This is a genomic window from Ewingella allii (assembly GCF_044430645.1).
GTDB lineage: Bacteria > Pseudomonadota > Gammaproteobacteria > Enterobacterales > Enterobacteriaceae > Ewingella > Ewingella allii.
In genome coordinates, this window is sequence record NZ_JAWUDN010000005.1 from 172715 (window position 1) to 288057 (window position 115343).

At 54.6% G+C, this 115343-nt stretch carries 103 protein-coding genes and 1 pseudogene (2 of these 104 running past the window's edge); 58 read left to right on the forward strand and 46 right to left on the reverse strand.

The features are described from left to right. A protein-coding gene (locus tag SBO83_RS13185; protein ID WP_396131819.1) for a methylated-DNA--[protein]-cysteine S-methyltransferase crosses the window boundary here: on the forward strand, positions 1-556 show its 3' portion. Its footprint begins 503 nt before the window's first position; 556 of the gene's 1059 nt are visible here — the last part of the coding sequence; its start codon lies off the left edge, out of view; its stop codon occupies positions 554-556. Positions 557-571: 15 nt separating this feature from the next. Further along, positions 572-1333 (forward strand): isocitrate lyase/phosphoenolpyruvate mutase family protein, encoded by a 762-nt coding sequence (locus SBO83_RS13190; RefSeq protein ID WP_396131820.1) that lies wholly within the window; start codon positions 572-574, stop codon positions 1331-1333. Positions 1334-1505: 172 nt separating this feature from the next. Here the strand turns inward: SBO83_RS13190 and SBO83_RS13195 are convergent, their stop codons facing one another. Both SBO83_RS13195 and SBO83_RS13200 read right to left on the reverse strand, forming a co-directional pair. Then, positions 1506-2705 (reverse strand): MFS transporter, encoded by a 1200-nt coding sequence (locus SBO83_RS13195; protein WP_396131922.1) that lies wholly within the window; start codon positions 2703-2705, stop codon positions 1506-1508. A 122-nt stretch (positions 2706-2827) separates the two neighbouring features. Continuing rightward, on the reverse strand, positions 2828-3481 hold the full coding sequence (locus SBO83_RS13200; protein WP_396131821.1) for a TetR family transcriptional regulator: 654 nt from the start codon (positions 3479-3481) through the stop codon (positions 2828-2830). A gap of 175 nt (positions 3482-3656) precedes the next feature. On the opposite strand from SBO83_RS13200, the gene SBO83_RS13205 reads away from it, so the two are divergent. After that, positions 3657-5168: a DHA2 family efflux MFS transporter permease subunit gene (locus SBO83_RS13205; RefSeq protein ID WP_396131822.1), complete on the forward strand. Its 1512-nt coding sequence runs from the start codon at positions 3657-3659 to the stop codon at positions 5166-5168. A gap of 63 nt (positions 5169-5231) precedes the next feature. On the opposite strand, the gene SBO83_RS13210 is transcribed toward SBO83_RS13205, so the two are convergent. Further along, on the reverse strand, positions 5232-6044 hold the full coding sequence (locus tag SBO83_RS13210; RefSeq protein ID WP_396131823.1) for a Cof-type HAD-IIB family hydrolase: 813 nt from the start codon (positions 6042-6044) through the stop codon (positions 5232-5234). Positions 6045-6224: 180 nt separating this feature from the next. Between SBO83_RS13210 and SBO83_RS13215 the strand changes: the two genes are divergently transcribed. Further along, a complete protein-coding gene (locus SBO83_RS13215) occupies positions 6225-8057 on the forward strand; it encodes an ATP-binding cassette domain-containing protein (protein WP_396131824.1) in 1833 nt (610 codons plus the stop codon). Positions 8058-8079: 22 nt separating this feature from the next. Here SBO83_RS13215 and SBO83_RS13220 read toward each other — a convergent pair whose 3' ends face one another. Together SBO83_RS13220 and SBO83_RS13225 are read right to left on the reverse strand one after the other, a co-directional pair. Beyond that, the gene (locus tag SBO83_RS13220; protein WP_396131825.1) at positions 8080-9201 is read right to left on the reverse strand and encodes a GNAT family N-acetyltransferase; all 1122 of its coding nucleotides are present in this window, start codon (positions 9199-9201) and stop codon (positions 8080-8082) included. A gap of 59 nt (positions 9202-9260) precedes the next feature. After that, a complete protein-coding gene (locus SBO83_RS13225; protein ID WP_396131826.1) occupies positions 9261-10145 on the reverse strand; it encodes a LysR substrate-binding domain-containing protein in 885 nt (294 codons plus the stop codon). A 115-nt stretch (positions 10146-10260) separates the two neighbouring features. On the opposite strand from SBO83_RS13225, the gene SBO83_RS13230 reads away from it, so the two are divergent. Further along, positions 10261-11016 (forward strand): metallophosphoesterase family protein, encoded by a 756-nt coding sequence (locus tag SBO83_RS13230; protein WP_396131827.1) that lies wholly within the window; start codon positions 10261-10263, stop codon positions 11014-11016. A 50-nt stretch (positions 11017-11066) separates the two neighbouring features. Here SBO83_RS13230 and SBO83_RS13235 read toward each other — a convergent pair whose 3' ends face one another. Further along, on the reverse strand, positions 11067-11702 hold the full coding sequence (locus SBO83_RS13235; RefSeq protein WP_353504042.1) for a carbonic anhydrase: 636 nt from the start codon (positions 11700-11702) through the stop codon (positions 11067-11069). 322 nt (positions 11703-12024) lie between these two features. Here SBO83_RS13235 and msrA point away from each other — a divergent pair, with 322 nt between their 5' ends. Both msrA and folC read left to right on the forward strand, forming a co-directional pair. Further along, on the forward strand, positions 12025-12570 hold the full coding sequence (gene msrA / locus SBO83_RS13240; protein ID WP_353503660.1) for a peptide-methionine (S)-S-oxide reductase MsrA: 546 nt from the start codon (positions 12025-12027) through the stop codon (positions 12568-12570). Between the two features lie 203 nt (positions 12571-12773). Beyond that, a complete protein-coding gene (folC, locus tag SBO83_RS13245) occupies positions 12774-14039 on the forward strand; it encodes a bifunctional tetrahydrofolate synthase/dihydrofolate synthase (RefSeq protein ID WP_396131828.1) in 1266 nt (421 codons plus the stop codon). A 61-nt stretch (positions 14040-14100) separates the two neighbouring features. On the opposite strand, the gene SBO83_RS13250 is transcribed toward folC, so the two are convergent. After that, positions 14101-15123: a DapH/DapD/GlmU-related protein gene (locus SBO83_RS13250; RefSeq protein WP_396131829.1), complete on the reverse strand. Its 1023-nt coding sequence runs from the start codon at positions 15121-15123 to the stop codon at positions 14101-14103. Positions 15124-15370: 247 nt separating this feature from the next. Here SBO83_RS13250 and SBO83_RS13255 point away from each other — a divergent pair, with 247 nt between their 5' ends. The 3 genes from SBO83_RS13255 to SBO83_RS13265 all read left to right on the forward strand — a co-directional run bounded on the left by SBO83_RS13255 (position 15371) and on the right by SBO83_RS13265 (position 16644). Beyond that, positions 15371-15589 carry a helix-turn-helix domain-containing protein gene (locus SBO83_RS13255; RefSeq protein WP_396131923.1) on the forward strand — a complete coding sequence of 73 codons (219 nt, stop codon included), beginning with the start codon at positions 15371-15373 and terminating at the stop codon, positions 15587-15589. Then, positions 15589-15747 (forward strand): HipA N-terminal domain-containing protein, encoded by a 159-nt coding sequence (locus SBO83_RS13260; protein WP_396131830.1) that lies wholly within the window; start codon positions 15589-15591, stop codon positions 15745-15747. The genes SBO83_RS13255 and SBO83_RS13260 overlap by 1 nt, the downstream gene beginning before the upstream one ends. A gap of 453 nt (positions 15748-16200) precedes the next feature. Continuing rightward, complete coding sequence (locus tag SBO83_RS13265; RefSeq protein ID WP_396131831.1) at positions 16201-16644, forward strand: hypothetical protein; 444 nt, start codon at positions 16201-16203, stop codon at positions 16642-16644. Between the two features lie 76 nt (positions 16645-16720). Here the strand turns inward: SBO83_RS13265 and gorA are convergent, their stop codons facing one another. From gorA to SBO83_RS13280, 3 genes are all read right to left on the reverse strand, one after another. After that, positions 16721-18073, reverse strand: coding sequence for a glutathione-disulfide reductase (gorA, locus tag SBO83_RS13270; RefSeq protein WP_396131832.1), 1353 nt, complete (start codon positions 18071-18073; stop codon positions 16721-16723). 193 nt (positions 18074-18266) lie between these two features. Then, positions 18267-19109 (reverse strand): 23S rRNA (adenine(2030)-N(6))-methyltransferase RlmJ, encoded by an 843-nt coding sequence (locus SBO83_RS13275; RefSeq protein ID WP_100936460.1) that lies wholly within the window; start codon positions 19107-19109, stop codon positions 18267-18269. Between the two features lie 185 nt (positions 19110-19294). After that, the gene (locus SBO83_RS13280) at positions 19295-19897 is read right to left on the reverse strand and encodes a histidine phosphatase family protein (RefSeq protein ID WP_396131833.1); all 603 of its coding nucleotides are present in this window, start codon (positions 19895-19897) and stop codon (positions 19295-19297) included. 287 nt (positions 19898-20184) lie between these two features. Between SBO83_RS13280 and prlC the strand changes: the two genes are divergently transcribed. Together prlC and rsmJ are read left to right on the forward strand one after the other, a co-directional pair. After that, complete coding sequence (gene prlC, locus SBO83_RS13285) at positions 20185-22260, forward strand: oligopeptidase A (RefSeq protein WP_396131834.1); 2076 nt, start codon at positions 20185-20187, stop codon at positions 22258-22260. Beyond that, complete coding sequence (gene rsmJ / locus SBO83_RS13290; protein ID WP_034793967.1) at positions 22257-23003, forward strand: 16S rRNA (guanine(1516)-N(2))-methyltransferase RsmJ; 747 nt, start codon at positions 22257-22259, stop codon at positions 23001-23003. Before prlC ends, rsmJ begins: the two co-directional genes overlap by 4 nt. An 81-nt stretch (positions 23004-23084) precedes the next feature. Here the strand turns inward: rsmJ and uspA are convergent, their stop codons facing one another. After that, positions 23085-23534: a universal stress protein UspA gene (gene uspA / locus SBO83_RS13295; protein WP_353503652.1), complete on the reverse strand. Its 450-nt coding sequence runs from the start codon at positions 23532-23534 to the stop codon at positions 23085-23087. Positions 23535-23881: 347 nt separating this feature from the next. On the opposite strand from uspA, the gene uspB reads away from it, so the two are divergent. After that, positions 23882-24217, forward strand: coding sequence for a universal stress protein UspB (gene uspB / locus SBO83_RS13300; protein WP_034793963.1), 336 nt, complete (start codon positions 23882-23884; stop codon positions 24215-24217). A 123-nt stretch (positions 24218-24340) separates the two neighbouring features. Here uspB and pitA read toward each other — a convergent pair whose 3' ends face one another. Further along, positions 24341-25855 (reverse strand): inorganic phosphate transporter PitA, encoded by a 1515-nt coding sequence (pitA, locus tag SBO83_RS13305; RefSeq protein ID WP_396131835.1) that lies wholly within the window; start codon positions 25853-25855, stop codon positions 24341-24343. A gap of 346 nt (positions 25856-26201) precedes the next feature. Here pitA and SBO83_RS13310 point away from each other — a divergent pair, with 346 nt between their 5' ends. Next, positions 26202-27404, forward strand: coding sequence for an aminoacetone oxidase family FAD-binding enzyme (locus SBO83_RS13310; RefSeq protein WP_396131836.1), 1203 nt, complete (start codon positions 26202-26204; stop codon positions 27402-27404). A 148-nt stretch (positions 27405-27552) separates the two neighbouring features. Here the strand turns inward: SBO83_RS13310 and SBO83_RS13315 are convergent, their stop codons facing one another. Next, a complete protein-coding gene (locus tag SBO83_RS13315; protein WP_396131837.1) occupies positions 27553-28068 on the reverse strand; it encodes a histidine kinase dimerization/phospho-acceptor domain-containing protein in 516 nt (171 codons plus the stop codon). Then, complete coding sequence (locus tag SBO83_RS13320; protein WP_396131838.1) at positions 28026-28502, reverse strand: hypothetical protein; 477 nt, start codon at positions 28500-28502, stop codon at positions 28026-28028. Before SBO83_RS13320 ends, SBO83_RS13315 begins: the two co-directional genes overlap by 43 nt. Positions 28503-28815: 313 nt before the next feature. On the opposite strand from SBO83_RS13320, the gene SBO83_RS13325 reads away from it, so the two are divergent. After that, positions 28816-30024: a serine hydrolase gene (locus SBO83_RS13325; protein ID WP_396131839.1), complete on the forward strand. Its 1209-nt coding sequence runs from the start codon at positions 28816-28818 to the stop codon at positions 30022-30024. A gap of 68 nt (positions 30025-30092) precedes the next feature. Here the strand turns inward: SBO83_RS13325 and SBO83_RS13330 are convergent, their stop codons facing one another. Beyond that, positions 30093-30959: an NAD(P)-binding domain-containing protein gene (locus tag SBO83_RS13330; protein ID WP_396131840.1), complete on the reverse strand. Its 867-nt coding sequence runs from the start codon at positions 30957-30959 to the stop codon at positions 30093-30095. Positions 30960-30983: 24 nt separating this feature from the next. Then, positions 30984-31772, reverse strand: coding sequence for an SDR family NAD(P)-dependent oxidoreductase (locus SBO83_RS13335; RefSeq protein ID WP_396131841.1), 789 nt, complete (start codon positions 31770-31772; stop codon positions 30984-30986). 321 nt (positions 31773-32093) lie between these two features. Between SBO83_RS13335 and SBO83_RS13340 the strand changes: the two genes are divergently transcribed. Next, positions 32094-32609 carry a hypothetical protein gene (locus SBO83_RS13340; RefSeq protein ID WP_396131842.1) on the forward strand — a complete coding sequence of 172 codons (516 nt, stop codon included), beginning with the start codon at positions 32094-32096 and terminating at the stop codon, positions 32607-32609. Then, positions 32575-33366, forward strand: a complete 792-nt coding sequence (locus tag SBO83_RS13345) for a hypothetical protein (RefSeq protein WP_396131843.1) — start codon at positions 32575-32577, stop codon at positions 33364-33366. Before SBO83_RS13340 ends, SBO83_RS13345 begins: the two co-directional genes overlap by 35 nt. A gap of 622 nt (positions 33367-33988) precedes the next feature. On the opposite strand, the gene SBO83_RS13350 is transcribed toward SBO83_RS13345, so the two are convergent. Next, the gene (locus SBO83_RS13350) at positions 33989-35704 is read right to left on the reverse strand and encodes a lysophospholipid acyltransferase family protein (RefSeq protein ID WP_396131844.1); all 1716 of its coding nucleotides are present in this window, start codon (positions 35702-35704) and stop codon (positions 33989-33991) included. A 164-nt stretch (positions 35705-35868) separates the two neighbouring features. Between SBO83_RS13350 and SBO83_RS13355 the strand changes: the two genes are divergently transcribed. After that, positions 35869-36849, forward strand: coding sequence for an alpha/beta hydrolase fold domain-containing protein (locus SBO83_RS13355; RefSeq protein ID WP_396131845.1), 981 nt, complete (start codon positions 35869-35871; stop codon positions 36847-36849). 51 nt (positions 36850-36900) lie between these two features. Here SBO83_RS13355 and SBO83_RS13360 read toward each other — a convergent pair whose 3' ends face one another. Then, positions 36901-37428 carry a GNAT family N-acetyltransferase gene (locus SBO83_RS13360; RefSeq protein ID WP_353503644.1) on the reverse strand — a complete coding sequence of 176 codons (528 nt, stop codon included), beginning with the start codon at positions 37426-37428 and terminating at the stop codon, positions 36901-36903. A 537-nt stretch (positions 37429-37965) separates the two neighbouring features. Here SBO83_RS13360 and SBO83_RS13365 point away from each other — a divergent pair. The 5 genes from SBO83_RS13365 (at position 37966) to licT (ending at position 44528) form a co-directional block, all read left to right on the forward strand. Next, complete coding sequence (locus SBO83_RS13365; protein WP_396131846.1) at positions 37966-38661, forward strand: pirin family protein; 696 nt, start codon at positions 37966-37968, stop codon at positions 38659-38661. 204 nt (positions 38662-38865) lie between these two features. Beyond that, on the forward strand, positions 38866-39864 hold the full coding sequence (gene gntR, locus SBO83_RS13370) for a gluconate operon transcriptional repressor GntR (protein WP_396131924.1): 999 nt from the start codon (positions 38866-38868) through the stop codon (positions 39862-39864). A 371-nt stretch (positions 39865-40235) separates the two neighbouring features. After that, positions 40236-42119 carry a beta-glucoside-specific PTS transporter subunit IIABC gene (locus SBO83_RS13375; RefSeq protein ID WP_396131847.1) on the forward strand — a complete coding sequence of 628 codons (1884 nt, stop codon included), beginning with the start codon at positions 40236-40238 and terminating at the stop codon, positions 42117-42119. A 19-nt stretch (positions 42120-42138) separates the two neighbouring features. After that, complete coding sequence (locus tag SBO83_RS13380; RefSeq protein WP_396131848.1) at positions 42139-43548, forward strand: family 1 glycosylhydrolase; 1410 nt, start codon at positions 42139-42141, stop codon at positions 43546-43548. Between the two features lie 152 nt (positions 43549-43700). Next, positions 43701-44528, forward strand: a complete 828-nt coding sequence (licT, locus tag SBO83_RS13385; RefSeq protein WP_396131849.1) for a BglG family transcription antiterminator LicT — start codon at positions 43701-43703, stop codon at positions 44526-44528. A gap of 120 nt (positions 44529-44648) precedes the next feature. Here the strand turns inward: licT and SBO83_RS13390 are convergent, their stop codons facing one another. Continuing rightward, the gene (locus SBO83_RS13390; protein ID WP_034793934.1) at positions 44649-45167 is read right to left on the reverse strand and encodes a gluconokinase; all 519 of its coding nucleotides are present in this window, start codon (positions 45165-45167) and stop codon (positions 44649-44651) included. A 246-nt stretch (positions 45168-45413) separates the two neighbouring features. On the opposite strand from SBO83_RS13390, the gene gntT reads away from it, so the two are divergent. The 3 genes from gntT (at position 45414) to nadS (ending at position 47511) form a co-directional block, all read left to right on the forward strand. Next, positions 45414-46730: a gluconate transporter gene (gene gntT / locus SBO83_RS13395; protein WP_396131850.1), complete on the forward strand. Its 1317-nt coding sequence runs from the start codon at positions 45414-45416 to the stop codon at positions 46728-46730. 151 nt (positions 46731-46881) lie between these two features. Beyond that, entirely contained in the window at positions 46882-47205 is a 324-nt protein-coding gene (locus SBO83_RS13400) for a type II toxin-antitoxin system RelE/ParE family toxin (protein ID WP_396131851.1), read from the forward strand. Positions 47206-47220: 15 nt separating this feature from the next. Further along, a complete protein-coding gene (gene nadS / locus SBO83_RS13405) occupies positions 47221-47511 on the forward strand; it encodes a NadS family protein (protein ID WP_396131852.1) in 291 nt (96 codons plus the stop codon). Between the two features lie 63 nt (positions 47512-47574). On the opposite strand, the gene SBO83_RS13410 is transcribed toward nadS, so the two are convergent. After that, a complete protein-coding gene (locus tag SBO83_RS13410) occupies positions 47575-48168 on the reverse strand; it encodes a YhgN family NAAT transporter (RefSeq protein WP_034793928.1) in 594 nt (197 codons plus the stop codon). Positions 48169-48458: 290 nt separating this feature from the next. Between SBO83_RS13410 and asd the strand changes: the two genes are divergently transcribed. The 6 genes from asd (at position 48459) to glgP (ending at position 59576) form a co-directional block, all read left to right on the forward strand. Then, positions 48459-49562 (forward strand): aspartate-semialdehyde dehydrogenase, encoded by a 1104-nt coding sequence (gene asd / locus SBO83_RS13415; RefSeq protein WP_034793925.1) that lies wholly within the window; start codon positions 48459-48461, stop codon positions 49560-49562. A 384-nt stretch (positions 49563-49946) separates the two neighbouring features. Continuing rightward, on the forward strand, positions 49947-52133 hold the full coding sequence (glgB, locus tag SBO83_RS13420) for a 1,4-alpha-glucan branching protein GlgB (protein ID WP_353503635.1): 2187 nt from the start codon (positions 49947-49949) through the stop codon (positions 52131-52133). Then, the gene (gene glgX / locus SBO83_RS13425; protein ID WP_396131853.1) at positions 52130-54121 is read left to right on the forward strand and encodes a glycogen debranching protein GlgX; all 1992 of its coding nucleotides are present in this window, start codon (positions 52130-52132) and stop codon (positions 54119-54121) included. Before glgB ends, glgX begins: the two co-directional genes overlap by 4 nt. Positions 54122-54195: 74 nt before the next feature. Continuing rightward, positions 54196-55473 (forward strand): glucose-1-phosphate adenylyltransferase, encoded by a 1278-nt coding sequence (glgC, locus tag SBO83_RS13430; RefSeq protein WP_396131854.1) that lies wholly within the window; start codon positions 54196-54198, stop codon positions 55471-55473. Between the two features lie 178 nt (positions 55474-55651). After that, positions 55652-57088: a glycogen synthase GlgA gene (gene glgA, locus SBO83_RS13435; protein ID WP_353503632.1), complete on the forward strand. Its 1437-nt coding sequence runs from the start codon at positions 55652-55654 to the stop codon at positions 57086-57088. Positions 57089-57128: 40 nt separating this feature from the next. Beyond that, a complete protein-coding gene (glgP, locus tag SBO83_RS13440) occupies positions 57129-59576 on the forward strand; it encodes a glycogen phosphorylase (RefSeq protein ID WP_396131855.1) in 2448 nt (815 codons plus the stop codon). A gap of 213 nt (positions 59577-59789) precedes the next feature. Here the strand turns inward: glgP and glpD are convergent, their stop codons facing one another. From glpD to SBO83_RS13470, 6 genes are all read right to left on the reverse strand, one after another. Next, the gene (gene glpD / locus SBO83_RS13445; RefSeq protein ID WP_353503629.1) at positions 59790-61301 is read right to left on the reverse strand and encodes a glycerol-3-phosphate dehydrogenase; all 1512 of its coding nucleotides are present in this window, start codon (positions 61299-61301) and stop codon (positions 59790-59792) included. A 275-nt stretch (positions 61302-61576) separates the two neighbouring features. Further along, positions 61577-62335 (reverse strand): DeoR/GlpR family transcriptional regulator, encoded by a 759-nt coding sequence (locus SBO83_RS13450; RefSeq protein WP_034793903.1) that lies wholly within the window; start codon positions 62333-62335, stop codon positions 61577-61579. Positions 62336-62344: 9 nt separating this feature from the next. Next, complete coding sequence (gene glpG, locus SBO83_RS13455; RefSeq protein ID WP_396131856.1) at positions 62345-63181, reverse strand: rhomboid family intramembrane serine protease GlpG; 837 nt, start codon at positions 63179-63181, stop codon at positions 62345-62347. 233 nt (positions 63182-63414) lie between these two features. Continuing rightward, positions 63415-64104, reverse strand: a complete 690-nt coding sequence (locus SBO83_RS13460; RefSeq protein ID WP_396131857.1) for an isochorismatase family protein — start codon at positions 64102-64104, stop codon at positions 63415-63417. 23 nt (positions 64105-64127) lie between these two features. Beyond that, entirely contained in the window at positions 64128-64754 is a 627-nt protein-coding gene (gene ycaC, locus SBO83_RS13465; RefSeq protein ID WP_396131858.1) for an isochorismate family cysteine hydrolase YcaC, read from the reverse strand. A gap of 90 nt (positions 64755-64844) precedes the next feature. Further along, positions 64845-65714: a pirin family protein gene (locus SBO83_RS13470; protein ID WP_396131925.1), complete on the reverse strand. Its 870-nt coding sequence runs from the start codon at positions 65712-65714 to the stop codon at positions 64845-64847. Between the two features lie 137 nt (positions 65715-65851). Between SBO83_RS13470 and SBO83_RS13475 the strand changes: the two genes are divergently transcribed. Further along, positions 65852-66757 (forward strand): LysR family transcriptional regulator, encoded by a 906-nt coding sequence (locus tag SBO83_RS13475; protein ID WP_396131859.1) that lies wholly within the window; start codon positions 65852-65854, stop codon positions 66755-66757. Positions 66758-66763: 6 nt separating this feature from the next. On the opposite strand, the gene SBO83_RS13480 is transcribed toward SBO83_RS13475, so the two are convergent. The 4 genes from SBO83_RS13480 to ulaG all read right to left on the reverse strand — a co-directional run bounded on the left by SBO83_RS13480 (position 66764) and on the right by ulaG (position 70521). Beyond that, positions 66764-67954: an aminotransferase class I/II-fold pyridoxal phosphate-dependent enzyme gene (locus SBO83_RS13480; protein WP_396131860.1), complete on the reverse strand. Its 1191-nt coding sequence runs from the start codon at positions 67952-67954 to the stop codon at positions 66764-66766. 210 nt (positions 67955-68164) lie between these two features. After that, entirely contained in the window at positions 68165-68485 is a 321-nt protein-coding gene (glpE, locus tag SBO83_RS13485) for a thiosulfate sulfurtransferase GlpE (protein ID WP_034793888.1), read from the reverse strand. 84 nt (positions 68486-68569) lie between these two features. Next, positions 68570-69325 carry an HTH-type transcriptional regulator UlaR gene (ulaR, locus tag SBO83_RS13490; RefSeq protein WP_396131861.1) on the reverse strand — a complete coding sequence of 252 codons (756 nt, stop codon included), beginning with the start codon at positions 69323-69325 and terminating at the stop codon, positions 68570-68572. 131 nt (positions 69326-69456) lie between these two features. After that, the gene (gene ulaG / locus SBO83_RS13495; RefSeq protein ID WP_353503623.1) at positions 69457-70521 is read right to left on the reverse strand and encodes an L-ascorbate 6-phosphate lactonase; all 1065 of its coding nucleotides are present in this window, start codon (positions 70519-70521) and stop codon (positions 69457-69459) included. 418 nt (positions 70522-70939) lie between these two features. On the opposite strand from ulaG, the gene ulaA reads away from it, so the two are divergent. The 8 genes from ulaA (at position 70940) to malQ (ending at position 80114) form a co-directional block, all read left to right on the forward strand. After that, positions 70940-72343, forward strand: coding sequence for a PTS ascorbate transporter subunit IIC (gene ulaA / locus SBO83_RS13500; RefSeq protein WP_353503622.1), 1404 nt, complete (start codon positions 70940-70942; stop codon positions 72341-72343). A 47-nt stretch (positions 72344-72390) separates the two neighbouring features. Next, positions 72391-72699 (forward strand): PTS ascorbate transporter subunit IIB, encoded by a 309-nt coding sequence (ulaB, locus tag SBO83_RS13505; protein WP_353503621.1) that lies wholly within the window; start codon positions 72391-72393, stop codon positions 72697-72699. A 10-nt stretch (positions 72700-72709) separates the two neighbouring features. After that, the gene (ulaC, locus tag SBO83_RS13510; protein WP_396131862.1) at positions 72710-73192 is read left to right on the forward strand and encodes a PTS ascorbate transporter subunit IIA; all 483 of its coding nucleotides are present in this window, start codon (positions 72710-72712) and stop codon (positions 73190-73192) included. 18 nt (positions 73193-73210) lie between these two features. Then, on the forward strand, positions 73211-73867 hold the full coding sequence (locus SBO83_RS13515; protein WP_034793873.1) for a 3-keto-L-gulonate-6-phosphate decarboxylase UlaD: 657 nt from the start codon (positions 73211-73213) through the stop codon (positions 73865-73867). Positions 73868-73877: 10 nt separating this feature from the next. Then, positions 73878-74741 carry an L-ribulose-5-phosphate 3-epimerase gene (locus SBO83_RS13520; RefSeq protein WP_396131863.1) on the forward strand — a complete coding sequence of 288 codons (864 nt, stop codon included), beginning with the start codon at positions 73878-73880 and terminating at the stop codon, positions 74739-74741. Then, on the forward strand, positions 74735-75424 hold the full coding sequence (locus SBO83_RS13525) for an L-ribulose-5-phosphate 4-epimerase (protein WP_396131864.1): 690 nt from the start codon (positions 74735-74737) through the stop codon (positions 75422-75424). The genes SBO83_RS13520 and SBO83_RS13525 overlap by 7 nt, the downstream gene beginning before the upstream one ends. A gap of 182 nt (positions 75425-75606) precedes the next feature. Then, a complete protein-coding gene (gene malP / locus SBO83_RS13530; protein WP_396131865.1) occupies positions 75607-78027 on the forward strand; it encodes a maltodextrin phosphorylase in 2421 nt (806 codons plus the stop codon). Between the two features lie 8 nt (positions 78028-78035). Then, positions 78036-80114 (forward strand): 4-alpha-glucanotransferase, encoded by a 2079-nt coding sequence (gene malQ, locus SBO83_RS13535; RefSeq protein ID WP_396131866.1) that lies wholly within the window; start codon positions 78036-78038, stop codon positions 80112-80114. 57 nt (positions 80115-80171) lie between these two features. Here malQ and nfuA read toward each other — a convergent pair whose 3' ends face one another. Both nfuA and gntX read right to left on the reverse strand, forming a co-directional pair. Then, on the reverse strand, positions 80172-80747 hold the full coding sequence (gene nfuA, locus SBO83_RS13540) for a Fe-S biogenesis protein NfuA (protein WP_353503616.1): 576 nt from the start codon (positions 80745-80747) through the stop codon (positions 80172-80174). 59 nt (positions 80748-80806) lie between these two features. Continuing rightward, positions 80807-81496: a DNA utilization protein GntX gene (gene gntX / locus SBO83_RS13545; RefSeq protein WP_396131867.1), complete on the reverse strand. Its 690-nt coding sequence runs from the start codon at positions 81494-81496 to the stop codon at positions 80807-80809. 44 nt (positions 81497-81540) lie between these two features. Here gntX and bioH point away from each other — a divergent pair, with 44 nt between their 5' ends. From bioH to SBO83_RS13560, 3 genes are all read left to right on the forward strand, one after another. Further along, positions 81541-82311, forward strand: coding sequence for a pimeloyl-ACP methyl ester esterase BioH (gene bioH, locus SBO83_RS13550; protein WP_396131868.1), 771 nt, complete (start codon positions 81541-81543; stop codon positions 82309-82311). A 230-nt stretch (positions 82312-82541) separates the two neighbouring features. Beyond that, complete coding sequence (locus SBO83_RS13555; RefSeq protein ID WP_034793855.1) at positions 82542-82817, forward strand: YdgH/BhsA/McbA-like domain containing protein; 276 nt, start codon at positions 82542-82544, stop codon at positions 82815-82817. A gap of 170 nt (positions 82818-82987) precedes the next feature. Further along, positions 82988-83608 carry a malonate decarboxylase holo-ACP synthase gene (locus SBO83_RS13560; RefSeq protein WP_396131869.1) on the forward strand — a complete coding sequence of 207 codons (621 nt, stop codon included), beginning with the start codon at positions 82988-82990 and terminating at the stop codon, positions 83606-83608. On the opposite strand, the gene SBO83_RS13565 is transcribed toward SBO83_RS13560, so the two are convergent. The 5 genes from SBO83_RS13565 to greB all read right to left on the reverse strand — a co-directional run bounded on the left by SBO83_RS13565 (position 83605) and on the right by greB (position 89797). After that, positions 83605-83844, reverse strand: a complete 240-nt coding sequence (locus SBO83_RS13565; RefSeq protein ID WP_396131870.1) for a FeoC-like transcriptional regulator — start codon at positions 83842-83844, stop codon at positions 83605-83607. The two genes, SBO83_RS13560 and SBO83_RS13565, sit on opposite strands and share 4 nt — an antisense overlap. A gap of 9 nt (positions 83845-83853) precedes the next feature. Beyond that, positions 83854-86169: a Fe(2+) transporter permease subunit FeoB gene (feoB, locus tag SBO83_RS13570; protein ID WP_396131871.1), complete on the reverse strand. Its 2316-nt coding sequence runs from the start codon at positions 86167-86169 to the stop codon at positions 83854-83856. Between the two features lie 72 nt (positions 86170-86241). After that, entirely contained in the window at positions 86242-86466 is a 225-nt protein-coding gene (feoA, locus tag SBO83_RS13575; protein WP_353503610.1) for a ferrous iron transporter A, read from the reverse strand. Between the two features lie 384 nt (positions 86467-86850). Next, positions 86851-89196, reverse strand: coding sequence for a Tex-like N-terminal domain-containing protein (locus tag SBO83_RS13580; RefSeq protein ID WP_396131872.1), 2346 nt, complete (start codon positions 89194-89196; stop codon positions 86851-86853). A gap of 112 nt (positions 89197-89308) precedes the next feature. Next, positions 89309-89797 (reverse strand): transcription elongation factor GreB, encoded by a 489-nt coding sequence (gene greB / locus SBO83_RS13585; protein WP_353503608.1) that lies wholly within the window; start codon positions 89795-89797, stop codon positions 89309-89311. Positions 89798-90081: 284 nt separating this feature from the next. Here greB and ompR point away from each other — a divergent pair, with 284 nt between their 5' ends. Both ompR and envZ read left to right on the forward strand, forming a co-directional pair. Next, positions 90082-90801: an osmolarity response regulator transcription factor OmpR gene (ompR, locus tag SBO83_RS13590; protein WP_009635740.1), complete on the forward strand. Its 720-nt coding sequence runs from the start codon at positions 90082-90084 to the stop codon at positions 90799-90801. Then, positions 90798-92159, forward strand: a complete 1362-nt coding sequence (gene envZ / locus SBO83_RS13595; protein ID WP_396131873.1) for a two-component system sensor histidine kinase EnvZ — start codon at positions 90798-90800, stop codon at positions 92157-92159. Before ompR ends, envZ begins: the two co-directional genes overlap by 4 nt. Positions 92160-92811: 652 nt before the next feature. Here the strand turns inward: envZ and pckA are convergent. The 5 genes from pckA to SBO83_RS13620 all read right to left on the reverse strand — a co-directional run bounded on the left by pckA (position 92812) and on the right by SBO83_RS13620 (position 99014). Next, positions 92812-94431 carry a phosphoenolpyruvate carboxykinase (ATP) gene (pckA, locus tag SBO83_RS13600; RefSeq protein WP_396131874.1) on the reverse strand — a complete coding sequence of 540 codons (1620 nt, stop codon included), beginning with the start codon at positions 94429-94431 and terminating at the stop codon, positions 92812-92814. Between the two features lie 247 nt (positions 94432-94678). Continuing rightward, on the reverse strand, positions 94679-95563 hold the full coding sequence (hslO, locus tag SBO83_RS13605; RefSeq protein WP_353503605.1) for an Hsp33 family molecular chaperone HslO: 885 nt from the start codon (positions 95561-95563) through the stop codon (positions 94679-94681). 30 nt (positions 95564-95593) lie between these two features. After that, positions 95594-95998, reverse strand: a complete 405-nt coding sequence (gene hslR / locus SBO83_RS13610) for a ribosome-associated heat shock protein Hsp15 (RefSeq protein ID WP_353503604.1) — start codon at positions 95996-95998, stop codon at positions 95594-95596. A gap of 9 nt (positions 95999-96007) precedes the next feature. After that, positions 96008-96712, reverse strand: a complete 705-nt coding sequence (gene yrfG, locus SBO83_RS13615) for a GMP/IMP nucleotidase (protein ID WP_396131875.1) — start codon at positions 96710-96712, stop codon at positions 96008-96010. Between the two features lie 154 nt (positions 96713-96866). Beyond that, positions 96867-99014, reverse strand: a complete 2148-nt coding sequence (locus tag SBO83_RS13620) for an intracellular growth attenuator family protein (RefSeq protein ID WP_353503602.1) — start codon at positions 99012-99014, stop codon at positions 96867-96869. A gap of 474 nt (positions 99015-99488) precedes the next feature. On the opposite strand from SBO83_RS13620, the gene nudE reads away from it, so the two are divergent. Next, the gene (gene nudE / locus SBO83_RS13625) at positions 99489-100046 is read left to right on the forward strand and encodes an ADP compounds hydrolase NudE (RefSeq protein ID WP_396131876.1); all 558 of its coding nucleotides are present in this window, start codon (positions 99489-99491) and stop codon (positions 100044-100046) included. Positions 100047-100145: 99 nt separating this feature from the next. Here nudE and mrcA read toward each other — a convergent pair whose 3' ends face one another. Beyond that, positions 100146-102701 (reverse strand): peptidoglycan glycosyltransferase/peptidoglycan DD-transpeptidase MrcA, encoded by a 2556-nt coding sequence (gene mrcA / locus SBO83_RS13630; RefSeq protein WP_396131877.1) that lies wholly within the window; start codon positions 102699-102701, stop codon positions 100146-100148. Between the two features lie 121 nt (positions 102702-102822). Between mrcA and pilM the strand changes: the two genes are divergently transcribed. From pilM to trpS, 11 genes and pseudogenes are all read left to right on the forward strand, one after another. Beyond that, positions 102823-103671: a pilus assembly protein PilM gene (gene pilM / locus SBO83_RS13635; RefSeq protein WP_396131878.1), complete on the forward strand. Its 849-nt coding sequence runs from the start codon at positions 102823-102825 to the stop codon at positions 103669-103671. Then, positions 103671-104216, forward strand: coding sequence for a PilN domain-containing protein (locus SBO83_RS13640; RefSeq protein ID WP_396131879.1), 546 nt, complete (start codon positions 103671-103673; stop codon positions 104214-104216). The genes pilM and SBO83_RS13640 overlap by 1 nt, the downstream gene beginning before the upstream one ends. Before the next feature lie 15 nt (positions 104217-104231). Then, positions 104232-105095, forward strand: coding sequence for a hypothetical protein (locus SBO83_RS13645; protein WP_396131880.1), 864 nt, complete (start codon positions 104232-104234; stop codon positions 105093-105095). 37 nt (positions 105096-105132) lie between these two features. Then, positions 105133-106404, forward strand: coding sequence for a DNA uptake porin HofQ (gene hofQ / locus SBO83_RS13650; protein ID WP_396131881.1), 1272 nt, complete (start codon positions 105133-105135; stop codon positions 106402-106404). 344 nt (positions 106405-106748) lie between these two features. Continuing rightward, positions 106749-107270 carry a shikimate kinase AroK gene (gene aroK, locus SBO83_RS13655; RefSeq protein ID WP_034793822.1) on the forward strand — a complete coding sequence of 174 codons (522 nt, stop codon included), beginning with the start codon at positions 106749-106751 and terminating at the stop codon, positions 107268-107270. Positions 107271-107327: 57 nt separating this feature from the next. Further along, positions 107328-108410, forward strand: coding sequence for a 3-dehydroquinate synthase (gene aroB, locus SBO83_RS13660; protein WP_396131882.1), 1083 nt, complete (start codon positions 107328-107330; stop codon positions 108408-108410). 141 nt (positions 108411-108551) lie between these two features. Continuing rightward, positions 108552-109577: an SPOR domain-containing protein gene (locus tag SBO83_RS13665; RefSeq protein ID WP_396131883.1), complete on the forward strand. Its 1026-nt coding sequence runs from the start codon at positions 108552-108554 to the stop codon at positions 109575-109577. Positions 109578-109657: 80 nt separating this feature from the next. After that, a complete protein-coding gene (gene dam, locus SBO83_RS13670) occupies positions 109658-110470 on the forward strand; it encodes an adenine-specific DNA-methyltransferase (protein ID WP_353503596.1) in 813 nt (270 codons plus the stop codon). A 61-nt stretch (positions 110471-110531) separates the two neighbouring features. Continuing rightward, positions 110532-111221 carry a ribulose-phosphate 3-epimerase gene (gene rpe, locus SBO83_RS13675; RefSeq protein WP_100936412.1) on the forward strand — a complete coding sequence of 230 codons (690 nt, stop codon included), beginning with the start codon at positions 110532-110534 and terminating at the stop codon, positions 111219-111221. Beyond that, a pseudogene (locus tag SBO83_RS13680) lies at positions 111214-111926 on the forward strand (phosphoglycolate phosphatase). Before rpe ends, SBO83_RS13680 begins: the two are co-directional and overlap by 8 nt. Positions 111927-111928: 2 nt before the next feature. After that, positions 111929-112942, forward strand: coding sequence for a tryptophan--tRNA ligase (gene trpS / locus SBO83_RS13685; protein ID WP_396131884.1), 1014 nt, complete (start codon positions 111929-111931; stop codon positions 112940-112942). An 82-nt stretch (positions 112943-113024) separates the two neighbouring features. Here the strand turns inward: trpS and cysG are convergent, their stop codons facing one another. The 3 genes in view from cysG to nirB are tightly spaced (at most 14 nt apart) and all read right to left on the reverse strand, a layout consistent with a single transcriptional unit that may run on beyond the window. Then, a complete protein-coding gene (gene cysG / locus SBO83_RS13690) occupies positions 113025-114407 on the reverse strand; it encodes a siroheme synthase CysG (RefSeq protein WP_396131885.1) in 1383 nt (460 codons plus the stop codon). A gap of 14 nt (positions 114408-114421) precedes the next feature. Beyond that, positions 114422-114748 carry a nitrite reductase small subunit NirD gene (gene nirD / locus SBO83_RS13695; protein ID WP_185689077.1) on the reverse strand — a complete coding sequence of 109 codons (327 nt, stop codon included), beginning with the start codon at positions 114746-114748 and terminating at the stop codon, positions 114422-114424. Further along, positions 114745-115343, reverse strand: the end of a protein-coding gene (gene nirB / locus SBO83_RS13700) for a nitrite reductase large subunit NirB (RefSeq protein WP_396131886.1). Its footprint extends 1954 nt past the window's final position; the window shows 599 of its 2553 coding nt (coding positions 1955-2553); its start codon lies off the right edge, out of view — the gene reads right to left on this strand; its stop codon occupies positions 114745-114747. Before nirB ends, nirD begins: the two co-directional genes overlap by 4 nt.

Here is a 115343-nt window from a genome sequence, read left to right on the forward strand (position 1 = left end):
CCGGCTCATTGGCATTGCGCCGCGCGAGGCGAAAACCCTGCCGTTTTTAAAAGCGGAGTGGATTGATACGCCGATTGGCACTCTGTTGGCAATTGCGGATGCGCAGGCTTTGCACCTGCTGGAGTTTGTCGATCGCAAGGCACTGCCTAACGAGATTCAGCGCCTGAAAGAGAAGTCGGGTTCGCAAATCATCATGGCGCGCTCGCCGGTTATAGAACTGCTGGAACAGGAATTGAATGCCTATTTCAGCGGCCTATGCGGACACTTCACCACGCCACTAGCCCAGCTTGGCTCGCTATTTAGCCGTCAGGTTTGGGATGCGCTGCGCGCAATCCCTCTGGGTGAGCTGAGAAGTTATTCCGCCATTGCCCGCGATATTGGCCGGGATTCAGCCTCAAGGGCGGTCGCACGAGCCAATGGAGAGAACCAGATATCGCTGCTAATCCCCTGTCATCGGGTGATTGGCGCAAACGGCTCTCTGAGCGGTTATGGCGGCGGGCTGTGGCGCAAACGCTGGCTGATCGAACATGAAAAAAGAATGCTGATAAAACCATAAGAAAAGGAATAATCCATGAATAACAGTGATAAAGCAGCACACTTTAGCTCATTGCACAAAAAGCAAAATCCGCTGGTACTTTATAATGTCTGGGATGCGGGCAGTGCGCGCGCAGTGGCTGAAGCCGGTGCGCAGGCCATTGCCACCGGAAGCTGGTCTTGTGCCGCCGCGCAGGGCTATGCCGATGGAGAACAGATGCCATTTTCGGCCCTGCTTTATACCGTTAAACGCATTGTCGCGTCGGTCAATTTACCCGTCACCGTTGATTTCGAAACAGGTTATGGCACCTCGCTGGAAAACATCCAGCGTAATCTCGCTGCATTGCTGGACGCCGGAGTGGTTGGCGTTAATTTTGAAGATCAGCGCATCACCCAATCGGGGCTGGTGGACATAGAAGAACAGTGTCGGAGAATCACCGCATTGCGCGAAGTGGCAGACAAACACGGCACGGCGCTGTTTATCAACGCCAGAACCGATATCTTCCTGCAAGTCGCGTCAGATTCGACCCATAGCGCATTGATTGCCGAAGCCAAACAGAGACTTCTGGCCTACCAAGCCGCCGGAGCCAATGGCTATTTTGTTCCGGGCCTGAGCCAGCAAGCGCTGATCGCTGATTTATGTGAGTTTTCACCTCTGCCGATGAACATTATGATCACCTCAACCACGCCTGCACTTGAGTCCCTCCGCCAGCTCGGCGTGAGCCGCATCAGCCATGGTCCGCTGCCCTACATCGACGCCATGGAGCAGCTAAAACAACGGACAGCGGGGCTTTATTAAATCGACAGCCTTATCAGCTAAGCCCATATAAAAGAAAACCCCGCTATCACTTTCATGACAGCGGGGCCTTTAACCTTGCGCTTTATGCCGGGGAACTGAGCACCATGACTAAGATGGGAGAAGAACCAGCGGCTAGCTACGCTGGTGAAATTACGCGCTATTGACCGTGCTGTCAAACAGCCCGCACCGCCAATCTATGCCCCAGCCAGAAGAACCATAGGCTGGCAGCGGCGGAGGCAATGAGCGCGATAAACATCACCGATGGGGCTGCGTAACTGAGCAGGAAACCACAGAGGACGGGGTTGATGGCCCCGCCGAGGTTGCTCAGGTTTTGCATGCCGTAATAGCTGCCTTTCATATTGTCCGGCGCAATAAAGTCGATGAACATATATTCCGCCGGAATGACGATTAGCTCACCGAAGCTGAAGATCGCCATCGCAATCACCCAAATCAGTACCGAAGGCCCAGCCAGCATAAATCCTGCCAGTCCAATCATGAAAAATACTGTGCCGAGGAACAGCCATCTGAGCAGGGTGGCCTGGCGCATGCGGCTGCTAAGGGCATACTGAAAAACAATCACAATCATGGCGTTAGTGATCATCACTGCGCCGATCACCTTGTAGGCGAACACGGCGTCAGAGGTCAAAATCAAGTATTGCGACAGATAACCAGTGAACTGGCCGAAGACGATCGAACCCAGCGTGCTGCCAAGGGTGAAGTAAATCAGGCGGCGGTCGTGGGCCAAAATGCTCAGGGTTTGGCGCAAGTTCGGCTTTGGTAGCGGCTTCTGTTCGATTTCCGCCTGTGCCGGGCGATTGGGGATATTGCGAATGCCCCAGCTCAGGGTGATCACCGTGACCAGTGCCAATCCGCCGGAGATCAAAAACGGCAGCATTGGGCTAAAACCTGCCAGCCATACGCCAAGGGAAGAGCCGACCGCCCAGCCGACGTTAATCAGCGTGTAGTTCATTGAAAAGGCTTTCACACGCTTCTCCACGGGTAACCAACTGGCAATACAGGCTTTTAGGGTGATGCTCAGTAGCGCGTAAGAGGAGTTGAGCAGCGCCAGCACCACTAGCACGCCAGTGATAGAGGGCAGGACCGGCAGCAGGAAAAAGCTGAGTGAGAAGAAGCTTATCGAGGCGGCGATCAGCGTCCGGTGGTTAAATTTATCCACCAGATAGCCACCGTACAGGCTGCTGAGAATGCCCAGGGCCAGACTAGCTCCCATTATCACGCCGACGCTTTTGGGCAGCAGATGATAATGCTCGGTGAGATAGATGGTAATGAAGGGTAGCGTAATACCACGCCCAATGGTCAGGACCAATGAACTGGCGAGTAAAGCAAGAATAATCGGCGGCATTCCCTTCATTTTTTTAACGTTCATCCTTCAAATTTTTAACATCCAGACCAAACACTCTACTCTCATCTCGAGCATTTTTTGTGTCGTAAAAAAGTTAAAAATGAAGGTATTACGCATATAAAATGCTGCGTTTATTCCTTATTTTGGGGTGCAATGCCGCGAAGTAATAAGGAGGCGACGTGGCGTGATAAATCCTCGGCCGTCAGCTTGGTTTTTCCCGCGATACGCTGGTTTTGCATGGCGGCAATCGGCAGCAGCGTCAGGCCAAACAGGGAGAGAAAGACCAGCTCCGGCTCAATGTCTGGGTTCAAATAACCCTGCTTTTGCCAGCCCAACATGCACTGATGAACCGCTTTTTTCTCATTGTCGCCAAAACGCGCATCCATCCGCTCTTTCAACAGACCGCTCTCGCTGAGCACCTCGCGTATCCACAGCGGCGCAAACCAAGGGTGCTTAACGGAAATGTCGATAAAACGCTGGGCCAGCGCGGTAATGGCTGCCACAGGGTCATTCGGGTGTGCTTCAAAAAGGCTACCCACCGAGGCACGAGCGGGCAGAAAACGCTCGTCGATCAGCACGTCCAGCAACTGTTCGCGAGTGTTGAAGTAGTAATGCAGCATGGCGGAGGTGACGCCAGCCTCGCGGGCAATGGCGCTCAGCGGGGTCTCGGCAATGCCTTGCTGGGCAAACATTTTCAGGGCGGTATCCAACAAAAGATCGCGCTTATCGGCGCTTTTACTGGTGCCTGCCGGTCGGCCCGGACGACGCGGTTGTTTCTCTGTCATGACTTTCCCTGAGAGGTGTAGGTGGATTCTGATTAAGACGTTTTACCACTTTTTGACGGCGATATATTCACTTTGATCCATTGACCGGATGATTGTGTTCCTCTTATATTAATTATCCAGTTAATTAATTACAAGCCAGACTCTTTTTATGACACAAGAAAATCAATCCGGCCTTATGAGCGATGAACAGGCAGTGAAAGCCCCGGTGGCGCAGAGCCAGCCGTCATTCCGCATTGTCTTCTTCGCGCTGATGATGGTGATGCTGCTGGCGGCGTTAGATCAGACTATCGTTTCTACCGCGCTGCCGACCATTGTCGGCGAGCTGGGCGGTCTGTCCGACTTGTCTTGGGTGGTGACGGCGTACCTGCTGGCATCGACCATTGTGGTGCCGCTGTACGGCAAATTTGGTGACCTGTTTGGCCGTAAGATTGTGCTGCAAACGGCGATCATTGTATTTTTGGTTGGCTCGGCGCTGTGCGGTCTGGCGCAGAATATGACCGAACTTATCCTGATGCGTGCCTTGCAAGGGCTGGGCGGGGGCGGCCTGATGGTGGTTTCCATGGCGGCGGTGGGCGACATTGTTACTCCCGCCGAACGCGGTAAGTATCAGGGCTTTTTCGGCGCCGTATTTGGGCTGGCGACGGTGGTCGGGCCGCTGCTCGGCGGCTTCCTGGTGGAGCATTTCAGCTGGCGCTGGATTTTCTACATCAACCTGCCGTTGGGGGTTATGGCGCTGTTAATTATCGGTGGGGCATTCCAGTCGCGGGTGGAGCGCGTTAAGCATGAGATTGACTACATTGGCGCGGCGTATTTGGCCACCGCGCTGACCTGTATCATCCTGTTCACCAGCGAAGGCGGCACCGTGCTGTCATGGTCAGACGGCCAGCTGTGGTGCATTTTGGCCTTCGGCTTAGTCTCGGTGGCTGGCTTTATTTACGAAGAGCGGCTGGCGATTGAGCCCATCATTCCGCTGCATTTATTCCGCCAGCGCACCTTTATGTTGAGCTGCTTAATCAGCTTCATCATTGGTATGGCGCTGTTCGGGTCGGTCACTTTCTTGCCGCTCTATTTGCAAGTGGTGAAAGACTCCACGCCGTCCGAGGCGGGGATGCAGATGCTGCCGCTGATGGGGGGAATCATCTTCAGTTCGATTCTTAGCGGGCGGATTATCAGCAAGACCGGCAAGTATCGCATTTTCCCGGTGGCGGGCACCTTGCTGGCTTTCATCGGCATGATGCTGCTCGGCTCGCTGAAGCTTGATGCGCCGCTGTATACGCTTTACCTGTATATGGCGATGATTGGTCTGGGTATTGGGATGGTGATGCAGGTGCTGATCCTCGCCGCGCAAAACAGCGTCGAGCTGAAGATGATTGGCGTGGCGACCTCCAGCACCACGCTTTTCCGTTCCATTGGCGGCTCGATTGGCGTCGCCGGTTTTGGCGCGGCCTTCACCCACGTGCTGCAAAACAAGTTGGAAGCGCTGATCCCAGCGGGCACCCAGCTGCCCCGCGCGTTAGGAGCGAAGGCAGTGCACGAGTTGCCACCGGCGATCCGTGATGACTACTTTCAGGCCTTTGGTTCGGCGATCCACTCGGTTTATCACATCGCCGCGGCGGTGATGATTGTCGGGTTCGGACTGGCGTTGATGATGAAGGACGTGCCGCTGCGCGGGAAAGTGTCGAGATAAAACTGTGCTGCACCTCCCCCTGTAAGGGGAGGGATCAAACCCAGAACCGCCACACTTCCCCAATCAGGCAAAAGGTTTCTCGTGCTTGATAATCTTATCAATCACATCCAACACCCCTTCCTCATTGTTCGACCCAGCGACGTAATTGGCGGCGGCGGTTGCCGAGGCCATGGCATTCGACATTGAGAAGCCAAACCCGGCCTGTTGCAGCATTTCGATGTCATTGCCGCCGTCGCCGAAGGTGACGACTTCGCTATCGTCGATGCCCCACAGCTCCTGCAAAATGCGCAGCCCGTTGGCTTTATGGCGGCCGGGAATGATCAGGTCGGCAGAGCCGTGGCCGCTGGAAACCGGGGTGACAATATGGCCCAGCTCGCGGTCGATGGAGGTCATCAGCTCCGCCAGATGTTCGTCGGAAATATTCAGGGCGAATTTGAAAATGGTGTCGTTGATTTCGCTGGTGCTGTCGATTTGAATCAGGTGATGGTAAAAACGTTTCATCTTCTGATAAAAATCTTCAGGGCGGGACGCGTGAATATAGGCGCTATTCTTGCCGCAAATTACCGTGCGCACGCCAGGAATCTCATGCAGGAAATTGAGGATTTTCTCGACGGACTCGGCAGGGATTTCCGCCACCGACACGTCCTGCCCTTCATTTACAATATAAGCGCCGTTCTCGGCGACAAAGGCAATCTCAGAGGCGATTTCAGGGAAGAAGGATTTAAGCTGGAAATATTGGTTGCCGCTGGCGACGACGAATTTAATACCCTGCTGTTTTAATTGGGTATATTGCGACATAAAACGCGTTTTATTGTATTTTTTATCATCATCGAGAAACGTGCCGTCCATATCCACTGCGATTAACTTTACTGACATAAATCCCTCTCGTTGCGCTCAAAATGTAACTTTCATCATAAAAGCTATCGTGTAAAGGTCAAACGAAATGGCCGCCGAAAAGGGTCTACGCTTATAGCTTGTTGCACGTCACCAATGCCAATTCACCGGCGAAATATCAGGGCAGGACAGCTCTGACAAATATAACTTCAGAGGTTCTCTATGTTGTACCGCCGTTTTGAACGAATTATCGATATCTTCCGCAAGGCGCCAGCGGACGCGCCACCCGACAAAGTGGGCGCTTTCTATCTCTATTATTTGCGTCAGGTTTGGCCGATGTTCGCCGCGCTGCTGGTGGTCGGGCTGGTGGCGTCATTAATCGAAGTGGCACTGTTCAGCTATCTCAGCCGTATTATCGATTTAACTAATAGCACGCCTCCGGCGCAGTTCTTCAGCTTGCACGGGCCGGAGCTGCTGTGGATGGCGGCGGTGGCGCTGATCCTGCGTCCTGTCTTCTTCGGGCTGCATGACCTGCTGGTGCACCAGACGATCAGTCCGGGCATGACCAGCATGATCCGCTGGCAAAATCACAACTACGTGCTGCGCCAAAGCCTGAACTTCTTCCAGAACGATTTTGCCGGGCGTATCGCGCAACGCATTATGCAAACCGGTAACTCATTGCGTGACTCGGCGGTGCAGGCGGTGGACGCCATCTGGCACGTGCTGATTTACGCGGCCAGCGCCCTGGTGCTGTTTGCCGAAGCCGACTGGCGGCTGATGATCCCGCTAGTTCTGTGGATTCTGGGCTATATCGCCTGTCTCTACTATTTCGTGCCGCGCGTGAAGGCTCGCTCGGTGGAGTCCTCCGAGGCGCGTTCCAAACTGATGGGCTGCATTGTAGACGGCTACACCAATATCACCACGCTAAAACTGTTTGCTCATACTGACCTCGAGCAGCAATACGCCCGCGACGCCATCACTGAGCAGACCCACAAAACCCAGATGGCCAGCCGGGTGGTGACCAGCATGGATGTGGCGATCACCACCATGAACGGCCTGCTGATTGTCGGGACTACCGGCCTTGCCGTGTGGCTGTGGACCCAGTCGCTGATTAGCGTCGGGGCCATCGCGCTGGCGACCGGGCTGGTGATTCGTATCGTCAATATGTCCAGCTGGATAATGTGGGTGGTGAACGGCATTTTCGAGAATATCGGTATGGTTCAGGACGGGTTGAAGACCATCGCCCAGCCGATCAAAGTGAGTGATAAACCTGATGCCAAAAAGCTGGACGTTCACAGCGGAGAGATTCGTTTCGATCAGGTGAATTTCAACTACGGCAAAGAGCGTCAGGTGATTGGCGGGCTGAATCTGAATATTCGTCCGGGCGAAAAGATTGGCCTGATTGGGCCATCGGGTGCTGGTAAGTCGACGCTGGTGAACCTGCTGCTGCGGCTGTATGACATTGACGGTGGGCGGATTTCTATCGATCAGCAGGATATTTCGCAGGTCACGCAGGAGAGCCTGCGGGCGCAAATCGGCATGATCACTCAGGACACGTCGCTCCTGCACCGCTCGATTCGCGACAACCTGCTGTATGGCAGTCCGGACGCGACTGATGAGGATATTTGGCAGGCGATTCATCGCGCTCGCGCCGATGAGTTTATCCCCGAGCTGTATGACCCGCAGGGTCGTTCGGGTTTGGATGCCCACGTCGGCGAACGCGGCGTGAAGCTCTCCGGCGGCCAGCGCCAGCGTATTGCCATTGCCCGCGTGCTGCTGAAAAACGCGCCGATTCTGATTCTGGATGAAGCCACTTCGGCGCTGGATTCCGAGGTCGAGGCGGCGATTCAGGAAAGCTTCGAAGATTTGATGCAGGGCAAAACGGTGATCGCCATTGCTCACCGCCTGTCGACCATCGTCAAAATGGACCGTCTGGTGGTGCTGGAGAAAGGCAAAATTGTCGAAGCCGGCACCCACGCCGAGCTGCTGGCCCATAACGGCCTGTATGCCCGCCTGTGGCAGCATCAGACCGGGGGCTTTGTCGGCACCGATTAATATTGGGTTTAAAATCTACACGTCAGGCTTTGCGATAAGGCAGAGCCTGACGCGCTTCCTCCTCCCACTGCAACACCGCCGTGCGCTCCTCTTGTAAGAAATTCTCCACTGCCGCCTGCAATCCGCCGTGCCGTAAATGGTGCCACGAATGGGTGATCACCGGCTCAAAGCCGCGCAGCAGCTTGTGTTCGCCCTGCGCCCCGGCGTCAAACCGCGCCAGGCCATGGGCAATTGCGTAGTCCATTCCCTGATAGAAGCAGGTTTCGAAATGCAGCCTGTCGAACTCCGCCAGACAGCCCCAGTAGCGGCCATAAAAGGTATCGCCGTCCACCAGACTAAAGGCCATCGCCACCGGCTGGCCGCCGAGGGTGGTGAGGACGACACGCAGGTTCTGCGGCATACGTTCGGCCAGCAGGCTGAAGAATTCCCGCGTCAGATAAGGCGCGCGGCCGCGCACCAGATAGGTATTGGCATAGCAGGTGTAGACGAAATCCCACTGCGCTTCAGTAACCTGCGCGCCTTCCAGCCACTCAAACTCAAAGCCCTGCGCCGCCACCAGTTCGCGCTCCTTGCGCATCTGTTTACGTTTGCGCGAAGCCAGCGTGTCGAGGAAATCCTGAAAGTCGCGATAGCCGCGATTGTGCCAGTGATACTGCAAGCCGGTGCGCTGTAGCCATTCGCTGCGTTCCGCAAACAGCGTGTGATTGCCCGCGTCGGTAAAGTTGATATGCCCGCCGGAGAGCTGCTGCTGGGCTAAATAGTCCGGCAGTTGGTCGAGCAGATGCGCGGCGGCGGCGGGGTCGCCCAGCAGGCGGGCGCCGGTCACCGGGCTAAAAGGCACTGCGCCGAGCCACTTCGGATAGTAACGAATGCCCGCCCGCTCGCTGGCTTCCGCCCATCCCTGATCGAAGACATATTCTCCGGCAGAGTGCATTTTGCGATAGCCGGGAATGGCCGCCAGACAGCGTTCGCCCGCCATCCACAGCAGGTGTTCCGTCTGCCAGCCCGTGCGCGGCGTGATGCTGCCGCTCTCCTCCAAAGCAGAAAGAAAGGCGTGACGCTGGAAGGGCTGACCGGCGGGCACCATGGCGTCCCACTGCTCGGCGGGGAAATCGGCCAGACGGTTCAACGCAGTAATGGGCATGGCAATTATCTCTGTCTTGGTAACGAATTAAGGTTTTGTCGGGTGGCCCTGCGGGTCAATCAGGACATCATAAAATGTATCGACTCGGCAAAACTAATGAAATTGACAATCGCCGGGGTCCGTTCCCATTGGCGGAACAGCAACACAATCCCTGAGGGGATCTCCGGCGGCTGAATCGACCGGTAGACCACGCCGGGCAGGGAAATCACCCGCGACAGGCTGGCCGGGATCACGGCGATGCCGACGTTAAAGGCCACCTGCGCCAGTACGTCCACCAAGCCACCCGACGGATATTGCTGGCGAATCGAAAAGCCGCCGCGCCGTGCTACTTCATGCATTCCCGAGGTCTGCTCGGCCATCACGAAAGCTTCTTCTGCCAACTGTTGGGGAGCAATTGGCCCGCCAGCGTCCACCAGCGGGTGAGCGGCGGGCAGCGCGAGACAGAAATTATCTCGCTGTAGCGCGCGCGTTTGCAGGCCGTCCGGCAGCGGCGTCGGGCCACGGATTAGCGCGACGTCCAGCGAGCCGTCGAGCACGTCCTGCGGCAGCGACGCCATCGGCCTCTCGCGGGTCAGTAGCGCGACTTGCGGCCGCTGCTGCTTGTATTCGCACACCAGCTGGCCGAGCAAGCCTGACCACAAAGCTGAACCCACGTAGCCCAGCGCTACCTGCCCAACCTCACCCCGCGCGGCGCGCAGTCCGGTGTCCAGCGTGCGCTGTGCTTGCAGCAGAGTGGCGGCAGCTTCGTGACGAAATAATTCCCCAGCTTGAGTCAGATGAACAGCGCGTTTTGTGCGCACGAACAGCGGGGTGCCGACCATCTCTTCCAGTTGCTTGATTTGCACTGACAGCGTGGGGGCCGCGATATTCAGACTCTCAGCCGCCGCGGCGAAATGCAGCTGGTCGGCCACCGCCATAAAGTAGCGCAAATGTCTCAGCTCCACGGCATTCCTCCTAATAATTAGTCTTTACCTAATTATTCTAACGATCCTGATGATTGAAGTTAACAGCCTACGATCGCATCGTATTGCGATAGTTTGAGAAAAATGGAAACAAAAAATGATCAGGCAAATTGCCGTTTTTAGTGATGTACACGCCAACTTGCCGGCGTTAAAGGCCGTGCTGGAAGATATTGATGCGCGACAAATCACCGAGATTTACTGCCTTGGCGACTTGGTAGATTTCGCCCCTTGGCCGAACGAGGTGATTGAACTGCTGCGCCAGCGCCAAATTCCCACGGTGATGGGCAATCATGATGACCGCGTGGCTTTTGACCGCCCGGTGACGCCAATGGCAAAGCATTCGCCTGAGGAGTGCGAGGCGCGAGTAGCCGCCATCACGCTGAGTAAAGCGACGATTAGCCCCGAAAACATGGCTTATCTGCGCGATTTACCCTTTAAGCGGCGGGTAGTGCTGGGGGAGGGAGATAAGGCAAAAAGCCTGCTGTTGGTGCATGCCAGTGCTAACGCCATTCACGAATATATCTATCAAGATCATAGTCCAAGCGCGTTAGCCGAGATGTGCGCCGCCAATCATGCCGACGGCATGCTAATGGGCCACACGCATTGTGCCTATCTCCGGCAGTTCGCGACGACGAGTGGGAAAAGCGTATTAATTGGCAATACCGGCGCCACCGGGCGAATAAAATCGGGGCAGCCTTTGGCAACCTATATGATCTGTACTTGGGAAGAGGGTGATATTTCAGCAGAGATTGTGGCAGTGGAATATAACGTGGTGGAAACGGCATCGGCCATTATTCATAGCCCAATCCCTGATTTCTACGCGAGGGAGTTAATAACTCACTCCCTCGGTTGAACCTGCTGAAATAATAAGTCACCTTGCAAGGTGACTTATTAAATGGCGAATTAGGTCGCCGTCGCTTCAGGATTGTCAGACAGCGAGATAAAGGTCTTGGTCTTGCTGTCGAATGCTTCAATCGAGCCAGACTCGATATCATAAACCCAGCCATGCAGGTTCATTTGGCCCTTGGCTAATGCCAGCGCCACGCAAGGGTGGGTACGCAAGTTACCTAACTGGGCGATGACGTTTTCATGCACCATGCCGTTAACGCGCGCTTGGGAAGTTTCATGCCCGGCGGAGTCATTGATGGCTTTCGCCGCATCCGCATAGCGCAGCCAGTGGGCCACGGCAGGCATGTGGTCGAGGCAGGAGCAGTTTGCCACGGCGGTCATCGCGCCGCAGTCTGAGTGACCGCATACCACGATATCGCGAATGCCGAGCGCCATCACGGCGTATTCGACGGTGGCGGACACGCCGCCAGGCTCAGGCCCAAAAGGTGGCACGATGTTACCTGCGTTACGAATAACAAACAGTTCGCCGGGCTCACGCTGGGTGACTAATTCCGGAACTAAACGGCTGTCGGAGCAGGATATAAAAAGGGTCTTAGGGTTTTGATTAGATGCTAGCTTTTTGAAAAGCTTAGAACGCTGCGGGAATGCGTCTTTTTGGAATCTTAAAAAACCTTCAATTACGTCTTTCATCATGAATTCCATATATATTAATTGCAGCGATGTTGCCACGAAAAACAGGGCAAATCAATCAGTGGCGAATATGTGTAATTATATGTCATTAACTGCATGGCCCGTCGCCGATTAATATTAGGATTTTCCTGATATTTTACTCTATTATTATCCATAAGAAGGTTGTGGCTTATTTGCGGTTTAGCTTGCGGCAGGGTTTGCGCAAAGTTCGCGGCACTTTTCGCGCAGCCATTCCGCCCTTTTTCTGTTGTTATTCCTTTGTGAACGCTGAACGACTAGTCTTATGACATAAGATGTCGTTTCCCAATGTGAAGGAGCCTGTATGACAATCGAATATGCCGTCTTCGGTGGTGGGTGTTTCTGGTGTACCGAAGCCGTTTTTAAAGACGTGATTGGTGTCGAATCGGTTGAGAGTGTCTACACCGGTGGCCGCCGTCCAAACCCAACTTACGAGCAGGTATGCAGCGGCGCGACGGGTCACGCAGAAGCCATTCGCGTTGGCTTTGACCCAGAGAAACTGAGCTACGGCGACCTGCTGGATATCCATTTCGTGACCCATGATCCGACCCAGTTGAATCGTCAGGGCAACGACATCGGCACGCAGTATCGCTCGGTTTTATTCCCGGCAGATCAGCACCAGCAGGCCGAAGCCGAGGCTGCTATTCAGCGCGCCCAGGCCGACAACAGCCAGCCGGTGGTCACCACCATCGAGCCACTGGGTGAAGTCTATGTCGCCGAAGATTACCACCAGAACTACTGGGACGGCGCGGGCCAGCGCAATGGTTACTGCCTGGCGGTGATCCCTCCGAAATTGCAAAAGCTGCGTAAGAGCTATGCGGCTAAGGTGAAATCTCTGCAACAGCCGTGAATTTTCTTCGCCTAATGGCGAGAAAAAGCCGTAATGTGAAATTTATTAGCGCGCCCGTGGGGAAACCTACCGGCGCGTTTTTTCATTGTGAGAAAATATTTCACTCATGTTGTTGGGCAGGAGGACATGTTGTATAAACTTTCTGCTCTACAGGGTTTATAAAATATAAAAATTGAAGATTACTTATCCGAGGAAAATATAACATGAGTGAAAAAGTCGGTGTTCCACAGGCAACTTCCGATTTGCATGACTGGCTGTCCTATATTGATAGTCTCCACTCGCAAGTTATAGATATGAGTCTTAATAGAATTAAAGCAGTAGCTAATACTTTAGAGGTATTAAAACCTGCGCCATTTATTTTTTTAGTGGGTGGCACCAATGGCAAAGGCACCACCTGTCACACGCTGGAAAAAACGCTGCAACTCTCCGGCTATAAAGTGGGGGTGTTTAGCTCGCCTCACATGATCAATTACACCGAAACCGTGCGCATTCAGGGTAAAGAGCTGGACGGAAGCGAGCACGTTGCCGCCTTTGTTGCCATTAACCATGCCCGTCAAGACACTACGCTCACGCCATTTGAATTCAACACCTTAGGCGCTTTCTGGCTGATGAAGCAGGCGCAGGTGGATGTGGCGATTATCGAAGTTGGCATGGGGGGGCGTGATGACGCGACCAATATTATCGAGCCAGACATTTCGGTGATAACCAACGTTGCGCTGGACCACGAAGACTGGCTGGGCAAAGACACCGAGGCCATCGGCGAGATCAAAGCCGGTATTTTCCGCGCCGGTAAACCGGCCATCATTGGGCAGGCGCGTGCGCCCGCCTCGCTGCTGGCCTATGCCAAGAAAATTGGTGCGGTGACTTATCAGCGCGAAGCCAATTGGCAACTGGATGTGCAGGAAAACCAGTGGTCATTCAGCGATGCCACAGGTGAACTGACTGACTTAGCGATTCCAAAAATGCCGCTAGAAAACGTGGCGACAGCAATTGCCGCTCTGCGCGCCAGTGGATTAAATTTCACGCCTGCTGCGCTGAACGAGGTTATTCTTCACGCCAATTTACCGGGTCGTTTCCAAATTATTGGCAATAGCCCAACCACTATTTTAGATGTCGCGCATAACCCACACGCGGCAGCTTATTTAGCGGAAAGATTACGCAAATTCCCAATTAAGGGAAATTATCGTTTTGTTATCGGCATGCTTATTAATAAAGATATTAAGGGTACCGTCGACCATTTAAAAACTTTATCTGATAAATGGTATTGCTGCGGGGTGCAGGCCGGGCCGCGAAGCACTAAGCCGGAAGATGTCGCGCAATATTTACCTCAGGCGCAAAAATTCGCCGATATTTTGGCGGGCTGGGAAGCCGCAAAACGCGATGTGCAAGAAGGGGATGTTATTGTGGTCTGTGGGTCATTCTTCTCCGTCGCGCCGGTGTTGAACGCGTTGAATGCTGAATCTAAATAAACCGGCTGCCTAAATAAAAACGCCCGCAGGTTGAGATGCCTGCGGGCGTTTTTGCTTCTAATCACTCAGCGAATGTCTGCCAAACATCATCTGGAACATAGGTCGGGTTCTGCCCCGAGCGATGCAATGTCGGTAATAACAGGCTTTGCTCTCCGGGGCGATCTACCACTTCAACCGTCCCCGTGGTCGCATTTCTGCGGAACAGCAGGTTTGACTTGCCGGCCAGCGTAATGGCTTTCACCTTGCTGCCGTCGGCTTTGGTTACCGGCAGGCCAGCGGTGATATACAGACCGGCTTCCACCGCGCAGTTATCTCCCAACGAAATACCCACCCCGGAGTTGGCGCCCAATAGACAGTTGGCGCCAATCGACACCACGTGCTTCCCGCCACCCGATGTACTGCCCATAATCGAGGCACCGCCGCCGATATGCGAGCCACCCTGAATAGTGGCGCCAAGGCTGATGCGCCCTTCAACCATACAAGGCCCGAGGGTGCCGGAGTTCATGTTGCAAAATCCCGCCGAAGAGACAAAAGTACCCGGCGCCAGATAAGCCCCGAGCAGGATTTTATTGGGATCGAGCAGGTAGACGTCGGTGGCTGGCACATAATCGACCATGCGCGGCAGCCTGAAAACGCTATACACCGTCGGCCTGCCCGGCGTGTTTCTGCTGACTTTTTGCAACTCTTTCAGCTGTTGCGGCAGGCAGGGGCCGTGAGAGGTCCAGGCCACATCGATCAACAGCTCGGTAAAACCGGCGAGGTTGGCCTGCCACGGCTTAATTTTGCGCTGGCTCAGCAAATGCAGGCGCAGGTACAGGTCGTGCAGGTCGCGGGGTGGCTGACGTAAATCAGCAATGGTGGTGTGGATGGCAATGCTTCGCACCCGACGCATAGCATCGTGGTCCGGCGTTGCTAATTGGAATTGTGTTTGTGCTTCACTGGCGGAAAGATAACGTGTTTCTGAAATTTCTGTCACCGACTGCAAAGTTGTTTCGGCAAACCAACTATCCAGTACTACTCCATTCTCTGCAACCGTTGCCAGGCCGTGTCCGCTGGCCCCTTGAGCAACATAATTGTCTGTCATGTGTTCTTGTTCTTTTGGTAAGGATAACGGAATTCACAAAATGGCAGGTTCGTCACAAAGAGAGAATAGGGCGCGATTAAAGAATTATGTAATCAGATGTGAGTCATGGACTTTCATCATGAAAGGGAACTGAAATCGTCTTTTCGACACGCGTTTGGCATTTTTAACGGCTGTAGCAGGTAAAAATACAGTTCAGCCGCTCAGCAAAAGAGGTTCTATGAAAATCACATCGCCGAAGTAGTTATCTATCTTTCTAAAGGATTTCAGAAGGACGCAAAAGCTCACACAGGCTGATATCGCAAAGCGCGTAGGGATACGGCAAGACACGATTTCGAAATTCGAACACAATCCCGATACGACGCAAATAGACACCTTTTACAATATTGTCTCAGCGCTGAATCTGGATTTTCATCTTGAAACGCGGGATGAAATAAGAAAATCAGGCGAATGGAAGGAAGAGTGGTGATGAACAGTCTGTCCGTTTACATGAATGGATACCTTATAGGTACGCTGGTTCAAGAGCGTAATGCCGGGCACACGTTTACTTACGACACCGCCTGGCTCGCCACTAACGATGCTCGCCCGATCTCACTTTCAATGCCGCTGCGTCAGGAAAAAATATGAAGGCGCAGAGGTGTTTAATTTCTTCGATAACCTTCTGCATGATGATTCCTTTTATTCCACAGAGATAATGATAAACCGTGAGTAAATTCCGGCTGTAGCTCACTGAATCGAAACTATGTTGAGCGTTGTGGGCCAGGGCCTACAGCCGCCGTCGATTTGTCCCATTCTTTCCCATTATCTTAAGAATAATATAGAAGCTGCTTGCTGTGTTTTGCCCGCCCTGTCGGCGGGCTTTTTTATGGTGAATTTTATGACGAAGATTAATTCAAATAATATGTAATTAACTAATTAATTGATATCCATTTATGCAAAAAATCTATGTATTCAAATGGCTTTGAATGTTAGGGATTTTGTATTAAAAAGAGGGTTCAGTGGCTCGATTATTATAAGAAATTGGACGCTCGCTACAATGATGTTTCTTGGGAAGTATTATGCAGATTACAGGAATAGAATATGCAATACGCTCATGCTTTTAGAAGGGCTGACAGTCGGGTAGTCTTGGTAATTGCCTTGTTGTTAGGAGGTTATTACTTTTGTCATACTTCGATTAACTCGTTTTTTAATAATGACGATGTGGTGATTACTCGTCAGTTAACTGTCTCAAAGCTAGTGAATCTTTATATTGCTGAAACGAGTGCCGGTGCGACCACGCCAATGGTCTACTACTTCTATCTGATCGGCGCGGACGCAGATGCAAAAAGGCTTATTGCTGAAGATACTGATCGTCAAAAGTCTTTTTTATCAACCTCAGATAGAAATGTGGTTGTGGAGATAATCAACACCGATCTCTTTTTAAAGGTTTCTGGTGATATATATCAGTTTGATAATCGCGGCATGTTTAAATATAAAGATAATCTATATGGCGTGAGAGTTTTCCTCGAATCCAGACCAAAATGAGCTGTTATAAATACTCTCCAAACAAAAAAGCCGCAGAGATAAACCTGCGGCTTTTAATTAATTCCAGATTAAGGAATTAACGCATCGTCACGAACTCTTCAGCACCTGTTGGGTGAATCGCTACGGTGTTATCGAAGTCTTTCTTGGTGGCGCCCATTTTGATGGCTACCGCGAAGCCTTGCAGCATTTCGTCCATGCCGTAACCGATGCCATGCAGGCCAACGATTTTCTCTTCTTTCCCCACGCAGACCAGCTTCATGCGGCACGGCTGGCGGTGCTGGGTGACGGCGGTGTACATCGCGGTGAAAGCAGATTTGTACACTTTCACATTGTCCGCGCCGAATTTCTCAATAGCTTCCGGCTCGGTCAGGCCCACGGTGCCGATGGCAGGGTGGCTGAAGACCACGGTCGCGATGTTGCTGTAGTCCAGATGCTCGTCCGGCTTGTTGTTGAACAGGCGCTCGGAGAGACGACGGCCCGCCGCAACGGCGACTGGCGTTAGTTCGACGGCACCGGTGTTATCACCCACCGCGTAAATGCCTTTAACACTGGTGTTCTGGAACTTATCGACGATGATGTAGCCTTTGTCGTTAGTTTTCACGCCAGTGGCTTTCAGATTGAAGTTGTCGGTCTCTGGCTCACGGCCAATCGCCCACACCAGGCTGTCGACTTCAAACTCTTTGCCATTTTCCAGTTTCAGGGTCAGGCTACCGTCGGCATTTTTGACCACTTCTTTTGGAATCGACTCTGTATGCAGCGCCGGACCTTCGGTGTTCATCACTTCAACCAGCGTTTCGACGATCAGCGGATCGAAAGTACGCAGCGGCGCGTGTTTACGCACGAACAGGTGAGTTTCTGCACCCAGCGCGTTCATCACGCCAGCAATCTCAACCGCGATATAGCCTGCGCCCACAACCGCAACGCGTTTTGGCATTTCAGTCAGGTCAAAGAAACCGTCTGAGTCAATACCGTATTCCGCACCCGGAATGTTCGGGTGGCTAGGGCGGCCGCCGGTGGCGATCAGGATGTGATCGGCAGTGATCTTCTCGCCGTTAACTTCCACAGTGTGATCGTCGATGAAGCGAGCAAAGCCGCGGATCACGTCCACTTTGTTTTTACCCAGCACGTTGTCGTACGAGGTGTGGATACGGTCGATGTAGGCCGTACGGTTAGCGACCAGCGTCTTCCAGTTGAAACTGTTGACCGTGGTATCGAAGCCATAATCTGGGCCGTAGTTACGGATTGCTTCGGCAATTTGCGCCGCGTGCCACATGACTTTCTTCGGAACGCAACCTACGTTGACACAGGTGCCGCCAAGCTCTTTTGCTTCGATCAGCGCACATTTTTGCCCATACATGGCGGCACGGTTAATTGATGCGATACCGCCGCTGCCGCCGCCAATTGCCAGATAGTCATAATGTTTAGTCATCGGTTAGTCCGTTAGAGAAAGTGAATGGGCCTCAATGGGCGTCATGAATCTTAAAAAATTGCCTAAGAGTTTAACGTGAGAATTCGCTTTGTCGCAAAGGTTGCATCAATGATTGTAATAGGTGTGGAACGTTTTGATAGCCAGAGCCTTGGGGGAGGCGGCTCTGGCCAGGGGAGAGTGAGGCTGGCAGAACTTACTCTGGCACCACCCATTTCACCAACTGGTGGCCCGTGCCCGATGGCACCAGCGTTTCCAGTAGCCACGGCAGCACGTTGTTCATCTGCTGTTCCAGCTTCCACGGCGGGTTAATCACGATCATGCCCGAGGCGGTCATGCCGCGCTGGTCGCTGTCCGGGCGCACGCCCAGTTCAATTTGCAAGATGCGGCGAATGCCGGTGGCTTCTAAGTCGCGCAGCATCTTCTTGATTTGCTGACGCATGACGACCGGATACCACAGTGCATAGGTGCCGGTCGCGAAGCGTTTATACCCTTCCTGAATGCCTTTCACCACGTCCTGATAATCCGTTTTCAGTTCGTAAGGCGGGTCCATCAAAATCAAACCACGGCGTGACTGCGGCGGCAATTGGGCTTTTAACTGCTGGTAGCCGTCTTCGCGCACGACGCGGGCGCGGTTGTCTTTCTGGAACTCACTGCGCAGCAGCGGGAAGTCGCTCGGGTGCAGTTCGGTCAGGTGCAGTTTGTCCTCTTCACGCAGCAGCTGGCGGGCAATCAGCGGCGAGCCGGGGTAGTAGCGCAGGCTCTCGTTGCGGTTGAAATGCTTGATGGCCGACATATAGGCCGCCAGTTCCGCAGGCTGATCTTCACGCTGCCAAATACGCGCGATGCCTTCCAAATATTCGCCGGTGCGCTCGGCGTGTTCGCCGCTCAGCAGGTAGCGACCAGCGCCCGCGTGGGTGTCGAGATACAGGAAAGGTTTCTCTTTTTCTTTCAGAGATTCGATGATCAGGCTCTGAACGGTGTGTTTCAGGACGTCGGCGTGATTGCCAGCGTGAAAACTGTGGCGGTAACTCAACATAGGTTTTACGTTTCCGAATAATGAATGTAGACAGTAAAATCAGTGGGTTACCGAAAGTTTATACTGTACTGGGAATGTGAAGAAGGCGGCCAGCTGTCGCGACGCGCCTTGAATGGGGCTTAGTATAAACTGTCTGGCGAAGAAATTGGCAAAAGCCTTACCTCATCGCCAGCGGCTTGGTCAGATTAGGAGGCGTTCGGGCAGGTGTCGGACACGCCGTTCAGGTTTTCCTGCTCGATTTTGAAGGTCACTTTTGGCGTTGCGGCGGACTTATCTAAGGTCAGGATAAAGATGCTGTCGAAATCCTTGCCCGGCCATTCTGGCACTACGCTTGGGTCGCCGCCGTTCTCTTTGACGATATTTTTCACGATTTTATCGAGGTTTTTGTGCTCCCAAGAGACAAAAATCTTCGCGTCTTTGTACTTATCGTCCTGCAACTCTTTGGTTACGCCGTCAACGTCGTCGGCGTGAAACTGAATATTGATTGGCTGGTTGAGGCGCACGGCGGTGGGCATGATGGTGGAAAGCGGGCGCAGTGAGTTACCCAGCTTTTGCTCTTTAGGGCCTGCGGCAAAAATGTGGTCAGGGTTGCCATAGCGCGGCAATAACACGCCCGGCAGCGCCAGCGCGCGGTTCAGCCCTTTGCAGGTCAACTGGCCGCTGCTGCTCGCCGGTTTTTCGCCGTGACGGACAAAAATCAGCGTTTCTTGCGCGCTGGCCATCTGGCTAGTCATCACCAGCGAGAGCAGGCCAGCGGCCAACATTCCTAACTTTATCGCTTTCATCATTTTATCCTTTGCTCTGTTTTTGTTGATTTGAGCACATCCTAACCCGCGCCCAAAGCCGGCGCGAATGCCAGCTGGCTTAATTTTCGTTACCGGTTGAAACAGCCAACATCGCGTCCAGCCATTGATTTTCGCCGAAACTGGCCTCATGTTAGAAATTACGCCATTTTTATTGCAATTCGATTTTATGACTGACGCGCGAAGACGCCAAATACCGCGCCGCGCATCAGACCCAAGGCGATAAGCGCACGACGCTATCGCCCTTAGCGACACAAAAAGGACTGGCCCCTATGACTGAACAGCAAAATCTGTCGAACAACCCGCTTCTGAAACCTTTTGTCCTGCCGCCGTTTTCTGCGATCCGTCCTGAACACATTGTCCCTGCCATCAAATCCGTGATCGAAGATTACCGCCAGACGGTGGAAGAGGTTGTGGCGCAATCCGGGCCTTTTAGCTGGGAAAACCTGTGCCAGCCGCTGGCGGAAAGTGACGATCGTTTTAGCCGTATCTGGTCGCCGGTCGGCCACCTGAACGCGGTAAAAAACAGCCCAGAGCTGCGCGAAGCCTATGAGCAATGTCTGCCGCTGATTTCTGAATTCAGCACCTGGATGGGGCAGCACGCGGGGCTGTATCAGGCTTATCGCGAGCTGAAAGAGAGCGCGAACTTTGACAAACTGACGCTGGCGCAGAAAAAATCTGTCGATAACGCGCTGCGTGATTTCGAGCTGTCCGGTATCGGGTTATCCCCAGAGAAGCAAAAACGCTACGGCGAAATCTCGGCACGCCTGTCCGAGCTGGGTTCGACCTACAGCAACAACGTGCTCGACGCCACCATGGGCTGGAGCAAGTTGATCACCGATGTGAATGATTTGAAAGGCTTGCCGGAGAGCGCGCTGGCCGCTGCCAAAGCGCTGGCAGAGTCGAAAGAGCAAGAAGGCTGGCTGCTGACGCTGGATATCCCGAGCTACCTGCCGGTAATGACCTATGCGGAAAATCGCGAACTGCGCGAAGAGATGTATCGCGCCTTCCTGACCCGCGCCTCGGATCAAGGCCCGAACGCCGGTAAGTGGGACAACAGCCAAGTGATGGCCGATGAGCTGGCGCTGCGCCACGAACTGGCCGAGCTGCTGGGCTTTACATCCTTTGCCGACCAGTCTCTGGCCACTAAAATGGCCGAAAGCCCGTCGCAGGTGATCGACTTCCTCAATGGCCTGGCGAAACGCGCCCGCCCGCAGGCTGAGCAAGAGCTGGCCCAGCTTCGCGCCTTCGCTAAAGAGCATTACGGCGTGGATGAGATGGAAGCCTGGGACCTGCCGTTCTACGGTGAAAAGCAGAAACAGCATCTGTTCTCGATTAATGACGAACAGCTGCGCCCTTACTTCCCTGAGCAGCGTGCGCTGGAAGGCTTGTTCGAGGTGGTGAAACGCATTTATGGCATCACAGCTAAAGAGCGCAAAGACGTGGATACGTGGCACAAAGACGTGCGTTTCTTCGACCTGTTTGACGACAGCGGCGAACTGCGCGGCAGCTTCTACCTCGACCTCTATGCTCGCGAACACAAACGCGGCGGCGCGTGGATGAACGACTGCGCGGGCAGCCTGCGCAAAGCCAACGGCGAAGTGCAAAAACCGGTGGCCTACCTGACCTGTAACTTCAACCGCCCGGTGGGTAACGGCCCGGCGCTGTTCACGCACAACGAAGTCACCACGCTGTTCCATGAGTTCGGCCACGGCCTGCACCATATGCTGACCAAAATCGACGTCTCGGGCGTCGCGGGGATCAGCGGGGTACCGTGGGACGCCGTCGAACTGCCAAGCCAGTTTATGGAAAACTGGTGCTGGGAGCCGGAAGCGCTGGCGTTTATCTCCGGCCATTTCGAAACCGGCGAGCCATTGCCGACCAACATGCTGGATAAAATGCTGGCAGCCAAGAACTATCAGGCGGCGCTGTTTATCCTGCGTCAGCTGGAGTTCGGCCTGTTCGACTTCCGCATGCACGCCGAGTATGACCCTGCCAAGGGCGCGCAGATCCTGCAAACCCTCGCGGAAATCAAAAAGCAGGTCGCCGTGGTGCCATCGCCAAGCTGGGGTCGTTTCCCACACGCCTTCAGCCACATTTTCGCCGGTGGCTACGCGGCGGGTTACTACAGCTATCTGTGGGCCGAAGTGCTGTCTGCCGATGCTTACTCGCGCTTCGAAGAAGAGGGGATTTTCAACCGCGAAACCGGCCAGTCCTTCCTCGACAACATTCTGTCGCGCGGCGGTTCTGAAGAGCCAATGGAGCTGTTCAAACGCTTCCGTGGGCGCGAGCCTCAGCTAGATGCTATGCTGCGCCATTATGGAATTAAGGAAAGCGTCACCTCGTGAGTGTCTGTTTAATCTGTGAAGAAGGCGCCTCTCAGGGCGCCTTATCTATTCTGGCCGAGCGCTGGAACCTGACCTCTGACCCCGACGCCAATATGGCGCTGGTGCTCACTCCTGAGCGTCTCGAACTGCGCAAGCTGGACGAGCCAAAGCTGGGGGCGATTTTCGTCGATTTCGTCGGCGGGACCATGGCCCACCGCCGCAAGTTCGGCGGCGGGCGGGGCGAGGCGGTGGCGAAAGCTGTCGGCGTCAAAGGCAGCTATTTGCCAAACGTGGTGGATGCCACAGCAGGCCTCGGACGCGACGCGTTCGTGCTGGCGTCACTGGGCTGCCACGTGCGCATGCTGGAGCGTAATCCGGTGGTCGCGGCGCTGCTCGATGACGGTCTGGAAAGAGGCTATCGCGATGCTGAAATCGGCCCGTGGCTGCGCGAGCGCATGACGCTGCTGCACGCCTCGAGCCTGACCGCCTTGTCGGAGCTGACGCCGAAGCCGGAAGTGGTCTACCTCGACCCGATGTATCCGCATAAGCAGAAAAGCGCGCTGGTGAAGAAAGAGATGCGCGTCTTTCAGGGGCTGGTGGGGCCGGACGAAGATGCCGATGGCCTGCTGGAACCGGCGCGCCGTCTGGCAACCAAGCGTATCGTGGTGAAACGGCCAGACTACGCCCCGCCGATGGCGGACATTGCCGCGCAGGCCGCGGTAGTCACCAAAAGCCACCGGTTTGATATTTATACGCCGCTCTGAGCCTTCACCGTGTTCTGCGACACCATAAAAAAGGAGATGCTAAGCATCTCCTTTTCTTTATGTAGCGCGGGACCGGCGGGATTAGTCGATGGCGGCTTCGTCTTCTTCGTCACGCAGAGGGACGATAAGCATATCGATGTGTACGGTGTTGATCAGCTGGCGCGCAGAGGACATCAGCTTGCTCCAGAAGTCCTGATGATGGCCACACAGCACCAAATCAACATCATATTTCTTGATAGCATCAACCAGCACCTGGGCTAAATCACCGCTGCCGCTCAGGGTTTCTGAAATCGGATAGCCGGCATTCTGGGACAGCTCGTTCAACGCGTGGTGAGTCTCTTCAGAAATGCGTTTCTGCATGTCTCCCAAATTCACGTCAATCAGGCCGGTGTACAGGTCGGAATAATTTACGTCAACATGAATGAGTGACACTTTGGCGTTATAAGGACGCGCCATAGAAACCGCTTTCTCTACCAGTACTTTGCTTTCAGGGGAAAGATCAACCGCAATGAGTATGTGTTTGTAAGACATGAGAAAACTCCTTCCATAAGTCAGTTAATAACCATTTCAGCATCATGCGAGTTCCATGTCTTAAGTATAGCGCTAAAACGGACAGATAAATCAAGCGCATCGCCCGCGTTTCTGGCAAGAGATAAATACTTCCCCACTTTTTTATATCGTTTCCTACACTCAATATTAGGGGGCCAACGCAATATGCCTGCGCCCCCGAGTTTCTGCACGAGTTAGGAGGGCGGGCGAGAGGTTGCCCGGGGGGTGTGATGTCATAAGAGGTTGGGCGGGTCGCAAAGCGTCATCAATAAGGACAGCCCGTTTTTCTGATGGTTGTCCGCGTGATGAACCCGTCTTGAGGGGGAGTTATGATCAGTCCCGTTGCGCTGTTTTGGGCTTTATGTTTTGTCTTCGTCGTGAATATGCTGCGCTATTACTCTTCTTTGCGGGCGCTACTGGTGGTGCTGCGTGACTGCGATCCGCTGCTCTATCAATATGTCGATGGGCGGGGATTCTTCACCACCCACGGGCAGCCAAGTAAGCAAATTAGACTGGTGAGCTACATTTATGCTCAGCGCTATACCGACCATCACGACCCTGAGTTTATTCGCCGCTGTGAGCGAGTGCGCGGTCAGTTTATGTTAACCACGGCGCTGTGCGGGCTAATCCTCGTCAGTATGTTAGCGATGCTCATTTGGTTCTAATCTACAGGTTTTATTGTTCAGCTAAGGGAGGGGGTTTTGCTTTTCCAGCCAATAAAAAAGGCGACTTGCTATTAACAAGTCGCCTTTTGCATTTATTAACCTAACTCAAATCAACTTATCAAATTAGATAAGTTTCAGCGCGATCCAGTACAGGCTACCTGAAAGCACAATCGACACCGGCAGGGTTAAGATCCATGCCATGGCGATGTTTTTCACGGTTTTGCTCTGCACGCCGCCGCCGTCAACCAGCATGGTACCGGCAACCGCTGAAGAGAGTACGTGGGTGGTGGATACCGGCATACCGGTATAACTTGCCACGCCAATCGACAGTGCCGCGGTCAGCTGGGCTGACAGGCCCTGGGCATAGGTCATACCTTTCTTGCCAATCTTCTCGCCGATGGTGGTCGCAACGCGCTTCCAGCCAATCATCGTACCCAGCGCCAAGGCCAGTGCGACGGCAATAATGATCCACAGCGGCGCGTACTCTACCGTTTGCAGAATGTCGCCTTTCAGGTTGCCCAGGAAGCGTTTGTCGGCTGAAGAGGTTTCGTCCAACTTCGCGGCTTTGTCTGCGGTATCGGCCACGCACATCAGCAGGCGACGCATGTGGCTGCGCTGCTCTGGCGACAGGTCGCTGTAAGATTGCAGATTCGCCAGCAGTGATTGCGCGCGATCGATAGCGTCCAGCGCGTGTGAGCTATCGCAGTGGAACACTTTCTCTTTCTGCGTGTCTGCGGCATCAGCCGCCGCTTCGTCCGGCGTTGGCACCAGCGGCGTCAGCGCCACCACGTGCGGCAGGGCGTCACTGTGCTGCTGATAGTATTGCTGCAAGTGCGTCACTGCGTCACGGGTACGCGCGATGTCGTAACCGGTAGCATTCATGTTCAGCACGAAGCCCGCAGGCGCAACGCCAATCAGCACCAGCATAATCAGACCAATGCCTTTCTGACCGTCGTTCGCGCCGTGTGAGAAGCTCACGCCGATAGCGGACAGGATCAGGCCGATACGGGTCCAGAATGGCGGCTTCTTCTTGCCGTCTTTCTTTTCACGCTCAGCAGGCGTCAGGTGAATACGCGCGTGTTTCTTGGTGCCGCTCCAGTAGCGACGCAAAATGAAGATCATCGCCCCCGCCATAATCATCCCCACCAGTGGAGAGACAATCAGCGACGCGAAAATACCTATCATTTTGGGAATGTTTAACGCATCGACCACCGAGCTGTGAGTCACTAATGCATTAGTCAAACCGACGCCGATGATGGCACCAATCAGGGTATGGGAGCTGGAGGCCGGAAGGCCAAAATACCAAGTGCCGAGGTTCCAGATGATGGCGGCGAGCAGCATGGAGAACACCATGGCCAGACCGTGGGTGGAACCGACATTCAGTAGCAGGTCAGTCGGCAAGAGGTGAACGATGGCATAAGCCACACTCAATCCGCCGAGAATAACGCCTAAGAAGTTAAATACCCCAGCCATAACGACCGCAAGTTGCGAGCGCATTGCACGGGTATAGATGACGGTAGCTACTGCGTTAGCCGTATCATGGAAGCCGTTGATAGCTTCGTAGAACAGCACAAACAGTAACGCGAGGATCAACAACGAACCGGTATGGATGTCTAACCCGGCAAATAAATGCAGCATAATTGTTACGCCAGTTTGTGGTCATGAACGCCGCGCATTATCTGCGAGAACGGGGCGACGGTAAAAGGAAAATATGACATTTTTTTGACTAAAAGCAGGTTGATTTTATAGCTTGTTCGAAGTAACTCTTTTCAAATCAGAAGGTTACTCCTCCGTCTTTCATGACACATTTCGTTACCAGCGCCATCTATTTACTTTCCCGGCTGGCATCAGCTCCTTCCGCACCTTACAATCGCCGCCCGTGACAGGTTTCTGGCGACTATTTAGCCTGCTTTTCTGTCAAAAAAAGTACAGCAATCAGTACAACTTTAAACGTAGTTGAAGATCAGAAAAAAGTGAGGCCGATGTGGAACAGGTTGATGTAGTCGTGGTTGGCGCAGGCGCTGCGGGCATGTTTTGTGCCGCGCTGGCGGGTCAGGGTGGCCGCCGCGTTGTGCTGCTCGACAACGGCAAAAAAGCGGGCCGAAAAATCCTCATGTCAGGGGGCGGGCGCTGTAACTTCACCAATCTGTATGCCGAACCGGCGGCCTATCTATCCAACAATCCGCATTTCTGCAAATCGGCGCTGGCGCGCTACACCCAGTGGGATTTCATCGACATGGTTAACCGCCATGGCATCGCGTGGCATGAGAAAACCCTCGGCCAGCTGTTCTGCGATGACTCGGCGCAGCAAATCGTCGCCATGCTGGAGAGTGAATGCGCGAAGGGCAAGGTGGAAATCCGCCTGCGCAGCGAAATCACCTCGGTGGTGAAAACCGAAACTGGCTTTGAAATCAATGTGAATGGCTCAACTGTGAGTACTCACTCACTTGTGGTGGCGAGCGGCGGATTATCCATGCCGGGCCTCGGCGCATCGCCATGGGGATATCGCCTGGCGGAGCAATTTGGCCTGAAAGTGCTACCAACCCGCGCCGGATTGGTACCCTTTACGCTGCACAAGCCGCTGTTGGACCATCTGCAGACCCTGTCCGGCGTTTCGGTGCCGTCGGTTTTGACTGCCGAAGACGGCACGGTGTTTCGCGAAAGCATCTTATTTACCCATCGTGGCCTGTCCGGCCCGGCGGTTTTACAGCTTTCCAGCTACTGGCAACCCGGCGAGTTTGTGAGCGTTAACTTACTCCCTGAGCTAGATTTAGCGGGCTTTTTGAACGACCAGCGCCAGCAGCACCCTAACCAAAGCCTGAAAAATACGCTGGCGATGCAGCTGCCGAAGCGTCTGGTTGAGTGTCTGCAAACCCTCGGCCAAATTCCCGATGTCACCCTCAAGCAGCTCAACGTGCCGCAGCAGGCAGAATTAGTCGAACAGCTACAAAACTGGCGCGTTCAGCCGAACGGTACCGAAGGCTATCGCACGGCTGAAGTCACCCTCGGCGGCGTCGACACCAAAGAGCTGTCATCCAAAACCATGGGCGCCACCAAGGTATCCGGCCTGTACTTCATCGGCGAAGTGGTCGACGTCACCGGCTGGCTCGGCGGCTACAACTTCCAGTGGGCCTGGAGCTCGGCGTGGGCCTGCGCGCAGGAGCTGGTGTTGTCAAAGAGCCGCTAATTCGCATTACACCCCTCCAAAAATAAAAAAGTGGCGCCTGAATGATCTTCAAGGCGCCACTTTTCAATATAGGTTGAGAATGCGTTTCTAATTAGAACAGATAACGCACAGAGTGAACTCGTTGGAGACCAAGCGAGCTTTCATTTGCTCATCTTTCAAGCCGCGGGCGTTGGCGAAAGCTGATTTCGGTATCCAGCAGGGTGATCACCTGTGCCCAAAGTCGCGCCAAAACAATCGGCTGATAGTCAGCCTGCTGGCCGGTCAGCTTCTGCCGGAACTGTTGCAATAGCGCATCGGTGCGTTTGATCTGCACCACGGCGGCATCAAGCAGCGACGGCACTTGTTCGGTGCGTTGTTGTTGTATCAGGCGCAGCGCGGTTTGGTTATAGCTTAAGATCGCGGTAAGTGGCTGATTCAGCTCGTGCATGATGCCAGCTGCCAACTCTCCCATCGTATTGAGCCGCGTCAGCTCGGCGTATTGGTTACGCATATCGGCGATATCGCGACGGCGTTTGTTGGCCCGATATTGGTTAATCAGGTACAACACCAGCCCCCAGAACAGGGCCGGAGTGAGTATCAGCGACCAAGGCATTTCGGCCCAATTGGGCTGATCGTCGGCAGTCAGCATAAACGGCTGCGACTGGCTGCTGATCTCTTTTCCCAACGCCAATAATCATTTGGACTTGCGGCACCTTGCTCAAAGAGCGTCGCGTTATTCCATTGTATCGCCAGATGTTTGAACGGTTTTTTTTTCACCACATCGCTAATCAACCTGTTGAGGTCTATCAACAGCGACTGGTTGTCAATATTGAGCCAATAGCGTCCCTGCTTCTCGGCCACAATGGACCGCCGTGGCTCAATACCCGAGTGTTGACGCCAGCGAATAATCTGCGGAAAGAGTTTTTGTACTTCCCACTCTGGCCGATTTGCCGGCAAGAGGGGAATGATTGCGTCATGCTGCGACAACTTTATCGTCACATCGCGATAAAGAATGAGAAATTCGGCGCTTTTCTCTTCGTATTGCTGCTGTAGAAAATAGGCTACCAGTCCGCCACTAGAGACGAGGGTGAGCAGTAACCAACCAACTATCTTAATCATACTTCAACCCTGTTCTGTGCTGAGGCCCTTACCCTTTCATACCATAAACCGAGTGTTCAGCTAAACCAGCCCGGGATTGGATTTGGGGTGATTAGGCACGGTTGAGGCTGCGAATGATGGCGCGCCTCCTGAGGGAAATTTAGGCCATATATCCTATAGTGGCGAGCTGGGATTTGAGTAGAATGCGCTGGGATCTACCTCTAATTAATTGAAATTGTTGTTTAAACTTTTCGCCGGGGAGTGTTACCAGTGCCAGAAAGCCGACTTTTTCCCTTTCTAAACCAGCCATGAGCACTCACTTTATTACTTCCACATGGTGAAATCCCGCTGGCTGGTTCTCACGCTGCCATTTCTGCTGGCGTCATGCGGCACCTTGTCTGAGATGCAGGTGAATGAGCACCCCGAACAGGTCAGGGAGCTGAGCTGTACCCGGAATATTGATGGGATGGTGGATGGCTTGGTGCATCGCTATCTTCGACAGGAAAAAGTCAGCGGGCTGGCGGTGGGGATCATCCACCGCAACGGCCCGGCCAGAAGCTGGGGATATGGCTATACCAACGCGGTGAATGGCTACAAAATTGATGGTGAAACCCTGTTCGCGCTGGGATCGGTGAGTAAAGGCGTGACCGGCGAGGTGATTGCCGGGCTGGTGGATAAAGGTCAGTTGAAATGGAGCGATAGGCTGGTCGATCTCTTGCCGAAAAACACCCCGCTGAGTGCCGACGCCAAAAACATCACCCTGCTGCAACTCGCGACCCACACCTCCGGCTTGCCAAGACAAAACATGAATAGAGACATGCTGGAAAGCTTCCTCAAGTATCTCTATACCGGAGATAATTTTTATCGCGAGCTGGACAGCAATGCCGTGCTGAACGACTTATCTGCTTTCCGCCGCCCGGCCAGCATGCAGCCGCAATACTCCAATTTAGGATACGCCCTGCTGGGCTACATTCTGAAGCTCAAAACCGGCGAAGATATCCAGCAGCTCTCCTACGACTTTATTTTCAAATCACTGCAAATGAACAACACCAGCTTTGCCGCGACCAGCCTCAAAACTTACCCTTTCCGCGCCATTGGTCACGCTGGCGACCAGCCGAAGTTTATTCCTCGTGGCGACGTGGTGCCCGACTGGCACTTCTCCAACAACATGGTCGGCGCGGCCAGCCTTTATAGCAATGTTGATGATTTACTGAAGTATTTACGCGCCCACATCAGCGACAGCCACACCGGCGATCTGAACGCGGCGATTAACGTCACTGAGCAAATCTACTTCGTCCGAGACATCGAAGCGGCCAATATCGCCTGGGTTACCGACCACCAATACGGCCAGACCATCACGTATCAGGTGGGCTATATTGGCGGCTACTCCAGCTATATCGGCTTTGATAAACAGCATCAAAACGCCGTGGTGGTGCTACAAAACTCCTTCAACTGGAGTAATTACATCGGCCACGACCTGCTGCTAAGGATGGGCATGGCGGATGATTATCGCGGAAACTGTCGCTCCGCCTCTGCCAAGTGAAGGGCTAACACGTATAGATTGAATTGAATCAGCGCCACCCTGACGCCCAGAGTGGCGCGGCTAAAGACTTATTCCTGACTAAACAGCTTCACAATACTGGTCATGTTTTCCTGACTAAGTCCCTGCGCCATGGCCTGACGGAAAACGTCGCGCACGGCGGTGGTGGTCGGGGCGGAACTCAGCGAACCCGCTGCTTGCAGGGCATAGCCGAAATCCTTCTCGATCAGCTCAACCGGGAACATCGGCGAAAAGTTGTTATTCAGCATGCTGTTGGACATCACCGTGGCGACCGGCGACCACACGCTGGTGGCGGACATCGCCTTCAGGGCCTGTGCCGGGTCAACGTCATTGTGTTTCAGCAGGCCGATGATCTCCGCCAGCGCCGCCACCTGAATACCCAGCAGGGCATTAGTGGTCAGTTTAACCAGCGCGCCGTTGCCTAGGCCGCCGACGTGATGTACCGCCGAACCTAGTGTTTCAAGCAGTGAACGGCTGCGTTCCAGTACCTGCTCAGCGCCGCCCACCAGATACACCAGTTGGCCCGCTTCGGCCTGCGGACGCGAGCCGGACACCGGCGCTTCCAGCAGCGAAATGTCTTTCACTTCGAGACGCATACCCAGCTCTTTCACCCAATCAGGCGAAAGGGTCGTGCTTTCAATGGCAATAGCGCCCGGTCTCATGCTGAGGATGGCGCCGGTGTCGGCATCAAGCCAAACCTGCCGTGAAGCGACGTCATCGCGCAGCATGGCAATCACGAAATCCGCGCCCTCGGCGGCTTGTTTTGGGGTGAATGCCTGTACCGCGCCTTGGCTGACCAAGGCTTCAGCAGCGGCAGGCGTGCGGTTCCACACCGTCACTTGGTGTCCGGCGGCGAGTAAATTAGCGGCCATGCGCGATCCCATCGCGCCAAGGCCGAGTACGGCGATATGACTCATAAATGATCCTATTGGCTAGGCTGATTAAACAGAGGGTGACGACGCTGGAAATTCAACGCCGGAAAGCGCGGCGCAGGCCGATAAAAACGCGTCCTGCAAATCCACATTGGCGGCGGCGGGGTGTGTCTTCGCCGGGCTTTGGTGATAGAAATAACCGCCAGTGACGTGGGTAGCGGGATCACTGCCTGCGGCAAGCCATGCCTGAGTTCGCGGAGCCAGCGAGAGGTCACCCGTGGCATTCGGCCCGCCCATTTTGGTGGCAACCCAGCCCGGCTCGACGCTATTGGCGAACACTTGCGGCCAGTGGCGCGCCAACGCCTTGGCCAGCAGAACGATATGCAGCTTGGAGTCCGAATAAGCCTGCGTGCCGTCCCAGGGTTGCTGTTCCCACGTCAGGTCTTCCAGCGACGGGTTGCCCTGATGATGCAGCACCGAGCTGATGTAAATCAGCCGCTGCGGGCGCGCCATCAGCGCGGTTAAAATGTACGGAGCCAGCGTGTTGACCGCCAAAACGTGAGGCAGGCCGTCAACCGTCACCAGACGTTCTGGCTCCTGATAGCCCACTGCCGCGTTGTGGATCACCGCATCAAAATGCCCGCTGGTATTGAACTTACCCGCTAACTGGCGGGTTTCGACGATGCTCGACAGGTCTGCCGAAAACACCGCTTCTGCCCCCGGCGCTTGCTGCATAGCATGCTCAGCGCGAGTCGCATTGCGGGCGTGTAACACCACGGCGTGGCCTTCGGCGATCAGCCGCTGGGCGGCCATTTGGCCTAAACCATCGGACGCGCCGGTGATCAGAATTCGTGCCATGTTCATTACTCCTTGTTGTAGCCAGCCCGGAAGAGGTGCGAAGGGCTGAGATAAGGTGGGATGAGGGGCGCATGGTGGTGCGAAGCTGTACCGAAGAATGCGTGGGAGAATTGTGGGCGGTTTGCCGCCGCTTTACGAGAGCACGGAAGTCATTTCATTTATGACTTGGAATCACTAATGACGGGGGGGAACAGGGGCAGAAAAACCAGTCTGATTGATTTCTGCACAGCAGGCGGAACTAACCCAAATTACTGTCCACTCAAATCTTCGTCATCTGAAGACAACTTTGATATTCATCATCGAATCGAATGGATACTCACCATGCCAAACCCATATAACTACGGAATGCCGAATAATAATTACATTTATCGGCCGCCCGAACCGCCTGCTCATCCGCAAAATTATATTTATCAGCAGCCCGCGCTGTCGAATAATCAGCAGATTTATCAACAGCCTAATAACGGAAGCTGGGGGCCGATGCCGCCCGCGCCGCGCCCAAGCAATGTGCCGCTGCCGCCGGTGCATGTTCCTATGCCGCCGCCGCCGATTAACAGTCTCTATGCGTCGACCAGCAATAATCGGCACTACGACTATGTGCCGATGCCACCGCCGCCGCACCCGAAAACTATTCCGCTTCCGGCCTATGAACCGCCGCGCCAGAGCAATTTACATCCGCTGGCCCAGCAGGAAGTCAGGCGTAATCCGCTGCCTTCGACCAGCCGGGCACCTGCCCCGGCGCAAAGCACCTCGCGCCCTCGTGCCAACACTCTTGCCGCCACGCCGCCGACTGTTGGTCAACCATATGCATCAGATGATTGGCACACTGCGCTCGTGTGAAAGCCGTTTCGGCGAGTTCACGGCGGGGATGGATAAAGCCACGGTGTCCGAGCTGCACCGGGGTTTAAGGAAGGCCGGGGAGCTGGAGCGCGAGCTGAAAGAGTGGTCGCGTTCAGGCGAAAGCAGTCAGGTACTGGCGAACCGTTTACAGGGTTCTATCAAGCAAACCATCGACGTGCTGGGTAGCGCGATGAACTACTACAAGCCCGCCGTCTCCCAGCAAATTCGCTCCCAATCGGTGTTTACCGATCGCGGCAGGCAGAAGATTCGTTCCGACCAGGTGCGCAGCAGCAGCCGCGAAAACCGCCACGCGGGGATTGTCGACACGCTGAACCGACGCCCCTCCACGGAGAACTTTTTCCCGCAGCGCATCAACCATGCAAAATCGAGCAATGAGCGCATCCCAACCTCTGATACGGCCAAGCGCTTTAAGGTCAGCGGCACGCCATTTATCGCCGGTGCGTCGGGAACGGGGCAGTTTGTTATCCAGCATCTGGAGATGTCGAAACCCTTCGCCCAGTGTTCGTCGCAAGAGAAGCAAAGCCGGGAAAAAATCCTGATAATGTACGCCGCGCTGATGACGCTTTCCGGACATCACAGCGTTATGGAAACCCTGATGATCGGCAGAAAACTTGGCTATCTGGCGGACCTCCCCGATCCGCTGCAAGGCCCCGGCGGCTATGACAAATGCATGAAAGCCCTCGACGCGCGCCTGCGCAGCATGGGAATGGACGCCAACGTAAGATTGCGGGCTTAACAGTGGAGCAGCTTCGCGATGTGGGGAGCTGCCTTTTTCGCCATTTATCATCCCCTAACTACTTGTATGAGTATTGAAGCTATAGCCGATAGGTCATATTTTAGGCATATGAGACTTATAGGGAGAGGAAAATGGGGAACTTCAAACAACTCGTGGCGAAGCAGTCACCCGCAAGCCAAAAACGCATTGCAGAGAAAATGGAACAGTTGCGAAGTGAAATAAAAAAGGCGCAGTTTCCTGCGCCTCTGGCGTGACGTTGACTCTACTCGCTTCTAGAAACTCACCTTCACCCCGACCCTGGCAATGATGAGCCATCGGCTGTCAGATCAAGCCCTGAGCCAGCCATCGCAGTGACGGCCGCGTTATCACCGGAAACTAGCATATTTTTGAGCGGCAGGGATTGGCCCCGCTGCTGACTAAGATACCTTCGCATTACTGCCATTGACCACCACGCGGAATGTGGGATGAAAACACCCGGCGCGCCGCAAAGATGGCCTACCAGGTAGTGTTGTCACGCAATATAGAGAATGGAGATAACGTCGGCAGTCAGGCGCGTCCTACCTGCTTGTAGGACGCATCTGAAGATAAGGGAAAGGATGATAAATCGGTAGGAAAGTGCCGTTTAGGCGGATTTCTGACAGTGATGCACGCCAATGTAACGCTCAAACTTGGCAGTTTTGAGTTGGCTCAAATCCACCAAGACCAGCCCGTCAATGCAGTTATTGAACGCCGGGTCTGAGCCGAAGTCGATAAACTGCACGCCGCCCGCCTCGCACAGCTCGGTGTATTGCTTGTACAGCGGCGGAATGGCGCAGCCCAGATTGCTCAACATTCTTTTCAGACGCTGAAGGTCTTCTGCATAGTTATCACCGGAGAACTGCGCCAGCACGTCGGGCAGCGAGGCAGGGTAAGGGCGGCGCGAAGTCGCCAGCGGCAGCGTCGGGGCAAAGTAAATCCGGTAGAAGGCAATCAGCAGGTCGCGAGCCGCCAGTGGCAGGCCGCCGGAAATCGACACCGGGCCAAACAGATAGCGGGTTTGCGGATACTTCGCTAAATAGGCCCCAATGCCCAGCCACAGGTAGTCGAGGCCGCGTTTCCCCCAGTACGCGGGCTGGATAAAGCTGCGGCCAAGCTCAATGCCCTGGGCTAAAATCGGGTCCATCTGATGGCCGTAATGGAACAGGCTTTGGCTATAAATAGTATCGATGCCGTGCTCCTGCACGTGGTCGGCCGTCGGCATAAAACGGTACGCGCCAACGATTTCCAAATCCTGCGGATCCCACAGCACCAGGTGATAATAAGTGTCGTCGTAGCTGTCGAGGTCGCGGCGACGGCCACTGCCTTCACCCACCGCGCGGAAGGCGATTTCGCGCAGACGCCCCAGCTCGCGCAGGATGGGCACATAGTCCTCGCCGTTGCGGCGATAAAGATAGATAAGCTTGCCGTCCGGCGTCTGCCCCAGCTTTTCACTGCCTTCCAGCGCCCGTTTCAGCACGGCGCGGTCTTCGGCGCGGGCAATGGCCGACTCTGACTGGAACAGCCCCTCTTTGCCTTGCCCAAGGCGATAAACGTGGCGGCGAAAACGCTCGGCCAGATCATTAGCGTGGGTGTGTCCGTCGTGCCAGCTGGCATAAGGAATCCGCGCGCCAATCTGCAATTTCAAACTGTTGCCGCGCTGGCGGAACATTTCCCGCACCAGCAGCAGCGAAGAGAGCGGGCGATAAACCAGCGAGCTGAGATAAAACAGCGCGCTGTTATTGCCACTGATGTGCACCGGCACAATGGGCGCGCGCACCTTGGCGGCCATGCGAATAAAACCGGTATGCCAGCGGCCGTCGCGCACCCCTTTCGAACTCAGGCGCGACACCTCGCCCGCCGGGAAGACAACCAGCACGCCCTGGTTTTCCAAATGCTCTTGCATCGCGGAGACCTGCGAGCGCTGCGTGCGATTGCCCATATTATCCACCGGAATCATCAGGCTGCTGATGGACTCCACGCGCGATAACAGGCGGTTGGCCATCACTTTGACATCCGGACGCACCGAGGCCACGGCATGTAGCAATGCCAGACCGTCTAATGTGCCAATCGGGTGATTCGCAATCACCACCACCGGACCGTAGCTTGGGATCTGCTCCAAATCGCGTTCGGCCAGTTCACAGCGAATATCGAAATATTCCAGTACCTGCTCGACCATATCCATGCCCTTTAGGTGGCGATGCTGATCGGCAAGCTGGTGGAAGTCTTTCTCGTGGAACAGAGTTTTCAGCAGGCTAAGCTGCCATGACGGGGTTTTACGCTGCGGGTCGAGATCCTGAAGTACGGTGTCCATGCTAAACATAGGCTTGTCCTCCGGTGAAGTTAACCAGACCATAAGCAGCACGGATGACAGTAAAATGGCAGGTAAGTGACAGAACGGGGAAGTTTGCCCTTTCTGCAAGGGCGGTCATCCACTTCTATACTTACTCCTCACTCACTGAATTCTGGAAATACCGAGGAGCAGAGATGAGCCAAGTTCAAAAAGCCTTATCGCCCGAAAACGCCGCTACCAATCGGCATATTGAAGATTTCCTGACCCAACTCAACAGCGCCGGAGGGAAACCGATGGAGCAGCTGGAGCCAAAAGAAGCGCGGCAGGTGCTGGTGGATGCGCAAAAGTCGGTGGAAGTGAACCTCAGTGGCATCGAAACCAGCGAAAAAGTGATTATTGTTGATGATCACTCGGTGACGCTGTCCATCGTTCGCCCGATTGGTCATAGCAAGAAGCTTCCGGCGTTTATGTTCTTTCACGGCGGTGGCTGGATCCTCGGTGACTTCCCAACCCATAAGCGTTTGGTCCGAGATTTAGTTGTCGGCAGCGGCGCGGTGGCGGTATTCGTTAACTACACGCCATCCCCCGAGGCGCAGTATCCGGTGGCGATTAACGAGGCTTACGCCGCGACTAAATGGGTGGCGGAGCACGGCGATGAAATCAACGTCGACAGCTCGCGGCTGGCAGTGGCCGGTAATAGCGTCGGCGGGAATATGTCCGCCGCGGTGGCCCTGATGGCGAAAGAAAAAGGCGCGCCGCATATCGCCTTCCAGCTGCTGCTTTGGCCGGTCACTGACGCCAATTTCGACACAGAATCCTACCAGCGTTACCCTGAAGGCTTCTTCCTGACCCGTAATATGATGAAGTGGTTTTGGGACGCTTACACCACCGACGCCGGAAAACGCCAAGAGCTGCACGCCTCGCCGCTTCAAGCCAAACCCGAACAGCTCGCTGGCTTGCCTCCAGCCCTGATTCAAGTCGCCGAATATGATGTTTTACGCGATGAAGGGGAAGCTTATGGCCGCAAGCTCAATGAAGCCGGGGTGGAGGTCACTCTGGTCAGGTATGACGGGCTGATTCATGACTATGGGCTGCTCAACCCACTGGCTGAAATTCCCGCCGTGAAAGTCGCGCTGGCCCAGGCCGCCGGCGCGCTGAGGCATTATCTGGAGTAGGGCCTTTTGCTCCTCCCCCTGATAAGAGGGAGGAGCAAAACCTAAAAACCATCAAACAGCGCCAGTCGTTACTCGCCCCATATGGTGCGCATCCACGAATTTTCCGTCGCGAACGGCATAGCAGGGGCTGGTGCCTTCGATTTCAAACCCAAACTTTTGATACAGCGCCAGCGCCGCCTGGTTGTCGACAAACACGGTCAGCTCGATGCGCCGCACGTTAATCCAGTTATCGCAAAGGTCGGTGATAGTTTTCAGCAGCAGGCTGCCGACGCCTTGGCCGTGATAACTCGCGTCAACGCCCATGCCGAAAGAGGCAACGTGGCGGCGGCGCAGGTTTGGCTCAATTCTTAAGGTTATCTGCCCCACGATCCGATCGCCGTCGCACGCCACATAGCTGAAAAGGCTAGGGGAGGTGTCGGCTAGCCGCTCTTCCCAGCGGGCGAGGGTCGGCAGAGGGAGTTGCAGGGTGTCGCTGTAGAGCTGAGTCTGGGCATAAAGATGATTAAGCTGCGCAGCATCGCTTGGTAATGAATGACGGACGCTGAACTGACTCGATTTGCCGGACTCGTTCTCGCTCATAGCAACTTCCTTTTTAAAGTGGATGTGGTGTTTACTGCTTGAATAACCTCTGAATTTATCCGTCTTTAAAAAAGAGTCAATCAATAGTTTGGCGAAAAAAAGTGCTTTACAAGTGCGAATGATAATGATTATTATTGTCATGTGTTCCGGAGATGGCCACACACCATGGTCAAACGGGTCTCCAGAATGCACGACATTGCTCACATTGCTTCCAGTGTTTCTTAGCCAGCCGGGTGCTGGCTTTTTTTTTCCGTCATATTTTGAGCTGTGGATGCGTTGGCTGCGGTTGCTCACCCCAGTCACATACCAATGTATGCTCCTGGGGACTCGCAACCTTGCCGCCTTCCCACAACTCAAACTATTTAGGAAAAAATAGTTATCTTTCTTCACTCTCCCAACCCTTCAATTTCTCCTACAAATCCTTTGAATTTAGCTGTCTACACTTGTTCATATTATTTGAACAGAGGAGTGAGATTTTTACGCTTTCTTATTCTCCGGCGTTGACTAGACTAGAGAAAACATTGAGGAGAGTTGAACATGATCTACTTACGCAAAGCACAAGAACGCGGTCACGCAAACCATGGCTGGCTTGATAGCTGGCATACGTTCTCCTTCGCCGATTATTATGATGCGAACTTTATGGGTTTCTCCGCGCTGCGGGTGATTAACGAAGATTTTATCGATGCTGGCCAAGGCTTTGGCAAGCACCCGCATAAAGACATGGAAATTCTGACCTACGTGCTGGAAGGCACCGTGGAGCATCAGGACAGCATGGGCAACAAAGAGCAGATCCACGCGGGTGAATTCCAGATTATGAGTGCCGGTACCGGCGTGACGCACTCCGAGTACAACGGCAGCGCAGATAAGAAGCTGCACCTGTACCAGATTTGGATTATTCCTGAGAAGACAGGCATTGCGCCGCGTTATGAGCAACGCCTGTTCGATGCGCCTCAGGGCCGCCAGCTGGTGCTGTCGCCAGATGCGCGCGACGGCTCGCTGAAAGTGTTCCAGGATATGGAGCTTTCTCGCTGGGCGCTGAAGAAAGACGAGCAGTCGGTGTATCAGATTTCGGCTGAGCGCCGCGTGTGGATCCAAGTGGTCAAAGGCACCGTTGAGATTAACGGCCAGAAAGCGTCAACCAGCGACGCCTTTGCTATCTGGGATGAAACCGCGCTGTCGATTCACGCCGACGTTGACAGCGAAATCCTGCTGTTTGACCTGCCGCAGGTGTGACGGCAACGTAAGCTGAAATCAGTGCCAGTGGCGCTGATAACTAACGAAAAGCGGCACTTAGGTGTCGCTTTTTTATTGCTCGCTCCCCCTTCTTTTGTTGACCCGCCTCTGATTGCCGCGACGTACAGTTATCCGTCAGGTGGAAACTTTGCTAAGATCACGACATCAACCCTTAACCCGTTCATTGGCTTTATCTAATTGAAAATATCCAAGAAAAAACGGCCAGTGCTGCAGGACGTTGCCGACAAAGTGGGCATCACCAAAATGACGGTCAGCCGTTATTTGCGCAACCCTGAGCAGGTTTCTGCCGTGCTACAGGAGAAAATCTCCGCAGCGCTTGATGAACTGGGTTATATCCCGAACCGCGCCCCTGACATTCTTTCCAACGCCAAGAGCCGCGCCATTGGCGTGCTGCTGCCTTCATTGACCAACCAAGTGTTTGCCGAAGTGCTGCGCGGCATTGAAAGCGTCACCGACATTCATGGCTATCAGACCATGCTGGCACACTATGGCTACAGCCCCGACCGCGAAGAGCAGCGGCTGACGTCGCTGCTTTCTTACAATATCGACGGGCTGATCCTGTCCGAACGCAACCACACCCCGCGTACGCTGAAGATGATTGAAGTGGCGGGCATCCCGGTGGTGGAAATGATGGATTGCGTCTCACCCTGTGTCGATTTAGCCGTCGGTTTCAACAACTATGAAGCGGCGCGGCAAATGACCCAGCAGATTATTGCTCGCGGGCATCGCCACGTGGTCTATTTCGGCGCTCGTCAGGATGAGCGAACGCTGATTAAGCAGCAGGGTTACGAACAGGCGATGCGTGAATCAGGGCTGGTGCCTTACAGCGTGATGACCAGCCGCTCGTCGAGTTATTCCGCCGGGGCCGAGCTGTTGAAGCAGGCGCAGCAGGACTGGCCGCAAATCGACAGTATTTTTTGTACCAATGATGACTTGGCGGCCGGGGCGTTTTTCGAATGCCAGCGTCAGGGTCTGCATATCCCTTCGCAAATGGCGATTGCCGGTTTCCACGGCCACAATATGGGGCAGGCGATGGAGCCACAGCTCGCCAGCGTGCTGACGCCGCGCGAACGCATGGGGCAAATTACCGCCGAGAGAATGCTGGCGAGGCTGCGCGGCGAGGCGGTGACGCCGAAGATGGTGGATGTAGGTTTCACCATCTCCGCTGGTGGTAGCATTTAGTCCTTTGGGCCTAGTTTGCTTGCCACTTTGAATCCGCGCTGTGCTCATAACCCTCACGTACTACGTGTACGCTCGGGTTCTTGCGCGCAGTGCGAATCCAAATTGGCTGCGCCACTGACGGCCCATCTTTGCATCTGTTGAGCTAAAATTCGTGCTGTTGCACAAATTTCATTCTATGAGCCTTATCACAGAACGCTATTTCTGCTGTTGTTTGAAGATTTAGACAACGCTATAAACGAGCTTCCGGGACGTTATCAGAGCAGTGCCCTGAGCGAAACCTGATTCGAAGTCTGTCTTAACTGGCAGCCTTCGAATCAGGTTTTTTTTTGGCCGAAATTTGGCAAGTCAGTTCGCTGATTAGGATAAAAACGATGAATATCAAATCTCTGGCAGAAAATTTATTAAGGCTAGTCGGCGGCGAAAGTAACGTCGAGACGGTGGTGCACTGTGCGACGCGCCTGCGGTTTTCCCTGCGTGACAACGAAAAAGCCGACACCGCCGCGATAGAACAGCTGGACGGCGTGATCACTACCGTGAGCGGCTCCGGCCAGTTCCAGATAGTGATTGGTAATCGGGTAGCCGAGGTGTATCGCGAGCTGGGGGAGGTATCCTCCGTGCTGGATGACAACACCAAAAGCCGCGAAAAACCGACCAAACGCAGCGGTAGCCGGATTGGGCAACTGATTGACATTGTGTCGGCGATTTTCACTCCGCTGCTGGGAGCCATGGCCGCCGCTGGCGTGCTGAAAGGCTTGCTGAACATCGCCACTTCCCAAGGCTGGCTGGATAAAACCGAATCCACTTACATCATCCTGCAAGCCGCCTCCGACAGCCTTTTCTACTTCCTGCCAATCATGCTGGCCATTACCTCGGCGCGGCGTTTTCAGGGCAACGTCTTTGTGGCGGTGTCGATTGCCGGGGCGCTGATTTATCCGTCAATGATTGACCTGTTCACCCGTCAGGTGGAGGTGACGTTCTTCGGCATTCCGGTAGTGATGATGAAGTACACCTCGACGGTGGTGCCAATCATTCTGTCGGTTTACGTCATGTGTCACTTAGAGCGGCTGCTGAATAAATTCATTCACGAAACCGTGCGCAACATCATCACGCCGTTCCTGCTGCTGGTGGTGATGGTGCCGCTGACGTTGGTCACGCTGGGGCCGGTGGGGATTTACACCAGCGAGGCGGCGGCGGGCGTTTTCGTTGCCATCTTCAGCTATAACCCGATTATTGCCAGCGCGCTGTTCGCCGCGCTGTGGCAGGTGTTCGTCATCTTCGGCATGCACTGGGCCTTTACGCCGGTGATCATCAACGACATTACCGTGCTGGGGCGTAGCACCTTAAAAGCCTCGACGGTACCGGCGGTATTCGCTCAGGCCGGGGCCGTGCTCGGCGTAATGTGCAAAACGCGTAATAAAAAGATGAAAGCGCTGGCGGGAAGTACCTTTATCACCGCGCTGTTTGGCATTACCGAGCCTGCGGTTTACGGCGTAACCCTAAAACTGAAGAAGCCCTTTGTCTGCGCGGTCATTGCCGCTGCGGTCGGCGGCGGCGTGGTGGGGTACTCCAACAGCGCGGCGATTTCTACCGGTATTCCCAGCTTGCTGACCCTGCCGATTTTCTACGGCGAAGGCTTCGGCGGGCTGATCCTCGGCATTGTTATCTCCTTCGTGATGGCGGCGGTACTGACCTACATCGTCGGCTTTGAAGACCCGATTGATGAGTCAGCTCCTGCGCCGTCATCCAGCGCTTCACCTGAGAAAAACGCTAAACCTCAGCCAGTTACCGCCATATCCGCCAATATTGCCGAAGACATTATGGTGCCGGTCACTGGGCGCGTGGTGGCGCTCGAGCAGGTCAACGACAAAGTGTTCTCCAGCGGCGTGGTGGGGGATGGCATCGCGATCCAGCCCACCGAGGGCAAGGTCTATTCCCCGGTCGATGGAGTCGTGACCGCCACATTTGATTCTGGCCATGCGCTGCATATTTTGTCCGACAACGGGGCTGAAATCCTGATCCACATTGGGCTGGATACCGTCCAGCTCAACGGGCAGCACTACGCCATGCACGTGAAGGAAAATCAGGCCGTGAAACGCGGAGATTTGCTGATCGACTTCGACCTCGCCGCTATCGAAAAAGCCGGTTTTGACACCATTACGCCGGTGATCATCGCCAATTCAGACCGCTATCAAACCTTCCATAAAACGCGTCTGCCTGCCGCCAATACCGGGGATGTCTTGTTGACGCTGTCTTGATGCTCAAAGGAGAAAAATTTTGAAATATTCGGAACTTAAACCTTTCCCTACAGACTTTTTATGGGGCGCTTCCACCTCGGCTTATCAGGTGGAAGGCGCATGGGATGAAGATGGCAAAGGGCCGTCGGTTATCGACGCCCGCCGCGAATATCCGGAAGGCACCACCGACTTTAAAGTTGCCAGCGACCACTATCATCGCTACAAAGAAGACATTGCGATGTTCGCCGAAATTGGCCTGAAGTCGTACCGTTTTTCCATCGCCTGGACGCGAATTATCCCCGACGGCAGTGGCGAAATTAACCCGGCCGGGATCGACTTCTACCATCGGCTGATCGACGAGATCCTCAGCCACGGCATTGTGCCGATCGTCACCATGTACCACTTTGATCTACCGCAGGCGCTGCAAGAAAAAGGCGGCTGGTACAACCGTGAAACCGTGGATGCCTTCGCCCGCTACGCCGACGTGCTGTTTGATGAATACGGCAGCAAAGTGAAATATTGGCTGACCATCAACGAGCAGAACCTGATGATTTTGCAGGGCGCGGCGCTGGGCACGCTGGATGAAAAGCTGGTGAATCAGAAGAAAAACCTCTACCAGCAAAACCACAATATGCTGGTGGCGCAGGCCAAGGTGATGAATTCACTGCACAATAAGCTCCCGGGAGCGAAAATTGGCCCGGCGCCGAACATTGCGGTGATTTACCCTGCGACATCCAAACCGGAAGATATTCTGGCGGCGTTCAACTACAACGCCATCCGCAACTGGCTCTATCTGGATATGGCGGCGCGCGGCGAATACAACACGCTGGCTTGGCGATATATGGAAGAGAAGGGCTATGCGCCGGAGATTCTGCCGGGGGATATGGAGATCTTGCGCAGCGGTAAGCCGGACTTCATCGCCTTCAACTACTACACCACCCAGGCGGTGGAAGCCAGCCGGGGCGACGGCACCGACGAAGTGATTCGCGGTGGCAATAAGCTGTTGAAATCAGGGGAAGATGGCGTGCATCGCGGCGCGGCGAATGACCACCTGCCGCGCACCCAGTTTGGCACTGAAATTGACCCGGTAGGTTTTCGCAACACGCTGCGTGAAATCTACGATCGCTACCACCTGCCGCTATTAATTACAGAAAACGGTCTGGGGGCCTTCGATAAGCTGGATGAGAATGGGGAAATAAACGACGACTACCGTATCGATTATTTACGCCGCCATCTTGAGCAAATGCAGCTGGCCATCACCGACGGCGTTGAGGTATTTGGCTATACGCCGTGGTCGGCGTTGGATCTAATTTCCACCCATCAGGGCTGTTCTAAGCGCTATGGATTAATTTATGTTAATCGTGACGAATTTGATTTAAAAGATCTGAAGCGTATTCGTAAGTTAAGCTCTTACTGGTATGCGGATGTGATTAAAAATAATGCGCTATAAGCGCGATTAAAGGCGTATAAACGCCATAAGCTGTCTGTTGTTGCCAATAAGGTGATAGCGCATTTCGCGTTATCGCCTTAATGCTTTTATAGGCAATAACCCTTTTAAAACCCTCGCTAAAGTAAGGATCTATCCGGCATGAGAAAACTGGGATGAGAGTCTTAAAAATACTCAGTAATAATGCGGTAATTGCCACGGAAGATGATCAACAAGAAGTGGTGGCGATTGGCCGTGGTATTGGTTTTGGCAAGCAGGTGGGAGACAGTCTGAATACCGCGGATATCGAGAGCCAGTTTGTGAAAAAGGCCAGCGGTATGACGGATATTCTGGCGCAACTGACGGCGGCTATCCCCACGGAATGCTTATTTATTACTCAGGAAATTATCAAGTTAGCTAAAAGCCGTCTCAACATCGAGGCGCAAGAGACGCTGTTTTTCGCGCTAAGCGACCATATTAGTTTTGCGGTTGAGCGCTATAAAAAAGGCATTGAGATAAAGAACATCCTACTCTGGGATATTAAGCAGTTTTATCAGGCGGAGTTTGCCGTTGCCCTCGAGGCATTGGCGATGATTAACCAAAAATTACATTGTGAACTGCCCGAGGATGAAGCCGGTTTTATTGCTCTGCATCTGGCCAACGCCACCACCAACAATATGCAAAGCACCATGCAGAGTGCAGGCATGATTAAAGATATTCTTAATATCATCAAATATGATTTACGCATCAAGTACGATGAAAAGTCTATCGACTATCAGCGCATTGTCACTCACCTGAAATTCTTCTCGCTGCGTTTATTAAACCGCACCGAAGTGAATCATGATGATAAAAGTATTTACGCCGGAATTCAGGACGCCATGCCCGTGGCTTATCAATGCGCGCTAAAGATAAATGATTATGTGCTGAAGAATCACCGCTGTCGGCTGACCACGGATGAAATTATGTTTTTAACTATTCATATCAATCGATTGAAGCCGGATTGATGTGTTGGTTTTGTCCCTCCACTATTTAGGGGAGGGTTGGGGTTGGCTGCATTGAGCGCGGAATTAAACCACTCCTCATCCCAGCCTTCTCCTCTGAGAGGAGAAGGAGCAAACCTTTTCCTACTTTGCATTCAGCTTCTGCAAAGCCGCTACGCAGCGATCAACCACGCCCTCGAACTTGTGGTCGATATTCACGCGGATCACATCTGGCTCATCTTCGCCCGGCTCTTCCAACGCTTCGAACTGGCTTTTCAGCAAATCCAGCGGCATGAAATGTCCGGCGCGCGCTTTCAGGCGTTCTGAAATAACGTCAACGCTGCCTTTCAAATAGAGGAAAACCACGCCCTGATTGTCATCACGCAGCGCGTCGCGATAGCGGCGTTTCAGCGCGGAGCAGACAATGATGCCGGTTTCGTTTTTATGGTACAGGCTGTAGGCCGCGTCGTTCAGACGTTTGAGCCACGGCGCGCGGTCGTCATCGTTCAGTGGGTGGCCGCTGGCCATTTTCTGGATATTGGCGCGTGGATGAAGATCATCACCGTCAATGAATTTCGCGTTGATTTCACGTGCCAGTGCTGCGCCTACGGTGGATTTACCGCTGCCTGACACGCCCATCAGAATGATGCTTTGTCCTGCCATAAGTATGATCTCTATCCCAAAATGAAAATTTCGACTGCGGAGTGAGTCCTAATATTAGCATGTTACCGGTATCATGATACCGGTAACAAATGGAGATGTGATTAATATCACAAAGGAATGCACTGCTGATTTAGCGGTCGCGACCTGTACCCGTTGCACTGTTAACTCCTACAACTTATTGAAAATCAAAAATAATGTACCGGCGTTTGATCACCTGCGCTGGAGAAAGCATTAAGGGGAAAAGATATGCCATTAGTTATTGTAGCCGTAGGCGTCGCGCTACTGCTGTTGCTTATGATCCGATTCAAACTCAACGGGTTTATCGCGCTGATTCTGGTCGCGCTGGCGGTCGGCATCATGCAGGGTATGCCGGTCGACAAAGTTATCACTTCGATTAAAAACGGGGTTGGCGGCACGCTGGGAAGTCTGGCGCTGATCATGGGCTTTGGTGCCATGCTCGGTAAAATGCTGGCTGACTGCGGCGGTGCGCAGCGTATTGCCACCACGCTGATTAAGAAATTTGGTAAGGATTACATCCAGTGGGCAGTGGTGCTGACCGGCTTTATCGTCGGCTTCGCGCTGTTCTATGAAGTGGGTTTCGTACTGATGCTGCCGCTGGTATTCACCATCGCTGCCGCCGCGCGCCTGCCGCTGCTGTATGTCGGCGTGCCGATGGCGGCTGCGCTGTCTGTGACCCACGGCTTCCTGCCTCCACACCCAGGTCCGACGGCGATTGCCACCATCTTCCATGCGGACATGGGTAAAACCCTGCTCTATGGTTCACTGCTGGCGGTGCCGACGGTTATCATCGCCGGTCCGCTGTTTGCGCGCTTCCTCAAAGGAATCGACAAGCCGGTGCCAGAAGGCTTATTCAACCCGAAAACCTTTACTGAAGAAGAGATGCCAAGCTTCGGCGTGAGCGTCGCGACGTCGCTGGTGCCGGTGATCCTGATGGCTTTCCGCGCGGTGTGTGAGATGGTGCTGCCGAAGGGCCACGCTATCCTGCCTTACGCAGAATTCTTCGGTGATCCGGTGATGGCAACCCTGATTGCCGTGCTGATTGCTATCTTCACCTTTGGTCTGAACCGCGGCCGTACCATGACGGAAGTGATGGATACTGTTACTGATTCGATCAAAATCATCGCCATGATGCTGTTGATCATCGGCGGTGGCGGTGCGTTTAAGCAGGTGCTGGTAGACAGCGGCATCGAGCCATACATCGCTAACATCATGAACGGCAGCCACCTGTCGCCAATTCTGCTGGCATGGTCCATTGCGGCAGTGCTGCGTATCGCGCTGGGTTCGGCAACCGTGGCGGCCATTACCGCTGGCGGCATTGCGGCTCCGCTGATTGCCACCACCGGCGTTAGCCCTGAGCTGATGGTTATCTCCGTGGGTTCCGGCAGCCTGATTTTCTCTCACGTCAATGACCCAGGCTTCTGGCTGTTCAAAGAGTATTTCAACCTGACTATCGTCGAGACCTTCAAGTCATGGTCAGTGCTGGAAACCATCATCTCCCTCTGCGGCTTGGGCGGATGTTTGCTGCTGTCGATGGTGGTGTAAGGCGTTAACTGTTGAATTAAAAACAACAGGTTATCAATAAAAACGGCGAGCCATGTGCTCGCCGTTTTTTATGGGGAAGACAAAAAACTCGCGTTGAACTCTTACCTTGTGAGAGTATTATCTCGCCATCTTGAGTCAGGGATCGAGTCATATGGAATATTTGGAGTTTATTGAAACGCCGACTTTTAGTCGTAAATGCAAAGAATTACTTACTGAGGATGAGTATTGTCAACTTCAGGAGTATCTCACGCACTCGCCAGATGCCGGTGCAGTCATTGTTGGAACTGGTGGCTGCCGCAAAATTCGCTGGGCAAAGGCGGGAAAAGGAAAAAGTGGTGGTGTAAGAGCTATCTATTATTACCTTTGTGCCGACGGACAAATTTTTATGCTGCTTGTGTACCCGAAGAGCGATAAGGATTCGCTTTCTAACAATGAGAAAGCAATCCTGAAAAGCATTGTGCAAAGTCTGTCGTGAAACAGGAGATGGACCATGGATAAAGAACTATTCGAAGAACTTCGACAATCAGCCGAAGAGATGGTGGCGATCCGCAAAGGCGAGATGGCACCAGCGCATGTCACACGCATTGCTATGCCAGTAGTAAAAGAAATTCGTTCTAAAGCAGGGGTGAAACAAGAGGAATTTGCCAAGCTAATCGGAGTTTCCCCTTCCTTGGTTCAGGCATGGGAGCAGCAAAAACGTTTGCCAAATGGAGCTGCACTTAAGTTATTAAGGATGATTGAGTTAAATCCCAATATCATCAATACATTAAAGATGATTTAAAGAGTCTTAAATAAAAACGGCGAGCCATGTGCTCGCCGTTTTTGTTGTTCTGAGGAAGATAAACTAAATCTTCAAATACGCCCTAACTCCATCCAGGAACATCTGGGTGGAAAGCATGATCAGCACCAGACCCATCAGGCGTTCGAGGGCGCTGACGCCTTTGTCGCCGAGCAGGCGCAGGAACAGGTTTGATAGTAACAGGATGCACATCGACAGGCCCCAGGCGATGAACAGTGCCAGCGTCAGGTGCGACATCTGATTCGGATATTGATGCGAGAGCAGCATCAGCGTTGCCAGAATCGACGGGCCAGCCACCAGTGGGATTGCCATCGGCACCAGGAAGGGTTCTTCACCCGCCGGTAAGCCGGTGCTGCTTTTCTCTTCTGAAGGGAAAATCATCTTGATGGCGATCAGGAACAGAATAATACCGCCGGAAATCGACACCGTTTCTGTGCGCAGATTGAGGAAGGAGAGGATCTTCTCACCGGCAAACAGGAAAATAAGCATCAGGATCAGCGCGATCAGCATCTCGCGGATCAGCACCACTCGACGACGCTTAGGATCTAAATGTTTGAGCACCGACATAAAGATCGGCAGGTTACCTAGTGGGTCCATAATTAAAAACAGCAAAATAGTTGCTGAAATCATTTCGGTCATGACTACCTCAGAAGAGAGTTACCCCTATACCCGTGGGTATATAGGGATTATTTTTACCTGTTATATAAGTTGTGCTGCTAAAAAAGCCCGCACTATCGATTAAATTCACTTGCCACTTCTACACCATTTTGTAAGGTGGTATACCCGTCTTCGTTTGTTTCGAATAGGTACTGTCTTTTGCCTGTCACCCGAACGGTTTCCGGGACAAATCCTTTGTGTTGACAGGGTCGTCAGCGCTAAAAAATCAAACTCATTACGCAGCTATCACCTTTCAGGTCAGGACAGTAATTATGAAAAATGTAGGTTTCATTGGCTGGCGCGGTATGGTCGGTTCTGTACTCATGCAACGCATGATTGAAGAACGCGATTTTGACGCCATCCGCCCGGTATTCTTCTCCACCTCGCAACACGGCCAGGCCGCTCCGTCATTTACCGGGCAGCAGGGCACATTGCAGGATGCTTATGATCTCGACGCACTGAGTGCGTTGGACATTATCATTACCTGTCAGGGCGGCGATTATACCAATGAAATCTATCCGAAGCTGCGTCAAATCGGTTGGAATGGCTACTGGATCGACGCAGCATCGTCTTTAAGAATGAACGATGACGCGATCATTATTCTGGACCCGGTCAACAGCGCAGTAATTCATCAGGGTATCGACAAAGGTATTAAGACCTTTGCCGGCGGTAACTGCACCGTCAGCCTGATGCTGATGTCACTCGGCGGCCTGTTTGCCAATGACCTGATTGAGTGGGCCTCTGTCGCCACTTATCAGGCGGCATCTGGCGGCGGCGCGCGCCACATGCGCGAATTGCTGACCCAAATGGGCATGCTGCACAACAACGTGGCGAAAGAGCTGCAAGACCCGGCTTCGGCCATTCTGGATATCGAACGCAAAGTCACTGCGCTGACCCGCAGCGGTACTCTGCCAACCGACAACTTCGGCGTTCCTTTGGCGGGCGGTCTGATCCCTTGGATTGACAAGCAGCTCGACAACGGCCAGACCAAAGAAGAGTGGAAAGGTCAGGCTGAAACCAACAAAATCCTTGGTACTTCAAGCGTTATCCCAGTGGATGGCCTGTGCGTGCGCATCGGCGCGCTGCGCTGCCACAGTCAGGCTTTCACCCTGAAACTGAAAAAAGACGTGTCGATTCCAGAAATCGAACAGATGCTGGCAACCCACAATGACTGGGTTCGCGTGATCCCAAATGACCGCGAACTGTCGATGCGTGAACTGACTCCGGCCGCGGTCACCGGCACCATGAACACCCCGGTTGGGCGTCTGCGTAAGCTGAACATGGGTCCACAGTATCTCTCCGCCTTCACCGTGGGTGATCAGCTGCTGTGGGGTGCCGCTGAGCCTCTGCGCCGCATGCTGCGCATCTTGCTGTAACTCCTGATAGTCTTCCCTCGGGGCACCAGCACGGTGTCCCGTTTTAACTCCTTTTATCAAGCACTTCACCCTGTTCCAGTCTCTCCTCCTAGCGCTTTCCCCTGAATTTCAAGACACCCAAAATTCCTCTGCTTATCCACCCTGCCTTTTAACGACCTTTGTCTATGCTTAGTAGATGACCCATTTGAATTTGAGAAGGGGGAAATAGCACATTTTTAGAAACTGTGAACATGAGCGTCGTCGAGCACGTTTAAGCAAAAAATAACGGCACGCGCATCACAGGGCGCATGAGAAAACGGGCGCACAATTTATTTGAGAAATAACATTAATCATCTGCCTGATGTCATTGAATTTATTGATTTAATTAATCATAGGACGAAATTCATGTCAGTACTTCCCGATCAGCACGTTATTAATCAGCTTATTTCTGGACACTACGCTGATCCTTTTTCCTTACTGGGGATGCACACCGTCGCGGCAGGTATTGAAGTTCGCGCTCTGCTGCCAGACGCTGATCAAGTGTGGGTGGTGGACGCCGACAAGGGTACGCAGGTGTGTGAGCTGCGCCGCTATGACGATCGCGGTTTTTTTGTCGGGTTAATACCACGGCGCAAGAACCCGTTTCGCTATCAGTTGGACGTGCGTTGGGGCGAAAATACCCATCGCCTCGACGACCCTTATCGCTTCGGCACTCTGTTGCAGGAGCTGGATATCTGGCTGTTGGCCGAAGGCACGCACCTCCGCCCTTATGAACAACTGGGCGCGCACCCGCAGGTGCTGGATGGCGTCGAAGGCGTGAGTTTCGCCGTCTGGGCGCCGAATGCCACGCGGATCTCCGTAGTGGGTGAGTTCAATTACTGGGATGGCCGGCGCCACCCGATGCGCCAGCGCCGCGAAAACGGCATTTGGGAGCTGTTTATCCCCGCCGTTAAGCAGGGCCAGCTCTACAAATATGAAATTATTGATTGCCGTGGCCATGTTTCGCTGCGCGCCGACCCTTATGCTTTTGAAGCCCAGATGCGCCCGGAGACGGCTTCTCTGGTGCGCCAACTGCCTGAAAAGGTGCCGTTTTCCGCTGAACGCAAGAAAGCCAATGCCTTTAACCAGCCCATCTCCGTTTACGAGGTGCATCTCGGCTCGTGGCGTCGCCATACCGATGATAATTTCTGGCTGAGCTATGGTGAGCTGGCCGAGCAGCTGGTCTCCTACGCCAAATGGATGGGCTTCACCCATATTGAACTGATGCCAATTAACGAGCATCCGTTCGACGGCAGCTGGGGCTATCAGCCGCTCGGCATGTATGCCCCGACCCGTCGCTACGGCACGCCGCAAGAGTTCAAAGCCTTTATTGACGCCGCCCACGACGCCGGGCTGAACGTGATCCTCGACTGGGTGCCGGGCCATTTCCCGAGCGACGCCCACGGGCTGGCGCAGTTCGACGGCACCGCGCTGTACGAATATGCCGATCCGCGCGAAGGTTATCATCAGGACTGGAACACGCTGATTTACAACTATGGCCGCCACGAAGTGCGCAACTATCTGGCGGGTAACGGTTTTTACTGGATTGAGCGCTACGGCATTGATGGTTTGCGCGTCGATGCCGTGGCGTCGATGATCTACCGCGACTACAGCCGCAAGCCGGGCGAATGGGTGCCCAACCACTACGGCGGGCGGGAAAATCTCGAAGCGATCTCCTTCCTGCGCTACACCAACCAGACCATTGGCCGCGAGCTGGACGGGGCAGTGACGCTGGCGGAAGAGTCCACCGACTACCCCGGCGTCACCATGCCGCCGGACGCCAACGGCCTCGGCTTCCACTACAAGTGGAATATGGGCTGGATGCATGACTCCCTCAATTACATGCAGCTTGACCCGGTTCACCGCAAATATCACCACCACCTCATGACCTTTGGCGTGCTTTATGCCTACAGCGAGAACTTCATTTTGCCGCTGTCGCACGATGAAGTGGTGCATGGCAAAGGCTCGCTGCTCGACAGAATGCCGGGCGACACTTGGCAGAAGTTTGCCAACCTGCGGGCCTATTACGGCTTTATGTGGGCCCATCCGGGCAAGAAACTGCTGTTTATGGGTTGTGAATTTGCCCAAGGCCGCGAATGGGATTTCAACAACAGCCTCGACTGGCATCTGCTGGATGACCAAAACGGCTGGCACAGCGGCGTGCAGCATTTAGTGCGCGATTTAAACCACGTTTATCGCCAGCAGTCGCCGCTGTATGAGCTGGATTTCAACCCGCGCGGCTTTGAATGGCTGGTGGTGGATGACCATGAAAACTCGGTGTTTGCCTTTGCTCGTCGCGACGAGCACGGCAACGAAATCATCGTGGTCAGCAACTTCACGCCGGTGCCGCGCTACGATTACCGCATCGGCGTCGGGCGTCCGGGGCGCTACCACGAAGTGCTGAATACCGATTCGCACTTCTATCGCGGCAGCAATGTCGGCAACGGCGGTGATATTTACAGCCATGCCCACCACCACCATCAGCGCGATCACTCCATATCGCTGACTATTCCTCCGCTGGCGACTCTCTATCTCAGGCGGGAGGATCTATGAATAAGCTCCAGCCCGGTAAATCGCAGCCATTTGGCGCCACGTTGCAGCCAGATGGCGTCAACTTCAGCCTGTTTTCCGCCCACGCGGAGAAGGTCGAGTTGTGCCTGTTTGATGAAGCGGGCAGCGAGCAGCGCTTAACCTTGCCGGGGAGAACCGGCAACCTGTGGCACGGCTTTCTGCCAAACGCCAAGGCAGGGCAGCGCTATGGTTATCGGGTTTATGGGCCTTTTGAACCGGCGCGGGGGTTACGTTTCAATCCTAAAAAGCTGTTGATCGACCCAGCCGCGCGGGCGCTAGAAGGAGAGCTGCGGGACAACGCGCGGCTCACCGGCGGCATTGACTCGCCGGATGACAAAGACAGCGCGGTGGCCGCGCCAAAGTCAGTAGTAATCAATGACGCCTTTGACTGGGGAGATGACGCGCCGCCCGCCACGCCGTGGAGCGAAACGGTGATTTATGAGGCGCACGTGCGCGGTTTGACTCGCCAGCATCCGGGCATTCCGGCGGCGCTGCGCGGCACTTACGCCGGGCTGGCGCATCCGGTGATGCTGCAATATCTCCAGCATCTGGGCATTACCGCCATTGAATTATTGCCGGTGCAGCATCACGCCGACGAGCCGCGCCTACAGCGGCTTGGGCTGAGCAATTACTGGGGCTATAACGTGCTGGCCCCTTGCGCGGTGGAACCAGGTTACGCCAGCCGCCACAAAAACCTATCGGCATTGAATGAATTTAAAGCAGCGGTCAAAGCGCTGCATCAGGCGGGAATCGAAGTGATCCTCGACGTGGTGTTCAACCACAGCGCGGAGCTGGACGTCGACGGGCCATTTATCTCCTTCCGTGGCATCGATAACGCCAGCTGGTACTGGCTGCGCGAAGACGGCAGCGACGACAACGTGACCGGCTGCGGCAACGCGCTGCGTCTGGTGGATGAAGAAACCATCGCCTGGACGCTCGACTGCCTGCGTTATTGGGTGCGGGAATGTCACGTCGACGGTTTCCGCTTTGATTTAGCCACGGTGCTCGGCAGAACGCCAACCTTCGACACCCAATCGCCGCTGTTCGCCGCAATTCAAGCCGATGACGTGCTGTCTGGCTGCAAGCTGATTGCCGAACCCTGGGACATCGGCCCCGGCGGCTACCAGCTGGGGCATTTCCCCGCGCCTTTCGCCGAGTGGAGCGACCTGTGGCGCGATGACATGCGCAAATTCTGGCTGCACGGCAATCTGCCGCTAGGGCATTTCGCCCAGCGCTTTGCCGCCTCCGCCGACCTGTTCAATCACGACGATCGCGCGTCTTATTCCAGCGTGAACATGCTTACCGCTCACGACGGCTTCACGCTGCGCGATCTGGTCAGTTTTAACGACAAACACAATCAGGCCAATGGCGAAGATAACCGCGACGGCCACAATGAGAATTACAGCCAGAACCATGGCGAAGAGGGGCTGAGCGCCTCGCCTGCGGTGCAGCATCAGCGCGGGCTGAGCCAGCGCGCCCTGTTGGCGACGCTGTTGCTGTCGCAGGGCACGCCGATGCTGCTGGCAGGCGATGAGCAGGGCCACAGCCAGCAGGGCAACAATAACGCCTACTGTCAGGATAACGCGCTGACCTGGCTCGACTGGCATCACGCCGATGAAAGCCTCACGGCCTACGTGGCGGCGCTGATTGCGCTGCGCAAGACGATCCCCGCGCTGTCGCGTTCTACGTGGTGGCAGGCCGGGGGCGATGATGTTGAATGGCTGGACCAGCAAGGCCAGCCGATGAGCAGTGAAGGTTGGGAACATGGTCCGCAGCAATGGCTGCAAATCCGCCTTTCGCGGCGCTGGCTGGTGGTTCTCAACGCATCGCTTAACGATGTTGATATGCATTTGCCCGCAGGGAATTGGCACCCGGTTGCGCCATTCGCTGAGGGAGCACCGTCGGTCAGGGATGGCGGAATGTGGTGCGCGCAAGCGAAAACCCTATCTGTGTTGGAGAGTGACGAATAAGTGATTAACAAACAATCGTCGGGCCACACCTTCAGCACAGCGCAACGTCAGCAGAGTGATGCAAGGAGTTCATCATGAGTAAAACAGAACATAGAGATCCAGTCATGCTGGCAAGACAGCTGCCGCTCAAATCCGTGGCGCTCATTTTGGCCGGGGGACGCGGCTCGCGCCTTAAAGACTTAACCGCCACGCGGGCCAAGCCTGCCGTTCACTTTGGTGGCAAATTCCGCATTATCGATTTTGCCCTGTCGAACTGCCTGAACTCTGGCATTCGTCGCATCGGCGTTATCACGCAATATCAATCACATACCCTTGTTCAGCATATTCAGCGCGGCTGGTCGTTTCTCAATGAGGAGATGAACGAGTTCGTCGATTTACTCCCCGCCCAGCAGCGCCAGAGCACCGAGCATTGGTACAAAGGTACCGCCGACGCGGTGTATCAGAATCTGGACATTATTCGCCGCTATGAGGCGGAGTACGTGGTGATTCTGGCCGGGGACCACATCTACAAAATGGACTACTCGCGCATGCTGGTGGACCACGTGGAAAAAGGCGGTGAATGCACCGTGGCCTGTCTGGCCGTGCCGCTGGCGGAAGCCAGTGAATTTGGCGTGATGGACGTCAGCGAAGACTATCAAATCAAGAGCTTCCTCGAAAAACCGCAGGATCCGCCCTCTATACCGGGCCAGCCGGACATGGCGCTGGCCAGCATGGGGGTCTACATTTTTAATGCGGATTATCTTTTCCGCCTGCTCGAAGAGGACATGGCGAGCGAAGAGTCCAGCCACGACTTTGGTAAAGATCTTATTCCGAAAATTACGCGTCAGGGCGCGGCCAGGGCCCATCCCTTCAGCCTCTCCTGCGTGACGCAAAACAGCGAGCAGCCACCGTACTGGCGCGACGTCGGTACGCTGGACGCTTACTGGAAAGCCAATCTGGATTTAGCGTCGGTGACGCCTGAGCTGGATATGTATGACCGCTCGTGGCCTATCCGCACCCATATGGAGCCGCTGCCGCCGGCCAAGTTTGTGCAAGACAGGTCGGGCAGCCACGGCATGACCATGAACTCTCTGGTAGCCGGGGGCTGCATTGTCTCTGGCTCGGTGGTGGTCAACGCCGTGCTGTTCCCACGCGTGCGGGTGAACTCGTTTTGCAATATTGATTCGACAGTCTTGCTACCGGACGTCAATGTCGGTCGCTCCTGTCGTTTGCGTAAATGCGTGATCGACCGTGCCTGTCATATTCCTGAGGGCATGGTGATTGGCGAAAACGCCGACGAAGACAGTAAACGTTTTTATCGTTCAGAGGGCGGGGTCGTGCTCGTCACCAGGGCGATGCTCGCGAAATTGTAATACCCGGCATTTTGCAGCCCAACGCGTTGGGTCGGCCGGTAAGAAGTGAAAAGCTGATTAGATGAAATGAACGTGGTCCGGGACGGTCAAGAGGGAGAATATTGACGTCTGCCCCGATAATATTTGCTCGCCATTTCGGCCCTTATCCCGTGATGGTGGTGATGACTCAGGAGCGCGAATGCAGGTTTTACATGTTTGTTCAGAGCTGTTCCCCCTGTTGAAAACGGGCGGACTGGCTGACGTCGCGGGTGCGCTTCCCGCCGCACAAATTGAAGGGGGGACTGACGTTCGCGTCTTGATTCCGGCGTTCCCTGATATCAAACGCGGGCTGGGCGAGACGCAGGTCGTGGGGCAACTTGATACTTTTGCGGGGCAGGTGACGCTGCGCTACGGCGTCTATCAGGGCGTGGGAATTTATATTATTGACGTGCCCATTTTGTATGACCGTCCCGGCAGTCCGTATCACGATCAATCTTTATATGCTTACCCGGATAACCATCTGCGCTTTGCCCTGCTGGGCTGGATGGCGGCGGAGCTGGGTGCCGGGTTCGATCCGTCTTGGCAGCCGGATATTCTGCAATCCCATGACTGGCACGCCGGGCTGACATCCGCCTACGTGCGCGCACGTAATCTGCCGGTGAAAACCGTGTTTACGGTGCACAATTTGGCATTTCAGGGGCTGTTCGAAAGCCACCATTTGCAGCAGCTGCAAATCCCGCAAGAATTCTTCCAGATGCACGGCTTGGAGTTCTTCGGCCAGATTTCTTACCTCAAGGCCGGGCTGTATTACTCCGACCACGTCACCACCGTCAGCCCAACCTACGCCAAGGAGATCACCCGGCCAGAGTTTGGTTACGGCATGGAGTCGCTACTGCTGGAGCTGGAGCGCGAAGGGCGTCTCACCGGTATTCTCAACGGCGTAGACGATGCTATCTGGCAGCCGCGCAATGATGTGCTGCTGTCTGCGCGTTACGACGCCGACGACCTGCGCTCCAAAGCCATCAACAAAGCCTATTTGCAACGGGCGATGGGGCTGGACGTCGATGACTCGCGGCTGGTGTTTGCCGTGGTCAGCCGCCTGACCAGCCAAAAAGGGTTGGATCTGGTGCTGGAAGCGCTGCCCGATCTGCTGGAACGCGGCGGCCAATTGGCGCTGCTCGGCGCGGGCGATGCCGTGTTGCAGCAGGCATTTCTGGCGGCGGCGGCGGACAATCCGGGGCAGGTTGGCGTTCAGCTGGGTTATCACGAAGCGTTCTCGCACCGCATTATTGGCGGCGCGGATGTGATCATGGTGCCGAGCCGTTTCGAGCCTTGCGGCCTGACTCAGCTCTACGGCCTGAAGTACGGCACGCTGCCGCTGGTGCGTCGCACCGGCGGGCTGGCTGATACCGTGGTGGACTGTGCGCTGGAGAATCTGGCCGACGGCACCGCCAGCGGTTTTGTTTTCGAAGAGGCGAACGGCAAGTCATTGGGTAACGCTATTCGTCGGGCCTTTGTTCTCTGGAGCCGGCCAAAGCATTGGCGGCACGTGCAGCATCACGCCATGGGAATCGACTTCGGCTGGCAGGTTGCGGCTCAGGCCTATCTGTCTCTTTATCAACGCCTGTTGTCATAATGGCCGCGCAGCGGCATGACTTGATTGGGAACGAAACGCTATGACCTCACCGTTTAATTACACATCGCCTACTGTCAGTGTTGAAGCGCTGAAACACTCTATTGCCTATAAGTTGATGTTTATCATCGGCAAAGATCCGTCTATCGCCACCCAGCACGACTGGCTGAACGCCACGCTGTTTGCCGTGCGCGACCGTATGGTGGAGCGCTGGCTGCGATCCAACCGTGCGCAAACGTCGCAAGATGTGCGCCAAGTTTATTATCTGTCGATGGAGTTTTTGATTGGCCGCACCCTGTCTAACGCGTTGCTGTCGATGGGCATCTACGATGATATCAAGCAGGCGCTGGATGAAATGGGCTTCGATCTTGAGGAGCTGATCGGCGAAGAGAATGACCCCGGCTTGGGCAATGGCGGTTTGGGACGTTTAGCGGCCTGTTTCCTTGATTCACTGGCGACGCTGGCGCTGCCTGGGCGTGGCTACGGCATCCGTTATGAATACGGCATGTTCACGCAGAACATCATTAATGGTCAGCAGATGGAGTCGCCGGACTACTGGCTGGAGTACGGCAATCCGTGGGAATTCCAGCGCCACAGCACTCGCTACAAAGTGCGTTTTGGCGGGCGTTTGCAGCATGAAGGCAGCAAAACCCGCTGGCTGGAAACCGAAGAAGTTATTGCGCTGGCTTATGATCAGGTTATTCCCGGTTTTGATACCGACGCCACCAACACGCTGCGCCTGTGGGGTGCGCAGGCTAGTAACGAAATCAACCTCGGCAAATTCAATCAGGGCGACTACTTTGCGGCGGTGGAAGATAAAAACCACTCGGAAAACGTGTCGCGGGTGCTCTACCCGGATGACTCCACCTACTCGGGCCGCGAGCTGCGCCTGCGCCAAGAGTACTTTTTGGTGTCGGCTACCGTGCAGGACATCCTCAACCGCCACTACGTCACGCACCACACTTACGAGAATCTGGCGGACAAAATCGCCATCCACCTCAATGATACTCACCCGGTGCTCTCCATCCCTGAGCTAATGCGCCTGCTGATTGACGAGCATAAATTCACGTGGGAGCAGGCGTGGGGGACAGTGACGCAGGTCTTCTCCTACACCAACCACACCCTAATGAGCGAAGCGTTGGAAACCTGGCCGGTGGATATGATTGGCAAAATCCTGCCGCGCCATCTGGAAATTATCTTCCAGATTAACGATCACTTCCTCAAAGAAGTGGCGGTAAAAGTGCCGAATGACAGCGGCATTCTCTCACGGGTGTCGATTATTGATGAAGGCAACGGCCGCCGCGTGCGCATGGCGTGGCTGGCGGTGATTGCCAGCCATAAAGTCAACGGCGTGTCGGCGCTGCACTCAGAGCTGATGGTGCAGTCGCTGTTTGTCGACTTTGCCCGCATCTACCCTGACCGTTTCTGCAATAAAACCAATGGCGTGACCCCGCGCCGCTGGCTGGGGCTGGCCAACAAGCCGCTGTCTAAAGTGCTGGATGACGCCATCGGCCATAACTGGCGTACGGACCTCAGCCAGCTGGAAGAGCTGAAACAGAATATCGACTACCCAAGCTTCCTCGAGGCGCTGCGCAAGGCCAAGCTGGAGAACAAAAAGCGGCTGGCGCTTTATATCGCTCAGAAGCTCGACGTGGTGGTGGACCCGAAAAGCCTGTTCGACGTGCAGATTAAGCGCATTCACGAGTACAAACGCCAGCTGATGAACGTGCTGCACGTCATCACCCGTTATAACCGGATTATCGAAGATCCCGATGCTGGCTGGGTGCCGCGCACGGTGATTTTTGCCGGGAAAGCGGCCTCTGCGTACTACGCGGCCAAGCAAATTATTCGCCTGATCAATGACGTAGCCGCGGTGATCAATGAAGATCCCCGCGTGCGCGACAAACTCAAAGTGGTGTTCATTCCGAACTACAGCGTGAGTTTGGCACAGATCATCATTCCGGCGGCGGATCTCTCTGAACAGATCTCGCTGGCGGGCACCGAGGCGTCCGGCACCAGTAATATGAAGTTTGCGCTCAACGGCGCGCTGACCATCGGCACGCTGGATGGCGCCAATGTCGAAATGCTGGAGCACGTCGGCGAAGAGAATATCTTTATCTTCGGCAACACTACCCCGCAGGTCGAGCAGCTGCGCCGCGACGGCTACAACCCGCACAGTTACTATGAGCAGGACGCTGAGTTGCATCAGGTGCTAACTCAGATTGCCACCGGCGTCTTCAGCCCTAATGAGCCAAAACGTTACAGCAATCTGTTCGACACGCTGGTTAACCTTGGCGACCATTATCAGGTATTGGCGGACTATCGCAGCTATGTCGATACCCAAGATAAAGTGGATGAACTCTACAAACAGCCCGAGGAGTGGACCCGCCGCACCCTGTTGAACATCGCCAACATGGGCTATTTCTCCTCCGACCGCACCATCCAAGAATACGCGGATGAGATCTGGAACATTAAGCCGATTAAGTTGTGAGGGAAGTAATTGAAACGGTATTGACAGACTTGGAGTGAAAGCTTAGTTTTCGGCCACAAGCCCAGCACTGCTCGTAGATAATCTTTAGGATCTACTCAGCGGTTCTGGGCTTTTTCATGTCTAAGAGAATGATAATAGTGAGGTAAATGGTAATGATGATTGAATAAAAAAAGGCATCCATCTGGATGCCTTTTTGCTTGCTAGCCCCGGAGATTAGGAGGCAAGCGAGATGTCTTTCTTCTGCTGCTTATTGGCTGCCAGCCACTCGGCGACGCGCGCCTGTTGGGCTTTATCCAGCCACATGCCGAGCTTGGTACGGCGCCAGATGGCGTCATCGAGTTCGCAAACCCACTCTTTCTCAACCAGATAGCGCAACTCGGCTTCGTACAGACCGTGACCGAAATCTTCGCCCAGTGACTCAAGGCTGGTAGCGTCGGCGATAAACAACTCGGTCTGACTGCCGTAAGTGTGGGTATAGCGGCGGGCCAGTGATTCAGGCAACCATTTGAAACGGTTACGCAAATTGGCGGCGTAAGTTTCACGGTCACCGCCGAGTTTACCACCCGGCAGCACGGCGTTTTTGGTCCACGCCGGGCCTGCTTTCGGATAGTATTTACCCAGTTTCTCCATCGCGTGCTCAGCCAGCTTACGGTAAGTGGTGAGTTTGCCGCCGAACACCGACAGCAGCGGCGCTTTGCCGTTTTGGTCGTGAACGTCCAACGTGTAATCGCGAGTCACGGCCTGTGGAGAATCTGATTCGTCGTCGCACAGCGGGCGAACGCCGGAGTAGCTCCAGACGATATCTTCGGTGGTCAGCTGTTTCTTAAAGTGGTCGTTATACACTTTCAGCAGATAGCTGGTCTCTTTCTCGTCGATCTGCACGTCTTTCGGATCGCCGTGGTACTCCACGTCGGTGGTGCCGATGATCGAGAATTCATCCAGCCATGGAATAACGAACACGATACGGTGGTCTTCGTTTTGCAGAATATAGGCCTGCGGCTGATTGTGCGCACGTGGCACCACGATATGGCTGCCTTTGATCAGGCGGATGCCGTATGGCGATTTCAGTTTCAGGCCGTCGTCGAAGAAGTGTTTCACCCAAGGGCCAGTGGCGTTGACCAGACCTTTGGCGCGCCAGGTGAAGGTTTTACCGGTATCGACTTCTTCGGCTTCCACCATCCACATGCCGTCTTCGCGCCATGCGCGAGTGACTCGGGTGCGAGTACGAACTTCGCCGCCGCGTTCTTCCACTTCCTGAGCGTTAAGTACGACTAAACGCGCATCATCAACCCAGCAGTCAGAGTATTCGAAACCTTTGGTTAGCTCCGGCTTCAGCACGGAATCCGCGCCAAACTTCAGCCCTTTACTGGACGGCAGGCTGGTACGTTTGCCCAAATGGTCGTACATAAACAGGCCGATGCGGATCATCCAGGCCGGACGCAGGTGAGGCTGGTGCGGCAGGCGGAAGCGCATAGGGAAGGCAATGTGTGGCGCAAGGCGCAGCAGCACTTCGCGCTCGGCCAGTGCTTCACTGACCAGGCGGAATTCATAATGTTCGAGGTAGCGCAGGCCACCGTGAATCAGTTTTGAGCTAGCTGAAGAGGTTGCGCAGGCCAAGTCTTGCGCTTCCAGCAGCAGAACGGACAGCCCGCGGCCAGCCGCATCCGTAGCGATGCCAGTACCATTAATACCGCCACCGATTACGATCAAGTCTTTGGTTTCCACGTCATCTTCCTCCAGATGTTCGTAATAGCTCTTTTATGTTCGTTTTCGCTCATGATTGTAATCGAGAAACAGCAAACAAGCCAAGCGTTAACCAAATAAAAACATTTAGGCGTGATGCAGGTAACATAATTTTGGCGATTTAGCGCAATCAGATTAAAGAATAGACAAAGATGGCAGGAATTCGCGCGGTGCTTTTCGTAATTGCTCGTTTAAGACGGTAAAGAAGGGGGAACGGGGAGCCGGACGCGCAGGGCGCACGTCCGGATAGGGTGGGTTTAGCAGAGTTCGAGCTGGACGTCGTACTTCTCAATCAGCTTCATCACGCTTTCTGGCGGCTTCTGATCGGTAAACATATAGTCAATCAGACTCATGTTGCCGAGGTTCACCATGGCGTTACGGCCAAATTTCGAGTGGTCGGTCACTAGCATCACGCAGCGCGAATTCTCAATGATGGCGCGTTTGGTGCGCACTTCGTGATAGTCGAACTCCAGCAGTGAGCCATCCATGTCGATGCCGCTGATGCCCAAAATGCCGTAGTCGAGACGAAACTGGGAGATAAAGTCCAGCGTCGCTTCGCCCATAATGCCGCCGTCGCGGGTGCGCACTTCGCCACCGGCGAGGATCAAACGAAAATCCTCTTTGGCGGTGAGCAGGGTGGCAACGTTGAGGTTGTTGGTCACTACGCGCAAATTTTTGTGATTCAAAAGCGCGTGGGCCACGGCTTCCGGCGTGGTGCCGATATCAATAAACAGCGTCGCGCCGTCGGGGATTTGCGCCGCGACGCGCTGGGCGATGCGCGCTTTCTCTTCCGACCACATGATTTTGCGGTCGTGATAGGCGGCGTTCACCGAGCTGGAAGGCAGGGCCGCACCGCCGTGGTGACGATGAATTTTATTCTGCTCGGCGAGGTCATTCAGGTCGCGGCGAATGGTCTGCGGGCTGACGGCAAAGTGCTCAACCAGCTCTTCCGTACTCACATAACCCTGCTGGCGCACCAGTTCGATAATGGCATCGTGGCGTTGTGTCTGTTTCACCGAAATCCCCTAATTCTGTTTTTTATGTGACGTACGGGTGTCAACAAAGGCCATGAGCAGGCCAAGCACCAGACCGAAAACGTGCGCGGCATTGGCGATAGCCAGCCCCATCACGTTGAAATAGCCCAGCACCAACCAGGCAATGGAAAATACCATTAGTCCGCGTGGCAGAGAAATACCGCGTTCCGGTTTTAACTCGCCGGTCAGCCAGACATACCCCATCAGGGCATATACTACGCCGGATAAGCCGCCAAACCAGATCCCGCTGAAAAGTGACTGTCCCCAGCCGCTGACCAGTGCCGAAACCAGGGTAATAGTGAACAGTTTGCCAGTGCCCAAACGCTTTTCCACCGGGCCGCCGAGGTACCACCACCACAGTAGATTAAACAGAATATGCAGCAGGGAGAAGTGCAGCAGCGCCGGGCTGAACCAGCGCCAAATCTCCAGATATTGGCTGCTGTTCATCGGCCATGCCAGCGTGCGCATGACATTTTCGTCGCCATAAATCTGTTGCAGAATATAGACCGCGATGCACAAGAATATCATCACCATGGTCAGCGGGCCTGCCTGACTGCGAATGCGCTGCCAGTAGGAGTAATGCTGATAGCTGAGGTTAGCGCCGGTGTTGCCGGTCTGCCAGCTGGCCGCCTGATAGCGCGGATGCAGCGGGTCTTCTAGAAAGAGGGCTAATTGCTGCTCGACTTCCGGTAGCCGGGCTTCATCTTCCAGCCAGATCTGCACTTCCTGACTTTCATTTTTGACCTGCAGTTTTATCCCTTGAGTTGCCATGTAATCGACAAAGGCCAGCGCCAGGCGGGGGTTGTTCAGGCTGAGAATGCGCACCATATTATTCAGCTGGTCCTGTAGTAGTTTGATTTTTAAAAGACATTTGTAGGGTAAACCTTTTCTGCCAGCGTTTAGAGAGTCGATTATAACCACTTCAGGGAAGAGCGGGGCTCAAAAACAGCGTCAGAAGAGAGATGCAGCACAAGAATAGTCAGAGAAGAGGGGGAGGAAGTGCGTCAGTAAAGAATGGCAGACGCCAGTTGCATGGGGTGTCTGCCAGAGAAACATACGCTTTAGCTACGTTGCGAATCGGGTAGTTCGTTATTTTTCACGACTTCCTGAGCTCGGGTATAGCTTTCAATCAACAACTGATACGGCGGGAATACGGCACTGTAAGCTTCCGCCCACTCCAGAGCATCAGGACGGTTCCAGGTTCTCTGAATTTCAGAGCAGACGCCTGCGGTATCGATAGGGATCACACCGGCCTGAACCACGCGGGCAAGGGTGATTTCCTGCGCCATCTTTGAATAAGTCCCAGAAGCGTCAATCACAGCAAAGACTTTATAGCCTTCATACACTGCCGAAATGCTTGGGAAAGCCATACATACGCTGGTAATGGTACCAGCAATGATGAGCGTTCCCCGGCCCGTAGCTTTTACCGCTGAGACAAAATCGGCATTATCCCAAGCATTAATTTCACCTTTACGTGCAACATACTGCGCATGCGGAGCGTATTTGTGGATTTCCGGAATGAGCGGCCCGTTTGGCCCCTGTGGTACTGAAGCCGTGGTGATCACCGGGATTTTAGCCAGAGTGGCTACTTTTGCCAGTGTCGTGGCATTAGCACGCAATTCAGTCATCGGCATGTCTTTGACGGTCTGAAATAGCCCGCTTTGGTGGTCGATTAACAGCATGACAGCATCATCAGGATCGATGACGGGTTTCGTTCCGTTGAAATTAGCAATGTTATTAGGAATAGTCATGGCGTTCTCCTAAATGTTATTAACTATTTGTTTTGAGTCAGTTTGCTGTAGCTGGTCATCAGGTTGCGATAATCAGGAATGTGGTTGGAGAACAGCGCGCCCAGCCCTTCCACATCGTTACGCCAGTCGCGGTGTAGCTCACAGGCCACGCCGAACCAGGTCATCAGCTGTGCGCCCGCATTGGACATGCGATCCCATGCCGAATGGCGAGTCATTTCATTGAAAGTGCCGGAAGCATCGGTGACCACGAAGACCTCGAAGCCTTCCTCAATGGCGGACAGCGCCGGGAAGGCCACGCACACTTCGGTGACTACGCCGGCGATCAGCAGCTGTTTCTTGCCCGTGGCTTTGATGGCTTTGACGAAATCCTCGTTATCCCACGCATTAATCTGCCCAGGGCGCGCGATGTAAGGCGCATCCGGGAACTGGCTTTTCAGTTCAGGAACCAGCGGGCCGTTTGGACCCTCTTCAAAACTGGTGGTTAAGATGGTTGGCAGCTTGAAGTAGCTGGCGATATCGGCCAAGGCCAGCACGTTATTTTTGAATTTATCTGGGTCGATATCGCGCACCAGAGAGAGCAAACCGGTTTGGTGATCGACTAACAGCACGGCGACATCATCTTTGTTCAAACGTTTGTAAGCTACGGTCATGGGGTACTCCTTTGAGGTAAAAATGCCCGAGGGCGTTAAGCCAACCTGAGACGTGGCGCCAGCATTCGGCTGCCAGCGCCCGTCACCGGGTTAGGAATGCATCTGACCAAATCGGCCACTGTTGAAATCGTCGATAGCCTCTCTGATCTCTTCCTGCGTGTTCATGACGAAGGGTCCGTGGCCCACGATTGGCTCATCAATAGGCTCGCCGCTGAGCAGCAAGAACACCGCGTCGGTATTGGCTTCCAGCTCAATGCTGCTGCCCTGCGGGTCGAACTGCACCAACTGCGCTTCGCGTACCACGTCATTGCCGTTGATGAGCAAGGTGCCGTGCAGCATCACCAGCATCAGGGTTCTGCCTGCTGGAATATCGAAACGCGCCTTGCCGTTTTGCGTCATGCGCACGTCCCATACGTCCAGCGGCGAAAAGGTATGCGCCGGGCCGCGTTGGCCGTCGAATTCCCCGGCAATCACCCGCAGATACCCGGCGTTATCCGGCAAATTAACCGCCGGAATGTGTTTGTCGGTCAGCGTCTGGTAGCCGGGCTTGGTCATTTTGTCTTTGGCGGGCAAATTGACCCACAGCTGCACCATTTCCAGCCCACCGCCCTGGCGGGAGAAGGCTTCGGAATGGAACTCTTCGTGCAAAATGCCCGAACCGGCGGTCATCCACTGTACGTCGCCAGGGCCGATAACGCCGCCCGCACCGGTGGAGTCGCGATGTTGCACTTCACCTTGATAGACGATGGTGACCGTCTCAAAGCCACGGTGCGGGTGCTGCCCGACGCCGCGCGGTTGGCCATCGTTTGGGGTGAACTGCGCCGGGCCCGCATAGTCGAGCAGCAGGAACGGACTGACATGCTTGCCGTGGCTGCCATAACTGAACATCGAACGGACCGGGAAGCCATCGCCAACCCAGTGCTGACGCGGTGCGCTATAAATGCCGAGGATTTTCTTCATCATCATCTCCAGTCAAAAAAGGGGGCCAAAACAACATCGCTCTGGCTGATGGAATAATGATAGATGTGCAACGATATGCCCGGTAGATGCTAAAATTGCCATCAGTGTTCTATCAGTAGAACGATATGGAGAGCGCGATGCGCGACTTGAACGATCTCTATTACTTTGTCGAAGTGGTGAATCATCGAGGTTTCTCGCCGGCCGGGCGCGCCTTGGGTATGCCGAAATCCAAACTCAGCCGCCGCATTGCGCTACTAGAGGAGAGGCTGGGGACGCGGCTCATTCAGCGCTCCACGCGGCGCTTTACCGTGACCGAGGTGGGGCAGGTTTATTACCAGCACTGCCGCGCAATGCTGATTGAGGCCGAGGCGGCGGACGAAGCTATTGCACTGCGCTACGCCGAACCGCGCGGCGTGGTGCGAGTCACCTGCCCCGTGGCGCTTCTAGAAGCGCGAGTGGCGGAGATGCTGGCAGAATTTATGGTCGAATATCCGCTGGTGGATGTGCATTTGGAAGCTACCAATCGGCGAGTTGACGTGGTGGGTGAAGGCATTGACATAGCGATCCGAGTTCGGCCGCCGCCGCTGGAAGACAGTGATCTGGTGATGCGCGTATTGGCGGACCGTGGGCAGTGCTTGGTCGCCAGTCCTAAGCTACTGGAAAAACAGGGGGTGCCTCTGATCCCCGCCGCTCTGATCGGCTGGCCGAGCCTGGATTTGGGCGTGCCGCAAAACGATCACGTTTGGACGCTGAATGGGCCGGACGGCGAGCAGGCGGCGATTCGCCATCAGCCGCGTTTGGTCACGCGCAGTATGCCCGCATTACGGGCTGCGGCGGTGGCAGGCGTGGGGATTGTGCAGTTGCCGACGATGATGCTCACTGAGCAGATTGCCCGAGGGGAGCTGATACAGGTGTTGCAGGGCTGGCAGCCGCGACGCGAAATCATCCATGCGGTTTTCGCGTCACGACGAGGACTTTTGCCTTCAGTCAGGGCTCTGCTCGACCTGCTGGCCGAGCGTTTTTCGAACCTGAAAGAAGACTAAAGCCTGTTACAGACCTTCGAGCGCCTGCTCAAGGTCTGCCACCAGATCTTCCACATCTTCGATACCAATGCTGATGCGAACCAAGCCGTCAGTGATGCCGCTCAATCGACGAACTTCTGGCGATACCGCGCTGTGGGTGGTGGTCGCCGGATGACATGCTAAGGAGTCGGTATCGCCGACAGAAACCGCCTGAGTGATCAGCGTCAGCTTGTCGAGGAAGGTGCGTGCCGCTTCGCGGCCGCCGCGCAGTTCAATCGCCATGATGCCGCCAAACAGCTTCATCTGGCGAGCCGCAATCTCATGGCCCGGATGGCTTTTCAGCCCCGGATAGAACACCTGCGACACCGCCGGATGGGCGTGCAGCACTTCAGCAATGTGCGCCGCGCCCACGGAGCTGGCTTCGACACGCAGTGGCAATGTTTTCAAACCACGGGTCAATAAAGCGGCTTCGAACGGGCTTAAACAGCCGCCGAACTGCTTTAGACACAGCACGCGGATTGGGTCGATCAGCGCTTTGCTACCCACCACGATACCGCCGGTGGCGTCGCCGTGACCGCTGATATATTTGGTGGCGGAGTGCAGGGATATGTCGATCCCCATATCTAACGGACGGGTCAGGTAAGGGGTGGCGAAGGTGTTATCCACCACGCTGACAGCACCAGCCTGCTTGGCGATACGGGCAATTTCTGCAATATCGGCAATACCCAAAACGGGGTTGGCTGGGGTTTCCACAAACACCATTTTGGTCTGCGGCGTCAGGGCGGCTTGCAGATCTTTGGTGTCCGCCACGTAAATCGGTTTGATGCCGTAGCGCGGCAGCAGGTTGCGGATCACTCCCTCGGTGCCGCCATACAGCGTACCCACGTGGATGATCTCATCGCCCGGCGACAGCAGGGCAAACAGCACGGCGCTGATGGCCGCCATGCCGCTGGCACAGGCCACGGCACTTTCGCCGCCTTCCAGCGCCGCCATTTTCTGCTCAACAACCGCCACGGTTGGGTTTGCGAAACGGCTATAGGAGTAGCCCGGCTCTTCGCCGCTGAAGCGACGCGCGCCGCTGTCAAAGTCATCGTAAGAGAAAGATGAGGTCGCGGTGATTGGCGTGGTGATCGCGCCAGTTAAAGGGTCAGGCTGTTGACCCGCGTGCACGGCAAGCGTACGCATACCCAATTGGCGGGTGTTTTCCAGATGTTTCATCTTCATATCCTGTAAAAATCAGGGATAAATTATATCAATACTTACAAGCAGTAGCTGTTTTCGCTTAAGAACATTTGGCACTCAGGACCAAACCAAACGATATATCCCCGCAGCCAACCTATGGAAAGCCGCAGCCATGTTGGCAGCGGCTTAAACTGGGGGAATATTTGGGGTGGCCGACGACTAAGCCGAATGGGGAAGCAGGGGAGATTAGGCTTCTACATCCTGAGGGAAAGTGTTTGACCAGGCTTCGAAACCGCCGTCGATGCTGTAGACCGATTCAAAACCCTGAGTCAGCAGGTACTGAGCTGCGCCACGGCTGCTAATGCCGTGATAGCACATCACCATCACTGGGGTTTTGGTGTCGGCGCGTTCCATAAACGCCAGCATGCTTTCATTGCTGAGGTGGAATGCGCCCGGAGCATGGGCCGCGCCAAAGCTTTGCGGGTCGCGGATATCTACCATGACCGCGTCGCCCTGTTTCAGGCGGGTGTGCGCTTGTTCAACGCTGATCGATTCAAATTGTTCCATTCTGGCGAGCCTCAATAATCAGTTATCGACATATTCTACCTAATTATTTGCTCACCAAGACCAGACAAACCACAGGGTTAAGACTTAAACCAGAATCACTCTCACGCCTTTTTGACGCAATTGTTCAAGGATTTCAACGTCCGCCTCCTTGCCAGTGATCAGCACATCGATTTGCTCGGTGCGGCTAAATAGCATTCCCGCGCGCTGACCGACCTTGCTGCTATCAACCAGCACCGCCAGCTTGCCGACGTAATTGAGCATTTTCTGTTCGGCCATGGCGGTCAGCATGTCGGTTTTGTACAGGCCATCGGTGGTCAGGCCCGCGCCGCTGGTGAACATCCAGTGTCCGGCGTACAGGCTGGCATCGCCGTCCTGTGGTGCGAGGGTGATGGACTGACTCTTGTTGTACTGCCCGCCCATGATGACCACGCTGTCGTGCTCTTGCTCAATCAGGTAGTTAGCCAGCGGCAGATAGTTGGTGATCACCTGAATATCTTTGCCACACATTTCGCGGCCCAGCAGAAATGCCGTCGAGCCACAGTTGATCACTACACTTTCACCCGGTTCGCAGAGCTGCGCTGCCGCCTGAGCGATGCGTTTTTTCTCATCGAGATTGTGGGTCTGGTGGATATTGAGCGGCGTCCAGTTCTCCCGTGGCGAACTGACGGCTTCGGCACCGTTGCGAACTTTGCGCAATTTCCCCAGCTCATTGAGTTTGGTGATATCACGGCGCGCGGTGGCCGGAGAAATATCGAAGCTGTCGATCACATCGGAGACAGAGATCTGGCCCTTGCGTTGTAAAAGGTTAAGGATCGCGTTGTGACGTTGGGGTTCAGTCATGATTGCTCCGCAAGGGAAATGATTATTGCGTGATTATAATCGAGTGATTCAATCATTCATACACCCTTAGTTTTGTTACACCTCTTTGGTGGAAAAGGCAGGGAGGTCGCCCCTGCCTGTATCCAATATGATTAAAGGAATGATTTGAAAGGTAAATCTGTTTCAGAAGTGAAGCAGTCATCGAAGCCACGCGGGTAGTGGTATTCGAAATTATCTTTATCATTTGGATAAGTAAATTTGCCGCCAACCTGCCAAATAAATGGCTTAAAGTCATATTTCAGTCGGTCTTTTTTCATATTCCACAGCATGCGGATTTCTTGCGGGTCAGCCTGGAAGTTTGACCAGATATCATGGTGGAAAGGGATAACTACCTGAGTTTTAAGAGATTCTGCCATGCGCAAAATATCAACGCTGGTCATTTTATCCGTTACGCCACGCGGGTTTTCGCCATAAGAGCCGAGCGCTACGTCCACCTGATGCTCATTGCCATGTTTGGCGAAATAGTTGGAATAGTGGGAGTCGCCGCTATGGTACAGATTGCCGCCTGGCGTTTTGAACAGGTAGTTCACCGCGCGTTTGTCCATCATATCTGGCAGTACGCCTTCGGCTTTTTGGTCGGCTGGCAGCGTGATTAAAACGGTACGGTCGAAAGAGTCCAGTGCATGAATTTCCACATCTTTGATTTTCACCACTTTGCCCGGGGTCATCACGATGCAGCGTTCAGCCGGTACGCCCCAGCTCATCCAGAGATCCACGCAGGTTTGCGGGCCGATAAACGGCACGTCTGATGAGCAATTCTGCATGACGGCGGCGGCGACGTTAACGTCAATGTGATCGTTATGATCGTGGGTAGAGAGCACGGCGTCGATCTCTCTAATAGCAAAGGGATCAAGCACAAATGGCGTGGTGCGCAGGTTAGGCTGGAGCTTTTTCACCCCCGCCATACGCTGCATCTGATGGCCGGTTTTCATCAGCGGGCTGCTGTGGTTTTGCTTGCCCACGCCGCACCATAAATCGACGCAAATATTCGCCCCACCCTCTGATTTCAACCAGATACCCGTACAGCCCAGCCACCACATAGCAAATGTACCCGGCGCGACGCGCTCTTGCTCAATCTCTTCATTAAGCCAGGTTCCCCACTCTGGGAAAGTATTCAGTATCCACGACTCGCGGGTAATGCTTTGAACTTTACTCATGGTTTGACCCTCTTCATGACACCAATGTGTCGATATTTTTAGTCTGAATGATTTTTGGTGATTACATATGATTGCTATGCGCCGAACTTAGCACCAATAAATCATCGATACAAGATGGGTTTTGAGAGTTTATCTGTTAGTCCAGCCAACCTTTGAGCTTGAAAGCCAAGAGTTAACTGACTGAGGTGATTGCTGGTTATTGTTATATCTTTATGAATTTAAAGCTTTAAATGTAATTTTTGTTTTATCGTGGATATTCTTGAAGCGGATATCTTGCGAGGAGTATCACAAATAATCATCTTCAATCTTTTAATGATTTATTGTGAGCGTTACTGTGCATCCGTCCTTACAGTATTTGTGACTATCGCTTTGCCTGATCTTCTCAAAGCGTGTCTCTCGAAGGTTAACGGAGAGTCTTATGGAATTCCTCTACACCGTATTCACCGTATTTTTTAATCAAGTCATGACCAATGCCCCGCTGCTGCTGGGTATTGTCACCATGCTAGGCTACATCCTGCTTAGGAAAAGCGTGAGTGTCGTCATCAAGGGCACCATCAAAACCATCATCGGTTTTATGTTGCTACAGGCCGGCTCGGGGATTTTGACCAGCACGTTCAAACCCGTGGTTGCCAAGCTTTCTGAAGTGTATGGCATTAATGGCGCCATTTCTGACACCTACGCCTCAATGATGGCAACGGTCGAAAGAATGGGGGAAGCCTACAGCTGGGTGGGGTATGCCGTACTGATCGCCCTGGCTCTCAACATTCTGTATGTCGTTTTCCGCCGTATTACGGGCATTCGCACCATCATGCTGACCGGCCACATAATGTTCCAGCAGGCCGGGCTTATCGCCGTGTTCTTCTTTGTGATGGGCTACCCGATGTGGACCACCATTTGGGCGACGGCGTTTCTGGTCTCGCTCTACTGGGGCATTACCTCCAACATGATGTACAAACCCACTCAGGCCGTGACTGAAAACAGCGGCTTCTCGATTGGGCACCAGCAGCAGTTTGCTTCATGGATTGCGTATAAAATCGCCCCGTATCTGGGTAAAAAAGAAGACAGCGTCGAGAACCTCAAGCTGCCGGGCTGGTTGAATATCTTCCATGACAATATCGTCTCGACGGCCATCGTGATGACGATTTTCTTCGGCATTATCCTCTGCTCGTTTGGGCTTGATACCTTGCAACTGATGGCCGGTAAAACCCACTGGACTATCTATATCCTGCAAACGGGCCTGATGTTTGCGGTCGCTATTTTCATCATTATTCAGGGCGTGCGCATGTTCGTCGCTGAATTAACCGAAGCCTTTAACGGCATCTCCCAACGCTTAATTCCCGGTGCGGTTTTAGCTATCGACTGCGCGGCGATTTACAGCTTCGCGCCGAACGCCGTGGTCTGGGGCTTTATGTGGGGCACCATCGGGCAACTGATCGCCGTGGGCATTCTGTTCGCACTCGGTTCTTCCATCATGATCATTCCCGGCTTTATTCCAATGTTCTTTTCCAACGCCACCATTGGCGTGTTTGCCAACCACTTTGGCGGCTGGCGCGCGGCGCTCAAAATCTGTCTGGTGATGGGCATGCTGGAGATCTTCGGCTGCGTCTGGGCTATCAAGCTGACAGGCCTGAGTGCCTGGATGGGCATGGCCGACTGGTCGATTCTGGCACCACCGCTGATGCAGGGCTTCTTCAGTATCGGCATGGCCTTTATGGGCGTCATCGTCGTCATCGCGCTGCTTTATATGTACTTCGCAGGTCGCAGCCTGCGTGCCGAAGAAGATGCTGAAAAACAGGCGCTTAGCCAGCCTGCTTCTCACTAAGTCACTCACTCTTATTTATCTATTTCACATTGACCGGAGATTTTCACATGACAGTACGAATTCTAGCGGTATGCGGTTGCGGGCAAGGCAGTTCAATGATCATGAAAATGAAAATTGGCCAGTTTCTCACTCAAGAGGGTGTTGATCACACCATGAACAGCTGCGCAGTAGGTGAATACAAATCTGAACTCGGCGGGGCAGATATCATCGTGGCTTCAACCCACGTGGCGGATGAAATCACCGTGAGCGGCAATAAATACGTCGTTGGCGTACGCAATATGCTTTCTGCGGCAGATTTTGGCCCGAAAGTGATGGAAGTGATTAACGCGCACTTCGCCAGCGATCTGAAGAAGTAAGGATAACGCCATGAAATTACGCGATTCTCTGGCTGAAAATGACTCTATTCGCCTGAATGCCGAGGCTGAAACCTGGCAGGAGGCGGTGAAAATCGGGGTGGATATGCTGGTAGCGGCGGGCGTGGTTGAACCGCGCTACTACCAGGCGATCCTCGATGGCGTCGAGCGCTTCGGTCCTTATTTCGTGATTGCTCCCGGTCTGGCGATGCCACACGGCCGCCCGGAAGAGGGGGTGCTCAAAACGGGGTTTGCGCTGGTCACTTTGAAAAAACCTTTGGTCTTCAACCATGAAGATAACGACCCGGTAGACATCCTCATCACCCTGGCGGCGGTCGATGCCAATGCCCATCAAGAGGTGGGCATCATGCAGGTGGTGAACCTGTTTGAAGATGAAGAGAACTTTGATCGCTTGCGCGCCTGTACCACGGCTCAGCAAGTGCTGGATTTAATAGATAAAACCTCAGCAGCTTCTGACGCTGCGTTGACTGACTAAACGTAAAGGGAACATAGCATGTCTAAAACATTACCGATGTTGCAGGTTGCGCTTGATAATCAGTCGATGGACGACGCCTACAAAACCACGCGCCTGATAGCTAATGAAGTTGACATTATCGAAGTGGGTACCATTTTGTGCGTGGCGGAAGGGGTTCGCGCCGTCCGCGATTTAAAAGCACTGTATCCAGAAAAGATCGTTTTAGCCGATGCCAAAATTGCTGACGCAGGGAAAATTTTGTCGCGCATGTGCTTTGAAGCCAATGCCGATTGGGTGACGGTTATCTGCTGTGCTGACATCAACACCACCAAGGGCGCGCTGGAAGTCGCTAAAGAGTTTGGCGGCGATGTGCAGATTGAATTGACAGGCTACTGGACGTGGGAACAGGCTCAGGAGTGGCGCGCTGCCGGTATTCAGCAAGTGGTATATCACCGCAGCCGCGACGCACAGGCCGCCGGCGTAGCCTGGAGCGATGCCGATATTACGGCAATTCAACGCCTGTCCAGCATGGGCTTTAAAGTCACCATCACCGGTGGTCTGGCGCTGGAAGATCTGCCGCTGTTTAAAGATATCCCGGTGCACGTCTTTATCGCTGGTCGCAGTATTCGTGATGCGAAAGACCCGGTAGAAGCCGCTCGCCAGTTCAAAAAATCAATCAGCCAGCTTTGGGGCTAAGGACAGCGCAATGATGCACAAAGCCGTTCCACTCGGTATTTATGAAAAGGCCCTGCCTGCGGGGGAAGACTGGTTCGCGCGCCTGCAAATGGCTAAAGAGCTGGGCTTTGATTTCGTCGAAATGTCGGTCGATGAAAGCGATCACCGATTGGCGCGGCTGGACTGGAGCCGCGAACAGCGGATGGCGGTGGTGGATGCCGTTGCCCGTACCGGTGTTCGTATTCCCTCCATGTGCCTCAGTGCGCATCGCCGCTTTCCTCTTGGGTCTGAAGATGATGCCACCCGCGCGCAGGGGCTAGAGGTCATGCGCAAAGCCATCGTGCTGGCGCAAGACCTTGGTATTCGGGTTATTCAGCTTGCGGGCTATGACGTCTATTACCAAGATGCCAATGACCATACGCGTGAGCGTTTTCGCGCCGGTCTGAAGGAAGCCGTTGAGATGGCAAGTCGTGCGCAGGTCACGCTGGCGATGGAAATCATGGATTACCCGCTGATGAACTCCATCAGCAAAGCTTTGGGCTATGCCCATTACCTCAATAACCCGTGGTTCCAGCTCTATCCAGACATCGGCAACTTATCAGCATGGGATAACGACGTGCAAATGGAACTGGCGAGTGGCGCAGGGCATATCGTGGCGGTACATGTCAAAGATACCCAGCAGGGCGTGTTTAAAAATGTGCCTTTTGGCCAAGGAGTGGTGGAGTTCGAACGCTGCTTTAAAACGCTGCTCGACACGGGCTATTGCGGTCCCTATTTGATTGAAATGTGGAGTGAAACCGCTGCTGACCCAGTCAAAGAGGTGCGCGAAGCCCGCGCATGGGTGGTGGATAAAATGCACAAAGCCGGACTAAAAGTGGAGGCCACTGTATGTTAGAGCAACTGAAAAGACAGGTTTTCGAAGCCAATATGGCGCTGCCTGCGCGGGGTTTAGTCACCTTTACCTGGGGCAATGTGAGTGGCATCGATCGGACCTCTGGCCTGATGGTTATCAAACCCAGCGGCGTAGAGTATGAGGTGATGAGCGCCGACGATATGGTGGTGGTTAATATGTTGGGCGACGTAGTCGAAGGGCATCTGAAACCCTCTTCTGACACGGCAACCCATTTGGCGCTCTATGCCCGTTACCCCGAGCTGGGCGGCATTGTTCACACACACTCGACCTATGCGACGTCATGGGCGCAGGCCAACGCGCCGATCCCAGCGTTGGGCACCACCCATGCCGACTACTTCGCGGGTGCTATTCCCTGCACCCGGCCGCTGAGTAGGACCGAAGTGAAGGGCGAATATGAACTGGAAACGGGCCATGTGATTGCTGAAACGCTGGGAGATGCTGACCCCTTGCACATGCCGGGCATTCTGGTGTCACAGCATGGCCCATTCTGTTGGGGAACTACCCCTGAAATGGCAGTGCATAATGCGGTGGTGCTGGAAGAAGTGGCAAAAATGGCGTGGATAACCGGTACTCTGAACCGGCAATTACCGCCGATGGATGACTATCTTTTGAACAAGCATTTCACTCGCAAACACGGTCCTGAAGCTTATTACGGCCAGAAATAAGGCTACCAAATCTCTTCGGGCCGTAATATTTACCAACAAATCCCTAAGCTTATCGCCCACGTGCGATGAGCTTTTTTGCCTTATTGGGTTTATACCTATAGTTGATCCCAGATCACAGATTTCGCTTTCATGCAGAACAGACTTCTTCTCCCCTAGCGTAACGAAAAGGAAAGAGCTGCCTTATGACCAAGCCCACTCTCAAGCAGGACGTTTTTTTGGCGGCGCTAACCCGCCAATGGCAAGCCTTCGGGCTCACTTCCGCCAAGGACATGACTTTACATCAATGGTGGCATGCCGTTAGCGCCGCCGTCGCCGAACAGCTTCCCCCCCAAAACGACACCGTCCCAGCTAGCAAAAAGCGCCAGAAGATCACTCGCCATGTGAACTACATTTCCATGGAGTTTCTGGTGGGCCGTTTGACGGGGAACAACCTGATTAACCTGGGTTGGTTCGACACCGTCGCTGACGTGCTGAAGCAGTTTGATATTAATCTCAGCGACTTGCTGGAAGAGGAAATTGACCCTGCTCTGGGCAACGGGGGCTTGGGGCGACTGGCCGCTTGCTACCTCGACGCCATGGCTTCGGTTGGTCAGCCTGCGATTGGCTATGGGCTGAACTATCAATATGGTTTGTTCCGCCAACGCTTTGTCGAAGGGCAGCAGAAAGAGTCGCCGGACGACTGGCATCGCAACCAATATCCGTGGTTCCGCCACAACAGTTCGCTGGCCGTCAGCGTGGGTATCGGCGGGAAAATCGTCAAGAACGATGCCGGCGTTAGCCGCTGGGAGCCGGAGTTTACCCTGCGTGGCGAAGCCTGGGACTTGCCGGTGATTGGCTATCGCAACGGCGTCACCCAGCCGCTGCGCCTGTGGGAAGCCACCCACCCGCACCCCTTTGATTTGGAAAAATTCAACGACGGTGAGTTTCTTAAAGCCGAGCAACAGGGCATTGATGCCGCCAAACTGACCAAAGTGCTGTACCCCAATGACAACCATCAGGCCGGCAAACGCCTGCGCCTGATGCAGCAATATTTCCAGTGCGCCTGCTCGGTGGCCGATATTCTGCGCCGCCACCACTTCCTTGGGCGGAAAATTGCCGAACTGCCGGACTATGAGGTGGTTCAGCTTAACGACACTCATCCAACTATTGCTATCCCCGAAATGCTGCGGGTGCTGCTCGATGAGCACCAGCTTAGCTGGGATGATGCCTGGCACATCACCAGCCGCACCTTTGCCTATACCAACCACACTCTGATGCCAGAAGCGTTAGAAACCTGGGATGAAAAGCTGGTGCGCAGCCTGCTGCCGCGACACTTCCAGATCATCAAACAGATCAACGCCAACTTTAAAAAAGTGGTTAATAAACAGTGGCCGGGCGATGAAGAAGTGTGGGCGAAACTGGCGGTTCATCATGACAAGCAGGTGCGCATGGCGAATCTGTGCGTAGTGGCGGGGTTCGCCGTCAACGGCGTCGCCGCGCTGCATTCTGATTTAGTGGTGAAAGACCTGTTCCCCGAGTATCACCAGCTATGGCCGGAAAAATTCCACAATGTCACCAACGGCATCACGCCGCGCCGCTGGATTAAACAGTGTAATCCGGCGCTTTCGGCGCTGATCGATAAGCGTCTTGAGACGGACGCGTGGGTGACCGATCTCAGCTTGCTAAAGCAGCTGGAAAGCGGCGTAAAAGACAAAAAATTCTGCAAAGAGTACCGCAAGATAAAGCATGACAATAAAGTGCGTCTTGCCGAGTACGTCTGGCAGCGGCTGGGGATCAAACTCAATCCGAACGCCATCTTTGACGTGCAGATTAAGCGCCTGCATGAGTACAAACGCCAGCATCTGAATCTGCTGCACATCTTGTCGCTGTATAAGCAAATTCGCGAGAATCCAAAACTGGATATCGTCCCCCGCGTCTTCCTGTTTGGCGCGAAAGCCGCTCCCGGCTACTATTTGGCGAAAAACATCATCTATGCCATCAATCAGGTTGCCGAGGCGATCAACAACGATCCGATCGTTGGCGATCGCCTGAAAGTGGTGTTCATCCCTGACTATTCTGTGTCGGTGGCGGAGTTGATGATCCCGGCCGCCGATGTCTCAGAGCAGATTTCCACCGCCGGTAAAGAGGCGTCGGGCACCGGCAACATGAAGCTGGCGCTCAACGGCGCGCTGACGATCGGCACGCTGGACGGGGCCAACGTGGAGATTGCCGAGCAGGTGGGGGATGAGAATATCTTTATCTTTGGTCTGGACGTTGATGGCGTTAAGGCGCTGCAAAAGAAAGGCTACAAACCACAGAGCGTGGTGAAAAAGGATAAACATCTCAAAACCATTCTGGATGAACTCGCCAACGGATTCTTCACCAAGGGGGACAAACATGCCTTTGATTTGATGCTCAATAGCTTCAAAGACGGCGGCGACCCTTATCTGGTGCTGGCCGATTTTGCTGCCTATTGCGAGGCACAGAAAAACGTCGATGCGCTTTACCGCGACGCCGACGAGTGGACCCGCCGCGCTATTCTCAACACGGCTCGCGTCGGCATGTTTAGCGCCGACCGCTCGATTCACGATTATCAGCAACGCATCTGGCAGGCTAAACGGTAGGAGCAGGAATGGAGGGCAAGCAACTCGAACACGCTGCGCAGCAGGCAGGAATTTTAGACAGTTTTATGAATATGCAGGATGAGGTGCAGTCAGTTTCTGATGAAACTAAGCAGGCGCTGCTCTCCGCTATGGGACGCGCCGAGCCGGATCTTGGCTCGGCGTCGCCACTGCCCGCCGTGCTGGTGTTTCATGAGCACCAGCCGGTGGAGTTAGCACCGCAATATTCGTTAGATTTGCACTGGCAGCTAACCTTGGAAAATGGCGATGTTTCCTCCGGGGAGCGTGTCGCCAAGCAGCCGCTAAGCTTGCCGAACAACCTGCCGACGGGGTATCACCAGCTAACCCTCAGCCACGGCAACAAACAGTGGAGCTGCCGCATCATTATTGCGCCGCGCCGCTGTTACGAGCCGCAGGCCTTACTCAAGGGTGAGAAGCTGTGGGGGGCGACCGTGCAGCTTTACACCCTCAGGTCAGAGAAGAACTGGGGCGTGGGGGATTTCGGCGACCTCAAGCAGATGCTAGAGCAGGTCGCCCAGCGCGGCGGGGCATTTATTGGCCTCAACCCGATTCATGCGCTCTATCCGGCCAACCCGCTTAGCGCCAGCCCCTACAGCCCATCGTCGCGGCGCTGGCTGAACGTCACTTATATTGATGTTAGCCAAGTGCCTGAATTTATTGAAAGCGAAGAAGCCCAGAGCTGGTGGAGAGAACCGGAAACCCGCGATGCACTGCATCAGGCGCGCAGCCGGGAATATGTCGACTATGCGCAAGTGATGAAGCTGAAATTTGACGGGCTAAAACTGGCGTGGAAGACCTTTGTCGACACGCCGGAGGCCAGTCAGCGCAAGCGTGACTTTCGCAGTTTTGTTCATTTGGGCGGCGAGAGTCTGTATCAGCTTGCTGTTTTCGACGCCCTGCATATTCATCTGCGAGATTTGGACTCGGGCCTGTGGGGCTGGCCGGTGTGGCCGGAAACCTATCGCGACATTAACAGCCCCGACGTGGTGGCTTTTCGCGAGCGCTACGCCGAGGAAGTGGAGTTCTATTTATGGCTGCAATGGTTAGCCCACGAGCAATTTTCTGACTGTTATGAAACCAGCGTTGAGCTGGGGATGCCCATTGGTTTATACCGCGATTTGGCCGTTGGCGTGGCCGAGGGCGGGGCTGAAACCTGGTCTGACCCCAACCTCTACTGTTTACGGGCGACGGTCGGCGCGCCGCCGGACCTGCTCGGGCCGCAGGGGCAGAACTGGGGGCTTCCGCCGATAGATCCCCACGTAATGCAAGATCGCGCCTATCAGCCATTTATCGATTTACTGCGCGCCAATATGTCGCAGTGCGGCGCGCTGCGCATCGATCACGTGATGGGGCTGCTGCGGCTGTGGTGGATCCCCGCCCACGAACATGCGGCGAAAGGGGCTTATGTGCGTTATCCCCTGCAAGACCTGCTCGGCGTACTGGCCTTAGAAAGCCAGCGCCACCGGTGCATGGTGATTGGCGAAGATTTGGGTATCGTGCCGCAAGAGATTGTCGCCAGCCTGCGCGACAGCGGCGTTTACTCCTACAAAGTGCTCTATTTCGAGCAGGAGAAAAACGGCGCTTATCGCGCGCCGGGAGAGTACATCACGCAGGCGATGGCCACGATAACCACGCATGATTTACCGACTCTGCGCGGCTATTGGGAAGGGGGCGATCTCACGCTCGGTGAGAAGCTGGGGATTTACCCGGATGCCAGCGTGCTGGCGCGGCTGCGCGCCGAGCGGGAAACCAATAAGCAGAACCTGCTGGATGCGCTGCATCGTCAGGGCTGCGTAGCGAAAAGCGTCGGAAAACAGGCCAGCCGGATGTCGATGACCCCAGCCTTAAATCGCGGGTTGCAGCGATACCTGGCGGGCAGCGCCAGCGCCTTACTGGGCCTGCAACCTGAAGATTGGCTGGACATGGCGACGCCGGTCAACGTGCCGGGCACCAATACGGAATACCCCAACTGGCAGCGCAAACTGACTCACAGTCTCGAGGAGATGTTTAGCGACGAGTGGGTCAATCGGCTGATAAAGGATTTGGACCGAAGACGCAAAAGGGCATGAAAAAAGGGTTCAGCTTAGCTGAACCCTTCTGTTTTCTAGCCTTGGCAAGCTGTTCTATTAGTAGAACGAGTGCTCGCCGCGCTGGTGTTCGGTCAGGTCACGAACGCCTTTCAGCTCTGGGAAGTTTTCCAGCAGTTCTTTCTCGATGCCGTCTTTCAGGGTGACATCAATCATTGAACAGCCGTTACAGCCGCCGCCGAATTGCAGAACCGCGATGCCGTCATCGGTGATTTCCATCAGAGAGACGCGGCCGCCGTGGCTGGCAAGCTGTGGGTTGATACGAGATTGCAGTTGATATTCAACGCGTTCCATCAGCGGCGCGTCGTCAGAAACTTTACGCATTTTCGCGTTAGGGGCTTTCAGCGTGAGCTGTGAGCCAAGCTGGTCGGTAACAAAGTCGATTTCAGCATCAGCCAGATAAGGCTTGCTCAGCTCGTCGATGTAAGCGGACAGCTTTTCGAATTTCAATTCAGTATCCGTTGCTTCCACCGCGTCAGGTGGGCAGTAGGACACACCGCACTCCGCGGTCGGCGTACCGGGGTTGATCACGAATACGCGGATCTGGGTGCCTTCTTCTTGGCTTGCCAACAGTTTGGCAAAGTGCGCTTGGGCAGCATCGGTAATAAGAATCATAACATTGGCTCAATAGTTGACTACTCCAGTTGGTTATAATACGCCCTTTACTTAGCCGACTACAAGGTGCGACAAACGCACCAAATCTGTAGCGAGGCAATCCCCTGATTTCTCAGTAACTTACTGATTTCACATAATGTGCTCCCCGTTGTAACAACATCATCAAGCAGCGCAACATGCTTGCCGTGGAAGTTTTCGCGGCAAATAAAGGCTCGGCGTAGATTCATTTTTCGTGCTGATTCGGAAAGCCGTTGCTGCGGCGGCGTGGCGCGAATTCGCTGCAAAGCATAGGGGTGAAATTGGCATTGCAACCAGTGAGCCAGCGGCGCGGCCAGCAATTCGCTCTGGTTATAGCCACGTCCAAAGTAGCGTCGGCGATGCAAAGGCACGCTGAGCAAAATATCCGGGCGAACCAACTCGCCGGCCCGAAACCGCGCCAGCCAGCGAAACAGCAGCAGCCTGGCGAGCGGCATGGCCAGCTCGGGTTGTTTGGCGAATTTCAAACGCATCACTAAGCCGCTGAGTGGCGCAATATAGTCACTCACTTGCACCAAGGCGTCCCACGGCGGCGGCTTGCGCAGGCAGCGCCCGCAGTTGAGCTTGGGGTGACTGCTGGATAGGCCGCAGCGCGGGCAGCAGGGCGGCGGCACGGGGAGATATTTGACGCAGACGCTACAGATGCCGTGCCGCGCAAGATGCAGCGGCTGTTGGCATAGCCAGCACTGCGCCTGAATTGTTATCCTTAACATCACTTTTCCCTCAGTGGATTTCGAAACCCAACGGACATTACCCTATGAATAAGCTCTACTGGCAGACCTTTGGTGAAGGCGATCTCGATCTTGTGCTGCTTCATGGATGGGGGCTGAATGCGGAAGTCTGGCGTTACACCGCCGAGCGACTCGCGCCGCATTTTCGGCTGCACCTGGTGGACCTGCCGGGCTATGGCCGCAGTGAAAGTTTTGGGGCAATGAGTATTGAGGAGATGGCCGACACCGTGCTGGCCGCCGCGCCAGAAAAAGCCGTGTGGCTAGGCTGGTCGCTGGGCGGGCTGGTCGCCAGCCAGATTGCCCTCAGTGCGCCAGCGCGCGTCGAAAAGCTGATCACCGTGGCCTCTTCCCCCTGTTTTGCCGCCCACGACGAGTGGCCGGGGATTAAGTCTGAAGTGCTGCACGGTTTCCAGCACCAGCTGAGTGAGGATTTCCAGCGCACGGTGGAGCGTTTTCTGGCCCTGCAAACGCTGGGCAGCGACAGCGCCCGTCAGGATGCCCGCATGTTGAAGTCGGTTGTGCTGGGCCAGCCGATGCCGTCGGTAGAGGTGCTAAATGGTGGATTAGAGATTTTGCGTCAGGTGGATTTGCGTCAGGCTATGTGCCAACTCAGCGTGCCGATGCTACGAATTTATGGCGCGCTTGACGGGCTGGTGCCGCGCAAAATTGTGCCGTTATTGGATGCCCTGTGGCCGGAAAGCGAGTCGCATATCATTGAAAAATCGGCCCATGCGCCTTTTATTTCTCATCCAGAAGCCTTTTGTGAGCAGATAAAGCAGTTCGCTGTCACACATTGAAATTTCATGTAAATATTTTATACATTTCTACTGGATATTTTTTGGGCGTGACTAATACTTAGGCAGATAATACCGAACAGTGATTGTCGGGCCAGCCTATGGCTCGGTGACATCACGCCGCGTTTCTGGGGAATTTTGGTGTCAGGCCAGGAAGGTTACGCCAGCGCGGGTTTCATCGTCGGTATTGTCATGGGAGCTTTATCAAAATAATCACTCTTAGAGGTAACTTCATGAAATCTTATAAAATTATGGCAGCAGTCGTTCTGGCAGGCGTATTCTCAACCAGCGCAATGGCGGCAGAGTTGATCACCAAAGAAGTGGCACAAGAGAAAGGTTTGGTTAGCCTGGGCACCATCACGACCAGCAACGAATACACTGCACCAATGGACGCGCGCGAAGAGCTGTCCAAGCAGGCTGATGAGAAAGGCGGCAAATACTTCGTGATCATCGGTGGTCAAGAGAAGAAGAAAATCAGCGCAACGGCTGAAGTCTTTAAAGACAAATAAGTTTTTAACGGCAAATAAGTTTTACGGTCTTCACGAGAAGGGTGCCCAAGGGCGCCCTTTTTTATGGCGCATTCTTCAGGTTAAGTTCGCGGGCGGGTTGTGTATCATTAGCTGACTACCCTTTATTGCAGTGGGGTTTTTGTTGCTTTGAATAATAAGGAAGCTAAACGATGAGTTTGCCGCGTGCCCATGACCTGATTTGGATTGCCGACCGTTCGGCGCTGGAAAGTGATCAAGCCTTGCCCGAGTGGGTAAGCCACTGGCGGACGCATCTGCCGCTGGTGGTGCGTCGCGGGCAGCGTGCTGATGGCGCAATCGCCGTGGGAATTCGTGGTATGACGCGCACTCAGAGGGCGATGGCCTGGGTGGCACCTTCCTCCATCGTGCGTACCGTGACGCCGGAATCGCTGGTCGCCAATCCGGTGTCATTACTGCATTCACGCTTTATTTCCCTGCCTCCAATGCAGTCGCTGATCACCTTCGCCAGCCTGAAATGGCCGTGGACATGGGGTGTGATCGGCAGCTGCGCCTACACTATGGCCAGTGATATTCCGGCGATGCACGCCGACAGCAATCTTGACTTGCTGATCCGCTGTGACCAGCCGGTATCGCCAGAGGCGTTCCGTGAGTTGAGCAACACTTTGCAGCAGCTGCCGTGCCGCACCGATGTACAAATCGTGACGCCACAGGGCGGCTTTGCGCTTAGTGAGTGGTTGCAGGGCGGCGAGGTGGAATTAGAAACGGACGCGGGCTTGGTGCAAGTCCGCGATCCGTGGCAATCGCTGAGTTAAGAGGGGATCAGCCGGTAGCTGACGGTCAGACATTTTTTGCCGTCTGCACAACTTTTGCAGCTGCCGCTGAGGCAGCTGTTATCAGGTTCAACGGCCTCCAGCTTTCTCATCGCTACCAGTTTGTCGAGCATCGCCTGCACCAGCGGCTGCGGCGCTTTCAGTTGCAGGCTCAGCTGGCGCGCATCGGCTATTCCGGCCAGTGCGACGTTATCGCGAACGGCTATCAGAGAAGTCATCTCAACTCCTTAATGGCAATCGTTAACTGCCGGCTGGCAGCAGGCGGCGACGTTGCGCGGTTTCAGCGTGACGGTCACGCGGCTGCGCATTTTGCGCAGTGCCACTAACACCAGCGCATTGAAAGCAATCACAGTAAGAATGATGCCCAGACTGCTGGCCGGATGCTGGTTAAAGGTGGCGGTCTGGAAGAACAGGGTTGCCAGCGAATAGGCCACGTTCAGCCCCCAGGCGATGGAGAAGGCCATCCATCCACGGCTGGTTTCGCGGGCGATGGCCCCCATGACCGACACACAAGGCACATACAGCAGCACGAAGATCAGGTAGCTGTAAGCTGAAATCGCCGTGCCGAATTTACTGCTCATCACGCCCATCGAGGTGGCAGCCATTTCGCCGTCGCCCTTGCTGGCTTCAATCGGGTTCGACAGTACGCTCAGGCTGAAGGTATCTTTCAGGCCCTGCCAGGTTTCGTGCACCGCGCCGTTCAATTCATCCAACAGGTTGAAGTTGGCGGCATCAAACTCCTGCGTGGTGATGTGCTCGGCGGTATATAAGGTGTTGAGCGTGCCCACCACCACTTCCTTCGCCATCGCGCCGGTAACTAACCCAACCGTCGCCTGCCAGTTATCTTCATGAACGCCCATTGGTTTCAGCAGCGGGGTTAGCACTTTACTGACGCTGGCCAGCGCCGAGTCATTAATGTTGTCCACCGCCTTGCCGCTAAAGGAGAAACTGTTCAGCGCGCCGATACAAATACTTGCGATAACAATGACTTTACCCGCGCGCAGCACAAAACCTTTCAGGCGCTGCCAGGTTTGCAGCAGCAGGCTTTTCAGATGCGGAATGTGGTAAACCGGCAGTTCCATCACGAAGGGAGAAGCTTCACCGCGCATGATGGTGTATTTCAGCACCAGGCCGGTGAGGATGGCGACCACAATGCCGAGCAGATAGAGCGAGAACACCACGGAGGCGCCGCTCTGGCCAAAGAACGCGGCGGAGAACACGGCGAAAATCGCCAGACGCGCGCCGCAGGACATAAACGGCGCCATCATGACGGTCATCAGCCTTTCGCGCGGCGCGTCCAAGGTGCGCGCGCCCATAATCGAAGGCACATTGCAGCCGAAGCCGACGATCAGCGGCACGAAGGATTTGCCCGGCAGCCCCAAGGCCTGCATCAGTCGGTCCATCACGAACGCGGCTCGCGCCATGTAGCCGGAGTCTTCGAGGAAGGAGAGGAACAGGTACATCATGCCAATTTGTGGCACCAGGGGCAGCACGGTGTTGATACCGCCGCCAATCCCCTGCGCGAGGAAAATCGTCAGCCACTGCGGGAAGTGCAGGATGAAGCCAACCCACTGCATGCCCTGAATGAAGACAGCCGCCGAGCCGATATCGAAAATCGGCTGCAGCGCGCCACCGATGTTAATCGCCAGCAGGAACATCAGGTACATCACCAGCAGGAAAATCGGTACGCCGAGGAAACGGTTGAGGATCACCCGGTCGAGAAGTTGCGTCATGCGATTCGGCGCGGTCAGGTGTGAATTACTTACCGCCTCGCACAGATTGACGATGCTCTGATAGCGCGCATCGGCGATTAGCAGCGCCGGGTCTTCATGCTGCTGGCTGACCAGTCTTTGGCGCACGGCGGGCAATAGCGCGGAGGCTTGCGGGGCGTGAGTCTGGCTATAAATGTCGCCTTCCAGCATCTGCAAGGCCAGCCAGCGGCGCTGTTGTAATGGCAGAGTGTCGGGCATGGCGTCGGCCATGGCGTCCACTTCCTGCTGTAAAACCGGCGGGTAAATCACCCGAGAGAGATCAGAGGCGGCAGGGCGGCTATCAATGCATTTTTTCAACTCGCTGATGCCGCTGGCGCGGGTGGAAATCAGCGCAATGACCGGGCAACCCAGCCGTTTTTCCAGAGCAGAAATATCAATAGTGATGTTCTGGGTCTGGGCAATATCCAGCATGTTCAGCGCCACAATGCAGGGAATGCCAAGCTCCAGCAGTTGCAGCGTTAAGTAGAGATTGCGTTCCAGATTCGAGGCATCCACCACGTTTACGATCAGGTCGGCGTCGCCGCTGAGAATGTAGTGACAGGCAATTTGCTCGTCGAGCGAGGTTTGCTCGGAGATGGTGGTGAGCGAATAGGTGCCTGGCAGATCAACCAGAGTAACCTGATGCCCGGCCGTGGAGAACTGGCCTTCTTTGCGCTCGACGGTGACGCCTGCCCAATTCCCCACGCGTTGACGTGCGCCAGTTAATTGGTTGAAAAGGGTGGTTTTACCGGAGTTCGGATTACCAATTAAGCCAATAGTCAGTGCTTTCATACGTTGATTTCTACGTGAGGGAAGAGAGCGGCGCGGGCATTAAATAAAAGCGAGCCCGCGCTGAAAAAATCATCAGGCCTGAATTTCCAGCTTTAACAGGTCGAGGTCTTTTTTGCGCACCACCAGACTGGTGCGACGGGTTTCGATTTGTACCGGATCACCCATGGGCGCTACGCGGATAATATTGAACAGAGAGCCGGGCAGCATGCCCAGTGACAGCAGTTTCTGCCGATAAGCCGGGCTGATTTCATGTGAAAAGCCGGTAATTTTATAAGCACGTTGAGAGAGTAGTTGCATAGGTCCTCGCGAAGCGTTCAGGCGGAATGGGGACGGCGATAGCGCCGTGCTTCCTTGCCCGGTTATTACCCCCTGACTGGGGTAAATCGTTGCGAAATAGGGTCTGGTTGGTGTCCGGCGAAGCCTTGCCAGACTAATTACTTTTAGAAGTAAAAATGCGAATAGTTATCATAATTAGTACGCACGAAGAGAGTTAAAAAAGGGACATTCCCTAAAAGACTCCCTTCGCGATGGGGCTATCCTATTCCTCTGTTAGGGCAGATTTATTGATTTAACTCAGTGATTACGTGATTAGTAATCATTCAAGAAGTAGGGGTATTGGCGAGAATAATAAAAAAGCCGCTGAAATTCAGCGGCTTTGAGTAAGAGCAGAAATTGGCGCTTTTAGTGCTTTTTACCAAAGGCGGCGGCGAGGGCGTCGCCCATCGCGCTGTTGCCCGCAGGCGTAGACGCCGCGCGTCCGGCCGGTTTGTTCGGCGCACCGCGCTTTTGCGCGTCACGGCCGTTGCCACCGGCAGGTGCCGCCGAACCGCCACCGCGACGAGCAGAGGTTTCGCCCGGCTGCTCGTCCAGACGCATGGTCAGGGCGATACGCTTACGCTGCAAGTCCACTTCCATCACTTTCACTTTAACGATATCGCCCGCTTTGACCACGGTGTGAGGGTCATCGACAAACTTATTCGCCAGCGAAGAGATGTGCACCAGACCGTCCTGATGTACGCCGATATCCACGAAGGCGCCGAAATTGGTCACGTTAGTCACCGAGCCTTCCAGCACCATGCCCGGCAGCAGGTCATTCATGGTTTCAACGCCGTCAGCAAAGGTCGCGGTTTTGAACTCAGGACGCGGATCGTGCCCTGGCTTTTCCAGCTCTTTGATGATGTCGGTCACCGTCGGCACGCCGAACTGCTCGTCGGTGAACTCGCTGGCTTTCAGGCCGCGCAGGGCGTTGGAGTCGCCCATCAGCTCTTTCAGCGCCAGATTGGTGGCCGCCAAAATGCGCTGCACCACCGGGTAAGTTTCCGGGTGAACGGTTGAGGCATCCAGCGGGTTATCGCCGTGGTTGATACGCAGGAAGCCCGCGCACTGTTCAAAGGCTTTTGGCCCCAGACGGCTCACTTTCAGCAGCTGCTCACGGTTGCGGAACTGGCCGTTTTCGTCGCGCCAGCTGACAATATTCTGCGCCATCATGCGCGTCAGGCCCGCGACGCGAGTCAACAACGGCACCGAGGCGGTATTCAGGTCAACGCCCACGGCGTTCACGCAGTCTTCCACCACGGCATCGAGTTTCTTCGCCAATTGGGTCTGGCTGACGTCATGCTGGTACTGGCCGACACCAATGGATTTCGGGTCGATTTTCACCAGCTCGGCCAGCGGGTCTTGCAGGCGGCGGGCAATAGAAACCGCGCCACGAATAGACACGTCGAGGTCGGGGAACTCCTGCGCCGCCAGCTCAGAGGCTGAATAGACCGACGCGCCCGCCTCGCTGACAATCACTTTCTGCGCTTTCACTTCCGGGAACTGTTTTTGCAGGTCGAGGAAGAAACGCTCGGTTTCGCGAGAAGCCGTGCCGTTGCCGATAGCCACCAGTTCAACATTGTGTTTGATGCACAGCGCCGCAACCTGCTGGGCCGCTTTCGCCGCCTGACCGGTGTGTGGGTAAACGGTGTCAATGCCGACCAGCTTGCCGGTGTTGTCGACTACCGCCACTTTCACGCCGGTGCGCAGGCCGGGGTCGAGGCCCATGGTGGCGCGCATTCCGGCCGGAGCGGCCATCAGCAGGTCGTGCATGTTGCGGGCGAAGACGTTAATCGCTTCGTCTTCGGCGCGCTCGCGCACCGTGCTCATCAGCTCGGTTTCAAGGTGCAGCAGCACTTTGATGCGCCATGTCCAGTTGACTACCGCGCGACGCCAAACGTCGGCTGGCGCATTGTTCAGGCGCAGCCCGAGGTGCTCAATGATCAGCTGTTCGGCATAGCTCTCTTTTGGCGCTTCGTCATGCTGCGGATCGGCGTTCAGCGCCAGTTGCAGCACGCCTTCGTTGCGACCACGGAACATCGCCAGCGCGCGGTGAGAAGGGACTTTGGAAATCGGTTCGTGATGGTCGAAGTAGTCGCTAAATTTCGCGCCTTCCTGCTCTTTGCCATCGACCACGCGAGAGACTAAGTGGGCATTCTTCCACAGGTAGTCGCGAACTTTGGCCAACAGGCTAGCATCTTCGGCGAAACGCTCCATTAAGATGTAGCGCGCACCGTCAAGGGCGGCTTTGATGTCGGCGACGCCTTTTTCTGCATCAACGAATTTGGCTGCGGTGGCGTCCGGCTCGTTTTGCGGCTCATTCCACAGCAGGTCGGCCAGCGGCTCGAGGCCAGCTTCAATGGCGATTTGCCCGCGAGTCCGGCGCTTAGGTTTATACGGCAGGTATAAATCTTCCAGCTCGGTTTTGCTCAGCGTGGTGTTAATCGCTTTGGCGAGGTCGTCGCTCAGTTTTCCCTGATCCTCAATGGATTTGAGAATGGTTTGGCGGCGATCTTCAAGTTCACGCAGATAGCCCAGACGGCTGTCCAACTGACGCAGTTGGGTATCATCCAACCCACCGGTGACTTCCTTACGATACCGCGCAATAAATGGCACGGTATTACCTTCATCCAGCAGACGCACCACGGAAGCAACCTGCTCCGGGCGAACCTGCAATTCAGTTGCGATAATGCGGCTCAGTTGATCATTCATAGGCTTTTCATTCGTTGAGTGACATAAAACTGGGGGACAGTTATACGTTTTGAGGGTGAAAAATGCCAGTTATCTGGCCCTTCTCACCGGCGTTTTGAGAGTCATGGAAGGTTTACGAACTCGGCGCTTGTTCATCATAGTTGATTTCATTCACATACCACATGGCTTCGCCCACCGGGGTTTGCACCACGGCGCTGTCGCCCACCTCTTTCTTCAGCAGGGCGCGGGCCATCGGCGAGTCGATAGAAATGTAATCTTTGCGGCCAAAAATTTCGTCATAGCCGACGATGCGAAAACGCTTGGTGTCGCCGTCGTCATTTTCGATATCAACCCAGGCCCCAAAGAACACTTTGCCTTTTTGCTGCGGCGAGTAATCGACAATGCGCAGTTGCTCAAGGCACTTGGTCAGATAGCGCACCCGGCGGTCAATCTCGCGCAGGCGCTTCTTATTATATTGGTAATCGGCGTTTTCACTGCGGTCGCCAAGGCTGGCAGCCCAGGTGACTTTCTTGGTCACTTCGGGCCGCTCTTCGCGCCAGAGGAAGTCCAGCTCTTGCTTAAGTTTGTTATAACCTTCGCGGGTAATCAGTTTGGTTTTCATATTCTGTTCACGAGTGAGTCTGTGCGCCAAAGGGGGATATTTTCATAGCCGGGTTGCAGGCTCAAGATTGCTAGAGCAAATTAGCCGGAAAGAGGTAAAGTGGCAATCATGCTGATTTATGTTACCGGGGGCGTGAGTAGCCGCTGAAAATTGTTGATAAATTAGGAAAAGCATAATCTTTGTAACAATTTCGACTAGAATATATACCATTAATAGCTGTCTGTTTTAGCACGAATTTCTAACAATACAGACTTCGGGTATTCATGCCTTTGGGAGTAATAAAAATGCAAGAGAATCATAAGATTCTGGTTGTTGATGACGATATGCGCCTGCGGGCTCTTTTAGAACGTTACCTGACCGAACAAGGTTTTCAGGTACGCAGCGTAGCGAACGCCGAACAGATGGATCGCTTGCTGACTCGTGAATCATTCCACCTGATGGTGCTGGATTTAATGCTTCCTGGCGAAGACGGCCTGTCCATTTGCCGCCGCCTGCGCAGCCAAAGTAACCCGATGCCAATCATTATGGTTACCGCGAAAGGTGAAGAAGTTGACCGTATCGTTGGTCTGGAAATCGGCGCCGATGACTATATTCCTAAGCCATTTAACCCGCGTGAACTGCTGGCCCGTATCCGCGCCGTGCTGCGCCGTCAGGCTAATGAACTGCCGGGCGCGCCTTCTCAAGAAGAAGCGGTGATCTCCTTCGGTAAGTTCAAACTGAACCTCGGCACCCGCGAGATGTTCCGTGAAGATGAGCCTATGCCATTGACCAGCGGCGAGTTTGCCGTGTTGAAAGCCTTGGTCAGCCATCCGCGTGAGCCATTATCTCGCGACAAGTTGATGAACTTGGCTCGTGGCCGCGAATACAGCGCCATGGAGCGTTCCATCGACGTGCAAATTTCCCGCCTGCGCCGCATGGTGGAAGAAGATCCGGCACACCCACGTTACATCCAAACCGTTTGGGGCTTGGGTTACGTCTTTGTACCGGACGGCAGTAAGGCATGAGACGAATACGCTTTTCACCGCGTAGCTCGTTTGCCCGAACCCTGCTATTGATCGTCACCTTGCTGTTCGTCAGCTTGGTGACGACCTATTTGGTCGTGCTGAATTTCGCCATTCTGCCGAGTCTGCAACAGTTCAATAAGGTCTTGGCTTACGAAGTGCGTATGCTCATGACCGATCAGTTGCAGCTGGAAGATGGCACGCTGCTGGCCGTTCCTCCTGCATTCCGCCGCGAAATCTACCGCGAGCTGGGGATTTCCCTCTATACCAACTCTGCCGCTGAAGAGAGCGGGCTGCGTTGGGCGCAACACTACGAATTTCTCAGTCAGCAAATGGCGCAGCAGCTCGGTGGCCCAACCGATGTTCGCGTCGAAGTGAACAAGAATACCCCGGTCGTGTGGCTGAAAACCTGGCTGTCGCCTGACATCTGGGTGCGCGTGCCGTTGACCGAAATTCATCAGGGCGATTTCTCCCCGCTGTTCCGCTACACCTTGGCGATTATGCTGTTAGCCATAGGCGGCGCATGGCTGTTTATCCGTATTCAAAACCGACCCTTGGTGGAACTCGAACACGCCGCATTGCAGGTGGGTAAGGGGATAATCCCGGCCCCGCTGCGCGAGTACGGCGCGTCTGAGGTGCGTTCGGTGACCCGCGCGTTCAACCAGATGGCCGCCGGCGTGAAGCAGCTTGCCGACGACCGAACCTTGCTGATGGCCGGTGTCAGCCACGACCTGCGCACGCCGTTGACCCGTATTCGTTTAGCGACGGAGATGATGAGCGACGGCGATGGCTACCTCGCGGAGTCCATCAACAAGGACATCGAAGAGTGCAATGCCATTATCGAGCAGTTCATCGATTATCTGCGCACCGGGCAGGAGTTGCAGACCGAAGAGTGCGATCTCAACTCGATTCTCGGCGAAGTGATTGCCGCCGAAAGTGGATACGAGCGTGAAATCGATAGCGATTTGGTCAGCGGCGAAGTGCTGGTCAATGTGCATCCGCTGTCTATCAAACGCGCCGTGGTGAATATGGTGGTGAACGCCGCCCGCTACGGCAACGGCTGGATAAAAGTCAGCAGCGGCAAGGAGTTGCAGCGCGGTTGGTTCCAGGTTGAAGACGACGGTCCCGGCATTGAACCAAGCCAGCTGAAGCACCTGTTCCAGCCATTTGTTCGCGGCGACAGCGCCCGCACTACCAGCGGCACCGGACTAGGTTTAGCGATTGTGCAGCGCATCATCGATGCCCACGCCGGTTCGCTAGATATCGGCCGCAGCCCGCGCGGTGGACTCCGCATTCGGGCATATCTCCCCCTGCCGGTGGAGAAGGCAGTTGTGACTTCACTTCCGCAGAAAACCGTTTGAGTTAAGGGGGTATAGCCCCTTGCTCCTCAAGCCTTAAGTTCAAATTCAAAACCGTGGGCGTCGGCCCACACCGACCAAGGGAGGCGTAAACGCGCCTCCCTTGGAACCCTGCGTTTTTTATTGCTGTGAGATCGAGGCTTCGCAGGGTTGGAATGGACGTGTTTCAGTCACCATAATGACAGCCGCGAAAAGCCGCCGCTTAGGCGGTTCCCTCGCTGCGGGATTACAACCCGCGCAAAAAAGGCGCGGTTTTCCACCTCTTGCTCGGCGTCATTTCTGAACGCGGCCTACTGGCATTTACGCCGAACCGTTTCATTCAATTCGCAAAACAAACCTGAACCTACTGAAAAGGGACGATTGAAAAGCCTCAAAAGCGCGCTCAAAAATGGCGCCGAATGAATGGTTCGAGACCAAAGGCTCGAAGCCTGAAATTCGGGAACCGCCTAAGCGGCGACATTTTGCGGTGTGAACTGAAGTGACTGAAACATGTCCCTCCAACAAGCGAAGCGCGCAGTAAAAGAGCCGGGGATTCTCAAGGGGCGCGGCGATAGGCGCCCCTTGAGGCCGGTGTGGCGGCAGCGCACGACCTTGACCTTAAGGCCGGTGTGGGCCGGTGCCCACGACCTTGACCTTCAAAATTTGCTAAAGCTTTTTAAAGCTTTGGCCCCGCAGCGACTAACCGCGCTCCCGCCTCGGTATCCGTGTACTTATCAAAGTTAGTCACGAACTGCTGTGCGAGGTCGTGGGCCTTCTCTTGCCATTGCTCGGCAGAACCGTAGGTGTTGCGCGGATCGAGGATGTGGGTGTCTACGCCCGGCAGCGCGGTGGGTACGGCGAGGTTGAAGACTGGCAGAGTGAAGGTTTCGGCGTCATCGATGGTGCCATTCAGGATGGCGTCGATGATGGCGCGGGTGTTCTGGATAGAAATGCGTTTGCCCGTGCCGTTCCAGCCGGTGTTCACCAGATAGGCTTGAGCTCCGGCAGCTTCCATACGTTTTACCAGCACTTCGGCGTACTGTGTCGGGTGCAGCATTAAGAAGGCTGCGCCGAAACAGGCGGAGAAGGTTGGGGTGGGCTCGGTGACGCCGCGCTCGGTCCCTGCCAGCTTGGCGGTGAAGCCAGAGAGGAAATGATATTGGGTCTGATCGGCAGTCAGGCGTGATACCGGCGGCAGAACGCCGAACGCGTCTGCGGTCAGGAAAATCACTTTGGTCGCGTGGCCAGCTTTGGAAACGGGCTTAACAATGTTGTGGATGTGGTAAATCGGGTAGGAAACGCGGGTGTTTTCGGTTTTGGAGTTGTCGTCGAAATCGATTTTACCGGCGGCATCTACTACCACGTTTTCCAGCAGCGCGTCGCGGGTGATGGCGCCATAAATGTCTGGCTCGGCTTCTTTGCTCAGCTTGATGGTTTTGGCGTAGCAGCCACCTTCAAAGTTGAACACGCCGTCGTCATCCCAGCCGTGCTCGTCGTCGCCAATCAGCTGGCGTTTCGGGTCGGTGGACAGAGTGGTTTTGCCGGTGCCGGACAGGCCGAAGAATACCGCCACGTCGCCTTTTTCGCCGACGTTGGCGGAACAGTGCATGGAGGCAATACCTTGCAGTGGTAGCAGGTAGTTCATCACCGAGAACATGCCTTTTTTCATCTCGCCGCCGTACCAGGAGCCGCCAATCAGCTGAATGCGCTCGGTCAGGTTGAACGCCACAAAGTTCTCAGAGTTTAGACCTTGCTGCTGCCAGTTCGGGTTGGTGCATTTCGCGCCGTTCATCACGATGAAATCAGGCTCGAAGTTTTCCAGCTCGGCGTCCGTTGGGCGGATGAACATGTTTTTCACGAAATGCGCCTGCCAAGCCACTTCGGTAATAAAGCGGACTTTCAGACGTGAATCCGCGTTGGCGCCGCAGAAGGCGTCAATGATGAACAGGCGTTTAGAAGAGAGTTGCTGAGTCACCAGCGCTTTCAGCTCGCTCCACACTTCCTGGCTGAGCGGCTTATTGTCATTCTTCCCTTTGCCCTGATCGGCCCACCAGACGGTGTCTCGAGTGGTGTCATCGCGCACAATATACTTATCTTTTGGCGAACGACCGGTAAAGATTCCGGTATCAACATTCACCGCGCCCAGCTCAGTGACTTGACCACGCTCAAAACCTTGCAGACCGGGTGCTGTCTCTTCTTTGAAGAGCAGGTCGTAATCCGGGTTATAAACAATTTCGCGGGTATCCTTGATACCGTAGGTGGCCAGTTTTTCTTTGCTGAGATGGTGGGTCGGCATGTCCCTGCTCCTAGATCGGATGGTCAAATCTGAACGGCTTTGTGGCCGCCATGTAAAATGAAATGCACTGCAATTGTAAAGATTTATGGCTTTTTATCTGCGGTTTTCTTCAAAGAATGGCATCTATGGCGGGTTTTTTGGCAGTTCTGAGAGACAGTGCACGAAGACGGTGTAACGAAAGTAAAGTAATTGAATGAAGCCGGAGCAATGTCAGACATTGCTCCGTATTTGATGGTGTTTATGGCGTTTAGTGAACGGCGCTGTCGGCGTCCGGCAGATTGCCGCTGGCTTTGTAGGTTGCCAGGTCCATGGCGTCGAACGCGTAATCGCTGCCACAGTAATCACAGTGCATTTCGATTTTGCCATCTTCTTCTAGCATCTCGAGCACTTCTTCGCCCGGCAGGGTCATCAGGGCATCTGCACAACGCTCGCGGGAGCAGGTGCAGCGGAAGCAGACGTCTTGCGGTTCGTAGACCGTCACTTCTTCCTGATGATACAGGCGGTACAGCACTTCGGTGGCTGGCAGGGTGAACAGCTCTTCCGCTTTGATGGTGGTGGTCAGCTGTGACAGGTGGCTGAACTCTTCCGGGTCAGTCTCTTGCGCAGGCAGCACTTGCAGCAGCAGGCCGCCCGCCGCGGCTTTACCCTCGGACTCGCCGGTACGAATAAAGATGCGCGTTGGCAGCTGCTCTGAACGCAGGAAGTAGTTTTCCAGACATTCCGCCAGCGTTTCGCCTTCTAAATCAACCACGCCCTGATAGCGCTCACCTTCCGTTGGGGAAATGGTGATCACCATGTAGCCGTTGCCAATCATCTGCTTCAGCGAGCTGTCGGCTGCGATATCGCCTTGCAGACGGGCCACGCCGCGCATCTCTTGTTTGTTGTTACCGTTAATAACCGCCAGCTTCAGTGGGCCATCGCCCTGAAGTTGTACGGTGATGTCGCCATCAAACTTCAGCGTGGCGGTCAGCAGGCTGGTCGCCACCAACATCTCACCCAGCAAGGTGCGAACTTCTGCCGGATAGTCGTGGCCAGCGACGATTTGCTCAAACGTCTCGCTGAGGGAAACCAGTTCACCGCGCACAGCGTGGTTTGTGAACAGGTAGCGGTGTAATTGGTCATGATTGGACATACTGTTCTCTCTACTTAAGCGACTTTCCGTTTATTCGGCATCGCCATATTTAAATTTAATCAGGTTGCGGCGCTCCTTCTTATCAGGGCGCCGATCAGGATGTGGCATGGCATTCATTTTACGCGCCTCAGAGATTTTCTCTCGGCTGGTAATGCTTAGTTCAGTTTCCTGATAAAGCTTTTGCGCCTCTTCGGCGCTTCGCCGCTGGGTTGTCAGGTCCAGAACCACGACGGTTTTTTCATCATTTCCCTGACGCAGTTTGATTTCGGCATTCACTTCAACCAGCTTACTCGGCTTGCCGCGCTGGCCGTTGTAATGCACTTTGCCGCCATCAATCATCTCACGCGCTAAGGCTCGCGTTTTGTAAAACCGCGCGGCCCACAGCCATTTGTCGAGGCGAACCCCGTTGTCATCCTCTGGCGTTTTGCCTTTCATATTTCTCCCCTAGGTCAGCAACGATCGGCTTTCCCGGCCTGTCACGGGCTGAATGGACGGCAGCAGGCTCAGGTAGTCACTGATCGAAGGATGGGCCTCAAACGCTTTGTTCGCCAGCGTAGAGTCGGGATTTTCTATACCCAGACAATAGCGGATACCAAAGGTTTTTGCCGCATTGAGGATGGGTTCTCCATCATCCACAAACAGGGTGCGCTGTGGATCAAAACCGGTTTTCTGCTGCACCGCCTGCCACAAACGCTGATCTTCCTTTGGATAACCAAATGTGTGGGTAGAAAGTAATAAATCAAGGTGCTGGTCCAAACCGGTGTGCTGGCACTTGACCTCAAGGCTGTGCGGATGGGCGTTGGTCAGCAAAATGGTCTGGCGGCCGCTGGCGCGTAAATGCTGCAAAAAGGGCAGGGTATCGTCGCGCAGGCGCGCCCTGTGGCCGACCTCGGTGGTCATCTGGTAAATATCCAGATCCAGCTTGTTGCACCAATAGTCAAAGCAGTACCAGTTCATGGTGTGCTGGACGGCGAGGTATTCGGCGTGAATATATTGCCGAGCTTCTTCGAAACTCAGGCTGCGCTGCTGGCTCAGCGCCAGTGGGACATCTTGCAGCCAAAACTGGCTGTCGAAGGCGAGATCCAACAGCGTGCCGTCCATGTCCAGCAGCAGGGTATCAATGTTATTCCAGTCAAACTCCGGTGGCATACAGGCTCCATATCTCCACGGTGAACGACTTGAGTGCCGTTGCTGGGAGAGAAATATCATAAAGGGCAGAGGAAGCGGCAGGGTAGCACATCCTTCCCTCACGCCGCCGAGGCTGGCGTGAGGGAAGTCAGGTGTTCATTGTAACCTGAAAAGATTAATTCAGCGTGTGAGGCGCGGGCGTGACGATGGTCGGATTGAAGCAGTTGTTGTAGTAGTGCTGTATGTCATTCATCCGATGTTTGTCTTTCAACATGCGTTTTGCCAACAGCACGGCGTTCACCACTAAGCAAACCACTAACAGAATCAACAACAAGCTGGTGCCTAAATAGCGCCATAGCGTCGAGATATCCGGCTCGCTGTGCAGTGAAATATGCCGCGTGCCGTTGGCATCAACGTTGATGCTGGTGATCACCCCTTGGGCAGTGAATGGCGTATGCAGCAGCATGGAAGAGAGATTCTGCAACTGTTTCCACTGGTTTAACGGGCTATAGGCATAGAGGGAAACCGGCGGGGCAGGCTGGTCGACCAACTGTTTGCCTTCATCATTGCTGATTAAGAAGCCGCCCGGCGGTGGGCTATTGAGCGCCTGTGCCGCGCGGCGTGTTTCCAGCGCGAAGAATGACGAAGTGGCGGTATTGACCAGTTCGCTCAGCGACTGGGCGCTTACCGGGCGTAGTAACACGTTCATGCCTTTCAGGGTGCCAGATTTGGCGCGCTTAACCAGCGTTGCCCAGTTGTCGGCATTGCCCAGATTAACCAGCGCGTTTTTCAGCCGCACACAATCATCGCTGTTACTGCACAATGTTTGCGTTTTCAACACGATATCTGAGAAGTCGTCCAGCAGGATCATGCCCGATTTTTCAATCGCGGTGGCGAGCTGTGGGTTGATGTTCTGCTCGGTGCCACTGTCGTTTGGATGCAGCTGAGTATTCACCGTGGTGAGCAGCGCGGTGGCAGCGTCGATGGATTCTGATTCCGGTATTGGCAGCGGCGCGGCTTCGTTCCAGTAAATGCCAGAGCAGTCAAATGGCATGAAGCTGGTCGGCGCGGCGCGGGCGCTCTCTGGCGGCACATAGCACATGCCGGTGCCCTGAACTTTTAGCGTGTCGCCAACCCGCAGCGGCGTTTTCTCCAGCGCTTGCACGCTGTTAACCTGGGTGCTCTGCGCGCCTTGCAGCCACGCGACGCTGAGTTTCAAAGGTAATCCGAGTGGGACATAAATCAGCAAAACCAGCAGTAGCACCAAGGCACTGGCGGCCAACACCAGATTCTTACCCCACTGTTGCAGCGGGAAATTTTTCACTTCGTCATGCAGCGACAGGTAACTGCCCTGACGCACCACTTGGCTGTTCATATAGACTTCAACATCGGTCGGCTGACCCAGATCGCGGGCAATGAACGGCTGCCAGTGCGGCGGATAGATCAGGTCTACCGCGCCCAAAGAAATATTGCTGATATCACCCTGTTTCGACTCGCCAAACAGGCCCCAGCGCTTAGGCTGGCCGCGCAGACAGTGGATCTCTTTGCGATGCTTGCCCAGGCGTTCAGCCAAGTAGCGCCAGCTTACCCAACCCGCCAGCACCACCGCCAGAGCCAGCGTCCACGGCAGGATCACCGCCGGTCCTACCAGCGTAATAAACAACAGCAGCATAATGGCCGAGATAGCAATGGCTTCGCGCACGCCGTTGGAGCGCGTCAGGGCGTGCTCTTCGCGGGTTTCATGGCGAACTTTGACCAACTGAATGTGTTCACTCTCTTCATGGCGAATCGAGGCGTTCTGCGGAGGAGTCGGGATAACGGAAGGGGCCGGGGCCGAGCGTTCGTAAATATGATTGACCAGCGAATGGCCGTTGAGCGAGATAACCAAGGGGACTGTCTGGGTTTTAATCAGCTCAACGTGGTTTTCTTGCGCGATGTACTGTTCCCAAAACGGCGGCAGATGCACTTCGGTCGTTTCGAGGAAATATCGCCATTTATTGGGATCTTCGCTGGCGACGCCGTAACGGGTGATCGCCCGCGTGACCGCGTAGACGTTTTCACTTTTGGCGGTGAGCGTCAGTTTATCTCGCAAAACCATCAGGTTACTGCGATGAGTAATTGGCGTTTGGCTCAGTTTTTCGTGTTGACGCAAATATTGCTCGACGGCATCTCTTTCATGCTGCGTAAGCTTGCGCTGATTGGGTTTGCTGAAATGCACGGTTGAAGATGCAGTATTGCGACGTCGGACGATAAACCAGAAGAATACGCCTGCGGCAATTGCGGTGATACACAATAAGAATAGTGTCACGATTACTGTGCTCATCCGATCCCCTGATTAAGATGATTTGTATCAACACGCTGTGAATTCATAAGTAAAAATAGTCTATCAAAACAAAGATTTAACAATGAAATCCATCAGCACAATTTAAACTGTGCTGGAAAGGATTAATTCATGGGTTGTTTTTAGCGGCTCTCTTTTGTGAGCCGAATGTGGCGTATACCGCCTACTTATCACGTAAAAACAGCCACTTTGGATCATACCAATATTCTTAACGAAGCGGGTATCGGTATAATCCTATTTTTATGCGTCGTGCTTTTTGTTAATGGGTGTTTATATAAATTGCGACGTAAATCACCTAGTTATTTCTGCGAAATTGTTCAGCTTTGTTGAGGTTGCCGAATTTATGTCGCACAAATATTGCGATGAAGGTTCGCATTAACGCACAATGCCATCAAGTGACAATGAACTGAAACCCATTGCGACACCGTGCCAGGTGAACAATAAATTGGGGAAACCATGGATAAGCACCTGCAAAAACCTGAGATTCTAAAAGTGGAGACTGTTGCCAGCTCTCGCTTATTTACTATCGAATCCGTCGATCTCTCCTTCAGTAATGGCGTGCAGCGCGTGTATGAGCGTATGCGCCCCTCTAATCGCGAAGCAGTGCTGATTGTTCCGGTTATCGGCGATGATCTGCTGCTGATTCACGAGTACGCCGTGGGTATCGACAGCTATGAGCTGGGTTTTCCAAAAGGACTGATTGATCCGGGCGAAACGGTATTTGAAGCCGCCAACCGTGAGCTGATGGAAGAGGTGGGCTACGGCGCTCATCAGTTAGAGTTTCTCTCGAAGCTGACCATGGCACCCTCTTATTTCTCCAGCCGGATGAATATCGTGATTGCCAAAGGGTTGTACCCGCAAAGTTTGGAAGGCGATGAGCCGGAGCCTTTGCCGCAAACGCGCTGGCCGATTGCCCGCATGCTGGAACTGCTGAAAGAGCCTGACTTCAATGAAGCGCGTAACGTCAGCGCGCTGTTCCTCGCTCACGATTTCCTGACGCGAAACGCGATGTAAGCCGCTACCTTTACTTAGCCGCTTTCTCCCAGCAATAGACATAAAAAAAGCCGGTCATGCATGATGCAGACCGGCTTTTTTGTTTCAGGCGTTAGGCCATTAGAACAGCTCGTGTTCCTGACCGTTGTCCATGATCGTTGTCCCCACCTCGTGCACGGCGTGCTCGGTTGGCTGGGTTCCATCGATAAAGTACTCAGGACGGCTGGCACCGCCGCCATCAGACAGTTTGCCCGTCTGCTTGTCGATAGTGACGGTCACGATGCCCGGCGGAGGCGTCTGCTTCTGCACAGGTACGCCTTCCAGCACGGCTTTCATGTAGTCATCCCACGCTGGCTGAGCACTCTTCGCGCCGCCTTCCGCCCCAGAGATCTGGTCAGGAATCGCGCCAGAAGCCGTGGTGCGGCCGAGGTCGCGACGGTGATCGTCAAAACCAATCCACACTGAGGTTACAACATCCGGGCCATAGCCAGAGAACCAGGCATCTTTCGAGCTGTTGGTTGTACCGGTTTTACCGCCAATGTCGTTACGCTTCAGGTCACGACCCGCGCGCCAGCCGGTGCCCATCCAACCTGGTTCACCAAAGATATTGGTGTTCATCGCATCGCTGATCAGGAAGGAGAGCGGGGTGCTGATCACGTGCGGCGCATACTGGTCTTCACCCGCAGGCTGTGGGCCTTCTGGGACTTGCTCCAGTTTTGGCATCGGCACGCTGTTGTTGTTATTGCCTTCGCTGGAAACCGCCACGTTTTCGACGTTGTCGTCAGATAGCACGGCTGATTTCTGCGTGTCGCCGTAAATCACCGGAATATTACAGGTGCGGCAGGCAATTTTTGGTTTCGCTTCAAACTGGACCTGACCTGACTCATCAACGATTTTGGTGATGAAGTAAGGGTCAACCAGATAACCGCCGTTGGTCAGTGCCGCATAGCCACGAACCACCTGCAACGGAGTGAAGGAAGCAGAACCCAGCGCCAGCGACTCGGAGTGAACGATGTTGGCCGCTGGGAACCCAAAGCGCAGCAGGTATTCCGCCGCGTAGTCCACGCCCATTGCACGCATCGCACGCACCATGACCACGTTCTTAGACTCACCCAGACCCTGACGCAGGCGGATCGGCCCAGCATAGGTTGGAGGGGAGTTCTTCGGACGCCAATCTTGACCGGCACCGGCATCCCAACGAGTGATAGGCATGTCGTTAAGAATGGTTGCCAGCGTCAGGCCCTTGTCCATCGCCGCGGTATACAGGAACGGCTTGATGTTCGAACCTAACTGGCGCAGAGCCTGCGTCGCACGGTTGAACTTGCTCTGGTTGAAGTCAAAACCGCCGACCAGCGCTTCAACAGCACCGGTATTCGGGTTGAGGGAGACCAGCGCCGAGTTGACATCAGGAACCTGCGCCAACCACCAAACGTCACCAACTTTACGCACCCAAATCTGCTGTCCCGGCTGCACCACGTCAGAAACTTTCTTCGGCGTCGGGCCTTGGCTGTTGTCAGTACGGTAAGGACGCGCCCAGCGCATACCGCTAAACGGCAGAGAAATCACCGCACGGTTGGCCATGGTCGCCGTTGCCTGCTCGCCGTCAACCTGAGTCACCACGGCTGGGAACAGCGGGCCGTAGACTGGCAGGGTTTTCAGTGACTGAACGATTTTCTGCTCATCCCACGGCGTTTCGCCCACTTTCCACAATTGGTTCGATGGGCCGCGATAGCCGTGGCGCATGTCATAGTTCAGCACGTTGGTGCGCACGGCCTCTTGCGCCGCCAGCTGGGTTTTCTTGGTGATGGTGGTGTAAACCATGTAGCCGTCGTTATAGGCGTTGTCGCCATAACGTTTCACCATTTCCTGACGAACCATCTCGGTCAGGTATGGGGCTGAAAACTCAATGTGCGGGGCGTGGTAATTGGCAACCAGTGGCTCAGCGCGAGCCTGATCGTACTGGGCCTGCGTGATGTATTTCTCATCCAGCATACGGGCCAGAACGGTATTACGACGGGCCAACGAGCGATCGTGAGAATAAAGCGGGTTGAAGGTTGATGGCGCTTTTGGCAGACCGGCAATCACTGCCATCTCGCTCAACGTCAGCTGATTCACCTCTTTGCCGAAATAGACCTGTGCCGCAGCGCCCACGCCGTAAGCGCGATAGCCCAGATAAATCTTGTTCAAATAAAGCTCAAGGATCTCATCCTTGTTCATCATTTGTTCAATGCGGATAGCCAGAAACGCCTCTTTGATTTTACGGGTCAAGGTGCGTTCAGGGCTTAAGAAGAAGTTACGCGCCAGCTGCTGAGTAATGGTACTCGCACCTTGGGACGCGTGGCCGGAGACCAGCGCCACGGAAGCCGCACGGAAAATACCGATAGGGTCAACGCCATGGTGCTCGTAGAAACGGCTGTCCTCCGTCGCAATAAAGGCATGCACCAGCTCCGGTGGGATCTGGTCGAGTTTCAGCGGGATACGACGTTTTTCACCGTACTGGGCGATCAAATCGCCGTCAGCACTATAAACCTGCATAGGTGTTTGCAAGCGCACGTCTTTAAGCGTGGCAACGTCAGGAAGCTGTGGCTCGATATATTTGTACAAGCCAAATATCGAGGCTGCTCCCAGCAAAATGCAACACACTGCAAGAATCAAAAAATACTTTACGAACTTCACCTGAGATTTCCCATTTAGTGGCAATTGGGCAGTTTATAAACAACCGCGCGGTAGTATAAAGGCAAGCCTACGACATGGATACGTTCTTTTATGAACTTGACGATATGGAGATCAGACGCAAATGCGATCACAAGCATGGCAGGTAGGCCTGGATATTCAAGCTGGTTTTGCCCGAGCGATCGCCGTCCAACGGCGACATTACGGTTGGCAACTGAGGCAGTGGTGGGAGCATCCTCTGCCCCCACTTTCTTTACGCGGGGGGATTTTACATGAGACCACGGCGCTTTCAGCTATTTTATCGAATTGGCGCAGCACCCTTCCTGTAAAAATTTCGTTGCGAATTTGCCTTCCTGCTCATCGGGTTATGCAGCACAGCCTCCCCCAGCCTGATGTCCGGCTGTCTGGCGCCGCACGCAGCGCTTTTATCTTTGCCAGTGGAGCAAAACACTTCCCGCTCAGCGTTGAGCAACTGGTGATGGACTACCGTGCCGCGCCGATGGACGCGCAAAACATCATTGTTACGGCAGCCCGCCGGGAAGAGATGCAGCAGTGGCAGCGTTTTCTGGCTGAATCACATCTCGTGCCTGAAGCGGTCGAGCTGGCCCCCTGTGCGCTGCAGCTGGCCGCCAGCGCCGCAGGGGAAAGCGCGGAGAAGCTGCTGCTGCACCGGCTTGATGAAGGCTGGCTGTGGGTTTCGCCGCACGGATTGCCGTTTCAATTTGGTGTGTTTGACACGCAGGAAGTCAAAGACATCAGCCAGCTCTCAGGTCTGGCAAAAGAACAGTACCGCGCGGCAAAGCTCTGCGACGAAGAGATGCTGTTCAGCAGCTCCCAGGTTGAAGAGTTGCCTTTGGGCGTCGGCGCGTGGTCGCCTTTTCGTGCATTAACCCAGCTTTCCCCGCCGCTGCCAGCCAACCCTGCGGCCTTCGCGCTGGCAATGGGCTTAGCCCTGAGAGCGAGGGATAACTGATGTTGCAGGTGAATTTACTGCCGTGGCGCGCCCAGCAAAGGCAGCAGCGTAAACGCCTTTGGCTGTGCCTGACGGCGCTGCCGCTGATACTCATTCTGCTGGCGGCCTTGGCGTGGTGGTGGCTTATTCAGCGCGATGTGGCGGAACAGACAAAAGCCGCGCGGCACTGGGTTGAGTGGCAAACGCGGTTAGACGTGCAACTTAAGAAGGTTGGTGAAGCTCGGCAGCAATTAGCGTCGCTACAGTTAACCGCCCGCCAGCGCCAGCAGCGCTATGAGCTGAGTGGTGCTTATTTGCAACTGCTAGGTTTGCTTTCACAGAACATTCCCGACGGCCTGTGGCTCACTCAAATAAATGAAGGAGCCAGCGGCGTGCTCAGGCTGCAAGGCGAATCGACGATTTACCACGGCGTGATGGCTTTCTCTCAGGCATTACAGCAGGAGCTGCTTCTCGCCGAGGTCCGGCTGCTGGATATCCAACGCCAGCCCAATCACAACCTGCACTTCTTGATGCAACTGCGCCTCGCGGTTCCACAACGCGACTAAATAAAGGAGAAGGCGATGAATCAAGCCTTACTGAGTGCCTTTGACCACGCGCTGGACCAGCCAGTTTGGAACCGAATCTTGATGCTGCTCTTGCTCGGCGGCGCGTGCGGAGGGCTGCTCTACTTCTTCCTGCTCAGCGCCGCTTTGCAGCAACGGCAAGAGGCTCGCCAGCAAAGTGCTGATTTGCAGCAGGGCGTTTTACAGCAGCAGAAAACTTTGCTGACCCAGCCTGCGCTGGCGGTGCTTTTGCAGCAACAAAAGCCGCTACTTGCGAGCAGCGAGCAGCAGCCAGTGCCTCTGCTTGAACAGATAGCCACGCCGCTGCGCGAGTCGAAAAGCACTTTAGTTCAGTGGCAACCCGCCGAGCGTGGCGTCTCACCTCTGCCGTCTGAACCAGACGCGGAGCAGGGCAGTTTGTCGGTGAAGGCCAGCTTTGAGGCGTTAATGGAATTGATGCGCCAGTTGGCCGACAGCCCCAACTCGCCGAGTTGGCATCAACTCAGCCTGCGGGCAGTGGGCGGGCAATTGGAGGCTCGCTTCGATTTAACCGCCGAGAGGCTCAGACCCAAGCTGCTCGCGGAGCATAAGAAGAGTGAAAGCGGGGGGCGGGACCCTTTCGCTCCAACTCAATCCGCTTCCTGCCCAGACTCAGCCCATAGCTTTAAAGGCGTATTGCTGGGCGGGATTATCGGTAGCGGCGACCAGCGGAAAAGTTGGCTGATGTGGCCGGGCGCGGGCTGGCAAAAGGCTTCCACCGGGTGGCGCGACGCTGCTTCTGGCTGGCGGGTCGACGCCGTCACGCCTCGCGAGGTGGTGTTTGACTTAGACCAGTCTCCCTGTGCTGCTCAACAATTTACGCTCCAGTTAGGTCGCCAATAAGGCGGCTGCGGATTTTATGCCAAGGAAAGGAATAATAATGAATCGAGTAAAAGGCGTTCTTGGAATGACATTCCTCTGTTTCGCGCTATTTATCAGTTTGTGGAGCCGGGCGAGCGCCGCTGCGCCCATTACGCTGGAATTTCAAAACGCACCGCTGACCGTCATCCTGCAAGCGTTGGCAGATCATCAGCAAATGAATCTGGTCACTGCGCCGGGTGTGCAGGGGAATTTAAGCGTCAGGCTGGCCGACGTCCCCTGGCAGCAGGCGCTGGATATTATTTTGCAGATGGGCAAGGTCAGCAGCCATCGGCAGGGAAACGTGTTGATGGTTACACCTACTCCCGATCCCGCGCTGCTGCGCCTCAAGAGGGAAGAAGAGAGCGAAAATGAGCTGCGCCAAAGGCCGCTCATCAGCATGACGCTGCCTCTTCATTATGCCGACGCGACGGAGACGGCGGCGAGCCTGAATGCGCAAAAAGGCTCGCTGCTCTCAGAAAGGGGGCGGGCATCGGCGGATATTCGCACCAACACGATTTTGATTCGCGACACCCAGCAAGCGTTGGACACCGTCGCACCCTGGGTCAGGGAGATGGATTTGCCTTTGCAGCAGGTGCAGCTGGCGGCGCACATTGTCACCATGAACAGCGAAAGCCTGCGCGAACTCGGGGTGCGCTGGGGGTTTAGCGGCGACGCTGCCGTCACCAAGTCGGTCAGGATGAATAGCTTCAATATGGGGCTGCCGGTGGATAATCCGGCCTTTACTGCGGGGTTCAATCTGGCGCACATCAGCGGCCGGATATTGGATTTGGAGCTGACCGCGCTGGAGCAGGAAAATCAGGTGGATATCATCGCCAGCCCGCGCCTGCTGACAGCCCACATGCAAACCGCCAGCATCAAGCAGGGAAGTGAGATCCCATACCAAGTCTCTAGCGGCGGCCGGGGGCGCACGTCTATTGAATTCAAAGAGGCCGTGTTGGGCATGGAGGTGACGCCTAAAATTCAGCGCAACGGCAATATCACTCTGGCCTTACACATCAGCCAAAATATGCCGGGCAAAACGGTGAAACAGGCCGAGGGTGAGGCACTGGCTATTGATAAACAAGAGATAAAAACTCAAGTCACTGTTAAAGACGGCGAAACCGTGGTGCTGGGGGGCATTTTCCAACGACACAATCAGAGCGCGCAAAACAAAGTTCCTCTGCTTGGCGACATCCCTGTGGTGGGCTCTTTATTCAAACATCAGGCAAAAAACCAGAAACGACGCGAACTGGTGATTTTTATTACTCCCACCTTAATTAACAGCCAATAGGTACCCGTTGCTATAATAAAAACAGAGAAATAGTGCTGAGCTTATACAACTTTTTGCGTCCTGAAAGGCTTCTGAGTTTGACGCTGCCGTCGATTTAGCTTACAAGGGTTACCGAATTGAGCACCGTGATTTTTAATGACTGCTGACACGCCGATAAAAAACGTACGGTTTCCCTCCCGCGGCGCGCGATGCGATTTATTCGGTTGCCAAACTACCAAGAGTGTTGAGATAATTTTTGTCTGATCTCGCACTATCGCTCATGAGGTTTCAGTTTAGGTCCCGCCGCTAATTTGATTGGCGGGGCGGGTTATCATCAACGAATTGTCTTAGTAATACCGAAAAACATGGCAGAGAAACGCAATATCTTTCTGGTTGGGCCTATGGGTGCCGGCAAAAGCACTATTGGTCGACAGTTAGCTCAGCAACTCAATATGGAGTTTTTCGACTCCGATCACGAAATTGAGCGACGTACCGGGGCTGATGTAGGCTGGGTATTTGATTTAGAAGGCGAAGACGGATTCCGCGACCGCGAAGAAAAAGTGATCAACGAACTCACAGAAAAACAAGGCATCGTTCTGGCGACCGGTGGGGGTTCTGTTAAATCACGCGAAACCCGCAACCGTTTATCAGCGCGTGGCGTTGTCGTCTATCTTGAAACTACCATCGAAAAACAGTTGGCGCGTACACAACGCGACAAAAAACGTCCATTGTTACAGGTGAGTTCACCTCCACGCGAAGTGCTTGAAGCACTGGCGAAAGAACGTAACCCACTGTACGAAGAAATTGCGGATGTGACTATCCGTACTGATGATCAAAGCGCCAAGGTCGTTGCTAACCAAATCATTAACATGTTGGAAAGCAATTAATTTTTGGCATTCTGTTATTGCCTGAAGGTGTAAGTTAAGAAGGTCACTGAGCGCGAAATGGAGAGGATTACCGTAACCTTAGGGGAGCGTAGCTACCCAATTACGATTGCTGCCGGATTGTTCCACGATCCGGCTTCTTTTATGCCTGTAAAGGCAGGTGATCAGGTCATGTTGGTGACAAACCAGACTCTGGCACCTCTCTATCTGGACTCTGTTCGTTCAGTGCTGGAGCAGGCAGGCGTTCGTGTTGATCAGGTGATACTGCCTGATGGTGAACAATACAAATCCCTGTCTGTTCTTAATGATGTTTTCTCAGCCCTGCTGGAAAAACCTCATGGTCGCGATACCACGCTTATTGCCCTTGGTGGCGGCGTGGTGGGCGACTTGACCGGCTTTGCTGCCGCCAGTTATCAGCGTGGGGTACGCTTTATTCAGGTGCCTACCACGTTGCTATCTCAGGTCGATTCTTCCGTTGGTGGCAAAACTGCCGTCAACCATCCGCTGGGCAAAAACATGATCGGCGCGTTCTATCAACCCGCTTCGGTTGTGGTCGATCTCGACTGCCTGCGTACCCTGCCTGCCCGCGAAATGTCATCCGGTCTGGCTGAGGTCATAAAATACGGCATTATTCTCGATGCCGACTTCTTTGTTTGGCTTGAAGACAATATGGATGCCCTGTTAGCGCTGGATATGAACGCGCTGGCTTACTGCATCCGTCGTTGCTGCGAGATCAAAGCTGACGTGGTTGCTGCCGACGAGCGCGAAAGTGGTATGCGCGCTTTGCTCAATCTTGGCCATACTTACGGGCATGCGATTGAAGCTGAAATGGGTTACGGCAACTGGTTGCACGGTGAAGCCGTCGCGGCTGGCATGGTCATGGCGTGTTATACCGCGCATCGTTTAGGCCAATTTTCTTTGGCTGACATTGCCCGAGTGAAAAATCTGCTCGTGCGTGCCGGACTGCCGGTTACCGGTCCTCAGGAAATGCTTGCTGAAGCCTATTTGCCCCACATGATGCGCGACAAGAAAGTCTTGGCCGGTGAGCTGCGTCTGGTATTGCCGAAAGCGATTGGTCAGTCTGAAGTTCGCTCCGGTGTGTCTCATGAAATGGTGCTGGCATCGATTGAGGATTGTCGGTAACGCCTCTGCCTGTGTGCTGCGTGTCACAGGCTTGCGCCTACCCTTTACCCCTTTGCCAGCAAAGCGTTATATTTATCAGTCAGGATAGTTGCTCCGCATAAGGTCGCATTTGCTGGCCTTTAGCCGGGTTGGAGGTTTTAGATGGATGATTTAACACCGGAAGACGATCTCAAGCCAGACACTAGCGATCGCCGCCCAACGCGCTCACGCAAACCGCCTTCTTCTGGATCTAAACTTGCCGTATCACGCCAACATGTGATGATTGGTGTCGGCATTTTGGTACTGCTGTTACTGATTGTCGGTATTGGTTCCGCCCTTAAAGCCCCAACCAAGCATGAAGCTTCGCAAGTCAATAATGGACCGAAAGACATCAACTTGTCGGGTTCAGGCAATGACGCAGCGGCGCCGACTCAGCCTACTGAGCAAGCTCAACAAAATGCAGCCGCCGCGAGCGGCGACGCACAGCCGAAAAGTATCGGCCTGCCTCCCATTTCCTCTACGCCAACTGAAGCTCAGCCTCAGCCCGATAACGGCCAGGCCAAAGAGCGTGTTGATTTGCCGGGAGATATGTCTGACGCGCTCTCTTCTCAGCAAGGTCAGGTTAACTCTGCCGCGCAGGATGGCATTAACGCCGGAGCACAGTCGCTGACTTCATTGCCGACAGCGCCAGCCACCGTTGATGGTGCTGCCAAAGGCACTGCGCCAGTCGCGCCGCGTAACACGCAGCAGCAGACTACGCACAAAGCCGTGCAGCCTAAAGCCACGCACACTGCTCCAGCGCACGCCAATAAGCCTGCGGCTGCCAAGCCAGCAGCGACAGCGTCTCATCCTGCGAAAGAAACGACTAAGCCAGTTGCTACGGCGAGTGCACCAACGTCAGGCAGCGGCGGAGCGATTAAATCCGCACCGGGCAGCCATTTCACGTTGCAGCTGAGTGGGGCTTCTCAGTCGAACTCCCTGAACGCCTTTGCTAAACAGCAGGGCCTGAAAAACTATCTGGTTTATCAGACTTCGCGTGATGGTAAGCCTTGGTATGTTCTGGTGAGCGGCAACTATGCTTCTTCTGCAGAAGCTAAGAGCGCAATTTCTCGTTTGCCAGCTGAAGTTCAAGCCAAAAAACCGTGGGTTAAGCCTGTACATCAAGTACAGCAAGACCTGAAAAAATGAATCTGATCTCAACGCGATTTGCTGTCTAAAAACAGGGTACAATCCGCGGCTGTGAATTGTATAAGTAGCTAACTGACGGCATGAAGAAAAACCGCGCTTTTTTGAAATGGGCTGGTGGCAAATACCCGCTGGTCGATGACATCAAACGTCATCTTCCAGCAGGTGATTGTTTAATAGAGCCTTTTGTTGGTGCGGGGTCGGTGTTTCTTAACACCGACTATAAATCGTACATTCTGGCTGACATCAACAGCGACCTGATCAACCTCTACAACATTGTTAAATCGCGCACCGCAGAATTCGTGCGCGATGCTCGCGTGCTTTTCTCTCCTGAATTCAACCAATCAGAACGTTTCTACGCCTTGAGAGAAGAATTCAACCTGACGAGTGATATCTACCGCCGCTCGGTGTTGTTCCTGTATCTCAACCGCCATTGTTACAACGGGCTGTGTCGCTATAATCTTAGCGGTGCGTTCAATGTGCCTTTTGGTCGTTATAAGAAGCCCTATTTCCCGGAAGCGGAACTCTACTGGTTTGCCGAAAAAGCACAGAATGCACAGTTTGTTTGCGAGCATTACCAGCAAACTCTGCTGAAGGCGGTTTCCGGATCGGTGGTGTATTGTGACCCTCCGTACGCGCCGTTATCGGCCACGGCTAATTTTACGGCTTACCATACCAACAGTTTCAGCATGGCAGATCAGCAGAATCTGGCCCGTCTGGCGCATCAGTTATCTTCAGAGCGTGACGTGCCGGTGTTGATCTCCAACCATGAAACGCCACTCACGTTGGAGTGGTACGCTGGCGCGAAGCTGCATCGGGTTTCTGCCCGCCGGACTATCAGCAGCAATGTATCGCAACGCAGTAAAGTGAATGAGCTGTTAGCGCTTTATCGCTGATCTTTCTCGTTGATATAAAACCGATTATTTCTGTAAACCTATAAGTAGTTTGGAGAAGCGGATGAAAAAGTTTTTAATTGCCCCGTCTATTCTTTCGGCTGACTTTGCGCGTTTGGGCGAAGACACTGTGAAAGCACTGGAAGCTGGCGGTGACGTCGTTCACTTTGACGTCATGGATAACCACTACGTGCCTAACCTGACCATCGGACCTTTGGTCTGCCAGTCGCTGCATAATTACCTACAGAAATCCGGCATCAACGCGCCAATTGATGTTCACCTGATGGTTAAGCCAGTTGATCGCCTGATCCCTGACTTTGCCGCGGCCGGTGCCACTTATATCTCTTTCCATCCGGAAGCGTCTGAGCACGTCGACCGCACTATCCAGCTGATCAAAGAGCACGGCTGTAAAGCCGGTCTGGTGTTCAACCCGGCGACCTCTCTGAGCTACCTCGATTACGTGATGGACAAACTCGACGTGATCCTGCTGATGTCCGTCAACCCAGGCTTCGGCGGCCAGTCGTTTATTCCGGGCACCCTCGACAAACTGCGCCAGGTGCGCAAACTGATCGACGACAGCGGCTATGACATCCGTTTGGAAATTGACGGTGGCGTGAAAGCTGAAAACATTGGTGAGATTGCCGCAGCGGGCGCTGACATGTTTGTCGCCGGTTCTGCCATCTTCAACCAGCCTGACTACCGCACGGTGATTGACCATATGCGCAGCGAACTGGCGAAGGTTTCCCATGACTGATTCTCTGCCCGCAGGCGTTATGACACTTAAAGGCGCCGCTTTTGATCTCGACGGCACCTTGGTAGATAGCGCGCCGGGACTGGCAGATGCGGTAGATATGGCCCTGAAAGATATGGGTTTACCGGCTGCTGGCGTTGAGCGTATCAGCACCTGGATTGGCAACGGCGCTGATGTCATGGTTGAACGCGCCGTGCGCTGGGCCGAAGGGGATATGTCTCCTGAGGCTTTGCAGCGTGTGCGGGATAAATTCGACCACTACTACGCCGACACCGCCGCCGACGGCAGTCGCCTCTATCCACAGGTCAAAGAGACGCTGGCCGCCTTGCACGCGCAGGGCCTGCCGTTGGGTCTTATCACCAACAAGCCGACGCCGTTTGTCGCGCCACTGCTGGCATCGCTGGGCATCGAAAGCTATTTTTCTGTGGTGATCGGCGGTGATGATGTTGTACAAAAGAAACCGCACCCCGCGCCGATTTACCTGATGCTCGCGCAGCTTGGTTTACGCGCCAGCGAACTGGTTTTTGTCGGGGATTCGCGTAATGATATTCAGGCGGCTCAGGCTGCCGGTTGCCGCTGCGTTGGTTTAACGTACGGCTACAACTACGGTGAAAGCATCGCGCTGAGCAAGCCCGACAGCGTGTTGGACCATTTCGCCGACCTCTTGCCCACTTTTGGGCTGTTATCTTAAAAGATCAGGAAGCATAAAAATGAGTAAACCCATCGTATTTAGTGGTGCACAGCCCTCAGGTGAACTGACCATTGGCAACTACATGGGTGCGCTGCGTCAGTGGGTTAAGTTGCAGGACGAGTACGAGTGCATCTACTGCATCGTCGACCTGCATGCGATCACCGTGCGTCAAGACCCTGCGCAGTTGCGCAAGGCGACGCTCGACACGTTAGCGCTGTACTTGGCCTGCGGCATTGACCCGCAAAAAAGTACCATTTTTGTGCAATCCCACGTTCCTGAACACACGCAGCTGAGTTGGGCACTTAACTGCTATACCTACTTCGGTGAACTGGGTCGTATGACTCAATTTAAAGATAAATCAACCCGTTATGAGAATGAAAATGCCAGTATCACGGCAGGTTTATTCGATTATCCGGTGTTGATGGCCGCCGATATCCTGTTGTACCAGACCAATCAGGTGCCAGTAGGGGAAGACCAGAAACAGCATCTGGAGCTGAGCCGCGATATTGCCAACCGTTTTAACGCGCTGTACGGCGACGTGTTCACCGTTCCAGAACCGTTTATTCCTAAGTCCGGCGCGCGCGTGATGTCTCTGCAAGAGCCGACCAAGAAGATGTCCAAGTCTGACGATAACCGCAACAACGTTATCGGCCTGCTGGAAGATCCGAAGGCAGTGACCAAAAAAATCAAACGCGCGATGACGGACTCCGAAGAGCCGCCTGTCGTGCGTTATGACCTGACGACGAAAGCGGGTGTTTCTAACCTGCTGGATATCCTCTCTGGCGTGACCGGCAAAAGCATCCCAGAGCTGGAAGCTGAGTTCGAAGGCCAGATGTATGGTCATCTGAAAGGCGCGGTGGCTGAAGCCGTTTCAGGTATGCTGACCGAGCTGCAAGAGCGTTATCACCATTTCCGTAATGATGAAGCCTTATTGCAGCAGATCATGCGTGACGGTGCTGAAAAAGCCCGCGCCCGCGCCAAGTCTACGCTGGCAAAAGTGTATGAAGCCATTGGCTTTGTTGCCGCGCCGTAAGCATCAGGCTCGAGCAATAAAAAACCACGCCTCGGCGTGGTTTTTTTATGTCAGTCAATCAGCCGCGGTTTGGTCTAAATGGTTAACTGACAGTCTCGCTGGCAAACCAATTCAACTGCTTACGCAAACTGACCACTGAGCCAACGATAATTAAACTTGGGCTTTCCACCTGCTTGGCAAGCTGGCTGAGGGAGGACAATTCGCCGGTGATCACCCGTTGGCGCTGGGTGGTGCCATTTTCCACCAGCGCGACCGGCGTGGTGGCCGCGAGGCCGTTTTTCAGCAGGTTGGCCTGAATATCTGCCGCCTGCGTCAACCCCATGTAGAACACCAGCGTCTGCTGGCCCTGCGCCATACAGGCCCAGTCGAGCTTGCCATCCTGCTTGGCGTGGCCGGTTATCAGCCGGACACTTTGCGCGTGGTCACGGTGAGTCAGCGGAATGCCACTGTAGGCCGAACAGCCGGAGGCCGCCGTAATGCCTGGCACCACTGAGAAGGCGATGCCTTCGGCTTTCAGCGCCTCCAGCTCTTCGCCGCCGCGCCCGAAGATAAAGGGGTCACCGCCTTTTAGCCGCACCACGCGTTTACCCAGCCTGGCCTGCTCGAGCAAAATATCGTTGATTCTCTCTTGCGGCACGCAGTGGTGCCCGGCGCGCTTGCCGACAAAAATCCGCTCGGCGTCGCGGCGGACCAGATTCAGCACGGCGTCAGACACCAGCCGGTCATACACCACCACGTCGGCCAGCTGCATCTGTTGCAAACCTTTTAGCGTCAGTAAACCGGCGTCTCCAGGCCCCGCGCCTACCAGCACCACTTCGCCATGATGCTCCACCGGCTGGCTAAATAGCTCTTCGATGTAGGCGTCGCTCTGCTGGGCATCATTGTTAGCCAGCGACTGTGCCAGGCGATGATGATTAAACAGCTTTTCCCACCAGCGGCGGCGCTGCGACATATCCTGAAAATGCGTTTTCACCCGCTGGCGCAGCTGCCCGGCGGTGTGTGCCAGTTTGCCGAGATGCTGAGGAAGAATCGCCTCCAGCCGTTCGCGCAGCAGGCGGGCCAGCACCGGAGCATTGCCGCCGGAGGAGACGGCAATCATCAGCGGGGAACGGTCGATGATCGACGGCATGATGAAGCTGGCGCTTTCCGGCGCGTCCACCACGTTGCAGAATACCCGGCGCTGTTCGGCGGCTTGGCTCACTTCCTGATTAACCACGTCGGAATCCGTCGCGGCGATCACCAGCCACTTTTCATCCACCAGCAGGGGAGAGAAAGGCCCGCGCAGCAGGCGCACCTTCCCTTCAGCTTGCCAGACGTCGAACTGCGCGCTAAAGCTCATGGCGTTCACCCACAGGTCAGCTCCGGCGTCGAGCAGTAGACGCGCCTTGCGCTCCGCGACGTCTCCCGCCCCAACCAGCAGACAGGCTTTGTTGTGTAACTGGCAAAACAGCGGGAAATAGTCCATCGCGCGCGGCGCTCCTAAAGATTAATTTGCACGTTGCCGTCGCGGACTCGCGTCGGGTAGGCAGTGATCGAATGACTCTCATCTTCCATGCACAGTCCGTCCGTCAGGCGGAAATGCTGCTTTTTCAGTGGGCTGGTGACCCACAGCTCGCCCTGATGCTCGGCGATGATGCCGCGCGACAATACGCTGGCTTGGGCGAAAGGGTCAATATTCGATAAAGCAAAAACCTGCTCATCGGCGCGCGGGCGGAATAGCGCCACTTGCTGTTCACCGGCCAGTGCACAAACGCCGCAGCCCGGCAGAATTTGTTCAACAGAACAGAGGGTTAGCCACTGGCTCATAATACTTCCTCCCCGGCGTCAATCAGGTTAACGGGAATACGTTCTTCAGGCCGCGCAGGGCGGTGTTGCTGGCGCTCGCCGACAAACTGCACGTTCGGGTCACGCTGGGCGCTATTGATGAAGTGGGCAAAGCGCGTCTGCGCCGCCGGGTCATTTAGCGTCTCCTGCCACTCACAAACCGCCGAGTCGCGCAGACGGGCGAGCTCCGCCTCCAGTTGCTCATTCAGGCCGAGCTTGTCGTCAATGATCACTTTGCGCAGGTAATCAATGCCGCCTTCGAGGCTCTCAAGCCAGACCGAGGTGCGTTGCAGCTTATCGGCGGTGCGGATGTAGAACATCATGAAGCGGTCGAGGTATTGCAGCAGTTGGTCGTTGTCCAAATCCGCCGCCAGCAAATCGCCGTGGCGCGGTTTCATGCCGCCGTTGCCGCAGACGTACAGGTTCCAGCCGTTTTCGGTGGCGATGATCCCCACGTCTTTGCCCTGAGCTTCTGAGCATTCACGCGTACAGCCCGAGACGCCGAATTTCATTTTGTGAGGGGTGCGGATGCCCTTGTAGCGGTTTTCCAGACTGATGCCGAAGCCCAAGCTGTCAC

Excerpts from the sequence above, each read along its gene's own strand:
- SBO83_RS13190 (WP_396131820.1), top strand. The coding sequence starts at position 572 with ATGAATAACAGTGATAAAGCAGCACACTTTAGCTCATTGCACAAAAAG.
- SBO83_RS13195 (WP_396131922.1), bottom strand. The coding sequence starts at position 2,705 with ATGAAGGGAATGCCGCCGATTATTCTTGCTTTACTCGCCAGTTCATTG.
- SBO83_RS13200 (WP_396131821.1), bottom strand. The coding sequence starts at position 3,481 with ATGACAGAGAAACAACCGCGTCGTCCGGGCCGACCGGCAGGCACCAGT.
- SBO83_RS13205 (WP_396131822.1), top strand. The coding sequence starts at position 3,657 with ATGAGCGATGAACAGGCAGTGAAAGCCCCGGTGGCGCAGAGCCAGCCG.
- SBO83_RS13210 (WP_396131823.1), bottom strand. The coding sequence starts at position 6,044 with ATGTCAGTAAAGTTAATCGCAGTGGATATGGACGGCACGTTTCTCGAT.
- SBO83_RS13215 (WP_396131824.1), top strand. The coding sequence starts at position 6,225 with ATGTTGTACCGCCGTTTTGAACGAATTATCGATATCTTCCGCAAGGCG.
- SBO83_RS13220 (WP_396131825.1), bottom strand. The coding sequence starts at position 9,201 with ATGCCCATTACTGCGTTGAACCGTCTGGCCGATTTCCCCGCCGAGCAG.
- SBO83_RS13230 (WP_396131827.1), top strand. The coding sequence starts at position 10,261 with ATGATCAGGCAAATTGCCGTTTTTAGTGATGTACACGCCAACTTGCCG.
- SBO83_RS13235 (WP_353504042.1), bottom strand. The coding sequence starts at position 11,702 with ATGAAAGACGTAATTGAAGGTTTTTTAAGATTCCAAAAAGACGCATTC.
- msrA (WP_353503660.1), top strand. The coding sequence starts at position 12,025 with ATGACAATCGAATATGCCGTCTTCGGTGGTGGGTGTTTCTGGTGTACC.
- folC (WP_396131828.1), top strand. The coding sequence starts at position 12,774 with ATGAGTGAAAAAGTCGGTGTTCCACAGGCAACTTCCGATTTGCATGAC.
- SBO83_RS13250 (WP_396131829.1), bottom strand. The coding sequence starts at position 15,123 with ATGACAGACAATTATGTTGCTCAAGGGGCCAGCGGACACGGCCTGGCA.
- SBO83_RS13260 (WP_396131830.1), top strand. The coding sequence starts at position 15,589 with ATGAACAGTCTGTCCGTTTACATGAATGGATACCTTATAGGTACGCTG.
- SBO83_RS13265 (WP_396131831.1), top strand. The coding sequence starts at position 16,201 with ATGCAATACGCTCATGCTTTTAGAAGGGCTGACAGTCGGGTAGTCTTG.
- gorA (WP_396131832.1), bottom strand. The coding sequence starts at position 18,073 with ATGACTAAACATTATGACTATCTGGCAATTGGCGGCGGCAGCGGCGGT.
- SBO83_RS13275 (WP_100936460.1), bottom strand. The coding sequence starts at position 19,109 with ATGTTGAGTTACCGCCACAGTTTTCACGCTGGCAATCACGCCGACGTC.
- SBO83_RS13280 (WP_396131833.1), bottom strand. The coding sequence starts at position 19,897 with ATGATGAAAGCGATAAAGTTAGGAATGTTGGCCGCTGGCCTGCTCTCG.
- prlC (WP_396131834.1), top strand. The coding sequence starts at position 20,185 with ATGACTGAACAGCAAAATCTGTCGAACAACCCGCTTCTGAAACCTTTT.
- uspA (WP_353503652.1), bottom strand. The coding sequence starts at position 23,534 with ATGTCTTACAAACACATACTCATTGCGGTTGATCTTTCCCCTGAAAGC.
- uspB (WP_034793963.1), top strand. The coding sequence starts at position 23,882 with ATGATCAGTCCCGTTGCGCTGTTTTGGGCTTTATGTTTTGTCTTCGTC.
- pitA (WP_396131835.1), bottom strand. The coding sequence starts at position 25,855 with ATGCTGCATTTATTTGCCGGGTTAGACATCCATACCGGTTCGTTGTTG.
- SBO83_RS13320 (WP_396131838.1), bottom strand. The coding sequence starts at position 28,502 with ATGATTAAGATAGTTGGTTGGTTACTGCTCACCCTCGTCTCTAGTGGC.
- SBO83_RS13325 (WP_396131839.1), top strand. The coding sequence starts at position 28,816 with ATGGTGAAATCCCGCTGGCTGGTTCTCACGCTGCCATTTCTGCTGGCG.
- SBO83_RS13330 (WP_396131840.1), bottom strand. The coding sequence starts at position 30,959 with ATGAGTCATATCGCCGTACTCGGCCTTGGCGCGATGGGATCGCGCATG.
- SBO83_RS13335 (WP_396131841.1), bottom strand. The coding sequence starts at position 31,772 with ATGGCACGAATTCTGATCACCGGCGCGTCCGATGGTTTAGGCCAAATG.
- SBO83_RS13340 (WP_396131842.1), top strand. The coding sequence starts at position 32,094 with ATGCCAAACCCATATAACTACGGAATGCCGAATAATAATTACATTTAT.
- SBO83_RS13345 (WP_396131843.1), top strand. The coding sequence starts at position 32,575 with ATGCATCAGATGATTGGCACACTGCGCTCGTGTGAAAGCCGTTTCGGC.
- SBO83_RS13350 (WP_396131844.1), bottom strand. The coding sequence starts at position 35,704 with ATGTTTAGCATGGACACCGTACTTCAGGATCTCGACCCGCAGCGTAAA.
- SBO83_RS13355 (WP_396131845.1), top strand. The coding sequence starts at position 35,869 with ATGAGCCAAGTTCAAAAAGCCTTATCGCCCGAAAACGCCGCTACCAAT.
- SBO83_RS13360 (WP_353503644.1), bottom strand. The coding sequence starts at position 37,428 with ATGAGCGAGAACGAGTCCGGCAAATCGAGTCAGTTCAGCGTCCGTCAT.
- SBO83_RS13365 (WP_396131846.1), top strand. The coding sequence starts at position 37,966 with ATGATCTACTTACGCAAAGCACAAGAACGCGGTCACGCAAACCATGGC.
- SBO83_RS13375 (WP_396131847.1), top strand. The coding sequence starts at position 40,236 with ATGAATATCAAATCTCTGGCAGAAAATTTATTAAGGCTAGTCGGCGGC.
- licT (WP_396131849.1), top strand. The coding sequence starts at position 43,701 with ATGAGAGTCTTAAAAATACTCAGTAATAATGCGGTAATTGCCACGGAA.
- SBO83_RS13390 (WP_034793934.1), bottom strand. The coding sequence starts at position 45,167 with ATGGCAGGACAAAGCATCATTCTGATGGGCGTGTCAGGCAGCGGTAAA.
- gntT (WP_396131850.1), top strand. The coding sequence starts at position 45,414 with ATGCCATTAGTTATTGTAGCCGTAGGCGTCGCGCTACTGCTGTTGCTT.
- SBO83_RS13400 (WP_396131851.1), top strand. The coding sequence starts at position 46,882 with ATGGAATATTTGGAGTTTATTGAAACGCCGACTTTTAGTCGTAAATGC.
- nadS (WP_396131852.1), top strand. The coding sequence starts at position 47,221 with ATGGATAAAGAACTATTCGAAGAACTTCGACAATCAGCCGAAGAGATG.
- SBO83_RS13410 (WP_034793928.1), bottom strand. The coding sequence starts at position 48,168 with ATGACCGAAATGATTTCAGCAACTATTTTGCTGTTTTTAATTATGGAC.
- asd (WP_034793925.1), top strand. The coding sequence starts at position 48,459 with ATGAAAAATGTAGGTTTCATTGGCTGGCGCGGTATGGTCGGTTCTGTA.
- glgB (WP_353503635.1), top strand. The coding sequence starts at position 49,947 with ATGTCAGTACTTCCCGATCAGCACGTTATTAATCAGCTTATTTCTGGA.
- glgX (WP_396131853.1), top strand. The coding sequence starts at position 52,130 with ATGAATAAGCTCCAGCCCGGTAAATCGCAGCCATTTGGCGCCACGTTG.
- glgC (WP_396131854.1), top strand. The coding sequence starts at position 54,196 with ATGAGTAAAACAGAACATAGAGATCCAGTCATGCTGGCAAGACAGCTG.
- glgA (WP_353503632.1), top strand. The coding sequence starts at position 55,652 with ATGCAGGTTTTACATGTTTGTTCAGAGCTGTTCCCCCTGTTGAAAACG.
- glgP (WP_396131855.1), top strand. The coding sequence starts at position 57,129 with ATGACCTCACCGTTTAATTACACATCGCCTACTGTCAGTGTTGAAGCG.
- glpG (WP_396131856.1), bottom strand. The coding sequence starts at position 63,181 with ATGGTGCGCATTCTCAGCCTGAACAACCCCCGCCTGGCGCTGGCCTTT.
- SBO83_RS13460 (WP_396131857.1), bottom strand. The coding sequence starts at position 64,104 with ATGACTATTCCTAATAACATTGCTAATTTCAACGGAACGAAACCCGTC.
- ycaC (WP_396131858.1), bottom strand. The coding sequence starts at position 64,754 with ATGACCGTAGCTTACAAACGTTTGAACAAAGATGATGTCGCCGTGCTG.
- SBO83_RS13470 (WP_396131925.1), bottom strand. The coding sequence starts at position 65,714 with ATGAAGAAAATCCTCGGCATTTATAGCGCACCGCGTCAGCACTGGGTT.
- SBO83_RS13475 (WP_396131859.1), top strand. The coding sequence starts at position 65,852 with ATGCGCGACTTGAACGATCTCTATTACTTTGTCGAAGTGGTGAATCAT.
- SBO83_RS13480 (WP_396131860.1), bottom strand. The coding sequence starts at position 67,954 with ATGAAACATCTGGAAAACACCCGCCAATTGGGTATGCGTACGCTTGCC.
- glpE (WP_034793888.1), bottom strand. The coding sequence starts at position 68,485 with ATGGAACAATTTGAATCGATCAGCGTTGAACAAGCGCACACCCGCCTG.
- ulaR (WP_396131861.1), bottom strand. The coding sequence starts at position 69,325 with ATGACTGAACCCCAACGTCACAACGCGATCCTTAACCTTTTACAACGC.
- ulaG (WP_353503623.1), bottom strand. The coding sequence starts at position 70,521 with ATGAGTAAAGTTCAAAGCATTACCCGCGAGTCGTGGATACTGAATACT.
- ulaA (WP_353503622.1), top strand. The coding sequence starts at position 70,940 with ATGGAATTCCTCTACACCGTATTCACCGTATTTTTTAATCAAGTCATG.
- ulaB (WP_353503621.1), top strand. The coding sequence starts at position 72,391 with ATGACAGTACGAATTCTAGCGGTATGCGGTTGCGGGCAAGGCAGTTCA.
- ulaC (WP_396131862.1), top strand. The coding sequence starts at position 72,710 with ATGAAATTACGCGATTCTCTGGCTGAAAATGACTCTATTCGCCTGAAT.
- SBO83_RS13515 (WP_034793873.1), top strand. The coding sequence starts at position 73,211 with ATGTCTAAAACATTACCGATGTTGCAGGTTGCGCTTGATAATCAGTCG.
- SBO83_RS13520 (WP_396131863.1), top strand. The coding sequence starts at position 73,878 with ATGATGCACAAAGCCGTTCCACTCGGTATTTATGAAAAGGCCCTGCCT.
- SBO83_RS13525 (WP_396131864.1), top strand. The coding sequence starts at position 74,735 with ATGTTAGAGCAACTGAAAAGACAGGTTTTCGAAGCCAATATGGCGCTG.
- malP (WP_396131865.1), top strand. The coding sequence starts at position 75,607 with ATGACCAAGCCCACTCTCAAGCAGGACGTTTTTTTGGCGGCGCTAACC.
- malQ (WP_396131866.1), top strand. The coding sequence starts at position 78,036 with ATGGAGGGCAAGCAACTCGAACACGCTGCGCAGCAGGCAGGAATTTTA.
- nfuA (WP_353503616.1), bottom strand. The coding sequence starts at position 80,747 with ATGATTCTTATTACCGATGCTGCCCAAGCGCACTTTGCCAAACTGTTG.
- gntX (WP_396131867.1), bottom strand. The coding sequence starts at position 81,496 with ATGTTAAGGATAACAATTCAGGCGCAGTGCTGGCTATGCCAACAGCCG.
- bioH (WP_396131868.1), top strand. The coding sequence starts at position 81,541 with ATGAATAAGCTCTACTGGCAGACCTTTGGTGAAGGCGATCTCGATCTT.
- SBO83_RS13555 (WP_034793855.1), top strand. The coding sequence starts at position 82,542 with ATGAAATCTTATAAAATTATGGCAGCAGTCGTTCTGGCAGGCGTATTC.
- SBO83_RS13560 (WP_396131869.1), top strand. The coding sequence starts at position 82,988 with ATGAGTTTGCCGCGTGCCCATGACCTGATTTGGATTGCCGACCGTTCG.
- SBO83_RS13565 (WP_396131870.1), bottom strand. The coding sequence starts at position 83,844 with ATGACTTCTCTGATAGCCGTTCGCGATAACGTCGCACTGGCCGGAATA.
- feoB (WP_396131871.1), bottom strand. The coding sequence starts at position 86,169 with ATGAAAGCACTGACTATTGGCTTAATTGGTAATCCGAACTCCGGTAAA.
- feoA (WP_353503610.1), bottom strand. The coding sequence starts at position 86,466 with ATGCAACTACTCTCTCAACGTGCTTATAAAATTACCGGCTTTTCACAT.
- SBO83_RS13580 (WP_396131872.1), bottom strand. The coding sequence starts at position 89,196 with ATGAATGATCAACTGAGCCGCATTATCGCAACTGAATTGCAGGTTCGC.
- greB (WP_353503608.1), bottom strand. The coding sequence starts at position 89,797 with ATGAAAACCAAACTGATTACCCGCGAAGGTTATAACAAACTTAAGCAA.
- ompR (WP_009635740.1), top strand. The coding sequence starts at position 90,082 with ATGCAAGAGAATCATAAGATTCTGGTTGTTGATGACGATATGCGCCTG.
- envZ (WP_396131873.1), top strand. The coding sequence starts at position 90,798 with ATGAGACGAATACGCTTTTCACCGCGTAGCTCGTTTGCCCGAACCCTG.
- pckA (WP_396131874.1), bottom strand. The coding sequence starts at position 94,431 with ATGCCGACCCACCATCTCAGCAAAGAAAAACTGGCCACCTACGGTATC.
- hslO (WP_353503605.1), bottom strand. The coding sequence starts at position 95,563 with ATGTCCAATCATGACCAATTACACCGCTACCTGTTCACAAACCACGCT.
- hslR (WP_353503604.1), bottom strand. The coding sequence starts at position 95,998 with ATGAAAGGCAAAACGCCAGAGGATGACAACGGGGTTCGCCTCGACAAA.
- yrfG (WP_396131875.1), bottom strand. The coding sequence starts at position 96,712 with ATGCCACCGGAGTTTGACTGGAATAACATTGATACCCTGCTGCTGGAC.
- SBO83_RS13620 (WP_353503602.1), bottom strand. The coding sequence starts at position 99,014 with ATGAGCACAGTAATCGTGACACTATTCTTATTGTGTATCACCGCAATT.
- nudE (WP_396131876.1), top strand. The coding sequence starts at position 99,489 with ATGGATAAGCACCTGCAAAAACCTGAGATTCTAAAAGTGGAGACTGTT.
- pilM (WP_396131878.1), top strand. The coding sequence starts at position 102,823 with ATGCGATCACAAGCATGGCAGGTAGGCCTGGATATTCAAGCTGGTTTT.
- SBO83_RS13640 (WP_396131879.1), top strand. The coding sequence starts at position 103,671 with ATGTTGCAGGTGAATTTACTGCCGTGGCGCGCCCAGCAAAGGCAGCAG.
- SBO83_RS13645 (WP_396131880.1), top strand. The coding sequence starts at position 104,232 with ATGAATCAAGCCTTACTGAGTGCCTTTGACCACGCGCTGGACCAGCCA.
- hofQ (WP_396131881.1), top strand. The coding sequence starts at position 105,133 with ATGAATCGAGTAAAAGGCGTTCTTGGAATGACATTCCTCTGTTTCGCG.
- aroK (WP_034793822.1), top strand. The coding sequence starts at position 106,749 with ATGGCAGAGAAACGCAATATCTTTCTGGTTGGGCCTATGGGTGCCGGC.
- aroB (WP_396131882.1), top strand. The coding sequence starts at position 107,328 with ATGGAGAGGATTACCGTAACCTTAGGGGAGCGTAGCTACCCAATTACG.
- SBO83_RS13665 (WP_396131883.1), top strand. The coding sequence starts at position 108,552 with ATGGATGATTTAACACCGGAAGACGATCTCAAGCCAGACACTAGCGAT.
- dam (WP_353503596.1), top strand. The coding sequence starts at position 109,658 with ATGAAGAAAAACCGCGCTTTTTTGAAATGGGCTGGTGGCAAATACCCG.
- rpe (WP_100936412.1), top strand. The coding sequence starts at position 110,532 with ATGAAAAAGTTTTTAATTGCCCCGTCTATTCTTTCGGCTGACTTTGCG.
- trpS (WP_396131884.1), top strand. The coding sequence starts at position 111,929 with ATGAGTAAACCCATCGTATTTAGTGGTGCACAGCCCTCAGGTGAACTG.
- cysG (WP_396131885.1), bottom strand. The coding sequence starts at position 114,407 with ATGGACTATTTCCCGCTGTTTTGCCAGTTACACAACAAAGCCTGTCTG.
- nirD (WP_185689077.1), bottom strand. The coding sequence starts at position 114,748 with ATGAGCCAGTGGCTAACCCTCTGTTCTGTTGAACAAATTCTGCCGGGC.